Source organism: Brachybacterium sp. GCM10030252 (genome assembly GCF_042666535.1).
Classification (GTDB): Bacteria; Actinomycetota; Actinomycetes; order Actinomycetales; family Dermabacteraceae; genus Brachybacterium.
The window spans coordinates 114446-225292 of record NZ_JBHTDM010000009.1 but is presented as its reverse complement, the minus strand read 5'-3'; the positions used below and the strand labels follow the sequence as shown (position 1 = coordinate 225292).

Genomic DNA, 110847 nt, shown 5'->3' with positions numbered 1-110847 from the left:
CCCTGCCGCTGATGGGTGGGGCCCGCCAGTTCGTCGCCGGCACCCTCGGCGACTCGGTGAATCTCACGATGCTGGAGGCGGGGTACAAGGGCAACGTGATCCCGCAGACGGCCGAGGCGACGTTCGACGCCCGCTTCCTGCCCGGGCACCAGGACGAGCTGCTGGCGCTGCTCGACGACCTCACCGGCGAGCACGTCGAGGTGGTCATCGACCACATCGGCAACTCCGTGGACTCGCCGCGCGATGCGCCGCTGGTCGCGACGATGACCGAGTCCGTGCAGGCGGAGGATCCCGGCGCCCGGGTGCTGCCCTACTGCCTCAGCGGCGGCACGGACAACAAGGCGCTGTTCCGCGTGCTCGGCATCACCGGCTACGGCTTCGCCCCTCTGCAGCTGCCCAAGGGCCTGGACTTCGCGCCCCTGTTCCACGGCATCGACGAGCGCGTGCCGATCGAGGCGGTGCGCTTCGGGGCGCGGGTGCTGCTGCGCCTCGTCCGGGACTGCTGATCAGGTCTCGTCGGCCGACGGGGCCGGGCCTGCTGAGCTGGTCGAGACGTCGGCCGGCGGGATCGGGTCCTCGGGCTGCAGGCCGGTGTACCAGCTGGGCAGGATCCGCAGCAGCGCCTCCCTGAGCTCGGAGGCGTCGAGCTCCGCCCCCGCGGCGGCCTCCTCGTCGGTGTCCACCAGCCACTGGATCAGCACATCGGCCGTGCCGCCGGCGAAGAACCGGGCGGTGCGGGGCACGGGGAGGTAAGAGGGCACCTCGTCGCGCAGGCTGCGCAGCGCGACCTCATGCAACTCGGACAGGCGCCGCACCACATACAGGTACGTGCGGTGGGCGAACTTCCAGTCCAGCGCCCCGCGCAGGAAGGCGTGGTGGCGCACCAGGTAGACCACCAGGGACGTGATCGTCGTCTGGACCATCTCGTGCGTGGAGCGGCCCTGCCCCACCAGATCGGACTCGAGCTTCTGCTGCTCGTCGAACATCTCGGCGAGCATCGCGCCGATCAGGTCGTCGAGACCGGAGAAGTGGCTGTAGAACGCGGCCCGGCTGACACCCGCCCGCTGCACGAGGGCGTTGACGGTGACCTCACCGTCGGACGCACTGAGATCGCGGGCGGCGGCGAAGATCGCCGCTCTGGTCCGCGCGGGGCGAGGGTCGGGCGCACGGCCGCATGAGCTGGGCATTCTTCCATAGTAGCCGCGATGTCGGCCGACCATGGAGGAGGATGAACGCATGCTTCCATTTATGTCCGGCCTGCCGGGAATGTCCCGCAGACAGCAGCCGCAGCGCCACCCGCTGCTGGATGAACTCGTCGGTCAGGCCGTCATCCACACCCGCGTGGCCGCCCGCGGCGCCTGGACTGTCACGGCCCGTGGCTGGGTGCTGCACTCGCGCATCCAGCAGCTCGACGACACGCCCGTCGGCCTCCGCGATCCGCGCCTGCTCGCGGCCGCCGTGACCGGCGCGGAGCTGCTGCCCGACGGGCACCTCACCCTCGCCCTCACCACGTCGACGGGCCCGCAGCGACTGACGACCGTGCCCCGCTGGGAGGTGCGCGGCCCTCGCGGGGCCCGGCTGCGGGCTGACGAGAAGGGGGTGATCACCGCGGATCCGCCCGGGCCGCCGGTCCATGCGACGCCGGAGGCGCTGGCCGCGTTCGCGGCGTCCCGGCCCGGCGCCCCGGAGCAGCGGCTGCAGGATCTCGGCCGGCGGACCTGGCTGCATCCCGGTCACGTGGTGGAGGTGATGACGGCCGCCGGAGCCCTCGACGACCGGGAGTTCGAGCGGCGGGGGCCGACGCTGCTGGCCCGCATGCTCGCGCGCGGGGAGATCCGGGCGGGGTTCGTCACCGACGGCCGCTTCACCCCCTGGAACCTCCCGCTTGCCGAGGTCATCGAGCACGTCTTCACCGTCTGGCAGGCGGTCGGAGGCAGCGGTCCCGGCCCGGACATGATCGCCTGGTTCGAGCTGACCGGGACCGGCCGCGACGCGTCCGGACCGACCAGCGTCCAGGCCACGCCTCCCGGCATGTCCGGCTACGACAGCCCCGGCGTCGTCGGCGGATTCCGCTGACCCCGCTGAGCGCTCCCCCTCCCTGCATCACGCCACCCCTGACGGATCCGGATGCACGCTACCCCGAACCGGTGCATTTCGGAAAGCTCTTCTGGGCACGTGTCCGGTTTCTCTCGGGTAATCGGACCAGCCGGTGAACGCTCGATGAACTCTCCGGGACGCCGGTCGTCGAGCCGGCGCTCGTTCGCACGGCCCGGGCGAGGCTACGCTGGGGGCCGACACGTCGAGAAAGGCGTTTGAGATGCCAGAACGTACCGTGAGGATCGCGAGCACGAGCGGGCTCCATGCCCGCCCGGCGGCGATCTTCTCCCAGGCGGCCAGCGAACAGCCCGCAGCCGTGACGATCAAGAAGCCCGGTGGGAAGGCGGTGCCCGCCTCGAGCATCCTGATGCTCCTGACCATCGGCGCCGACCATGGCGACGAGGTGACGCTGCGCGCCGACGGCGACGGGGCCGAGGACTCGCTCACCGCTCTCGCCGACCTGCTGGAGAAGAACCTCGACGAGGACCTCTGAGTCGACGCGACGGTGGCTCGCGGGAATGCCCGGGACCGGCGGACGGTTGGCCCTGGCATGAGCGCAGTCCCGAGCACCTGGCGCATCGCCCTCTCCACGACGGTGGAGCTACCCGCCCATTCCCCCGTCGCCCCGCGCCGCTCCTCCCTCTGGTTGCACGTACGCTCCGGCGCCGTCTCCCTCGGCGCCGGGCGCGAGGCCCGGCGCCTCGAGGCCGGGGACGCCGCCTACCTCCACCACGCCCAGCTGCACCCGGCCACGACCCTGAAGCCCTCCACCCTCCAGCTGGCCGACCTCCGTCACCTCGGCCCCGAGCCGCCGCGGGACCCGCTGATCGTGCCGGGCTTCGACCGGCGACAGGCCGGCGTGCTCGGGCTGCTGGCCCAGTGCCCGCTGGACGGATCCACCACCGTCGAACGCCCCGACGTCGCCCGCGCCTACGGCGAGCTGATCGGCGCCGCCATGCTCAGCGAGGCGAGGATCGATGCCGGTCAGAGTCAGGGTCGGGAGCGGGAGGCGGATCCTGTCGTCGCTCGCGTCGTCGCCCGGATGGCGGCCGCGCCGTGCCGCTCCTGGACGCTCACGGACCTGGCGGCCTCGGCCCACGTCGGCACGACGGCGCTGGTGGACCGGTTCCGCCGCGCCACCGGCCACTCCCCCATGCAGTACCTGCGCCGGCTGCGCATGGGATGGGCGATGGGCGAGCTCGCCGGCTCCGACGCACCGATCTCTGCCATCGCCCACGACGCCGGATACGGATCGGCGGAGGCCTTCGTCCGCGCCTTCCGCGCCCACACCGGGACCACTCCGGGCCGCTGGCGTCAGACCTCCCGCGGGCGCACCTTGATCGAGGCGAACCCGATCGCGGCGACGGCGGAGACGACGGCTCCGAGCGCCATGGCCGCTGCCGGGCCCTGGTGATCCACCAGCACCCCGCCCACGGCGGACCCGGCCATGATCGCCACCTGGAACGCGGTGACCTGCAGCGAGATCGCTGATTCGACGCGGCGGGGCTCGACCGCGGAGACCCACAGCTGCGTGGTCACCGGCACCATGTTGAAGCCCAGGCCCCAGGCGATCACGACGACGACCAGCACACCCGTCTGCTCCGTCGTGGCCATCCCGAACAGCGCGACGGCGAGGATCGCCGGGCCCGCCGTGGCGGCCCAGCGCATCCAGCGCGAGAGGTATCCGCCGGCGAGGTTGCCGAGCACTCCGCCGAGGCCCCAGATCAGCAGCAGCGCGGCGACCGCCGAGGCATCGACCGCCTCGATCGCGACCCGGATGTAGGGGTAGGCGGTGAAGTTGGCGAAGGCGGCGACCGCGATCACCGCGACGCCCACCACCAGGCGGCGGTTGCCGAGCGCCTCCCGCATCATGGCCAGGCCCGCACCGGGCTGTGCGGGCACGGCCGGCAGCAGCCGCCACAGCACGGCGGCCGACACCAGCGTGAGGGCGCTCATCACGAGGAACACCGCACGCCAGCCGATGATGTCACCGAGCACCGAGGCGACCGGGATGCCGATGATGGTCGCGGTGCTCGTGCCGAGGGCCACCGTGGTCGAGACCAGGGCGGCGCGACCGGTCACCTGGACGCCCACGGACAGGGCGAAGGACCAGAACCCGGCGATCGCCACCCCCAGCAGGACGCGGGCGATGAGCACCACCGCGAGCGTCGGGGCGAGGGCCACCACGAGGTTGGAGAGGATCGCCAGGCCCAGCAGGGACAGCAGCACGGTGCGCCGGTCGGTGCGCGGCAGGATCGAGGCGATGGTCGGCGCGGTCAGCGCTCCGGCCAGGGCCGTCGCCGCCACGGTGAGCCCGGCGCGGCCCTCGGTCACGGAGAGGTCCGCGGCCATGCCGGGGAGGACGCCCGCCGGGATGAACTCGGCGCCGACCAGAGCGGCCGTGCCGGCCGAGAGCGCGAGAGCCGTCACCACGGGGTGATGGGCGCGGGCGGGGCCTCCGCTGCGGTCGCTGGGGTCCGTGGTCGCGGGGCCACGCCGGGACGTGGTCTCGGGTGAGGAGGAAGTCATGACTCCAGCATCGGTCACCGGGAGGGGTTCCGGCTGATCCGACCACCGGAGCGATTGATCACGCGACCGGAGGAACCGGCCGCCGCTGTGCCAGCTCCCCGGGATCCGCTAGCTCCCGGCGATCAGCGCGACCGTGATCGCGAGGACCACGCCCGCGCCGACGAGCGCCCCGAGGGACCCGATGAGCACGCCCGGCCAGGAGGTGCGCCGCAGCAGCAGGACGCTCAGTCCTCCGCCGAGCAGCAGCAGTCCGCCCAGGGTCGGCGCGCCCAGCAGCAGACCCACGAAGACCACCGTGTCCCGGGGGGTGAGGGCACACCCGAAACCGATGCCCTCACAGCGCCCGTCGGGATTCTCGTCCGGAGCGATCGCGAGACCCAGCGCGTACAGGACGAGCAGCAGCACCGCCCAGGCCAGCAACGTCAGCAGCACGGAGAGACCGCGCCGTCGAGACGACTGCTCCGAGGGCGGCGAGGACGGGTGCGGGGCCGGTTCCATGGACGGTCAATCTACGGCAGCGCGCGTGCTCGGTGCCGCTGCCCGCGGGCATGTGCACCCACGAATGCACTGGGCCGCGACACCGTCTGTCAACGATGTCGCGGCTCAGGGAAAAGGGCGGTAGCGGCGGGATTCGAACCCGCGGTACGTTTCCGTACACATCATTTCGAGTGATGCACCTTCGGCCGCTCGGACACGCTACCGCCGGACAGCTTAACCATCGCGCCATCTGCCGTTCAAACCCGACCGCCCCCGACGCGAGTCAGGTCACGTGCCGGATCCGTCGCACTGCCGGGCCACCATGACGTTCCCGGTGGCGTGCAGAAGCGTCGCGTGGGCAGTGGAGCCGAACGGCCCCCGGCTCACCCCGCGGTGGCCCATCACCAGGATGCGCGCCCCGGCGGCCGCGGTCAGCAGCGCGTCGGGCACCGAGCGGCCCTCAAGCAGTCCGGCGTCCACGGTGATCCCGTCGTGCCGGCCGCGCGCCCGCTGCACCGCCGCCTCGAGCAGCCCGTCGGCATCGGCCGCCGCTCCCCCGGCGCGCACATGGACGATGCGCAGTGCCGTGCCCCAGGCGGCGGCCAGGTCGGAGGCCGCGTCCACGGCCTCCTGGCCCGCCTCGGACCCGTCGACCGCGGCGAGCACGGGACCGGCCCGGTGCTGGTCGGAGCGGATGATCGCGACCGGACAGCCGGCGTCGTGGAGGATGCCGCGGCTGACGGAGCCCAGCAGGGTGCTCATCACGGCGCCGAGACCCCGGGTGCCGACGACGAGCAGATCGGCGGTCACCGAGACCTCGCCGAGCACGTCGCGGGGATTGCCGGGCAGCAGCTCGGTGGTCACGGCGATCTCGCGGGTCACGTCACTGACCGCGTCCACGGCGTCATCCAGCACGCGCAGCGCCTGGTTGCGGGGGCCGGCGGGGTCCATCACCGGGACCCCGGCCATGCCGTGGCCCAGCATCGGCAGCGTCCAGGCGTGGACCAGTCGCAGCGGTCTGCGCGTGTCCCGGGCGAGCTCGGCGGCCCAGCGCACGGCACCCGCCGACGCCGTCGTGTCGTCGTAGCCGACCACGATGCTTGCGGTGAAATCCATGGTCCACACCTCCCCGTGCGGCCCTGCCTCGTGCCCCCAGGATACCGTTCACCGCGCCGCCGCCCACGATGCAGATCCAGGACACCTGCCGCGACTACGTTCAGCGAGCATGAACTCCTCCTCGCATGCCCCCTCCGCTCCGTCCGCTCCGTCCACTCCGTCCGTACCGTCGCGTCGCACGCTGCTCACAGCGGCCGGCGCCGTCGCCGTCCTCGCCCCGCTGTCCTTCACCGGGCGTGCGGCCGCGGACCCGGGCGCCTCCGGCGATACCGAGACCCGCACCCTGACCGGCCGTTTCGAGATCGGCGCCCCGGATTTCGCCGAGATCCCCGTCGAGATCCCGCGCGGGGTCTCCCGCCTGCACGTGGCCTACTCCTACTCGAGCCCCGAGGTGCCCGACGGGACGCCGGGCAATGCGCTGGACATCGGCATCTTCGATCAGAACGGGACGAAGCTGGGTGGACGCGGGTTCCGCGGCTGGTCCGGCGGGTTCCGCACCGAGTTCTTCCTCAGCCGCGCCGAGGCGACGCCCGGCTACCTCGCCGGGGACATCGACGAGGGCACCTGGAACGTGCTGCTCGCGCCGTACCAGGTGGCACCCCAGGGCATGGACTACGAGGTGGTCGTCACCCTCACCTACGGCGACGCCGAGGAGGCCGACGAGCCGCAGTACCCGCCGCTGCAGGCCCCGGGCCGCGGGCGCGACTGGTACCGCGGCGACGCCCACCTGCACACCGTCCACTCCGACGGGAAGTACACACCCGAGCAGGTCGCGACCGCAGCCCGCGAGGCGGGACTGGACTTCATCGTCTCCACCGATCACAACACCACCAGCTCTCACGGGGTGTGGGGCCCGCTGGCCGGTGATGACCTGCTGATCCTCACCGGTGAGGAGGTCACCACGCGCCACGGGCACTGGCTCGCCCTGGGGATGCCCGCCGGGGAGCTCGTCGAATGGCGTTACCGCAACCGGGACGACGAGTTCGACCGCTGCCGCAAGCAGGTCCAGAAGACCGACGCCCTCGCCGTCTCGGCGCACCTGTACTGCCCGTGGATCGGGTGCGAGTGGAAGTTCGGCCTCGAGGATCTCGACGCCACCGAGGTGTGGACCGGCCCCTGGGGCTGGGACGACGAGACCGCCGTGTCGACCTGGGCGAACCTGCTCGCCGAGTCCGCGCGCGGCAAGGGCGGCAAGCGTGGCGGGACGGGGTCGTGGTTGCCGGCGATGGGCAACAGCGACGCTCACAGCCCCGGCGACTCGGTCGGTTCGCCCCACAACGTGGTGCTGGCCGACGGTCTCTCCCGCGACGCGCTGCTGGCCGGCATCCGTGCCGGCCGCTCCTGGCTGGCCGAGTCGGCGGACATCGACCTGTCCCTCGTCGCCTCGGCCGGCGGGGCCGAGGCAGGCATCGGCGACCGGCTCGACGTGGACCGCGACGAGACGATCACCGTGACGCTGGAGGTCTCCGGCGTGCCCGACGGGACGGTGCGCCTGCTGACGGATCAGGGACAGCTGCTGCAGACGGTGCTGGCCGGGGACGGGCGCGGCACGATCACCTGGACCACGGCCGCCGGATCAGCGCCTTCGTGCGTGCCGAGGTGCGCCATCCGCTCGAGGACGGCTCCGCCGGTGGCACCACGATGGGGCCGACGGCGGGCTTCGGGGCGATGGCAGCGCTGACGAACCCGATCTGGCTCGGAGCGCTCTGACAGGATCACGGCGCAGCACCCCGGTAGGCTTCGTGCGATGACGATCAACGGTGTCCTGCCTGCCCTGCTCACCGCGTACGACCACGATGGAGCTGTCAGCGTCGAACGGACCCGGTCGCTCGTCGGCCGGCTCAACGAGGCCGGCGTCGACGGGTACTTCGTCACCGGGACCTCGGGCGAGTACTACCTGCTCAGCGTCCAGGAGCGGCTGCAGATCCTCGAGACCGTCGCGGACGTGGCGAACGGACGCGAGGTCGTCTTCCAGGTCGCCCACTCCGACCAGCGCGCCGTGCGGGAGCTCGCGCGGCGAGCCGCCGACGGCGGCGCCACGGCCATCAGCGCCTCCATCCCGATCTACTACGGCTACGGCGACGACTCGCTCGCCGCGTACTTCCGGGACGTGCGCGCATCCAGCGACCTGCCCCTCCTCGGCTACACGATCCCGGCCTCCACCGGCCGCACCCTCGGTGCCGACCTGATCTGTGACCTCGCCGCCGAAGGGGTGCTGGACGGGCTCAAGTACACCTCGAGCGACCTCGCGGTCCTCGCTCGGATCCGCGCACGGGTCCGCGACGACTTCTCGATCCTCATCGGTTCCGACGAGCTGCTGGTCGCGGCTCTGTCCCAGGGCGCCGACGGTGCCATCGGCGCCACCTTCAACCTCGCCCCCAAGCTGTACACGGAGCTGTACCGGGCCGTCGGCGCCGGAGACCTCACCGAGGCGCGGCGCCTGCAGGAGATCGCCGTGGGGATGCTCGACGCCCTGGCCGGTGGCGGCGAGACGTTCCCGGCGCTGAAATCGGCCATGCGCTCCCGCGGCGTGGATGTCGGCCAGGCCCGCTTCCCCATGGCCCAGCACGACGGCGAGGACGACGCCCGGGTCGCCGCCGCCCTCGCCGAGGTCGACGGCCTCCCTGAGCACCTCATCGACTGAGTCCGCCTGACTCTGCCGGCCGAGGAACCGCGTGTCACCGCTCAGATCCTGAGGTCGACGCGGCGTGCACGTCGGCCGTGCGCGCCGGCCCCGGCCTGCGCACCCCGCGCCCCGGCGGACCGCCGCCGCAGCAGGTCGTGCAGGAACAGCGTCGCCATCACGGTCTCGGTGACGATGAGTGCGAGCGACGCGCCCACCGCGCCGGCCCACAGGACGGCCGGGATGCAGAGCGCCACATGGACGACTGCACCGATCGCGGTGAGGCGCGCGACCAGGCCGTACCGGTGCTCGGCGTTGGCGTGCAGCGTGAGCACCGTCGTGATCCCGGCGATGATGATCATGACGCCGACCAGGCGCGTCGGCCAGATCGCCCCGACCATGTCCGCACCGAGGTACCAGGGGATCACCCAGCCGGCCCCGATCGCCAGGCAGGCACCCGCCGTCCCGTACGCGGCCACGACCCCGAGGCTCACGAAGCGGCGCATCCCCGCCACGTTCCCCGCCGCCATGCGCGGCAGCATCGCATCGACCACTCCCCGCATCACCCCGCGCACGGCATTGCCGAAGCGCTCGGCGGCGCCGAAGAAGGCCACCTGGGATGGCGCGGCGAAGGCGCCGAGGGCCAGCGAGCTCGTCGAGGCGGTGACCACCACGGTCGCATTGGAGACGAACAGCGGCGCCGAGTCCCGCAGCGCCGTCGTCACGCCCAGCCGGGTCACCCGCACCACGCGCGCCGATCCCCACACGCGCAGGAGCAGCCACCAGGCGATCACCGCGGCGAGCGCCTGCGGGGCCAGCTGCCACGCGACGGCGAGGTCCATGTGTGCCGGATCGCGCACCGTCAGCAGCAGACCGCCAAGGGCGATGATCCGCGACAGCGACATCACCAGGGCGAAGGTGAGCATGCGGCCCATCGCCTGCAGCATCCAGCCCGGGTACCAGGCGCCGGCGAGCACCAGCAGCAGACCCAGCATCATCGCGCCCGCGTGCTCGTGCAGCCCGGGGACGACGAGGGTCACCGCGATCATCACCACCGCGCAGACCAGCCAGATCAGGGTCTTTGCGCACACCGTCTCCATGAGCACCTGCGACCGCTCCGCGACGGTGCGGGCGAGGCTGGCCCGGCGCAGCGCGCTGATGCTGAACCCGAAATCGGTGACGTGGATGACGACCTGCAGCACTGCCAGCAGCAGCATCACCACGCCGAGGTCGGCGACCCCCAGCACCCGGGCCAGGAAGGGCAGCGAGACCAGGGGGTAGGCGAAGCTCGTGAGGTAGCCCAGGGCGATCGTCACCGCGTCCGTGCCGGCACGGCGCCGGGAGTCGGGCCCGTTCACCCTCCCATCACCGGCCCGACGGGGCTCACGGAGCGCACCACCTGGAAGGACTCGGCCGACGACAGGCCGACCTGGCTGCCGCGGAAGCCGGCCAGGGATTCCAGCGCCCGCACCGAGCGCGGCCCCGGGTCCGGCTGCAGCTGAGAGGCGAAGCAGCGGAAGGCATCGATCTTGGTCCGGACGGTCTCGGTGATGTCGACATGCCAGGACGGGGTGAACGTCGGCTCGGCCCCGGGAGCGTTCCAGAACGTCTCCGAGACGGTCTCGTACATGGCGACCGTCCGCAGATCCCGGCCGGCGCCGACGGGCCGGGTGACCACCATCGAGGCGTCGAACACGGTGCGGTGGTCGACGTGCCGGTCCGGGAACGGGATCAGCGCGAGCGTGGGCCGGTGCTCCTCGACCAGGGCCTGCAGCGGCCCGTTCAGCGTGGTCACGGCACCGCGCGAGAGCTCGACCGACGGCAGGTGCAGGAACTCCGAGACGGCGACACCGAGGAGCGCATGGGCCTCCCGCGCCTCCGCCTCGACCTCCTCGGCGATGCCGGCGGGGTACGTCGGCGGCAGATCCGAGCAGACCACGACGACGACCACCCTCCAGCCGTCGCCGGCCAGCCGGGCGATGGTGCCGCCCGCTCCGAGCACCTCGTCATCCGGGTGCGGGGCGATCACGAGGGCGCAGGGTGCATTCATGCGGTCAGGGCTCCTTCCCGCCGCCGGTCACGGCTGCCGGTCAGCGACATCTCGATCCGGTCGCAGACCTCGTCGATCTCCCGCGGCGAGGACGCCGGGGAGCTGGGCACCACGAGGGTCGTCGCGAACAGCCGCTCGGCGGTGCCGTCGACCAGGCGGGGGAAGCGGGAGGGGTCGGCGCACAGCGGCTGGACGTGCAGGGGCGTGAACAGCCGGCGGGTCTCGATGCCGTGGCGACCGAGCTCGTCGCCCAGCTCACCGGCGGCGATGCCCGAGTCCAGGACGAGCGCCGTGAGCCAGCAGTTGTCGCCGGCGTCGTCGCCACCGAGGATCCGCAGCCCGGGCACGCGTTCGCACAGCGCGCGGTAGCGCTCCCGATGGGCGCGGCGCGCGGCGAGGAACTCGTCGAGCCGCCCCAGCTGCGCCAGCCCCAGCGCGGCAAGCACGTTCGAGAGCCGGTAGTTGAACCCGTGCTCGCGATGAAGGTAATGCGGGACGTCCTCCCGGGCCTGGGTGGACAGGAACAGCACCCGGTCGGCGAGTTCCTCGTCGTCGGTCAGGACCGCCCCGCCGGCGGAGGCGGTGATGATCTTGTTGCCGTTGAAGGAGACCGCCGCCGCGCGCCCCTGCGACCCGGCGGGACGCCCTGCCCGGGTGGCGCCGAGGGACTCCGCGGCATCGACCAGCAGCTGCGCACCGTGCCGGGCGGCGATCGCCCCGAGGCGGTCATGATCGGCGACCTTGCCGTACACGTCCACCGGTAGCACCGCGGTGATCGGTCCGCCGACGCGAGCGGGATGCGCGAAGGCGGCGTCGACGAGCTCGGGTTCGAGGTTGCCGGTGTCGTCGGCGTCCACGAGCACCGGCGTCGCCCCGGTCTGCGAGATCGCGTTGAGGGTGGCGACGAACGTGAGGGTCGGGCAGATGACCCGGTCGCCGGGGCCCACGCCGGCGGCCAGCAGCTGCAGGTGGAGAGCGGCGGTGCCGGAGGCGACCGCGACGGCGCGGGCACGGCCGGTGCGTTCGGCCAGCGCCGCTTCGAAGCGTCGCAGGTCCGGGCCGGCGGGAGCGATCCAGCCGCCGGCGATCGCCTCGCCGACGGCTCTCTGCTCCGCAGGGCCGACGGTGGGGACGGACACGGGGATGCGCGGGCCCATTCAGCTCACCGCCATGATCTGCTGGGGCTCCGCGGCCGCCACGGCAGCCGGCTCGGGCGTGGTGAACAGCGGGTCGTACCCCGAGGGGATCATCAACTCGCGCACGTGATCGGACCACTCCTCGACGCCGGGCAGGGTGGCGGGGTCGATCGAGGCGCAGCGGACCCGGCTGATGCCGTCGTGCTCGGTGCGATCGAGCTGCTCGTACTCGGAGAACAGCTCCTCGTGGAGCTTCTCCCCCGGCCGCAGGCCGGTGTACACGATGGCGCACTCGACGCCGGCGAGCTCCGCGATGGCGGTGGCGACGTCCACCATCCGCACCGGTCGGCCCATGTCGAGCACCAGGGTCTCCCCCGGCGCCCCGACGGTGACGGCGGAGAGCACCAGCGAGGAGGCCTGCGGGATCGTCATCACGAACCGCGAGACCTCGGGGTGGGTGATGGTCAGCGGGCCGCCGCGGCGCACCTGCTCCACGAACGTGGGCACCACGGAGCCGCGCGATCCCAGCACGTTGCCGAACCGCACCGAGACGAACGGCAGGCCGGTGCGCTCGGCGTAATGCGCGGTCAGCGCCTCGGCGACCCGCTTGGAGCGGCCCAGCACGCTGGTCGGGCTGGCGGCCTTGTCGGTCGAGATGTTCACCAGCCGCTCGGCCCCGTGGCGGGTCGCGGCCTCGAGCACGTTCCGGGTCCCGTGCACGTTGGTCATCCAGGCCTCCCGCGGGTAGCGCTGCAGCAGCGGGAGGTGCTTGAGCGCGGCGGCGTGGAGCACCAGCTGGGGCCGGTGCTCGGCGAAGACCGCGTCCAGGGCGCGGGGATCGCGGATGTCGGCGAGGACGGTGTCGGGCGTGTCCAGCAGGGCGGCGCCGTTCATCGACATCTGCAGCTCGTGCAGCGCTGACTCATCGCGGTCCAGCAGGGACAGCCGGGCGGGATCGAGGCCGCGCAGCTGGCGGCACAGCTCCGATCCGATGGAGCCGCCGGCGCCGGTGACCAGCACGCGCTTGCCGGCGACCAGCTCGCGCACCGGGCCGAGGTCCGGCGCCATGGTGGTGTGGCCGTTCAGTGCTGTGAGCCGGCTGGTCAGGGCGGACATGTCGAGTCCGAAGGGGGTCAGCGGGCTCGTGGTGGCGGGGTCGCGGTCGAGGGAGTCGGGGCCGTGTCCACGGCCGAGCAGTCTGAGAATCATGACGAGAGTCCTTCCTGGCGGCGGGGAGTGAGGGCGAGAGCGAGGAGCAGCGGGACGGTGAGACCGGCGAGCGCTCCGGCGGGCAGGATGATGAGGGGGTCGGGGTCCTCGGGACCGGTGGGCAGGGTCGCCTCCTGGACGAGGGTCGCGGTGACCTCGATGGAGTCGGTCGAGGTGCTTTCGATGGAGGTGGCCAGCGCCGTCGCTGCGGCGTCGGCCGTGTCCTGCGCCTCGGCCGCGGTGTCACCGGTGCCGGTGATGGACAGGACCATCGAGCCGGGCGTCGCCCCGTAGGAGACGCTCGACTCGATCTGGTCGCGGGAGAGGTCCTGGCCGAGCAGTTCGCGGATGTCCTGGTGGACCGCGTCCGCGCGACCGAGATCGACATAGGTGGGCAGCCGTTCATCGACGAAGACCGTCGCGCTGAAGCCCGCGACGTCGCCGCCGGGCATCTCGGCCTCCACCAGCACCCCGGCCTCCGAGCCGTAGGTCCTCGGCAGCAGGGCCAGGGCGATGCCCGCGGCCACGAGGCCGACGACGAGGCCGATCAGCAGCCACGCCCAGCGGATGCGCAGCACTTCCCAGAATCTCTCCGACGTCATGCTGATTCCTCTCCGATAGGTACGCCGACCTGGCGATAGGCCGCGAAGGAGTCCTCCGCGAGATGGGTGAGGCCGAAGCAGGCACGCACCCGGGCCCGGGCGGTCTCGCCCAGGGCCCGACGTCGTGCCGGATCAGCGGCCAGCTCGCCGAGGGCCTGCAGCAGGCCCTCGGCGTCCGCGCGCAGCAGCCCGGTGACGCCGTCGATGACCACGTCGGCCATGCCGGTCACGTCGTGGGCGAGGACGGGGACACCGAGCGCCTGCGCCTCGAGCACTGCGATCGGCAGCCCTTCACCGGCGCTGGTGAACAGCAGGACGTCGGCCCGGGAGAGCTCGGCGAGCAGCGCGTCCCGGTCCAGCCAGCCGCTGACCTCGACGTCCGGGCCCAGCAGCTCCCGGTCGCCCTCCCCCAGCCAGCGGAAGACGGTTCCGGGATGCTGCTCGTGCCAGCGGCGCGCGACGGCGTCGAACTCGCGGGGCCGCTTCTGGGCGGCGATCCGGCCGACGTGGACGACGCGCAGGTCGCCGCCGGATGCGGCCTCGGGCCGGGGCAGGGCGGCGAGCTGCTCGGCGTCGACCCGGTTGCGCAGCACGGCGGTGCGGGCGCGGGGCAGGACCCGCTGCGCCAGGCGCTCCTCGGTCTCGGAGACCAGCAGCAGACGCGGGCCCAGCAGGGTCCCGGCCCGCTCCAGGGCCGTCAGCACCCGGCGGTGCAGGGTGCCGGCGTCGCTGCGGTCGAACGCGAAGCAGTGGGGGCTGTAGACGGTGCGGTCGCGATGCCCGGTCAGCACGGCCACGGCTCGTCCGATCATCCCGGTGCGGGAGGAGTGGAGGTGGACCAGCACGTCCCGTCGGGCCGTGAGCTCGGCCGTGGCGCGCACCAGCAGGGCCGGCAGGGCGGTGCGGGGGCTGCGGCTCCAGCGGAGCACGGTGACGCGGTCCCCGGCGAGCGCCTGGATCCGTTCCGGGGAGGGCGAATCGTGGCGGGGGACGTAGGCGAGGGTGACGTCGATCCCCGGCACGGCGCTCTGGGCGCGGGCGAAGGTGGTCACGGCGGCGAGCACGCCGGAGGAGGCGGCATCGGTGATGTGCAGGATCGACGAGGTCATGACCGCCCCCGATGCAGGTGCACCATGAGGACCAGCGGGAGCAGCGGGGTCAGGTGCTTGAGCGCGGAGCCGTAGTCCGGCTCGAACAGCGCCTGGACCACGAGGAAGGCGAGCAGCAGGGAGGCGGCGCGGGTGGCTCGCGGGGAGCGGGCGCCGACGAAGCGCCCGCCGAGGACGGGCACCAGCACCAGCGCCCACACCACGACGATCGCGATGCCGCTGGCCAGGTGGAAGGCTTCCCCGGAGACCAGCAGCTGCACGGGCACCACCATCAGCGCGAGCATGGCCAGTGCCGCGAGCACGCCGAGGGCCCCTCGGGCGTCCGGGGCGACGCTCTGGATCAGGGTGTTCACCTGCTCGCCGGCGCGCTCGGCGTTCGACCACTCGCGCGCCCCCTGCAGCCCGTGCCCGAGCACCGCCTGGAACAGGGGCTGGAGCACCGCGTAGGCGGCGGCGGGCAGGGCGACCAGCAGCAGAGGGTGGGCGGTGCGCGGCAGCAGGATCCGCCAGCCGATGTACATCACGGCGATGATCAGCCAGTACGGGCGCAGCGTGGCCCCGTAGGCGAGCGCTCCGCCGATCACGGCCAGCTCGCCCATGGCCGTGCTGAACCGGCCGCGCCCGTCGGGGATCACGACGACGAGCATCGCGACGCCCAGAGTGACCAGCTCCTTGGAGTACTGCGCGAGATAGGCCAGCGCCGGCACGAAGAAGGCCATGGTGACCAGCAGCGACGGCATCGAGAGCCGGGCGGTGCGCTCCCAGCCCACGGCGAGCAGGATCCCGCTGCAATAGAGCGCCACGCCGAGCAGCGCGGCCAGCGGCGGCGCCTCCCCGAGCCCGGCCAGCGCGTACAGATGGCCGACGCGCTCGAACGACTCGGCCTCGTCGACGAGGCTGCCGCCGTGGATCGTCAGCTGCAGCAGGCCGTCGTCCCAGAGGAAGTGCTCGGGGAGGTACGGCCTGATCCCGAGGGAGGCCATCAGCGCGCCGGCTGCGGCCAGCAGCACGAGGATCTGGTTGTCGATGCCTGCTTCACGGATCGCTCTCATGCCAGCACCTCGCAGGCGGCGGCGAACTCGTCGGCCATGGCGGTGGTGCGCACGTGGCGGGCCCGGTGGGACATCTCGGCCCAGGCGGCCGGGTCCTCGGCCAGCTCGAGCAGACGGGCGGCGGAGCGGGCGGCGTCGCCGTGGTGGTGCAGGGCGTGGTCGCCGTCGCGGGTGTCGGAGGCGAGGTCGCCGACGGGCGTGAGCAGACTGACCATCCCCGCGGCGAGCGCCTCGTGGGCCGCCATCGCGTAGCCCTCGAACTCGGAGGTCTGGATGAACACGTCGGCCTCGGCGGCGGCGCGGGCGATCGCGGCACGATCGGCGGGACCGGTCAGCGTGACGGCGTCGGCGAGCCGCCGCCGGATGATCTCGGCGCGCAGGTCCGCCAGGCCCCCGCTGTCGGGGCCGATGATGGTCAGGTGCGCCCCGGCGGGCGACTGCTCGCGCAGCTGCGCCAGGATCCCGAGGGCGACGTCCAGGCGCTTCTGCGGGGCGATCCGCCCCCAGGTCACCAGGCGCAGCTGTGCCCGCAGGGCGGGGGCGGCCGCGGTGTGGGCGGGCAGGGGTGCCGCGTCGGGACGCACGAGCACGGCGGGGTGGCGGGCGCCGGCGCGGCGCAGGATCGGCTCGGCGAGCAGGTCACGGGCGGCGATCGAGTCGCACAGCACGAGGTCGGCGCGCGGGAGGGCCCAGTGATGGACCAGCCGGTCCACGGGCTGGGTGAAGCGGGAGTTGTGGACCCAGATCGCCCACGGCCGCCTGCGCCCCAGTGCTCGGGCGAGGGCGCCGACAGCCACGCTGCGCCACAGGGAGGTGACCAGCACGTCGGGGTCCCAGCGGCGGATCTGGCGCAGCACAGCGAGGGCGGAGAGCGGGGAGTTCAGGCCGGAGCCGGCGACGTCGGCGGTCAGGACGGCCTGGTCCGGGTCCGCCGCGGCGAGGACGGCGATGCGGTACTGGATCCGCTCGTGGTCGGCGAGCTCCTCCCGCAGGTGCGCGGCCGCGGATTCGACGCCGCCGACGTGTGTGCTGTGGATCAGGTGCAGGATGCGCATCACACGGCTCCGTCGCTGGTCAGGACGGCCTTGAAGGTGCGCAGCAGGATCGTGAGGTCCAGCAGCGGTGACCAGTTGTGCGCGTAGTAGACGTCGAGCTCACGGGCCTGCTCCCAGCTGAGCCGGGAGCGTCCCGAGACCTGCCACAGCCCGGTCATGCCGGGGCGGACCCCGAGGCGATGCTCGGCGTCGCCGTCGTAGAGGGCGACCTCCGCGGGCCGCTGCGGGCGGGGACCCACCAGGCTCATGGTGCCCTCGAGCACGTTCAGCAGCTGCGGGAGCTCGTCGATCGAGCTGCGGCGCAGGAACGCTCCCAGGCGGGTCACCCGCGGGTCCGCGGAGACCTTGAACAGCGGGCGGCCGTCGGCGTTCTGCTCGCGCAGCAGGGCCTCGAGCTGCGCGTCGGCATCCTGGACCATGGTGCGGAACTTGTAGATCTGGAACGGCTTCCCGTCCAGACCGATGCGCTCCTGCCGGTAGAGGGCGGGACCGCCGTCCTCACGGCGGACCGCCAGGGCGGTTCCCAGCAGCACCGGGCCCAGCAGCACCAGCAGCGCCGCGGCGCCCAGCACGTCGAGGGCGCGCTTGCCCACCCGGGTGAGCAGGCCCGGCCGCGGGGGCGTCAGCAGCAGGCCGGGCCCGTGGGCCGTCATCAGCAGTTCGGTGCGCGAGCTGCGCACCCTGCCGGTGGGCTGGTGCAGGAGGAGCTCCACGCCGTCCCGGCGCAGCGCCCAGGCCAGCTGCTGCACGGTGCGGTCCGGGATGCCCGGCAGCAGCTCGACGCGGTCGGCGCCGCCGCGGGCCACGTCGTGCAGCACGGCGGCGACGACGACGCCGGGATCCTGGAGGGTCTCGGCGGAGAATCCGCGCACCCGCTGGGAGCGGCCGTGGCGGTGGCGGACGATCTCCGCCGCCGGGCAGACGATGATCGCCCGCGGCGGCACGGTACGATCGAGGACGAGACGCACCAGCGGCGTGCTGGCCCAGTGCGCGAGGGTCAGGGCGAGCAGCAGCACAGCCACGTCACCGCGCACGGCCTGCCCCCACAGGGCGGAGTGGGCGGCGAGGGCGGCGAGGGTGAACGCGGTCGCCACCAGCAGCGGCGCCGACCGGTGCCGCTCACCACGGCGGATGTCGAAGGCATGAGTCGCCAGCGCCAGCACGAACCACGCGGCTCCCGCGCCGAGCACCAGGGGCTCGGTGCCCACCACGGCCAGAATGCCGGCGGTGAGCCCGGCCGCGATCAGCGCGGCCAGGCCCCGGCGCCGCAGTGGGGAGGTCAGGATCGGCCAGGGGAGAACGGGGTGCGAGGGCAGGGCAGATTGGATCGTGGACACGATTCCTCCGACTCGGCACGGACAGGGATGCGGGCCCCGGCGACTGGCCCGGAGCACTTCCGCAACGTAGGCCTGCCGGGACCCGGATCACACCGGCTGGAGGCATAACCCGGTACGGGGTACGGGGAGAACCCGGTATTGAGGGGCGGGTACCCCTGTGCTGGGCACTGGGGTACCTGGTACTCTCCGTCCAGCTGATGCGGTCACGTGTCCAGAAAACGGAATCGACCTGCCATGCCCACTGCTGACTCCGCACTCCCGCCGATCTACGGGCGCGACCTCGCCCTCGACAGCGCCCGTGAGCTCGCCACCCGGGTGCTCGGTTACAGCGCCCAGGCCCTCACCATCGAGGGGCCTCCCGGCATCGGGAAGTCCACACTGGTCAAGCGCATCGCCGCAGAGCTGCGCCACCAGCAGACCTGGCGCGTGCTGGTCATCTCGTGCATGCCCGGGGACGCGGCGTACCCCGGCGCCGTCGCCGATCGCATCGTGGCGTCGATCGAGGCACCGGTGACCTCCACCGATCCGCTCGGGCGGATGATCGAGGCCTTCAACAGCGAGGCGATCGCGACCTGCCTGATCATCGAGGACGTGCAGTGGATCGACGACGCCACGGCCGAGGCCATGTGGCACATCGCGGAGACCTACCAGAGGGCCCGGGCGTTCTTCATCGTCACCGCCCGCACGGGCAGCTCGCCGTTCTTCGACCGCATCAGGTCCATCGCGACGACGGAGGTGCACGGCAGCCACCTCACCCTGCACCCGCTGGACGAGACCGCGATCAAGCATTTCGCCGGCGACAAGCTCGGCGTGCCCGTCCCCGATGAGTTCGCCGTGCGTCTGCACGGCGCGACCGGCGGCTCTCCGCTGCACGTCGCCATCGTGCTGGACCGGCTGATGGCCGCCGGTCCCGGCGAGCGCGATCTGGAGCTGGCGATCAGGAGCCTCGAGACCGACGTCTCGCAGCGGGCGGGCCGGTTCGACCGCGCCGTCCCGCAGATCCTCGTCGACGCCGACCCCTCCACCCGCGCCGTCCTCGAGCTGCTGGGCTTCGCGGACACCACGCTGCCGTCCTCGCTCCTGGACGAGGCGCTCGAGTCGCAGGGGCTGGCGCCGTTCTGCGAGCCCACGCTGCTGGCGACCGGGCTGGTCACCCTCGTGGACGAGGATCATGTCCGGCTGGTGCACGCCATGGTCGCGCGGGCGATCCGGTTCGCCACGCAGCGCAACCGCCGGGCCGTCGTGCACGCGGTGCTCGCCGAGCACGGCACCCGCGCGGAGCGGCTGCGGCACCGTCTCGCCCTGCTGAGCAGGCCGCCGTCCCCGCAGGCGACCGCGGAGCTCGTCGGCGAGCTCGCGGAGGAGGGCTACGCGGCCCTCGAACGCCACTCGTTCGACGTGGCCTTCGAGATGCTCGCCGCCGCCTCCTCCTTCGCTCCCGGCCCCGATCTGGTGGCCGCCGCGACCCGCGCGGCGGTCTCCGCGCGCCGTCCCGCTCTGCTGCGGCAGCTCGGAGCCTCGGCACTCGCCGCCGCCGACCCGCAGGTGCGCGGCGCCGTCCAGACGCTGCTGGCCATCGAGGACCATTCGCTCGCCGACAGCGTCCGCCACCTCGAGGCGGCACTGCGCGCGCCCCGCTCCACGGACGGCACCCTGCTGCTCGGCCACGCCGCCTCCTGGGCCGCGCGCCTGGCAGGATCGCTCGGGGAGTTCCACGTCGGCCGGCACGCCTTCGACGTCGTCGTGGACCAGCTCGCGGAGCTGCCCGACGCCCCGCCGGCGGAGGTCGCCAGCCTGCGCGGGATCCTGCGCTGCTGGGCACTGTTCGCCGACGGCGACGGGTCGTCCCGAGCCGGCATCACGGCCGACATGACCGCGATCGCCGAGGAGCTGGCCGCCACGCCGGGCACCGAGCCCGCGCAGCTGGCCATCAGGAGGATCATCGGCTCCCTGCTGCACCGCCAGGGCCACCCGGGCACCGCCCGCGAGCTGCTGGTGACCTCGTTCTCCTCGTCCGCGGAGGGCGCGTTCGCCATCCACACGCAGATGTGCCTGGCGCTCATGCACTTCGACGCCGGGCTCCTCGACGAAGCGCACGACGCGGCGCTGCACGCCCTGGGCGGGACCCTGCTGACCTCCGAGGACGCCGGCGCCCTGTTCGCCTACGCCGTCGCCGCGCTCACCGCCGGCATGCGCGGCGAGACCGATCGTGCCCAGCGCTTCCTCCGGCGCATCGACGGCTCGCCCTCCGCCCTGCGCACGACCACCGGTCTGACCGCAGTGGAGGAGCTGGCACGCGCCTGGCACGCCGTGCGCGCGGGAGACGACGCGGCGGCGACCGAGCACCTGCAGACGATCGACGAGAACGTCTCCGGCTGGCGACTGGTCGGCCTCGCCCCGGCGATGATCCTCGCGCGGTCCCTGGCCGCGACGGGGCGCACCGGCGAGCTGCCCACCCTCATCGACCGCATCGAGGACCCCGCGATCCCCTACGCCGAGCGGGCCCGCGCGGGCATCGCCTCGTACGCGCGGGCGCTGCTGGCGGCCTCGCGCGGGGACCGGGAGGACGCGGCCCGTCGGCACCTCGACGCGGTCGAGCACTTCGACGCCGTGCCGCCGCTGCGCCCCTCCCTCGCCGGCCTGCCCGGCGGCGGGCTGCGCCTGTACCGCGCCTTCGCGGCGCTGGACGCCGCCCGTCACGTCTTCTCCGACGCCGGCGCCTCCGCCGCGGCGAGGGAGCGCGCCCGGCTGCTGGCCACCCAGGCGGCGAACGCCTTCGCCCGGTCCGGGCTGGAGCGGCTCACCGCGCAGGCGAACAGCCTCGCCGTGCCGGCGGCACCGGTGGAGGACCAGCCGGAGCGCCCTGCATCGCGCAGCGCCCTGCCCCCGGTGCTCGCCTACCTCACCAAGCGGGAGCAGCAGATCGCGATCATGGTGGGCGAGGGCCTCAGCAACCGGGAGATCGCCGAGTCGCTGTACATCTCCGTGCGCACGGTCGAGTACCACGTGCGCAACACGCTCGCGAAGCTCCGCCTCTCCTCGCGGGTCGAGCTGCGCCGCATCGTGCGCGGTCCGCACCACGGCGAACCCAGGGAGGTGCCCGTAGGCTCGCGTCCATGACCGACGCTCTGCCTACTTTGCCCACGCCGCCCACGCCGCCCGTCCCGCCCCGCCGCCCCACCGAGCGGATCGTCCACGGCGACACCGTCGTCGATCCCTACGAGTGGATGCGCGACAAGACGAACCCTGAGGTCATCGCGCACCTGGAGGCGGAGAACGCCTACGCCGACGCGCGCACCGCGCACCTGGCCGGGCTGCGCGAGGCCCTGGTGGGCGAGTTCGTCGGCCACACCCAGGAGACGGACCTGTCCGTCCCGGTGCGCCGGGATCACTGGTGGTACATCACCCGCACCACGGCCGGCAACGACTATCCCGCCTTCACGCGGGTGGCGGACACCGGCTCGATGCCGCAGGTGGAACCGGGCACCATGCTCGAGGGCGAGCAGGTGCTGCTGGATGCGCAGGCCGAGGCCGCCGGCGCGGAGTTCTACTCCCTCGGCGGGCTCGCCCCCTCCCCCGACCACACCCTGCTCGCCTACGCCGTGGACACCGCGGGCGATGAGCGCTTCACGATCCGCATCAAGGACCTGAGCTCCGGGGAGATCGTCGACGAGGTGGTCACCGGGGCCGGCTACGGCCTGGCCTTCTCCGCCGACCAGCAGTGGCTGTTCTACGCCCGCATGGACGAGGCCTGGCGCCAGCACCAGATCTGGCGCCACCGCCTCGGTGCGGCGGCGGAGACGGACGAGCTCGTCCTCGAGGAGAGCGACGAGCGGTTCATGATCGGCTTCGACCGCTCCCGGGACGGCTCCACCCTCGTGATCCAGGCGGGTTCGACGACGACGTCGGAGGCCTGGCTGCTGGACCTGGCCGACCCCACCTCGGCGCCGCGGCCCGCGGGTGGCCGACGGGACGGCGTGGACTACACCGTCGAGCATGCCGGGGACCGTCTGCTGATCGTGCACAACGCGACCGCCGAGGGATTCGCCCTGGCCGAGGCACCGCTGCAGGACCCCTCGGCCTGGACGGATCTGCTGGTCGCCGGTGAGGGCGAGCGCCTGCTCGCGGTCGAGGCCTTCGCCTCCTTCGCGGCGCTCGAGCTGCGCAGCGGCGGGCTCGCGAGCGTGCGGCTGCTGCCCCGCCGGGCCGACGGGTCCCTCGACCTCGAGGCCGCGCGGGAGGTCAGCCACGGGGGCGAGCTGGACACCGTCGAGCTCGACGCGAACCCGAACTGGGACCAGACCTCGCTGCGGTACGAGCTCACCAGCCTACTCACCCCGCCCACCATCGCCGAGGTCGACGTCGCCGGGGGCGAGGTCAGCGTCCTGCGCCGCACCCCGGTGCCGAACTACGACCCGGAGCTGTACGTGGAGCGGCGGGAGTGGGCGCGAGCGGCCGACGGCACCGCGATCCCGATCTCCCTGGTGGCACGGCGGGAGGTCGCCGCCGAAGGCACCGCCCCCGGCTACCTGTACGGCTACGGCTCCTACGAGGTCTCCGTGGACCCCTCCTTCGTGCCCACCCGGCTCTCGCTGCTGGACCGCGGCGTGGTGGTCGCCATCGCCCACGTGCGCGGCGGCGGGGAGATGGGCCGGGCCTGGTACGAGCACGGCAAACTGCTGGAGAAGAAGAACACCTTCAGCGACTTCGTCACCGCGGCCGAGCATCTGGTCGAGACGGGGCTGGTGGCCCCGGACCGGCTCGCCGCCGAAGGTCGCAGCGCCGGCGGCCTGCTCATGGGCGCCGTCGCCAACCTCGCCCCGGAGCGGTTCCGGGCCATCATCGCCGGGGTGCCGTTCGTCGACACGCTGACCACGATCCTGGACCCGTCGCTGCCGCTGACGGTGGGCGAGTGGGAGGAATGGGGCAACCCCGTCGACAGCGCCGAGGTGTACCGGTACATGAAGGAGTACACCCCCTACGAGAACGTGCGCGCGGTGGACTACCCCGCGATCTTCGCCGCCACCTCCCTGAACGACACCCGCGTCTTCTTCGTCGAGCCCGCGAAGTGGATCGCGCGGCTGCGCGAGACGGTCACCTCGGATCCGGCCGAGCGCCCGATCCTGTTCCGCTGCGAGATGGTGGCCGGGCACGGCGGGCGGTCGGGCCGCTACCGCAAGTGGGAGCAGCGGGCCGACGAGCTGGCCTGGCTGCTCGACCAGCTCGGGGCCACGAGGCTGCTGTGACTTCTTGACACGTAATGCACGTCACCTTACGCTCACGGCGAGGCGAAAACGTATCGAAACTTTTCGCCAGTCGACGAAGGAGACGACATGAAGCGACGCCAGATTCTCACCGCCGGCGCCCTGGGTGCCGGGGCCCTGGGTGCCGGGGCCCTGGCCGCGGTGCCCGCCGCCGCACAGGCCCGAGGCCCGAAGCAGGACGACCGGGACAAGCGCACCCCGCCCGGCCTCGCGAAGAAGGACACCCTCGCCTTCGCCGCGGGGACGACGCTGAAGATCGGCTCCGCCGTGGCCGGCGGCGGACACCACACCAGCCAGCCGTACCCGCCGCCGTTCACCGACGACGAGACCTACCGCGAGCACCTCGCGACCGAGTTCACCTCGCTCTCGGCCGAGAACCAGATGAAGTGGGACCACCTGCGCCCGGACCGCGACACCTTCGCCTTCGCCGATGCCGACGCGATCATGGACTTCGCCACCGAGCACGGCCAGGACGTGCGCGGGCACACCCTGCTGTGGCACAGCCAGAACCCCGCCTGGCTCGAGGAGGGCGACTTCAGCGCCGACGAGCTGCGCGCGCTGCTGAAGGAGCACATCGACACGGTCGTCGGCCGCTACCGGGGCCGGATCTCCCAGTGGGACGTGGCCAACGAGATCTTCGACGACGACGGCAACCTGCGCACCAGCGACAACATCTGGATCCGCGAACTCGGCGTCGAGATCGTCGCCGACGCGTTCCGCTGGGCGCGCGCCGCCGACCCGGGCGCCCTGCTGTTCTTCAACGACTACAACGTCGACGGGATCAATGCCAAGTCCGACGCGTACTACGCGCTGATCCCGGACCTGCTGGCCGACGGGGTGCCCGTGGACGGCTTCTCCACCCAGGGGCACCTGTCCATCGAGTACGGGTTCCCCGGCGACATCACCGAGAACCTGCAGCGCTTCGCGGACCTCGGGCTGCACACCGCCGTCACCGAGCTCGACGTGCGCATGCCGCTGCCGGACGGCGCCGAGCCCACCGAGGCCCAGCTCGCCCAGCAGGCGGACTACTACCGCCGTGTCACCGAGGCCGCGCTCGCGGTGGACGGCTGCGACTCCCTGACCCTGTGGGGCTTCGTCGACACCTACTCCTGGGTGCCGGCGACCTTCGAGGGCCAGGGCGCCGCCTGCGTGCTGTGGGAGGACTACACCCGCAAGCCCGCCTATCACGCCGTCCAGGACGCCCTCGCCGAGGCCAGCGGCCGCGCGGACCACCCGGCTCTGCGGGACTGAGGACGAGCGGGCGCGGATCAGAACGCCGGGATGATGGCTCCGCTGTAGGTGTCCTCGATGAAGGTCCGCACGTCGTCGGAGTGCAGCAGCTCATCGAGCGTCACCAGGGCCTCGTTCTCGGCGTCCTCGGTGCGGACCACCAGGAGGTTCGCGAACGGGTTGCCCTCACCGGACTCGAGCACGAGGGCGTCCTCGGCCGGGTTCAGGTCCGCCTCCAGGGCGATGTTGCCGTTGATCACCGCGGCCGCGTAGTCGGCCAGGGTGCGCGGCAGCAGGGCGGCGTCGACCTCCGGGAACGTGAGGTTCTTGGGGTTGTCCTCGACGTCGTCCGGGGTGGCCTCGGTGGGCTCGACGCCCTCGGCGAGGGTCAGCAGCCCGTTCTCGGCGAGCAGCGCGAGGGCGCGGCCGCGGTTGGTGGGGTCGTTGGGCACCGCCACCTCGTCGCCGTCGGCCAGGTCATCGAGGCTGGTCAGCGAGTCGGCGAAGACGCCCAGCGGCTCGATGTGCACGCCCTCGAAGGGGGTGAGCTCGTAGCCGTTCTCCTCCATCTCGGTCTCGAGGTAGGGCAGGTGCTGGAAGAAGTTCGCCTCGACCTCGCCGTCGCTGAGCAGGCGGTTGGGGATCTTGTAGTCCGTGACCTCCTCGATCTCGATCTCCAGGCCGGCGTCGGCGGCGAGGTTCTCGCTGATGAAAGCGAGGATCTCGGCGTGGGGCTGCGGGGAGGCGGCCACCCGCAGGGTGGTCACGCCGCTCTCGTCGGCCGTGGGGCTCTCCCCCTGGGAGGCTGCGCCGCAGGCCGAGAGGGACAGGGCTGCCAGGCCGGCGCCGGAGGCGAACAGGGTGCGGCGGTTCAGGGTGCTCATGGTTTCTCCTGGGGGTGGGATGCGGGTCAGGCGGTGCGGGCACGGTGGTCGACGGCTCGGGACAGGCGGGCGCCGATCATCTGCACGGCGACGACGATGATGATCAGCAGGATCACGGTGGCCACGGTGATCTCGGTCTGGTAGCCGGTGTAGCCGCGGTTGTAGGCGAGCTGACCGAGGCCGCCGCTGTTCACGGAGCCGGCCATGGCGGTGTAGCCGATCACGGCGATCGTGGTGGTGGTGATGGAGCCGATGATGCCGGGCAGGGCCTCGGGGATCAGCACCTGGCGGATGATCTGCCAGCGGCTCGCGCCCATCATCGACACGGCCTCGATCTTCCCGGCGGGGATCTCGCGCAGGTTCAGCTCGAACAGGCGGGCTGCGAAGGGGACCGCGGCGACGGTCAGGGCGAGCATCGCAGCGTTGGGGCCGGTGGAGCGGCCCACGATGAACGCGGTGACCGGGATCAGCGCGATGATGAGGATGAAGAAGGGGAACGAGCGCAGCACGTTGACCACGAATCCGACGACCTGGTTGACCCCGCGCAGCCAGGTCGAGCGGGCACCCTCGGTCTCGAACAGGGCGATGCCCAGCGGCAGCCCCAGCACCACGGTCAGGATCATGGTGCACACGGTCATGTAGAGGGTGACGCCGACGGCCTGCCACAGGCCGTCCTCCCACTGCCACAGGATGGGGTTCTGCGCCCACTGCTGGAGGGTCTCGATCATGCCGCCACCTCCTCGGTGATGATCTGGGCGACGACGCCGGCCGACTCCAGCTCGCGCAGGAACGAGGCCAGGCCGTCGTGGCTGATGGGCCGCCCGGAGTCGTTGCGCAGCGCCAGCTGGACGCGGCCCACCTGGCGGCCGCCGATGGTCTCGATGGTGCCGGCGACGATCCCGGCGCGGGCGCCGTGCTGCTCGGCCAGGCGCACCAGGTCCTCGCTGGTGCGCAGCTCGGGCGAGTCGCCGTAGTTGCAGTTGACGATGGTGGCGTCGATGCCGGTGGGCACCGGCGGCAGCGGGATCAGCTCGGCGGCCAGCGGCCCGTGCGGGTCGGCGGCGACGTCGACCAGGTCCCCGCTCTGGGCGATCCGTCCGTCGGCCAGGAGGGTGACGGTCTCGCAGACCTCGCGCACCACGGCCATCTCGTGGGTGATGATCACGACGGTGATGCCGAGGCGTTCACGCAGGTCACGGATGAGGCGGAGGATCTGGCGGGTGGTGGCGCCGTCCAGTGCGCTGGTGGGCTCGTCGCACAGCAGCACCTTGGGCTCGGCGGCGAGGCCGCGGGCGATGCCGACGCGCTGGATCTGCCCGCCGGAGAGCTGGGCGGGATAGTTGTGCTCGCGACCGGTCAGGCCCACGAGCTCGACCAGCTCGGCCACGCGCTCGCGGCGGCGTTCGCGGGGCACCCCGGCGATCTCCAGCGGGTGGGCGATGTTCTGGGCGGCGGTGCGGGAGTCCAGCAGGTTCGCGTGCTGGAAGACCATGCCGATGTTGCGGCGGGCGGCACGGAGCCGGGCCCCCTCGAGGGCGGCGACGTCGGTGCCATCGACCTCGACCCGGCCCGAGGTGGGCTTCTCCAGTCCGGTCAGGCAGCGGATGAGGGTGGATTTGCCGGCGCCGGAGCGGCCGACGATGCCGTGGACCCTGCCGGCGTCCAGCTGCAGATCGATGCCGTCGAGCGCGGCGACAGAGCCTCCCCCGCCGGGCGCGGGGAAGACCTTCGTGAGGCCGTCGAGAGTGATCACACTCGGGATTGAAACATCCCCCAGGCGGTATCCCGCACCCTCGTTCACACGAGGCAATACACCTCACGCTTTGGGGGTCATAAGGCGGGGCCAGGTCACACCGCCGCCTCACCTCGAGACGCGGGCGGCAGCGCCATGACATCTGTCATCGCCGCCCGGTGAGGACGCCACAGCAGCCGGTGAGCCACCGCCCTACCCGAGGTGCCGGCGCGGCGGAAGAGTGAAGCCATACCGATTGCACACTCCCGAGGAGCTTCACATGGTCAACGACATCCTTCAGCAGCTCGCCACCTGGGTCGACGGCATGGAGACCTGGCAGCAGGTCCTCGCGCTGATCCCGATCGGGGCGATCCCCTTCATCGAGTCCTTCTTCGCGGCGCTGCTGGGCACGGCCGCCGGCATCCACCCGGCCATCGCCATCCCCGCGGCGGTGGTCGGGAACATGATCTCGACCTTCGCCGTCATCGCCCTGTCCGGCCGTGCCCGCGACGCCGTCTCCGGCCGCCGCGAGCGTCCGGAGAAGAAGACCTCGAAGATCCGTCAGAAGGTGGCGGCCGCCCTGGACAGGTACGGCGTTCCCGGCGTCGCCCTGCTGGGCCCGTTCGTCATCGCCTCCCAGATCACCGCGCCCACCCTGGTCGCCCTCGGCGCGACGCGCAGCCGCGTCTACCTGTGGATGGGCGTCTCGATCACCGCCTGGGGTCTGCTGTTCGGCCTCTTCGGGAACCTGCTGTCCACGGCGCTCTGACCGCCCGGGGGTCCGCTATGGTCAGCACCATCGAAGGGAGGCCAGCCATGACCACCGCGCATGCCGCCGGTCGCCCGTGGCGCGTCTTCTACGCCTACACCGCCTGGACCATCGTCGCGCTCCTGGTGATGTACCCCCTCGGTATCGCCGGCTTCCTCGACCTCGGCCTCCGCGCGGCCTTCGCGGAACACCCCCTGGCCATGTCGCTGCTCAGCGGCCAGATAGTGCTCGGGGCCTGGTCGGCGTGGCGGGCGATGAAGACCTGGTCACGCTCCACGCTCCCGGCCGAGCGGGGCCGCTGGGACCTGCCCCGCGTCGGTCACCTCGGCTCGGACTGGACCCTCGAGGGCACGGCCGTGGTGACCGTGGCGATCGCCGTGCTCCTGATGGTGACCGGGACCGACCCCCGTATCCTCGCCGTCTCTGTCACTCCGGTCCTCGGCAACGTGGGGCTGCGGTGGCCGTTGCCCGTCGGCGTCGTCTCGTCGATCGTGGCCTCGCTCCTCCTCTCGGCACTGGGGCTGGCGAGCCGGGAGGCGATCGCGGTCGCCGCCATCACGGCCAGCGGCGTGATCGCCTTCCGCTCCACCCTGTGGCTGGCGGCCGTGGTGCGCGAACTGGACGTGGCGCGGCAGTCGCAGGCCCGGCTGGCGGTCGCCGAGGAGCGGCTGCGCTTCGCCCGTGACCTGCACGACGTCACCGGGCGCGACCTCTCGGCGATCGCGGTGAAGTCCGAACTGGTCGCCCAGCTCACCGAGCGCGAGGATCCGCGTGCCCTCGAGCACAGCCGGGAGGTCGCTCAGATCGCCCGGGCATCCCTCGCCGAGATCCGCGGCCTGGTGCGGGGCTACCGGGAGGCCGATCTGGAGGCCGAGCTGCGGGGGACCACCTCCCTGCTGCGCTCGGCGCACGTGCAGGTCGAGGTGGAGGGCGACGTCTCCGACCTCCCGTCCGAGCACGCCGACAGCGCCGCGTGGGTGCTGCGCGAGGGCGGGACCAACATCCTGCGCCATGCCGATCCCACCAAGGTGACGATCACGCTCGGGGCCGACGGACTGCGCCTGGTCAACGACGGCGCCCCGACCGACGGGCGGGTCCTCGAGGGCGACGGGCTCACGGGCATGCGGGAGCGCCTCGGTGATCGTGCGGCTCTCGTGGTGCACCGTGACAGCGGCACCTTCACTCTCGACGTCCGCTTCGACGATGCTGGAGACCAGCGATGACCGATCCCCCCGCTCCCCTGACCGTCATCCTCGTCGACGACGAGCACCTGATCCGGTCGGCGCTGGCCACGATGCTCTCCCTCGAGGCGGATCTCGAGGTGCGCGGGGAGGCAGGGACCGTGGCCGACGGGGTGCGCCTGGCCCAGCGCGAGCAGCCCGAGGTGGCCGTGGTCGATCTCCAGCTGCCCGACGGCGACGGCCTGGAGGCCTGCACCCGGATCGGCGAGGTCTCTCCCGCCACCCGCTGCCTGATCCTCACCTCGCACGCCCGGCCCGGGTACCTCAAGCGGGCGCTCACCCAGGGCGTGCTGGGGTTCCTGCCCAAGACCGCCTCGGCCGAGCAGCTGGCCCAGGCCGTGCGCTCGGTCGCCGCCGGACGTCGCGCTATCGATCCGGAGCTGGCGGCGGAGACGATCTCCTCCGGGGATTCGCCGCTGACCCCGCGCGAGGCCGACGTGCTCGAGTACGCGGCCGACGGTGCCCCGGTCGAGCAGATCGCCCGTCGCGCGCACCTGGCCGAGGGCACGGTGCGCAACTACCTCTCCAGCGCGCAGGCGAAGCTGCAGGCCGGCAACCGCCACGAGGCCGTGGGGATCGCGCGGCGACAGGGCTGGATCTGATCAGTCGGTCGGGGCCGGTGTGCCTCGCCAGTCAGCGGCGTCGCCGTGCCGCCCGTCGGCCGACGCCGCCATGGTGTCGATGAGAGCGTCGATCCTGGCGGCCGCCACCGTCAACTGCTCGAGCCGGCGCGTGATGCGCTCTCGCTGCCCTCGTACCTCATCGAGCATGCCGGCGCTGACGAGCCCCGTCGATTCGCAGCGCAGCAGCAGCGCGATGGAGGTGCTGGGCAGGCCGGCGGAGTAGAGGCACTGGATCAGGTGCACCCTCTCCGGCGCGTCCGTGGCGTAGACACGCTGCCCCGTCGGCGTGCGGTCGGGTGCGAGCAGTCGCTGCTCCTCGTAGTAGCGCAGCGACCGGATGCTCACACCCGTGGCGCGGGAGAGCTCCCCGATCCTCATGTCCGATCCCTTCGACGGCTTGCCCCTCACATCGATGTTAGGTCCTACCGTCGGCGAAGCCTCGCAGACGGCGAGGCCTCGCCGACGAGAGGATGCTCGATGAGAATCAGCGGACAGACCGTTTTCGTGACCGGCGCGAACCGAGGTATCGGGCGCGCATTCGTCTCAGGTCTCCTGGAGCGGGGAGCGGGCAGGGTCTATGCCGGCGTGCGCGATCCGCTGTCGGTCGATACCGAGCTGAGCCACGATCCGCGCGTGGAGGTCGTGCGCCTGGATGTCACCGCCCGCACGGAGATCACCGAGGCCGCAGAGGTCGCAGGCGATACCACCATCCTGGTCAACAACGCCGGCGCCGTGGCCTTCGAGTCGCTGCTCACGGGGTCTCTCGAGACGGCGCGGCACCTGTTCGACACGAACGTGTTCGGGCCGTGGGAGCTCACCCGGGCCTTCGCTCCCGCGCTCCGCGCCTCGCGCGGCGCCGTCGTCAATGTTCTCTCGGCCATCGCGTGGTTCTCGCCGCCGCAGAACGGGGCCTACGGGGCGACGAAGGCAGCCGCGTGGAGCCTGTCCAACGGCCTCCGGTCCGAGCTCGCTCCGGCTGGCGTCCTCGTGCAGGGCTTGCACTTCGGCGCTGTCGACACGGACTTCTCCGCCGGGTTCGACATCCCGAAGATCTCGCCGGACGACGTCGTGCGCGCGTCGCTCGACGGCCTGGAGGCGGGCACGGCCGAGGTGCTCGTCGACGCCGAGAGCCGGGCCGCGAAAGCCGCGCTGACGAGTCAGCCCAATGACTACGTCCGGTCCATGGCGGGATAGGTGCAGTCTCAGCTCCGGCGGCGGGCGCGGAAGAAGTCCCGCAGCAGATCGCCGCATTCGCTCTCGCGCACACCGTCGGTGAGCTCGACGCGGTGGTTCAGCCGGGGCTCACGGACGAGGTCGTAGAGGGACCCGGCAGCACCGGCCTTCGGGTCCGGGGCGCCGACGACGAGCCGGCGCACCCGGGAGAGCACGATCGCGCCGGCGCACATGGTGCAGGGCTCGAGGGTGACGACGAGCGTGCAATCCGGCAGCATCCACCGGCCGCGCACCCGGGCGGCCTCCCGCAGCGCGAGGATCTCGGCGTGCGCAGCGGGGTCCTGGTCGGCCTCGCGGCGGTTGCCGGCGGCCGCGAGGAGCTCGTCGTCGGGCCCGAGGACGACGGCGCCGATGGGGACGTCGGCCGGGTCGCGCTCGGCGGCGGCGCGCGCCTGGTCGATGGCCAGCCCCATCAGCTCCTCGTCGCTCATGGCCGCTATTGTCGCCTGCCCGCCACCCGGTAGCGCGCCTCGAGGAAGGCCCCGCTGCGACCGAACTCCTCGAGCTCGAGGTCGTACCTGCCCGTGAACAGTGGCCGGCCGGCGCCGAGGGTGACCGGGGCGATCGAGACGTCGATCTCGTCCAGCATGCCGGCGTCGGCGAACTGGGTGGCGAGGTCCCCGCCGCCGACGATCCAGACGTCCCTCCCGTCGGCCGCGGCCTCGAGCCTCTCTCGGTGGGCCTCCGGCGCTCCGGAGAGCAGGCGGATGTTCGAGGCGGCCGGATCGAGCTCGCGGTGGGTGAACACGAACGTGGGCTGCTCGTACGGCCAGGGGGACGGGCCGTCGCCCTGCGCCTCCGGATGGTCGAGCACCCACTGGTACGTGGTGTACCCCATCACGACCGCGCCGATCCCAGCGATGAAGCGGTTGTAGTCGAGGATGCCGCCAGAGGGTTCCGGCTGGGACAGCAGCCAGTCCAGGCTGTCGTGCTCGTCGGCGATGAAGCCGTCCAGGGTGGTGGCGGTGTAGAAGCGGTAGGCGGTCATAGCGGCTGCTCTCCTGTCGTGCGGCGGTGCCAGAGGATCGGGTCGGGGTCCAATGCGGGGGCTGAGAGGTCGACGCCGGCGTCGGCGAGCATCCATCGCGCCAGCAGCCGGCGATGGGCGGAGAAGGTGAGCTCGTGGGCGACGATCTGGGAGAGCAGGAACGACTCGGGCGGGTCGCACAGGGCGTCGATGATCCTGTCCTGCCAGGCGTCGCGGCGCTGGATGTCGCGCACCAGGGCGAGCCAGCGCGCGCCGATCTCGCGGTGGCGCTTGCGCAGCTCACCGGGATCTTCGCCGCTGCTGAGGTCCGGCGCGGTGCGAGCCTCGATGCTGGCCAGCCAGGGCTCCTTGCTGAGCACGACGTGCCGCAGCAGCTGCCCGATCGTCTCGTCGGCCCCGTCCCAGCCGCGCGGGGCGCTGCCGGGCAGTCGTACCCGCGCGAGTTCATCGGGCCCCAGCTCGCCGGCCGCCTCCAGCAGGGCATCGATGTCCTCGAGGTCGTGGCGCACCTGGATCCCGACCACGTCACCGGCCGAGACCTCCTCCGGTGTCCCGGCGTCGACGTACAGCGCCGTCGGTGAATGGAAATGGAGGCCGTTGGGCGAGGGCAGCCAGTGGCCGCGCTCGTCGGCCGACGGGAGATCGCTCGGCGCGTGGCCGTAGGCACGACGGAAGGCCCTCGAGAACCCTTCGACGGAGTCGTATCCGGCGGCGAAGGCCGCGTCGGTGACAGACGTGCCGCGCTGGATCCGCCAGGCCGCCTGTTCGAGCAGCACCCGTCGGCGCAGGGCGAGCGGGGATTCGCCGCTGCGCCCGCTGACCTGTCGGGTGAAGTGGAACGGGGAGAGGAACGCGCCACCCGCCATGTCGCCGAGGGTGGGGTGGCGCTCGTCCAGGACTGCGTCGAGCAGCCGGTGCAGCGGATCCGGTGAGTTCTCCCCGTTCTCGTCCATGTGATCCAGTATTCGTCGCGTGCCTGGCGCGCGCTTGACCGGTCTTGCTGTTCTGCGTGGTCCGGTAGATTCGCACCATGCGCGTCCTGGAGATCGACCACCCGCTCGTCGCCCACAAGCTGACGGTGCTGCGCAATCGCGCCACCCACTCCTCGGTGTTCCGCCAGCTCGCCGATGAGCTGGTCACCCTGCTGGCCTACGAGGCGACGCGCAACGTCGCCGTGGCGCCGGTGGAGATCGAGACCCCGGTGACCGCGATGACCGGCACCAAGCTCTCCAACCCCAAGCCCATGGTGGTGCCGATCCTGCGCGCCGGCCTGGGCATGCTCGATGGCCTGACCCGCCTGCTGCCCACCGCCGAGGTCGGGTTCCTGGGCATGGTCCGCAATGACGAGACGCTCGAGGTCACCACCTACGCGAACCGCCTGCCCGACGACCTCTCGGGGCGGCAGTGCTTCGTGCTGGACCCGATGCTGGCCACGGGCCACACCCTGATCGCGGCCTGCGAGTACATGCACGAGCGCGGCGCCCGCGACATCACCTGCGTCACCCTGCTGGCCGCCCCCGAGGGGCTGAAGGCCATGGAGGAGCAGATCGACCCCGCGATCGACCTGACCATCGTCACCGCCGCGGTCGACGAGAAGCTCAACGAGAAGGGCTACATCGTCCCCGGCCTCGGTGACGCCGGCGACCGCCTCTTCGGCGTCGTCGACTGACCGGCGCCGCGACGCGATGAGCTCCGAGGAGGACCCGCTCGCCCATTGGGAGCAGCGCTATGCCGGCGCGGAGCCGGTGTGGTCCGGGCGCGTCAACCCGACCCTGGCCGCCGCGGTGGCCGGCCTCCCACCCGGTCGCAGCGTCGACCTGGGCTGCGGCGAGGGCGGCGACGTGATCTGGCTCGCCCAGCAGGGCTGGCAGGCGCTCGGTCTGGACCTCTCCCCCACTGCCGTCGCGCGGGCGCGGGAGGCGGCCTCAGCACGCGAGCTCGGCCCCGGATCTGCTCGTTTCGAGCAGTGCGATCTCTCGGCGTGGGAGCCCGACGAGGCGTCCTACGACCTGGTCACCGCGTCGTTCTTCCATTCCCGGGTGGCGCTGGACCGCACCCGGATCCTGCGCCGGGCAGCGCGTGCGCTGGCTCCCGAGGGCCTCCTCGTGGTCGTCTCCCACGCGGCCCCGCCGCCGTGGGCGCAGGCGCATGACCATGAGGGCTCCGGCCCCACCGGCCCGCGCGAGCAGATGCTCACGGCCCAGGACGAGGCCGACGAGCTCGCACTGGACCCCTCTGCCTGGGCGGTGGAGGTCGCCGAGCAGCGCGAGCGGGAGGCCGACGGCCCGGACAGACAGCACGGTCACCTCGAGGACTCGCTGCTGATCGTGCGCCGCACCGCCTGAGCGACGGCCTGACCTGGAGTTCCGACGCGCCTCGCGTCCGTGGCGTTTCAGAATATGAACGCTTGCTTGCCCGAGACGGCGGGGCGGTGCATGCTCGTGGACATGACGTCGACCGCCGCGCTCAGCCAGACCACCCGCCGGGTGGTCCGCTCTGCGATGCGCTCGATGATGTTCATGATGATGATGCCGATGATGCATCGTCAGCCGAGCCTCTGAGAGCTCAAGGCACCTCCGGGGTCGGCTGACAGGAGCCGGCCGGAAGGCGCGGGCTCCAGGTGCTTCCGGGAGCACGCCCCTCGATGATCCGCCCTCAGGCGTCGATCTCCAGGGATCCCGGGCCCACCGCCCGCCGCGCGATACAGCGCCGCACCTCGGAGAACTCTCATCATGACCATCACCCTGGACCGTCCCGCCACCACCGTCCGTCCCGCCGCCGCTCGTCCGGCCGCCGCTCGACCCGCCGCGGCCCGCCCGGGCACTCGCGCCCCGCATCGTGCCGGCGCCTCGGCACCCCGCCCCCAGGCCTCCGACGAGGGCGTGACCGTCACCGTGTCGGTCACCCTCCCCGCCGGCACCGGGGACGTCGACGCCGCCCGCATCGCCGATGACCTGCGTTCCCACGCCCAGCGCCTCACGGCCTCCCAGCAAGCGCGCACCAGCGTGTCCGTGGACAGCCCCGACGCCTTCACCGCCACGGCCGCCCCCGGCCGCTCCAGCGCCCGCACCCTGCCGCCGCGCGAGCAGAGCCCGGCCGCGGTCAGCCCGTTGCGCCCGCGCCGCACCGGCGTGGTCTCCCCGAACTCCCCGGCCCGCCGGGATGCGGAGGCGGCACGCCGCCGGGCGGCGCTGGCCACCGCGGTCAGCCCCTCGAGCCCGTCGGTCGCGGCCGAGGACAGCCTGGTGGTCGACCTGTTCGGCCGCCGGGTGCGGATCGACGGGCAGGACGTGGACCTGACCTACAAGGAATTCGAGCTGCTCGCCCAGCTGGCCGGCAACGCTCGGCGGACCGTCTCCCGCGAGGAGCTCATGAAGACCGTCTGGGCCGAGGCCCCGGCGGACACCGGCGAGCGCACGGTCGACGTGCACGTGCGTCGTGTGCGTACCAAGCTCGGCCGCTACCGCCGCCTGATCTCGACCGTCCGCGGCGCCGGCTACCGCCTGGACCCGGGCAGCGACGTCGCGATCCTCGGCTGAGCACCTCGCGGCCCGCATCGCTGACCTCCCCGCGCCCTGGGCACCGCGGCGCGTGATGACGACGGGCGCCCCGAGCCCCGGGCGCACCGACCCCAATGCACGCACCGGACGCACCGAACCCAATGGGCGCACCGGGCGTCGCATCCGTGACCCTGTTGGAATTCGGCGCTCGTTCCAACAGGGTCACGGATGTGCGCAGCCGCGAGCGGCTGGAGTGAGCGACTCGGGTTCTGTGCAGCCGACGCGAGCGTCCACGGGTCGCCAGCGCGCGGGGCCACGGCCCTGCGCGGTCCGATAAGCGATCCTTCCGCGAGCGGCGACGCCGTTCCGGCCGTCCCGGCACCGAAACGCCTCCGGACAGGACGAGCGGCCCGGAGCTCTCAACCGACAATGTCGGGGGCTCACGGACCGCTCGTCAGGCCTGTCGTCCGTCAGGGGTGGGTGCGGGCGAACAGGCTGGACGGGCTGCCATAGGTGGGGGAACCTGGCATTGTGCCCGTCCGGCCGCTCCCCATGAGGGGGGTCCTGGGAAGCGGCACATCTATGAAGTTTTCACACCGTGCCGGGTGGCACGGCCGCGACGTTATCAGTCGAAACCGGGAACTGTGACCCTCACGAGACCTGTCCCCCATCACGGCGATCCGAAGGCCGCGCACGTCCGTGGACGGCCCCTCGTCGCGACAACGCGTTCCCCTTGAGTCTAGGTCGTCCCGGGCCCTATGTAAACGCGCCAGCACTCTGTGTTTTCGCAGGTGACATGCAGGAACATTCAGGGTTGGGGTTGGTGTCGAAGCGCCCAAGGTGTCGTCAACGTACATCAAAAACACCGCTCCTGCCGCGTGTTCTGCAGTGATGCTCACGAGCTGTCGATACCCTGCCCGCCGCCTCGCGCCGGACGGGGCTCGGGCGGTGTTCGGGCCGCTGTCGCGACCTTCACAGTGAAAGTGTGAGCACCGTCGCATCATCATGCAGCTTGCGGGGCCGGCGATGCTCCGGAAGCGTCTCCTCGGCGGCTCGGAGGCCGGCGATCAGCTCACCGGGAGCAGTGCACAGAGCCGCGGACAGCGAATCGTCGTCATGCATCCCGAGCAGGTCCACGGTGCGGGTGATGCCGTCGGAGACCAGATGGACGGCCGACAGATCGGTCAGCAGGGTTCGTCCGGTCAGTGCCTGTTCCGCAGCCTCCGGCTCGTGGCGGGCCACCCAGAAGCCACCGGTTGCATTGCGTCGCTCCTCGACCCCCTCCGGTGAGGACTCCTCACGTGCCACGTCATCGACCCGGAGGTCGCTGAGGCGCCGCACTCCTCCGTTCCGGGCATGCAGCAGCAGGGAGGAGTCGCACAGCACGAGATGCTCGAGGTGCTCACCGGTTCTGCGAACGGCGACGACGGCGGCCGACGGGCTGCCTGCCTCGAGGTCGCACTCGTCCTCGTGCAGCCCGCGCACCTCGGCGATCGCTCGCGCCAGCGCCCCGGTCAGATCCGTGCCCGGATCCTGGGCGCCGGTGAGCAGGTGAGCGGTCAGCCGGTGGGAGAACCAGGCGACGCTGTGATGGCAGCCGGCGCGGAACCGTCGGGGCAGGCCGGCGCCGTCGAGGACGACGGCCACGTCGCCGAGCACGCCGGCGGCGTCCTCGTTCGCGCCGGGGACCGCCGGATCGGTGACCAGTGTGGTGCGCACAGGCCCACTGTATGCACCCGCCCGTGGCAGAAGCGGGCTGGTCGTCGGGCATCCGGGGCCGCACGCCCGTAGAGTGGGTGCGATACATGCCGCTCGGCCGACACCCGGCGAGGCGGACACCAGGATGTGGAAGGGAACCATCGATGATCGCGCAGGCGCGGATCACCTCCGACACCACTGCCACCGTGCATCTGGCCGACGAGACCGTCGAGGTCACCGGGGCCAACCTCCCCGAGATCCGCAACCGGGTGAAGCAGGTCTTCATCACCGCCGCCCGCAGCGGCGGCGAGGCCGTGGACGTGGTGATCGTCGAGCCGGATGTGCGCCATCACCTGCGGGTCGAGCCCACGGGCCGGATCGCGGGGCGCACGGCGGATGACCGTCCGCTCTACGGGCCCGCCATCGACGACCCGCTGATCGCGCCGCCGAGCGGGGGCCATGCCGCCGAATCGCTGCCGACGGACGACACCGCGGACCTCAGCTCGATCACCCCGGATTCCCTCGGCCCAGCGGGCCCCACCCGTCCCGCGGGCCCCGCCGAGACCAGCTCCGCCACCGGGGAGCATGCGGCCATCGGCTCGCCCGCGACCGGGGAGCACGCCGCCATCGGTTCACCCGTGACCGGGGAGCATCCCGCCGTCGGCTCCCCCGCGACCGGCGAACTGCCGACGGTGCGGCCGCATCGTGCCCGCCGGCGCCGGGCGGCCGCGATGCCGCCCTCGGCCCTGTCCGGAGCCAGCGTGGCCTCGCACGGGTCCGCCGGGTCGGACTCCGCGCCCTCGGCGTCCGCGACCTCCGCATCCTCCTCCGCCGGATCGGCGGCGTCGGCGCCCTCCGCATCCTCCTCCGCCGGATCGGCGGCGTCGGCGCCCTCCGCTCCTGCCGCCGGTTCCGACACAGGCTCGCACGCGCCGGTGCCGGCATCGGCGTCGCGCGACGAGGTCATCACCTCCGTCCCGTCGGGCGGTGTCCGCTCAGGCCAGGAGGACCGGCCGGGTCGGGACGAGCGCTCCGAGCAGGGCGGCCGTTCCGCCGCGTCCGGGAGTTCCGCGTCCAAGCGCCCGCTGCCGCCGCGCACGGTGTCCGACTCCGATGGCCGGCCCACCCTGAAGGACCTGCAGTCCTCGACGGCGCGCCCGGAGAAGGCCAAGGCCACGCGCGGATTCCGCGGTTTCATCACCAAGCTCACCGGCGGGGCCATCTCCCCGGCCCCCGGCAAGGCCGAGCGCCTGGACAACGAGCGCCTCGAGCGCATCCGACGGCAGCTGGATGGGCCGCGCAACATCGCCGTGGTCAACCTCAAGGGCGGCGCCCACAAGACCACGGCCTCGCTCATGATCGCCGCCACCCTCGGCGTGACCCGCGGCGGCAACGTGCTGGCCTGGGACAACAATGAGACCCGCGGCACGCTGGGCTGGCGCGGGCTCCCCACCGAGCACCACCGCACCGCGGTGGACCTGCTGCACGACATCGACCGCCTGCGCTCCCCCGAGGCGAGCAACGCGGATCTGGATCCGTACGTGCGACCCCAGGGCGAGATGCGGTTCGACATCCTAGCCTCCGACGAGGACCCGGGCTCGGCCGCGCTGATCGATGACGAGGCCTTCGGGGAGCTCAACGACACGCTCTCGCGTTTCTACCGCATCAAGGTCATCGACACCGGCAACAACGTGCGCGCCTCCAACTGGCTGGCCGCCGTGCGCAACGCGGACCAGCTGGTCATCATCTCCACCGTCCGCGAGGACACCTTCAACGCGGCCGCGTGGATGATCGATGAGCTGCGGGCGACAGGGCTGGCCGACCAGGTCGACCACGCGGTGACGATCCTGTCCCACTCCGCGAAGGGGAAGGTCGACTCCACGCTGCGTCAGCGCCTGCTCGCCCACTTCGGGGCGCACACCCGCGCGGTCACTGAAGTGCCCTATGAGCAGCAGTTCGTCAGCGGCTCCCACCTGGACTGGTCGCGGATCCACCCCAAGACCAAGGAAGCCTGGCTGGACGCGACCGCGCTGATCATCGACGGGCTCTGAGCGGGACGGCGCACCCCACCCGACCCCGCGCGTCCACAGCACGGCGCTCCCGGCACACCCCTGTCGGCCCCGGGGCCTAATCTGGTGATCATGCCCGTCCGCCGTCTGCACCTCGTCGTCGACGAGGACCTGGGTCCCGCCCTGTGGGTGCGCGAGCAGACCGGGCCCGGCCGCTCGAAGGCGCTCGAGGATCTCTCCGGGCTGCGCGATGAGGCCCCGGCCGACCTCTCCGACGCCCTGGCGGAGGCCCCCGACCGGCTGCGGCACCGGATACGCATCCCCGGCCGCGACGGCCATCGCCGGGTCCCCGCGCTGCCGCTGGCCGGCCCGTCCCTGACCGCCCTGGTCGGTGCGGTGACCGAGCTGCTGAGCGGTCGCTTCGGGGACGAGCTCGTCGACCGCCTCAGCGCGCTGATCGGCGAGGGTGCCGCTGCGAGGCTCGACGAGAACCTGGTGGCCATGCCCGACCTGATCGCCGCGGCGCTGCTGGATCTGCAGGCGCGCCGCCTCGTCGCCGAGCGCCAGCTCCGGGTCCGCGCCGCCGAGCGGTTCGGCCGGCCCGTGCTGGAATGGCGCGCCCCCGAACGGGAGGCGTCGCCGATGCTGCACGCCCTGGTCGACGGGCACGCGCGGGCGGCCTTCGCCGCGCACGTCCAGAACCTCGAGCACCCGCCGCACCCCCACGCCTCGGATGCCGATGACCGCTTCGGGGTGCTGGCGGCCCTCGCGGCCGACGGCGACCTCGAGGCCGACCTGCCGGCCCGGCGCCGGATCACTGCGGCCTTCGATGCCTTCGTCGAGTCGGGGCGGCCGGGCGTGAGGCTCCGCTCGAGCGACAGCGACGTGGTGGTGCGCCTGTTCGAGCCGCCCGTCGGCACGGCCTGGCCGCTGGAGACCTGCCTGCGCGAGGCCGACGGCACCGTGCATCCCGTCGCCGACCTCCGAGCCGTCGGCGACCTCACCACGTCCGGGGCCGCCGAGGCCTCCGCCGCCGTGATGCGCGAGGCCCCGACGGTGCGGGACGCGGCGGTGGACGAGACCGGCGTGGGCTGGCTGCTGACCACCGCCCAGGCCGGGGCCTTCCTCGCCCACGACACCCCGGCGCTCGAGGACGCGGGGATCACCGTGCTGCTGCCGCGGGACTGGACCAAGCAGCGCACCACCGTGCGCCCCCAGGCGGATGAGGACGCGGCAGCCGAGGGTGAGCGCAAGGCCTCCGGCATCGGCCTGGACGCCATGGCCACGTTCCGCTGGCGCGTGGCCGTCGGCGAGACCGAGCTGACCGAGGCGGAGATGGAGGAGATCAGAGAGGCCCAGTCGGAGCTGGTCCAGCTGCGCGGGAAGTGGGTGCGGCTGGATCCCACCACGCTCCGCGCGGCCGAGCGCTTCCTGGACGCCTTCACGGCCGGCACCCGCGGTCGGCGCCGGCAGAACCGGGAGGACGGCACGCCCCCGAGCGCCGGCGCAGCCCAGCGGGCACCTGCCGCAGGCCCCGCCGGGACTCCGCCGACCCTGCCGCCGCCCCCCGCGGACGACCCGTCGGCCCCCGCCGAGATCTCCGGGCAGGCGCCGTGGATGGAGATCTTCTCCATGCTGCTCTCGCCCGAGGCGGCCGACGTCGACTTCGGCGTGCAGGCGCTGGTGGCCGGCGGCCGCGAGGGTCTGGCACGGCTCCTGCCCGGCGGCAGCGGCGCCTATCCCCACCCTGCGCCGCGGACCCTGGATGCCACCCTGCGGCCCTACCAGCTCGACGGGCTGAACTGGCTGTGGGCGCTGGACCGGCTCGGCCTCGGCGGGATCCTCGCCGACGACATGGGCCTGGGCAAGACGATGCAGGTCCTGGCGCTGCTGTGCCGGGAGCGGGAAGGGACCGGCCCCCTGCGGCCCGACGACGCACCCTCGGCCCCCGACACCGCCCCGGCGCCTGCGGCGGGCACCGTGGGCCCGACGCTGCTGGTGTGCCCGATGTCCGTCGTCGGGGCCTGGCAGCGGGAGGCGGCGACCTTCGCCCCGCACCTGTCCGTCCACGTCCACCACGGCGGAACCCGGGTGCGCGATGAGTCCTTCGTCGCCGGCGCCGCGGACCTCGACCTGGTCATCACCACCTACTCGCTGCTGGCCCGCGACCAGCCGGTGCTCTCGGCCGTTCCCTGGCACCGCATCGTGTTCGACGAGGCGCAGCACGTGAAGACCCCGGGCACGCAGGTCACCCGCGCCGCCCGCGCGCTGCAGGCCCCGCACCGCCTGGCCATGACCGGCACCCCCGTCGAGAACAAGCTGGCCGACCTGCACTCGCTGATGGAGGTCGCCAACCCCGGCCTGCTCGGCACCGCCACCAGCTTCCGCGACCGCATCGCCAAGCCCATCGAGGAGGAGGGCGACGAGGCGGCCCTGCGCCGGCTGAAGTTCGTCACCTCCCCCTTCATCATGCGCCGCGTGAAGACGGACCGCTCGATCATCAAGGACCTGCCGGACAAGAGCGAGCTGACCCGGGTGGTGAACCTGACGCCCGAGCAGGCCGGGCTGTACCAGGCACTGGTCGACGAGCTCCTGGACCAGCTGCGCGACGCCGACGAGAAGACCCGCCGCACCCTGGTGGTCTCGACCATCACCCGGCTCAAACAGGTCTGCAACCATCCGGCCCACTACCTCGGGGACGGCTCGCCCCTGCTGCGCGAGGGGCAGCACCGCTCCGGGAAGCTCGAGCTGGTCGACGACGTGCTGGAGACGGCCTTCGCCGACGGGGAGAAGGTGCTGCTGTTCACGCAGTTCACCACCTTCGGCCACCTGCTGGTCCCGTACTGGCAGGAGCGCTTCGCCCACCTGGGCCTGGACGTGCCCTTCCTCCACGGCGGGGTCTCCAAACGCGACCGCGACGACATGGTCTCCGAGTTCCAGGCCCACCGCGACCGTCCCGGCCTGATGCTGCTCAGCCTCCGCGCCGGCGGCACCGGGCTCACCCTCACCGCCGCCAACCACGTCGTCCACCTCGACCGCTGGTGGAACCCGGCCGTGGAGAACCAGGCCACCGACCGTGCCTTCCGCATCGGCCAGCGTCGCGACGTCAGCGTGCACAAACTGGTCAGCGCCGGCACGGTCGAGGAGAAGATCGACACGGTCCTGACCGACAAGCAGACCCTGGCCGACCTCACCATCAGTCCCGGGGAGGACTGGCTGGCCTCCCTCGACGACGACACCCTGGCCGACATGCTCTCGCTCAGCGGGGACGAGCTCGGGACGGCCGACGGGACCGACGGAGGCGACGGGACCGACGGAGCCGACAGCGGCGACGGGACCGACCTGGCCGACCGAGGCGAGCGACCGTGAGGACCCCGCGATGAGCATCAGACTGACCTCGCGCCGCGGCGCGATCGGCAGGAACTGGCACGCCGCCGCCCTGCGCGACGCGGCCGAGACGATCCTCGGCGTGGGCCGTGCCGGCAGCGGCAAGGCGGACGCCCGTGCCGGCCGCGTGCAGTGGCTGGACATCGAGACCGGCATCGCCCGCGGCGACGTCCTCGACGCCGACGGCCACCTCTACCAGGCACGCGTGGACCTCCCTCCGTTCAGCCCCGCGGACCGGGAAGCCTTCGTGCAGGTCGCCCGCACCCGCCCGGACCTGCCGACGCGCCTAGCAGGTGGCGAGTACCCCCAGGACCTGGAGGCGGAGCTCGCCCACAGTGAGGTGTCCCTGCTGCCCCGCGGCGCCTCCGAGCTCTCCCACGACTGCTCCTGCCTGGACTGGCCGGGACCCTGCCGTCACGTCGCGGCACTGGTCTATGTGCTGGTCGAGGAGGTCGACGAGCGGCCCGTGCAGCTGCTGACCCTGCGCGGCCTCGCCCTCGAGGACCTGGTCCCCCCGGCCGGCGGGCGGAGCCCCGCGGCGGCGGGGCCGACGGGGCCGACGGGGCCGACGGGGCCGACACGACCCGAGGACCAGAGCGGTCCCGGTCCGGCGAGCGGGCCGGAGGACCCGAGCACGCCGGAGAACGGGGACGGTCCCGCCGCGCGCGGTGGCTTCGACCCGGCCCGCATGGACCCGGCGCTGCTGTCCGAGGTGATCGGCGAGGCGCCGGCGGCGGCCATCGCCTCGTTCTACCGTGCCGGCGCCGCCCCGAGCGACCAGCCCTCGGCCATAGAGTGAGGATCATGCCTGCCACCTTCCCCGCCTCCGCCTCCGCCTCCGCTGCTGCCACCCCGTCCGTCGCCTCCGCGGCCGACATCGTCCCGGAGCACGTCAGCGCAGAGATCGCCGCCCTGTTCGACGAGGCCGTCGCCCGGCACCGCACCGCCGGGGTCACCTGGGCGCTCATCGGCGGGCACGGCCACAGCCGGGCCGTGCTGGCTCACGGCGCGGCCGGGCACCGGGAGCTCGCCGAGGGCCACCCCGCGCCCGGCTCCGCGCCCATGGACCGCGGCACCATCTCCCGGATCGCGTCGATGACCAAGTCGTTCACCGCCGCGACCGTGCTCGCGCTGCGGGACGAGGGACGACTGCGCCTGGACGATCCCGTCGCCCAGTACGTCCCCGAGGCCGACGGGGCCTTCGAGACCGGTCCCGACGACCCCGAGGTCACCGTGGGCCACCTGCTGACGATGAGCGCGGGCCTGGTCACCGACAATCCGTGGGGCGACCGCCAGGAGGCCCTGACCCGCGAGGAGTTCGCAGAGATCCTGCGGGCCGGCCTCGGTCACGTCCACCGCCCCGGCACCGGGTTCGAATACTCCAACACCGGGTACGCACTGCTGGGCCGCGTGATCGACGAGGTCACCGGCTCGGACTACACCACCGAGATCCGCCGCCGCTTCCTCGACCCCCTGGGCCTCGCCAAAACCGCCTTCGAGGCCGCCTCGATCGACACGGGACGCCTGGCCACCGGGCACCGGGTCGGCGACCGCAGCGACGCCACCCGCTTCGAGCCCGTGCCGCTGGACTCCCCCGGCGTGTACGGCGCGATGGCCGGCCTGTTCTCCACGGTCGACGACGTGGCGACCTGGGTGCGCTTCCTGGCCGCGGCCGACGCCCCGGGCGAGGCCACCCCGGCCGGGGAGCCGGCCGCACCCCCGCTCTCGCCCGCCTCCCGCCGCGAGATGCAGCAGCTCCAGCGCCACCAGCCGCTGGCGCCCCTGCCCGCCGGGGAGGATGGACGCTCCCCCGGTTTCGACCGGGTGCGCGGCTACGGGCTCGGCCTCGTCGTCGAGCAGTTCCCCGACCTCGGCGAGGTCATCTCCCACTCCGGCGGCTACCCCGGCTACGGCTCGTTCATGGTGTGGCACCGCGCCTCCGGCGTCGGCGTCGTGGCGCTGGCCAACAGCAAGTACGCCCCGGCCACGCCGTTGTCGATGCAGGCCCTGCGCCTGCTGCAGCGCGAGGTCCCGGAGCTGCTCGCCCCGCCGCGGAAGACCGCCTCGCGCCAGACCCTCCGGGCGGCCGCCGCCGCGGTGGACTGGCTGCGCACCGGCGACCCCGCTGCCGCGGACACGGCAGGCACCGCGGAAACGGCGGAGACGGAGCATACGGCGGATATCTGGTTCGCCGGGAACATGGACCTCGACAGCACCCGCGCCGAGCGCCGCCGGCGCCTGGAGGCGGCCCTGGCCGCAGCCGGCCTGGACCACAGCGCCCTGGAGCTGCTGCGACCGGACAACGCCACGGTGCTCAGCCGTGCCCAGCTGCGCTGGACCCTGCGCGGCGCCTACGACGGTGCGCCCTCGGTGCGGATCGATCTGCTGACCGATCCGCGACGCGAGGCCCTCGTGCAGTCGCTCGACGTCACCACGGTCGCCGCCGGCTGAGAGCGGCCGGCGGGTCGCGCCTCAGGTGAAGACGTACCCGTCGCCGTCGTCGGCCTGCGTGCAGGAGAGGTAGGCGCCGTCGGCCGTCATGGCGATGACGCCTTCGTCCTCGGCGAGGCACTCCTGGCCGGGTTCGACCTCGGCGAAGGCGGAGTCGATGTCGCTGACCGGGGCGGCGGCACCACCGGCGGCACCACCGTCGGGACGGAAGACCACCACCAGCGTGACCGCCACGATGACCCCGAGGATCACCGCCGCGGCGACGCCGAGGCCGACCGCGAGCAGGGTGCTGCGGTTGGTGCCGCCGGGCCCGGTGGCCGTGCCCGTGGCCGTGGTGGTCCCGGTGGCCGTGCGCGCCGGGGAGGAGACGGTGCCCTGGCGAGTGCTCTGCGGTGCCCCCTGCGGCCCGTGTCCGGGCGGCGTGTGCTGCTGGGCTCCGCGCTGCGGCTGCGGTCCGCGCTGCGACTGGGGCGGGGTGCCGTGAGCGCCCGCTCCCCGCGGTCCGGTCTGCGGGGACGCCGAGCCGGAGGAGAAGCCCTGCTGGACCCGGCCGGCGCGGATCGCCTCCATGGAGGAGGTCGCGACCTGCGGGGCGGGCCGCTCGGGCCGGGCGGCACCGGGCGCGTTCTCGGGCAGGGGTTCCAGGGTGTCCTGGAACTCGAGCGGGGTGCCGTCGGCGTGGGTGAGCGGATAGCCGCGGGGCACGCGCGGGAGGTCGCGGCGCACGGCGTCGGCGCTGGTATAGCGCTCCTCCGGCTGCGCGGCGACCAGTCTGCGGATCACGGCGGACAGCTTCGGGGTGACGCCGCGCAGGTACTGGGAGAGCTCGTCGGGCCGGAAGGCGCCGTCGTGCAGCTTGATCGGGCCGTTCAGCGCGACGAGAGCGACCACGCCGGCGGCGTACAGATCGTGCGACGGTGCGGGCTCGGCCATCGAGAACAGCTCCGGGGCCATATAGCCGGGGGTGCCGTTGACCATGCCCACGTGGGTGAAGCGCACGTCGCTCTCGTGCACGGCGATCCCGAAGTCCGCCAGACGCGAGACGGGGAAGGCGCGACCGCGCGGCTCGAACATGATGTTGGCGGGCTTCACGTCGCGGTGGATCCAGCCCTCGGCGTGCACATGGGAGAGGCCGTCCAGCAGCTGGTCCAGGATGACCGCCACGGCGGGCTCGGCGAGCTTGCCCTTCTTCTTGACCACCGACTCGAGGGTGCCGCCCGAGACCAGCGGCATCGCGATGACCACATGCTCGTCCTCGGCGCCCCAGCCGTACGGGGTCAGCAGATGGGGGTGGTCGAAGGTGACGCCCTTCTCGCGCACGAAGCGCATGAGGTCGGCCGAGTCGCGCTGGCGCAGCACCTTGGCCGCGCACAGCTCCTGGGTCTTCGAATCCCAGGCGCGCCAGACGGACCCCGAACCGCCCTTGGCGATCAGGTCGATCAGCGCGAAGCGCCCGACAATCACATCAGCCATAACCCGCTCAGCATAACGGCCGCCCGAATGCGGACGTTATGCTGGCCACCTTCAGCGACCGGAGGGGAATGACGTGGGCCTGGCAGCACCGCTCGAGGATGACCCGATCTGGGACCCGGTCGCCTTCTCCTGGCCCCTGATCGGAATCCTGCTGGCCATCACCGTGCTGCTGACCATCGGTTTCGTCGTGTGGACGGTTCTGCAGCCCGACGAACCCGATCATGACACCAGCGGACTCGTCGACAAGGCCACCCGCCGCGACCGGGAGCAGGCGCGCACCATCCACCGCCGGCTCGATGCGGACTCCGGTCGCGCGGACACCTCCGAACCCGAGCTCAGGTGACCTTCCCACAGGAGCCCGTGCGGCGCCGCGACCTCACCCGTCTGCTCGCCATTCCCGGGGCGGCGCTGGCGACCCAGGCCACCGCGTGCAGCGGCCCCTCCCCGGTACCCACCTCGAGCGACATCGCCCGGGACCCGCTGGCCGAGCTCGACCCCGAGAACTGGGACGCCCGCACCGCGGAGGAGGTCCTGGCCCTGCCGGTCCACACGCCTGACCCGGCACCGTCGCAGTGGGACGAGCTCGGCACCGACGACGCCGCGCTCGATCCAGCCCGAGCAGCTCTGGTCGACTTCGTCCGGGAGGCGTACCTCTCCCCCTCCGCGCTGCGCGGACTGGACGACGACGCCGCACTGGAGCACATCATCACCGCCACGCCCGAGTACTGGGTCGAGGATCTGGAGACGGCGTGGAACGACGGCGGGCGCCACTTCTACGCGTTCTCGCCCGCTGAGCGGTACCGCACCGTCGGCCGGCCGGCGATCGCCGCCGACTGGTTCCGCGGGGAACGGGAGGACCTGCCCGTGCTGATGCTCGGCAGCACCGTGGCCTGGACCGTCCTGGACACCGACAGCCATGCCGTCGGCGTGATCGCCTACCGGCTCGGGATCGTCGCGACCATCGAGTCGGACGGCTCGGCGAGCGAGGCGACGCTCCGCGTGACGGTGCACGGCCTGGACGGCTGCGCCACCACGGACGAGGGCGGCCTGCCGGTCCCGGCGCTCGCCGACAGCGAGGAGCATCAGGCGGCCCAGAAGGCCACGATGGACAATGTCATCGCCTCCCCGCGCATCCCTCGGGACGCTCTGCTGGACGACCACTCCGCGCTCTTCGAGGGCCGCAGCTCCACCAACGTCGTCTGCGAGTGAGGGGCCGGGCGCCGAAGCACGCGCGGCAGCGTCCGCACACGCTGTTCACCTGGACGTGGCCGCACGCTCACCCCCGCCTTGCGCCCCGGAAAGGCGCCGGCCGTACGGTTGCGCGAACATCGATCCAGCGCATCACCCGCGCCGCTGTCCGACTCACGCCACGTCGACCCAGCAGCGCACCGACCGCACGGAGGGGAGGAGGCCCATGCCCGCCGGCCGCACCCTCGTCCTCGCCGTGGACGGCCTCGACGAGCACGACATCGGCGCCCTCACCGACGGGACGGGACCGATCGCCGCTGCGACGCCGCTGCGGATCCGCCCGGGCGGCCCCTCGGAACCTGCGCCCGCACTGACGAGCCTGGTGACCGGGGCGTCGGTCGCCCACACCGGGGTGGCCACGCAGGCGCCCTTCCGACCGGACCGCCCCGATCGCCGCTCCACCTGGTACGCCGAGGCGGTCACCGCTCCCACGCTGCTGGAGACCGCGCAGGAGCTCGGTCTCGTCACGGCCGCCCTGCAGTGGCCCGCGACCGCCGGCGCCTCCCTCGACCTCTGCCTGCCGCTGGTCGAGGACCTGGGCCGTTTCCGCAACCGGTGGGAGATGACCGAGCAGACCAGCTCCCCGCGGATGGTCGCCGAGCATCTCCGGGCACGCCGCGAGGCCGGTGTGCAGCTCTCCCAGGTGCCCCCGGACGAGCTGGTCGCCGAGATCGCCGCCGAGTGCTGCCACGGCGGCCGTCTCGATCTGCTGGCCGCGCGCCTGACCGGGCTGGGGATCGAGCGCCGCTCCTCGGGACTGGAGACGCCGGCGACTGCTCGTGCGCTGGTGGACACCGTCGATGCCATCGCCCGGATCGTGGACGCCTTCGCGCCCGATGAGGACGACCGCATGGTGCTGGTCCCGGGTCGTCCGCTGGTGCCGACGGCACTGCTGGTCCATCCCAACGCGGTCCTGGCCGCTCAGGGGCTGGCCGAGACCGAGGGCACGCAGCTGGCGGGTTTCCGTGCCCTGGTGTGGCCCGACGGCCCGCGGGGCGTGCTGCACGTGCGCCGCGAGGAGGGCCCCGTGGTGCGGGACGCCGCGATCGGCGCCCTCCGCGAGATCAGCGAGCACACCCGGCTGCAGCTGAGAGAGGTCGACGACGGGGTGGGGGCCACCACGGAGACCGACGTCATCGCCGTGCTCGAGGGCACCCCGGGCACGGTGTTCGGGCTCTCGGCGACGCACCGCCCGCTGGTCGAGGGCGATGATCCCTATTACGCGGGCCCGCGGGCGGTCTCCGACCCGTCGGCACCGGTGACGGCCCTGGCCGCGGGGCCGGGGCTGCCGTCCTCTCCCGCGGACGGGTCCTGGGCCGATCTCGGCGTGACCCTCGCGAGAGCACTCGGAGCCCCGCTTCCGGGCGCGACAGCGCACGGCATGTGCCCCGCCTGAGGACCGGACCCCGGTTCTCCGCGGCGCCTGCCCGAGCCGTCGTCGGGCCTCAGCGCACCCTGGGCACCCGGGCACGCGTCCAGCCGCGAACCGCCTCGAGCGCACGGCGCAGCGGGCCGGGCGGAGGACCGGCCAGCCGGTCGCGCAGCTCTTCGAGCGCGGGCGCGTGGTGGACGATGTGGTGCGTGCCGTCGTGCAGTGCGGGGTGGGCGCTGCGCGTCGTCAGCTCCCCGGCGGAGACCTCGACCGCGAAGGCCACCCGCACCTGGTGGGCGCCGTCGCCGTCCAGGACGACCTCGAGGCTGTCGACGGCGACGGCGAGATCCGCGGCGATGTCGGCGCGCAGCCGCTCGATCGCCGCATCGAGGCGCGCGGAGGTGGGCTCGTCCTCGCGCACGGAGGCGTTCAGCGGGATCGAGACCAGATTCCCGCCGACGTCGGTGATCGCGTCGATGACCTCGTGGATCCCGCTCTCGCGCCCCTGCTCGCGCACGGTCACCTGCTGGACGACGATGCGCAGGGTGCCCTCGGAGCTGTGCGGCGTCACCAGATCTCGGATCATGGCGACGGCTCTCGAGCTGCCGTCCCAGGTCACATGGTCATCTACCAAGTGGTCGCCTCGCGTCATGGGCACCAGGTTAGCGCGTACCTCAGGTGGCGGCGGGGTGCCTCAGGCAGGCGTGGGCGGCCTCGATCTGCGAGCGGCGTCCGGTCTGCGCGGCGGGGCCGTCGCCGTGGATGGCCGGGTCGTGGCCGGCGCCGGGGATCTCGAGGTAGGTCGCGGTGCCGCCGGCGTCGGTGATCGCGGCGTGCAGACGCCGTGAGTCCTCGACCAGGTAGTCCTCGGCGCCGGTGACCAGGTGGACCGGCGGCAGTGCGCCGAGCTCTCCGTGCAGCGGGCTGATGCGCGGGTCCTCCGGGGGCACGCCGCGGGCGTACAGCCGGACGGCGGTGCGCAGGTCCGCAGCGTGCTCGTCGTCGTGTCCGTCCTCAGCGCCCTCCGTGCCCGCGGGCCGGCGAGCGGTGGGAGTGAGGTCCGCCCACGGGGATTCCAGCAGCAGCAGAGCCGGGGCATCCGCGCCGGCGTGGATCAGCGAGTGGGCGGCCGCGAGCGCGAGCCCGCCCCCGGCGCTGTCGCCCGAGAGCGCCCAGCGGCCCGGACGCAGCAGCGACTCCCGGCCCATCGCGTCGATCGCGCCGAGGACGTCGTCGAGAGCCGCCGGGAAGGGGTACCGCGGAGGCAACCGGAAGTGCACCATCGCGGTGGCCGCGCCGGCACGCCGGCCGACCTCCTCCAGCCAGCCCCAGTGGTTCGGGCTCTCGCCGTACAGGTGGCCGCCGCCGTGCAGGTGCACGATGGTCGAGGCCGCGGCACGGTCGGCGTCGATCCAGGTCACGGGCACGCCCTGGTGCTTGCGCCGCTGGACCCGGGCAGGGGCCGCGACGGCGCGCGGGGGCAGGGTGGGCCGCTGGGAGGCGAGGATGCGCAGCGCACGGACGATGCTCATGGGAGGCATCCTGTCACGAAAACGGCGGATGCTCAGGTTCTGACCGGCGCTGATCCGCTGCGCTCGGGCAGCTCTCAGGCGGAGATCTCGTCGTCGACCATCCGGGGCCGGGCGGCGCGGTGGCCGACCACGCCCAGCAGCACGCCGCTGGCAGCCATCATCGCCAGCAGCGCGGGGATCGAGCCGGTGGCATCGAGCAGCGCGCCCGCGATGATCGGCCCGATCGCGGCGAGGATGTAGCCGTAGGGCTGGACCATGCCGGACAGCCGCGCGGTCACCAGCGGGGACCGGCTGCGCAGGGGGATCAGGGTCAGCACCGTCGGGAAGGCGAAACCGCCCACCCCCAGCACGCAGGCCCACAGCAGCGGGCTCACGGCCGGCGCCAGCCACAGCCCGAGATAACCGATCGCGGTCAGCGCGCCGAAGCCGGCCGCGATCCACGGCAGGTGCCGGGAGCGGTCGACCACCACGGGCATCACCAGGCCGCCGACGACGCCCCACGCCAGGACCACCGCCATGATCACGCCCGCTCTCATCGGGGAGATCCCGGCCGATGTCAGCACCTGCGGCAGGAAGCCGAACTGGGTGTAGACGTTCGTGGACTGCAGGCCGAACATGACGGTCAGGGCGATGGCCGTCGGCGAGCGCAACAGGGAACCGCGCAGCTCGCCCGCCGGTGACGGCGGCGGGAAGTCGTGACCGGTGCGGACCAGGACGAGCACCCAGATCACCACGGGCACCGCGGCGAGCATGCCCCAGAACTGCAGGGACTCGCGCCAGCCCTCGGCGCCGGGACCGGCCAGCGGCACGGACAGACCCGCTCCGGCCGCGCCGCCGAGCGCGAGCATCATGCTGTACAGCGTCAGCAGCGTCACCGTGCGCGCGGCCCCGTGCTGCTTGATCCACGCGGGCACCACCACGTTGCCCAGCGCCGGGCCCACCAGGGCCAGCAGCGACAGGATCAGGAACAGGGCGAAGGCATCGACCGTCGGCCGCAGCAGCAGGCCGAGGGTGGCCAGCACGAAGGAGGCCATGACCGTTCCGGTCAGGCCCAGCACGCGCGAGATGGGCACGGCGAGGGCTCCGAAGACGCCGAAGGCGAGGCAGGGCAGCGCGGTCAGCAGCCCGGAGGCGGTCGCGCCCTGGTCGTAGGCGGCCTCGACGTCGCCCATCAGGGGTCCCAGCGAGCTGGCGCCGGGCCGGAGGTTCAGCGCGACCAGGCTCACCGCGAGGACGGCGAGCAGGCCGCCGACGGCGGTCGCGCGCGTGGCGCGGGCCGAAGCCGGGCCGTCGGGCGCGGGCGAGAGGGATCCGGTGCTCTGCGGGGAGGCTCCGGCGGAGGTCGTCGAGGAGGCGGGGGCGGGATCCGACGGGGTGGTGCTCACCGCACCGTCCTACAGGTTCGGGCCCGGCCGCGGCCAGCACGTGATCCGGAGATCACGCTGCGGGCCCTACTCTGGTGCGCGGCCCGATCGCCCCGTCGGCCGCTCCCTCGCCCAGGACCCGCAAGGACAGCTCCATGACGCCCGACCCCGCCTCCGCTCCCGGCTTCGGCTCGGCCTCCGCCACCGCGGCCCCCGCCTCTCCTCGCCGGCATCCCGTCGACCAGGTCCCCGCGCCCGGCCGCCTCGCCGTGCTCTCCGTCCAGCACGTGCTGGCCTTCTACGCCGGCGCGGTGATCGTGCCGCTGCTGATCGCCTCCGGGCTGGGCCTGACGGCCGAGCAGACCATCCACCTCATCAACGCCGACCTGTTCACCTGCGGCATCGCGACGCTGATCCAGTCGGTGGGCTTCTGGAAGATCGGGGTGCGCCTGCCGATCATCCAGGGCGTGACGACCACGGCGGTCAGCCCCATCATCGCGATCGGCCTGACCGCGACCGGTGGGGAGGGCGGCGCCGAGGGGCTGCCGATGATCTACGGGTCGATCATCGTCGCGGGCCTGTTCACCTTCCTGGCCGCGCCGTACTTCGCGAAGATCCTGCGGTTCTTTTCGCCGGTGGTGATCGGCACCGTGCTGACCACGATGGGCATCACCCTGCTCGGCGTCTCCGCCGGGGACATCACCAACCAGGCCGACGGGGTCCCCGCCACCCGCGACGTGCTCTACGCCCTGGGCACCCTGGCGATCATCGTGCTGGTCCAACGCTTCTTCCGCGGCTTCCTGGGCACCATCGCGGTGCTGCTGGGCCTGGTGATCGGCACCGCGGTCGCACTGCTGCTGGGCGACACCTCCTTCAGCGGCGTCACCGAGGCCTCCGCCTTCGGCGTCACCACGCCCTTCTACTTCGGCGTCCCCACCTTCTCGCTGACCGCGATCCTCTCGATGATCATCGTCATGCTCATCACCATGGTCGAGACCACCGGGGACGTGTTCGCCGCCGGGGAGATCGTCGGCAAGCGGATCCGCCCGCGCAGCATCAGCGCGGCGCTGCGGGCAGACGGCGCCTCGACCCTGCTGGGCGGGATCCTGAACTCCTTCCCCTACACCTGCTTCGCCCAGAACATCGGCCTGGTGCGGCTGACCCGCGTGAAGTCCCGCTGGGTGGTCGCCGGGGCAGGCGTGCTCATGATCGTCCTGGGCGTGCTGCCGAAGGCCGGCGCCGTGGTCGAGGCGATCCCGGCCCCCGTGCTCGGCGGGGCGTCGCTGGCGCTGTTCGCCTCGGTGGCCCTGGTCGGCATCCAGACCCTGTCGAAAGTCGACCTCACCGACAACCGCAACTCGGTCATCGTCGGCACCTCCCTGGGCCTGGCGATGCTGGTCAGCTTCAAGCCCGACGTGGCCGCCGTGTTCCCCACCTGGGCGCAGACCTTCGTCTCCTCCGGCGTGAGCGTCGGCGCGATCACCGCGATCATGCTGAACCTACTGTTCTTCCACCTCGGGCCCCAGCACGGCTCGAACGTCGCCACCACCGCCGCCGGCGAGCGGATCGGGATCGACGACGTCAACGACATGGACCGCGAGGCGTTCGTGGCCACGTTCGCCTCGCTGTTCAACGGCGCGACCTGGCCGCTGGAGCGGGCCTGGGAGTCCCGCCCCTTCGCCGATGCCCCGGCGCTGCGCGCCGCCCTCGAGGACGCCGTGCTGACGGCCGGCCGCGAAGAGCAGGACGCCCTGGTGGCCGCCTACCCGGACATGGCCACGCTGGTCACGGCCGACGAGGAGGAGGCCGGCGCCATCAGTCAGGACGTCGGCTCCTTCGCCCTGGAGAACCTCTCCGACGGGGACGTCGAGGAGGTCCGCGAGCTCTCGGCCCGCTACGAGGAGCGGTTCGGTCTGCCGTTCGTGGCGTTCCTGGGCCGCACCGACTCGTTCCGCCAGATCATCGAGGACGGCGTGCGCCGCCTGGACCATTCGCGCGAGCAGGAGCGCCGCGTCGCCCTGACGGAGGTCGTCGAGATCGCCGGGGACCGTTTCGGCATCATGGTCGCCGACGCCAACCCTGTCGGCACCGCCTGGGCCCGGAAGTTCGACTCGCTGCAGTGAGCTGGAGCGGGCCGCGCTCGGACGGGGCCGCGCCCGCACGGGGCGGTGGTCGCCTCAGGGGCGGCGCCAGTCGTCGCCCTGCAGGTGGGAGCCGGCCATCGGCCCCATGGTGAGCATCCCGCCGTCGACCACCCAGGACTGGCCCGTGACATAGCCGGCGTCGGGTCCGGCGAGGAAGGCCACGGTGGCCGCGATCTCCCGGGCGTCGCCCGGGCGGGAGACGGGGATGCCGGGGCGGTGCTTGTCCTCGAGCACGCTCTCGTCCTCCTGTCCGGTCATCTCCGTGGCGATCTCCCCGGGGGCGACCGCATTGACCGTGATGCCGTGCTCGGCCAGCTCGAGCGCGGCCACCTTGACCAGCAGGCCGAGCCCGCCCTTGGCCGCGCAGTACGGGCCCGCGCCCACGCGCGGGGCGTGCTCGTGCACGGAGGTGATGGCGATGATCCGGCCGCCGCTGCCGGCCTCGACCATGCGGCGGGCGGCGGCCTGGAGGCAGCTGAACGCCCCGTCGAGGTCGACGGCGACGACGTGGCGCCAGGTCTCCAGATCCATGTTCAGCAGCAGCTGCGAGGTGCCGGTGCCGGAGCTCATGACCAGGGTGTCCACCCCGCCCATGGTCGTCGCCAGGTCATCGACGACCGCGGCTCCGGCGGCGGGGTCGGAGAGGTCCAGACGGCGCACGTGGGCCAGGGCCCCGGCGGCCTCGACCTCCCGAGCGGTGCCCTGGGCGCCCTCCTCGTCCTGGTGCCAGGTGATGCCGACCTGACGATCCGGGCCGGCCAGGGCCACCGCGGTGGCCCGGCCGATGCCGGAGTCCGATCCGGTGACGATGGCGCGGCGCGGCTCGAAGGCGGCGGAGCCGCCCGTCGGCGCCGGGGTCGCGCTCATCGCGAAACCAGCTTGAAGAAGGTGCTGTCCTCGCCGTCGGCCTGCTCCTGCTGATACAGGAAGGCGAGGTTCTGCTGGTCGAACTTCGCGAACCAGTCGTCCCAGCTGACGTGCTCCAGCTGCTCCTCACCGGTCCCGCCGGGGAAGTCGATGCGCAGCACGCCGACGTCACCGGAGTCGCCGGTGCCCTTGACCCCGGCCGGGGTGCCGTCGTGCTGCTCGACCCACCGGCGGATCTCGCCGTGGTCGGTGGTGGTGATGCTCTGCGATGCCATGGGTCTCCTCCTCGAGGGTGGTTCGTGGTGCAGGGGGAAGGTGCGCTTCGGACGGGTCGGAGTCGGACGGGTCAGAGAGGCTTCAGCGGATCGTGGCCGATCGACATCAGCCCGCGCCGCCAGCCGTCGTCGCCCGCAGTGGGTTCGGGATCCTCTCCGCGCTGGGTGCGGATGGTCTCGACGGTGCGTCGCATGATGTCCGCGTCCTCGCCGGTGAGGTCGGTGCGACGCTTGCCGAGCACATCCAGCACGCCGCGCGAGAGCGGCCGGCCGGCCTGGTCGGGGAACGTCTCCGTGCTCTCGCCGGCGCCTTCCGTGGCGAGCCACTCGCGCAGCTCCGCGGAGGTCATGTTCACCAGGCTGTGGAACTCCTGCCACAGCTCCTCGTCGACGACGGATTCGGCCATGTCCGATCGCCTCCTCGTCTGCTCGCCCTGTGGTGCACACCACGGTCGTCCGCGCGGCAGGGAGCGTCAAGATCGACGGGCGAACCTCGACCGGGTGGTCCGCGACATCGCCGTCCGGATCGGGCCCCGGAGCCATCACCAGGGCCATCGACGCGTCCGGCGGACGGCGCTAGCGTGGGCGATGCACGCCCTCACGCACGTGATGGCGACGTCTGATGGAGGAGAAGACATGCCGAACACGATCATCAGCACGGCGAGCACCACCTGGCAGGGGGACCTGCCCTCCGGCAACGGCACCACCACCCTCGAGACCTCGCAGCTGGGCAGCTTCCCGGTGAACTGGAAGGCCCGCGCCGAGGAGAGCGGGCAGGGCACCACCTCGCCCGAGGAGCTCATCGGCGCCGCTCACGCGACCTGCTTCGCGATGGCGCTGACCAACGGCCTCGGCGAGAACGGGACCCCGCCCACCACGGTCGAGACCTCCGCGGCGGTCTCCTTCAACGTCGGCGAGGGCGGCATCCTCGGCATCGAGCTGACGGTCACCGCCGAGGTGCCCGGCCTCGAGGACGCCGACTTCCAGCGCCTCGCCGAGGACGCGAAGAAGAACTGCCCCGTCTCCCAGGCGCTCTCCGGCGTCGACATCACGCTGACCGCGAAGCTGGCCTGACCGCGATCCCGGCCTGACCGAGAACCCGGCCTGACCGAGACGCCGGCCGCAGCCCGCTCATCCCCCGGTCTCCTCATGCAGGAGGGATCGGGGGATGCTGTCGGCTCCGCGGACGTCCTGGACCAGACGCCGGTCGATGGACTCGCCGCGGCGCACGATCGTCAGGGCCCCGCGAGGCTCGAGAATCACCAGGTCCGCGTCCTGGACGCAGTGGAGACCTGCCCGGCGCAGCAGGGTCAGCAGCTGCTCCTCCTGGACGCCGAGATGCCGCAGCCGCCACGGCAGCACGTGGCCGTGGATCATCACCACGCTCGCCTGCGGGCCGTGCAGCGCGAAGGTGCGCGCCAGCCCGCTGCGCAGCCGCCCCAGGGTGAACTCGAGCAAGAGCAGGGTCGCGACCGCGACCAGGCCCCCGGCCAGCGTCGGCGACTCCCCCAGCATGGCGCGGGCGAGCAGTGCGCCCAGCAGCGCCATCACCGAGAAGCTCAGCACCGAGGGGTTGGCCGTCAGCCGCTGGCCCCCGATCTGCAGGATCAGCGCATAGAGCACGTACAGCACGGCGGTGGAGATCAGCACACCGAGCAGTCCGGAGCCGGTGATGCCGACCTGGGTCCACAGCTGGTGAAGGAATTCCATCCCTCCAGTCTCTACCCGATGCCGCCCGCCGGGGCGGCATGGCACGATCTTCGTGGACGCGCCGCGGCGCCGCCACCCCACGAAGGAGCGCCCCACGAAGGAGACAGCATGAAGCTCGGCATCATCATCGGTTCGGTGCGCGATGGGCGAAAGGGCGGCCGGGTCGCCGAATGGCTCGCCCCGATCGCCCGCGACCGCGCGAGCGAAGCAGCCTTCGAGGTCATCGATCTCAAGGAGTTCGACCTGCCCATCCTCACGTCGGCCACGGTGCCGGGCGCCGCCAGGAAGCAGTACGAGGACGAGCGGGTCCAGCGCTGGTCCGCCGCGATCGACGACTGCGACGGCTTCGTCTTCGTCACTCCCGAGTACAACCACGGGGTCCCGGGCGCCTTCAAGAACGCCTTCGATTCGCTCGGCACCGAGTGGAGCGAGAAACCCGTCGCGTTCGTGTCCTACGGCGCGGACAAAGGCATCCGCGCGGTCGAGCAGTGGCGCACGATCATCTCCAACTTCCACATGATCGACGTGCGCACGCAGCTGGCCCTCTCGGTCTTCACGGACTTCGGCGAGGACGGCACGTTCGCTCCCTCCGAGTCCGCCGCGAAGAAGGCCGGTGCCCTGGTCGATGACCTGGTCAAGGCCACTTCGCGAATCATCGCGACCCGCTGAGCCCCGAGCCCCGAGTCCTTCCATGCAGCCGATCCCGCGCTACTGGGCCACCGCCGACGAGGTCGTCACCTTCCCCGGCCGCGGGGAGTTCGCCCTCACGATCCGAGGCTCCTCCGACCTCTCGCAGGAGGACGCCCAGCGCGATGCCCGCGCCAGGCTCCAGCGGCTCGTGGCCGCCGGTGGGCCGGGGGCGCTTCGCGGCGATCTGGAGTACTACCCCGATCGCCGCCTGCCCGAGGAGCTGCTCGAGGAGGTCCGCTCCCCCGACGGCGAGCTGATCGCCGCCATCACCCGCAACCGGTACGGGGCCGCGGTGCTGAACACGGACGCCGTGCTGATCAGCGACGTCGATCTGACGACGGGCTCTGAGATGTCCTCCCGCCGGCGCGGCCGGGGCGGCCTCCTCTCGCGTCTGTTCGGTGGCGGCCGAGATGGGGCCGGCGCCGAGGAGGATCCCGACGCGTACGGCCTCCCGGACCCCGGGGCCCGCGGTGAGGAGCATGCTCGGATCCTGCAGGTGATCGCCGACTTCAGCGTCCGCCATCCCGAACTGGGGATGCGTACCTACCGCACCCGCAACGGCTTCCGCCTGCTGGTCACCGGCAGCGGCGCCGAGCCCGGCAGCGAGCGGGCCCGGCAGCTGATGAGTGAGCTCGGCAGCGACCGGCTGTACGTTCTCCTGTGCCGTGTCCACGACTCGTACCGGGCACGGCTGACGCCGAAGCCGTGGCGGATCACGGTGGACCGCCTGGAGTCGCTGTCGGCCCGGTCACCGCGGGACCAGGAGTATCGGCGCTGGGTCGAGCGCTACGACGCCGCCTCCCGCGACTCGGCCGTGTGCCGGCTGCTGGAGACCGCAGGCCCTGCCCCGACCGCGCGGGAACAGCAGGTGATCGAGCTGCACGACCGGGCGGTGGGGGCGAGCTATGGGCTGCGGCTGGCCTGAGTCCGCCAGGGTCAGTGCGTGACGGTGGCCTTCTCCGAGCCGGCGCCCGTCATGGAGCGCACCTCCATCTCGGCGTGCTTGAGGTCGTTGCGCTCCGAGGAGGTCACCGACCCGAGCCAGCCGAGGAAGAAGCCCAGCGGCACCGTGATGATCGCCGGGTTGGACAGCGGGAACCACGCGAAGTCCAGGCCGGGGATCATCGCCGTCTCTGATCCGGAGACCACCGGGGAGAACGTGATGAGGAACAGCGCGCTGAACAGGCCGCCGTAGATGCTCCACACCGAACCGCGCGTGTTGAACCGCTTCCAGTACAGGGTGTAGAGGATCGAGGGCAGGTTGGCGCTGGCCGCCACGGCGAAGGCGAGCGAGACCAGGAATGCCACGTTCTGCTCGGCCGCGAGGATGCCGCCGACGATCGAGACGCCGCCGATCACGAGCGCCGTGCGCCGGGCGACGGTGACCTCCTTCTGGGGGTCGGCCTGGCCGCGCTTGATCACGCCGTTGTAGATGTCGTGCGCGAACGACGCGGAGGCGGTGATCGTCAGGCCCGCCACCACCGCGAGGATGGTCGCGAAGGCCACCGCGGAGATGATGCCCATCAGGGCGGTCCCGCCGACGGCGTAGGCGAGCGCCGGGGCCGCGGAGTTCGAGCCGCCCGGCAGCGCGTCGATCGTGTCCACGCCCACCATGTAGGCGGCCCCGAACCCGAGCACCAGGGTGCACAGGTAGAAGAAGCCGATCAGGGCGATCGCCCAGACCACCGAGCGCCTGGCCTCCTTCGCGGTGGGCACCGTGTAGAAGCGCATCAGCACGTGGGGCAGTCCGGCGGCACCGAACACGAGCGCGATCGCGAGGGAGACGAAGCCCAGCTTGGTGGCGCCGGAGGTGCCGTACTGCAGCATCGGATCGAGGATCGCCTGCCCCTCCGGGTGGTTCTGGACGGCCTGTCCGAGCAGGGCGGAGAGGTTGAAGCCGTTCAGCGCCAGGATCCACACGGTGGTGACGCCGACGGCGGTGATCAGCAGGACGGCCTTGATGATCTGCACCCAGGTGGTGCCCTTCATGCCCCCGATCAGCACGTAGGCGATCATCACGACGCCGACGACGGCGATCACCATCGACTGACCCACGCGGCCCTCGATGCCGATCAGCAGGGACACCAGGGCCCCGGCGCCGGCCATCTGCGCGAGCAGGTAGAAGAACGTGATCGCCAGGGTGGAGGTGGCGGCGGCGGTGCGCACCGGCCGTTTCTGCATCCGGAAGCTCAGCACGTCGGCCATCGTGTACTTGCCGGTGTTGCGCAGCGGCTCCGCCACCAGCAGCAGCGCCACCAACCAGGCGACGAGGAAGCCGACCGAGTACAGCAGACCGTCGTACCCGTAGAGGGCGACGGCCCCGACGATGCCGAGGAACGAGGCGGCCGAGAGGTAGTCACCGGCGATGGCGATGCCGTTCTGGCGTCCGGAGAAGGCGCGGCCGCCGTGGTAGAAGTCCCCGGCCGATGTGGTCGTCTTCGAGACCCGCACCACCACGACCAGGGTGATGATGACGAAGGCGAGGAAGATCGAGATGTTCAGGATCGGATTGCCCATGTCGTTCATTCGGTGCCCTCCAGCTCGCCACGGATCCTGCTGGAGATCGGATCCAGCGACTTGTTGGCGTGGCGGATGTACGCCCACGTGATGAGGAAGGTCATCAGGAACTGGCTGAACCCGAAGATCGTGCCGAGGTTCAGGTATCCGACCACCTGGATCGACATGAATCCCGTGGCGTAGGTCGACAGCAGCACGTAGCTCAGGTACCAGACGAGGAAGGCGATCGTCATCGGGATGGCGAAGCCGCGGAAGCTGCGGCGCAGCTGCCCGAACTCCTCGGACTCCTGGACGGCGAGGAACTGCTCGGCAGTGGGGGTGAGGGGCTCGTCGGGATCCGGCACAGGGCCGGGAGTCCCCTGGGGAGAGGAGGTCACAGGCACAACTCCTTCGTTCTGCGGTGATGCCAGGCCGGTGCGAGCAGCACCGGACTCAGGCTGACCGTAGCACCTGTGATGGCCACCACAATAGGAACCTGGGATCTGGTCGGCCCGCGACCGCTACGGAGACGACAGCTTCTCCTGCGCGTCGCGGAGCAGCCCGGGCGCGAGACGGCGGTGTGCCATGGACAGGGGGCTCCACACCACAGGCCCGGCGCGGCCGGTGTAGTCCATCACCGTGGTGAGCGTGACGTGCAGGGCGTGGGTCCGCACCAGGAGATGGCAGGTGAGGAAGGGCGAATGCGCCTCGAGACGGATCGTCTCGTGATTCCGCTCGGCGACGACGAACCCGGCGACTACATCCGGCGACGGCCCCGGTTCCAGCCGCAGACGCAGGAGGCCCCGGAAGATGACTCGCTCCCCGGTATCGGGGATGTCCCCGAACATCGCCCGTGCCCAGGACTCGGCGCTCGCGCGCGGCGGGACGTCCAGCTCGAGAGCGAACTCGTCGGCGTATCCGGGCGCAGCGACCGGCACCGCGGCCAAGGAAGCCCGCGGGACTTCGTGCACTCCGACCGCGGCGGTGACGGCGCCCATACGGCCACCGCATCCCCACGACCGCCGTCAGCGCGCCTCGAATCGGGGTCGCTGCTGAGAATCCGCGGCACGCGTGCCCGTTCCACGGTTCTGTGTCAGCGCAGAGACGTTTCCGGGGACCGGGGCGCCTGAACCCGGCGCGGCACCTCAGCCGCTGAAGCCGCCGGTGCCGGCCATGTCCTTGAACCGCGAGTAGTGGCCTTCGAAGGCGACCGGGATCGTCTTGGTGGCACCGTTACGGTGCTTGGCGAGGATGAGGTCGGCCTCGCCGGCGCGGGCGGACTCCTTCTCGTAGTAGTCCTCACGGTGGATCAGCACGATGAGGTCCGCGTCCTGCTCGATCGAGCCGGATTCGCGCAGATCGCTCATCATCGGGGTCTTGTCCTGGCGCTGCTCGCTGCCACGATTCAGCTGCGAGATCGCGATCACGGGCACCTCGATCTCCTTGGCCAGCAGCTTCAGGGCACGGGAGAACTCCGAGACCTCCTGCTGACGGGACTCGACCTTCTTGCCCGAGCTCATCAGCTGCAGGTAGTCGATGACCACCAGACCCAGGTCGTGCTTCTGCTTGAGCCGGCGGCACTTCGCACGGATCTCCATCAGGGACATGTTCGCGCTGTCGTCCATGAACAGCGGGGCGTCGGCGATGCGGCTCATGGCGCGGGCCATGGCCTGCCAGTCGCGGTCGTCCATCGAGCCGTCGCGCATGCGATTCATCGGAACCTGCGACTCGGCCGAGAGCAGGCGCATCGTGATCTCGGTCTTGTCCATCTCCAGCGAGAAGATCACCGAGGCCTTGCCATTGTGGATGGAGGCGGAGCGCAGCACGTCCATGCCCAGCGTCGTCTTACCCATCGCGGGACGGCCGGCGAAGATGATCATCTGCCCGCCGTGCAGGCCCTGGGTGAGCTCGTCGAACTCCGCGAACCCGGTGGGGATACCGGTGACCTGACCACCGCGGTTCTGGGTGGCCTCGATCGTGTTCAGGGTCTCGTCGATCACCTCGCCCAGCGGCACGAAGTCCTCGCTCTGACCGCGCTCGGTGACCGCGTAGACCTGGGCCTGAGCCTCGTTGATGACCTCGTCGACCTCGCCGCCGTCGGCCGCGTAGCCGAGCTGGACGATGCGGGTGCCGGCCTCCACCAGGCGGCGCAGGGTGCCGCGCTCGACGACGATCTCGGCATAGAAGCCCGCGTTGGCGGCGGTGGGGACCATGTCGATGAGGTCGGCGAGATAGGCGCCGCCGCCCACGCGCTGCAGCTCGCCGCGCTTGGAGAGCTCGTCGGAGACGGTGACCAGGTCGGCGGGCTCGCCGCGGCCGTACAGGTCGATGATCGCCTCGAAGATCATCTCGTGCGCAGGGCGGTAGAAGTCACTGCCGCGGACGGTCTCCACGACGTCGGCGATCGCGTCCTTGGACAGCATCATCCCGCCGAGAACGCCGCGCTCGGCAGCGAGGTCCTGGGGCGGGGTGCGCTCCAGGCCGCGGTCCGGTCCTGCTTCATAAGCCTCAGTGGATGTCACCGAGCCAGTGTAGGAACACCGGCGGACGCCGGGCGACGTGACATCGATCGGGGTGTGGATTCACATGCGGTGTGGAGGAACGGGGCAGGCCGCGTCCGGCCGTCAGCCTGTTGGCCGGCTGGTCCGTCGGGCCCGGCGCCTACGGTGATGCCATGCCTGATGCCATCGCTCCGCTCGCGTCCATCTCGATCGACTGTCCCCGGCCCGACGACCTGGCCCCGTTCTACTGCGCGCTGCTGGGGCTCGAGGAGGCCTTCGCGACCCCGGGCCGCGAGGTCGTCTCCCTGGCGGGGGCGGGCCCGATGCTCACGCTGATGACGGCCGACGAGTTCACGGCCCCGCAGTGGCCGGAGGGTCCGCAGCGGGCACAGATGCACCTGGACCTGGCCGCGGAGGATCTCGAGGCCGCGGTCACCGCCGCCACGGAGATCGGCGCCCGCGAGGCCGATGCGCAGCCGGAGCCCTCGGCCTGGCGGGTGATGCTCGATCCCGTCGGACACCCGTTCTGCCTGAGCGCCGTGCGGCCGGACTGAGGCGACCCGGACTCCGGCCACGGCCCGTGCCGCCACCGGAGAGTCTCGAGATCAGGCCTTCTCGGGGACCCCGACGACGTACGCCGCCTGGCCGACGTGCTGGGCGGCGTCATCGACGATGCTCACCAGCCTCGCGCCACGCGTGACCGGCGGGTCCCAGCTGTCGTCGATGACCTCGCCCAGCGCGTCCTCGTCGAGGGTGTCGAGGTAGGCCAGCAGCGCCTCCGTCACGGCGGAGAGGTATTCCAGCAGCGGGCCGGGCTCCTCGGCGGTCACGGCGCGGGCCTGCTCGGCCGAGTCCCCGTAGCCGACCCGAGACCCTTCCTCCCCGAAGCCGGTGAGCTCTGCGAAGTCCTCGGAGACCCACAGCTCCTGGTGGTCGGCCAGATCCGCGAGCTGCGCATCGATCTCGCGGCCCGCGTGCCAGAGCAGCCAGGCGACGGAGTTCGGGTGTCCGCCCACATGGGCATTGAGCGTCTCGGCGTCGAGCTTGTCGCGCAGAGCCTCGGCGGCGTCGAGGGGGCGGGACGCTGCGTCACGAAGGATGTCGATTCCATTCATGCGCCCGACGCTACGCCGCAGCGCGGACTCGGTCGAGGGCCGGCCGCGAGGCCCGACCTGACGGTCATCTCCGCGCGCTCCGGCCCGCGCATCGCCGACCTCGCGCGGGTCACTCGTGCACGACGCCGCCGGCCTGCTCCGGGTGGCGCTGCAGCCAGCTCTCGATGAACGGGCAGATCACGACCACCGCCAGCGATTCGGATCGCGCCTCCGCCAGGACGGTGCGCACCAGCACCGACGCGACTCCCTCCCCGCGATGCTCGGGATCGGTGACGGTGTGGACGAGCTCGATCCGCCGGCGGGTTCGCTCATACAGGAGGATGCCGACGGTCGCGCCGTTCCGGACCGCCTCGTAGCGGCGGGAGGCAGCGTTGTGCCGTACGCGGATGTGCTCGTCCGGGCCATGCGTGTGCTCGTCGATGTCTACGCTCATCGCCCCGCGCCCCTTCCGGCCGATACCTCCACGGTACGTCAGAGGGCGGGTCGGCAGCAGTGCCGGATCCGCCTGTTGCGCCACCCGCAGCGATGCAGGACCCTTGGGGCCGCCCGCAGCAGAACCCTGCCCGACGCGCCACCCGCAGCAGTGCCGCACCTGCCTGGCCACCCGCAGCAGTCCCCTACCTGGCGCGTGGCACGAACATGTAGCTGAGCGGACCGTGCCCTCCTCTCACAGGGGTCTGGAGCCGCTCAGCAACACCTTTTTGCCAACAGCTCCGCGCCGGCGCTGGCTTGCCAACAGCCCGGCGCCGGCGCTGGTTTGCCAACGGCCCTGCGCTGGCGCCGGGGACGCCGGACCCAGGTGCCGGGCACCGTCGCGGTCAGGCGTCGCCGAGGCGCTCGAGCAGGGCGTCGACGCGGGCGACGTCGTCGGCCATCTCCAGGTGGGCCCAGCCGTCGCGGGCTCGTTTCGCCGCCCGCCGGGCCCGGTCGTGGATGCCGCGATCGGCGAGCATCTCGGCGTGCCGGTCATCGACATAGGCCGCCCAGTACCGGGCACGGGCGTCGTGACCGGCGGGCATCTCGTCGATGACCTGCATCGCCTCGCGACGGCGACGTTCGTACTCGGCCGCATCGGCAGCGCCGGGGGCGTCGGCGGCCCGGGCGGAATCCGCAGCTCCGGGGACGGGCGCGGCACCGGCGGCATCTCCAGTGTCAGCGGCACGGGCGGCCTCCTCGCGGGCCAGGGCGGTGCCGACCGCGATGAAGCGGCCCACCCGGGCGTCGACCCGGTGGTCCCACAGCAGCTCGGGGGGCAGCAGGGGCCGGCCACCCTCGGGGCGGGCACGGCGCTCGATCGCCCCGGCCACCTCGTCGGCCACAGCGGTCCGTCCCAGATCCAGAGCACGCCGCAGCACGAGCGCGTGCGCCTCGAGCTCGGTCCTGATCATCCTCGCGCGCTCGGCACGCGGGGTCGCGAGGTCGTCGGCCAGCCAGCGCGCCTCGGAGGCCACGCGGCGCAGCTCCTGGAGGGCTGCGGCGTGGTCGCCGGTGCGCTCGTGGATGCTCGCAGCCAGCCGGGAGGCCTCCAGCGCGCGGCGGTGATCGCGCTGCTGGTCGGCGATGCGCCGGGCCTGCTCGAGGGGCACCCACGCGGCCTCGTATCGCTCGGCCGCGATGCGCTGGGCCGCGACGGCGAGCAGCGGGCCGGTGCGCAGGGCGTCCCGCTGCAGGGAGCGCTGGAGGGAGGCGAGACGGCCGGCGGTGAAGGAGGCCTGGGCGGTGGCGCCGGCGGCCATCAGGGCCCGCAGCAGGTCGGTGATCAAGCCGATCCGCAAGGGCGGATCCTCGACGTCGTGGAGGGTCTCCAGGGCGTCCAGGGCGTGACGGGCCGCGTGCAGAGGGTGCTCGATGCCCAGGGTGCGGGCCAGCACGGCGTGGGCGGAGGTGGCGATGCGCGCGGGGTCGGGGAGGGGCCCTCCGGCCTCGGCGGCCTCCTGGTCGAGCACCTCGAGCACGTCGAGTGCGTGGGTGGTGGCGCCGGCGGGATCACCGACGGCTTCGAGGGCCTGGGCCATGCGCAGGCGCAGCTCCTTGTCGGGATCGCCCATGACCTTCTCGCGGACGGCGGGCAGGGCCTTCAGCGCCGCCCGGAGCCGGGTGACCGCGCGCCGCGGATCGGCCGCGCCGCGGGCCTCGTCGGCCCCGGGAAGAGAGGTCTGCTCGAGGCCACGGACCACGGCCAGCAGCTCCGGGGGCGGCTCGGCTCGCTGCCCGCGCCGCCGGCCCCTCGCGGCGGAGCCGGCCCCGTCCACGGCGGCCTTGGTGGCCGCGGCGGAGCGGCTGCGCACCGGGCCGCGCTCCAGCAGCACGGCCACGGTCGCCTGCGCCTGCTCGGCGAAGCCCGAGCGATGCAGCACGGAGACCATGTCCGCCGCGTCGCGATCCACCGCATCCGCATCGCCCATCAGCACGGCGCCGCGGAGGGCAGCGCGCAGCAGCGCCAGCCGGTCCCCGGGCTCCGCCGGCGCGGTGCGGAACTCCTCGGCGAGCGCGCGGGCGTCCCGGTAGCGCTCGGCGTGCACGAGATCACCCACCCGGTGCGCGGCTTCGAGCACGCTGCGCGGGAAGGGCAGGGGCAGTTCCGGGGGTCGCAGGGCGACCCTCAATTCCTCCATGCCGGGCGGACCTGCCTGGTCGCGACGGCCACCCGGTTCCGGGACGGTGGCGGCGCCGGAGATGATCACAGAGGGAACCTACCAATCCTCCGCTGAGAGGTCCCGAGCCCGCCCCGCCGCCCCGCGGACTCGTCGCCGGACCGCCCGGGTATGGCCCACAGGCGGCTCTCCGCCCCAGTAACACGCTGTGACCAGGGGAGATTCGTCTGAGAGTCCTCTCATCGGCGGCTCATCACCGGCTCATCCCCTCCCGATTCACTGCATCCCATCGCCCGCGGCTCTGGGCGGTCCGATCCAGAATGCAGCATCCCGAGGAGTCCCCATGACGATCCTGAACCAGGCCCCCGCGACAGCCCCCGCCACCACGACCTCCCCGGCCGACGCAGTCCTCTCCGCCGGGCCGGCGCGCAGCACGGACACGGCCGAGACGCCGCGGGCCCGGATCGAGCGCGCCAAGCACGCGTTCTCCACGCGGAGCGTCGGGGCGTTCCTGCGCCGCGCCGCGGACGTCGACCTGATCACCGCGGACCACACCCCGCGCGCAGGCGAGATCGTCCTGGCCCGCGTCACCTCCATCGGCCACCACAAGCGGCTCGAGGGCCCGACCTCCCGCCGCCAGGTCCTGTTCGTGGGCGACGAGATCGTGGTCGCCTACGGCAGCCGCTACGCCGCCGATCAGTTCCTCGCGACGGTCCCGGCCGACCTCGGCCCCGCTCACCTCGCGGCCGCCGGGGGACTCGCCTCGCGCGTGCTCGAGCAGCACGCCGGCGTCGGCTCCCCCACCGAGATCGAGCCCATCGGGGTCCTGCGCGATGAGCACGGTCCCCTCACCCTGTCTCGGGCCGCCGCGCATCGGATCGCGCCCGGGGTGGCCTCCCGTACCGATCGCCCCGCCCATCACGCGCCGGTGATCGCGGTGCTGGGGACGTCCATGAACTCCGGCAAGTCCACCGTGCTCGCCCAGCTCGCCCACGGTCTCGCCGCAGCCGGTCTGCGCGTCGCCGCAGGCAAGGCGACGGGCACGGGCGCCGGCAACGACTACAACCTCTTCCTCGACGCCGGCGCCCATCGGGTCCTGGACTTCACCGACTTCGGCTACGCCTCGACGTTCCAGCTCGGGGCCGACGAGGTGCGGGACCTGTTCCTGTCCATGGCCGACGAGCTCGCCGGTGGCGGTGCGGCGCCGGACGTGGTCCTGCTGGAGATCGCCGACGGGCTCTACCAGGGCGAGACCGCCCGCCTGCTGGGCGATGCGGAGTTCTGCCGGGTGGTGGACGAGGTGGTCTTCTCCGCGGGCGATGCGCTCGGCGCGGTCGGAGGGGTGGCGGCGCTGGCCACGCTCGGCCACGTCCCGAGCTTCGTCTCGGGCGTCCTGACCAGCTCCCCGCTGGCCACGGCCGAGTCCCGCCGGGCGCTCGAGATCCCCGTCGTGCCGACCTTCGACCTGGCCGATGCCGGCATCGCCCGCGGGCTGGTCGCCGACCTGCTCGGGAAGCACGGCGCCGATGCTGCGTGAGCGCCGGCGGGCATGGCGTGAGAGCGGGCGGGCATCGCGTGAGCGGGAGTCGGCCGAGCCGGCATCCCGTCAGCGCAACGGGCGCGAGCGGGAACCCCGTGAGGACGCCGACGGACTGCTGCGGAACCCGCCGCCGCTGCCTCCGCTGCTGCGGGGCGTGCGACGCCGCTGGCTGAGCGTCCTGGTGCTGCTGGGCCTCGGTCAGGCCGGGCTCGCGGCCCTGTCGGCGTGGGCGCTGGTCAAGCTCCAGGAGGCTCCGACGGGAGCCTCCCCGCTGCTGCTGCGGGCGCTGGTCCTGCTGGTCCTCGCCGCCCTCGCGGTCGGCGCGCTGAAGGTGCACGAGCGGGTGGTGGCCGAGAAGCTGGGTCAGGACTACGTCCATCAGCTGCGGCTGCACCTGCTCGGCGACGCCCTCACTCCCGGGCACGCGACCTCCCTGGGCGTGACCGTCGCCCGCACCACCAATGATCTCTCCGGGGTGCGCAACTGGGTCTCCCAGGGCATCGCCCCGCTCACGGTGGCGGTGCCGCTGATCGGCGGCAGCCTCGTCACCCTCGCCGTGCTCCACCCCGCGCTCGCCCTCGCGATGGCCGCTCCGCTGCTGGTGCTCGGCCTGTGCCTGGTGTTCTGGGCGCGCACCGCGCTGGTCAAGACGCGCCGGATGCGGCGCACCCGCGGCCGGCTCGCCTCCCGGATCGCCGACACGGTGACAGCGTCCGACGGGATCCTCGCCTCGGGCGGGACCCGCCGCGAGCTGCGCAACCTCCGGGACGCCTCGGGCCGCCTGGTCGAGATCGCGGTGGATCGCGCCGAGACGGTGGGGACCATCCGCGCCGGAGGGATCGTCGCCTCGACCCTGACCGCGCTGCTGGTGGCCGCCACCGGCGCCTTCCTGGGTCTCGCCCCCGGGATCACGATGGCGGCCATGGCCGTGGCCGGGATCGCCTCGACCCCCGTTCTCGAGATCGGCCGGATCGTGGAGTACCGCCAGACCTACCGGGCCGCGCGAATGGTGCTCGGGCCCGCCCTGGCCGGCGCGGCGGCCCGCCGTGAACAGGCCTCGGCACGTCGCCGGGCCGGTGCGGAGGCCGCCCCGCCGGTGATGCCACCGGCCGGGCAGGGAGCCGAGCGCCTCGTCCACCTCGAGCTGCCGGGCCTGACGGAGCCCGGTGATGCGCTGCGGGCGTGGGCCGGCGATCGGGTGCGGCTGGTCAGTGAGGACCCTGCGGCCCCGCGCGATTTCGTGCGACGGCTGCTCGAGCTCTCCCCCGGCCCGGAGGGTGCCGCTCCCGATGCGACGTGGGTGGCCGGTGAGAACCTGCGGGCTCTGCGCTCCAAGCGGGTGCGGATGCTGGTCGGCTACGCAGGTGCCGGCGCTGTCTTCGAGCCGGGCACGGTGGCACGGGCACTGCATTACCGCCGCCCCGACCTGGACGCGGCCCACGACCAGGAGATCCTGGACCTCGTCGGCCTGGACGTCTCCGCACTGCCCGATGGCGCCCGCACCCGTCTGCGACGCGGCGGCGAACCGCTGGGGCGCGGCGACCGCGCCCGGCTCGCCCTGGCCCGTGCCCTGTACGGGACGCCGCCGCTGCTGATCGTCGACGCCCTCGAGGGCGATCTGGATGACGACGGGCGCAGGATGCTGGAGCGGGTGCTGACCGGGTATCCCGGCATGGTCCTGCTGACCGGGTCCGATGACCTCGCCCGTCGGCTCGAGGCACGCGAATACCGGCTGCGCTCGCTCACGGCCGCCGAGCGCGGTACCACCGCCGGCGTCGGGACGGACAGCGAGGACGAGTAACGCCGAGACCGGTCGAGACCGGTCGAGATCGGTCAGTCCTCCAGGCGGGACCGGTCAGTCGCCCGGGCGAGATCAGTCAGTCGCCCCACGGGGAGACCGGTCAGTCGCCCGGGCGAGATCAGTCATTCGCCCCCAGGGGACGCGGTCAGTCGTCCAGGCGGGCGCGGTCAGTCGTCCTCGTCGTCCTCATCGTCGTCGTCCCCCTCATCGTCGTCGCCGTCGTCATCATCATCGTCGTCGGCGTCGGCGCTGCGGGTGGACGTATCGTCCTCGCACTCCCAGCCCCCGTCGTCCCACTCGCAGGTGTCGGAGGGGCGCTGCGTCGTGCCCGTGGAGGCGCCGTCCTCGCTGCTCGATGAGCCGCCGGCACCACTGGACCCGCTGGAGCTGCTGGAACCGCTGGAGCTGCCGGACCCCGAGGAGCTGCCCTGCCCGGAGCCGTCGGACTCGGGGGTTGCGGAGGGTTCCGGGGCCGGCTTCGGCGAAGGAGCCGGCTCGAGGGAGACCCCGTCGCCGGCGGAGGAGGCCTCCGAGCCCGAGGACCCGGCTCCGGCCTCGGCCTCCGGGATCTCCACGGACTCCTCCCCCGCGCTGTCGCCGGCCTGCGAGGACTCGGGCACGTCACCGGGCAGGCCACCGGAGGATCCGCCCCCGTCGGAGGCGGCGGCGTCCTCCTCCACGACGATGCCCGGACGGTCCACCCCCGTCTGCTCCACGGCGGGCAGCGCGGCGAGGCCGACCGCCGCGAGCGCGACAGCCAGGATGATTGCGGCGGTACGGAGAGCCTTCACGTCTTTCATGGTCCCCACCTGCGATGAAACGGGCGTGAACTCGTCATGAGAGGCCTCTCATGTGCTGGCCGCGCCCCAGGCATCACGGGCCGGGGTGCGCGTGGCCGGCTCGTCAGGCGGGGCCTCACGCGCGCGGATCCACGAGTTTGTACCCGGCGCCGCGGACGGTCACGAAGCGACGTGCGCCCAGCTTGCCGCGGAGGTATCCGACGTACACGTCGACCACGTTCGAGGCGCCGTCGTAGTCGTAGCCCCAGACCCTCGACAGCAGCAGGTCGCGGGTGAGCACCTGACGGGGATTCTCGAGGAACACCCGTGCCATCGTGAACTCCCGCGAGGACAGCTCGACCGAGCGCTCCGGACCGGCCGCGCCGCCGGACTCCTCGGCCCGGTCGGCGGGCGCGCCCTCGCCGTCCCCGTCGGCCGGCTCGTCGCGGAACGTGGCGACCCGCGTGCGCAGGTCCAGACGCAGGTCCCCGAGCTCGAGCACATCGCTGCCGGCCGCGCCGGCGCCCGCCGTCGCCTCGCGCGCACGCAGCTTCACCCTGGCCAGCAGCTCCTCGAAGCGGAAGGGTTTGGCGATGTAGTCGTTGGCGCCGGCCTCGAGCCCCTGGACCGTGTCCTCGACCCCGGTGCGAGCGGTGACCATGAGGATGGGAAGGTCCACCTCCATCTCCCGCAGCGCCCTGAGCACCTGGAAGCCGTCCATCCGCGGCAGTCCCACATCGAGGATCAGCAGGTCGAAGTCGCCGCTGGAGGCGAGGTCCAGTGCGCTGATGCCGTCCTCGACCACGCTCGAGGCGTACCCGTTGGCCTTGAGCCCGCGCTCGACGAATCGTGCGATCCGTGCTTCGTCCTCGGCGATCAGGATCCTCATCGGCGGCCTGCTCCCTTCGTCTGCGGCGCCTGCGTGCCCGCGCCGGTGCCCGTCGGTCCAGTATCCCCGGGCTCGACCTCCCCCGGCCCGCCCGGCCCGCTCCCCGCCGGCCGCGCATGCTGCGGGATCACGATGGTGAACGTGGAGCCACGGCCGGGCTGCGAGGACAGGCGCACGTCCCCGCCGTGGCCCTGCGCGATCGCCTGCACGATGGGCAGGCCCAGGCCGGTGCCCGAGCCGCGGTCGTTGTCGACCCGAGCGAACCGCTCGAAGATCCGCTGCTGGTCCTGCTCGGCGATGCCGACGCCCTCGTCCTGCATGCTGAGGTGGATCTCCGGGCCGTCCGGTCCCAGCACCCGGTCCACCGCGAACCGCACCCTGCTGCCCTCCTCGCTGTAGCGCGCGGCATTGGCGGCGAGCTGGACGATGGCTTGCGTCAGGCGCTGTTCGTCGGCGTCGGCCGTGACGTCCGCGGCCCGGTCCAGCACCCAGTCGCGGTCGGCGATGTGCTCCATCCGTGCGAGCGCGGAGCGGGCGAAGGCGGCCAGGTCCACGGGCCGGGTGCGCACGTAGTCGGGACGGGTCGAGGCCGCCAGCTCCGAGAGGTCCCCGACGACGCGTCCCATGCGGTCGAGCTCGTCCATGGCGATCTCGTGGGCCTCGCGCACGTCGGCGGGGTCCTCGGCGTCGGCCGTCTCCAGGGTCCCGTGCACGATCGTCAGCGGGGTGCGCAGCTCGTGGCCGACGTCGCTCATGAAGCGCCGCTGCTCGGCGAACCCCGCCTGGATCCGTTCGAGCATCCGGTTGAAGTTGCGGGCCAGAGCGGCGATGTCGTCCTGTCCCTCGGGCACGAGGACCCGGCGGCCGAGGTCGTCGACCGTGATCTCCTCCGTCGCAGCGCGCAGCGTCTCCAGCGGTCTGAGCAGTCGCCCCGTGACGAGGTAGCCGACCCCGCCGGCCACGATCAGCGTCACCACGGACAGCGCCGAAAAGGTGGCCACGGACCGCCACAGCTCCTGCTTCTGAGCGCCGATGTCATTGGCGACCACAAAGATCCCCTCCGAGTCGTCCCCCGCCACCTGTACGGAGGCCACCAGGGCCTTCACCTCGCGTCCGTCGACGTCCAGACTGGTGGAGACCGTGCGGCCCGGCTCGTGCACGGCCAGGATGTCCTCCAGCACCGTCGGCGACTCGGCGGGCCCTTCTGCGACCAGGTCGAAATCCTGTGCCTGCGGCTTGTACAGCGGCTCGCCGTCGATCACGGCCAGCACCGATTCGTTGTCCGAGGGCGCCGCGGACTCCGTGGCGGCGTTCAGCACGCTGTCCACGGAGGTGTGGACGTGGGAGCCGTCGTCCTCGGTGGCGTTCGCGATCAGATCCAGCTCGCGCAGCTCCTGCTCCAGCTCGGCCTCCACGCGGTCCTCGAGCACACCGAACTGGGACGCATAGGTGAGCAGGCCGGTGACGGCGAGCCCCACCACCATGAAGGCGAGCACCACGGACAGCACGCGGGTGCGCACCGACCACCCGCCCGTCGCGGCACCGGCGAGCGACTCGCGCAGGCTCTGCAGGGGCATGGTCGCATCGTAGGGGACGGGCTGCGCCGGGGACCGGCAGCGGTCGGCGCAGGCCCGTCAGCCGCGAAGCGGCCGGTGCCGCGTCACGAGCCGGTCAGTCACGCCCGCGACGGCGTCGGATGATCCCGACGATGCCGCCGCGCTCCTTGAGCGAGCGCCGCGTGCCCCGGTGGCCGCTGCCCTCGCTCGGCGCGACGCCCTCCCGTGCGGTGGAGCGCTCCCCCGCGGCGGGGTCCTCTCCAGCGGCAGGGTCCTCTCCCGCGGCGGGGTCCTCTCCCGCGGCGGGGTCCTCTCCCGACGCGGGCGCCGGCGCCGGGGACCCGGCGGGGTTGACGGAGCGGCTGCTGCGGGTGCGCCGCTCCTCGCTGCGCCGGGTCTCCTCCTGCTCGGCCGCGGCCCGCTCGCGGGCCTCGCGGTGGCGTGCCTCGCGCAGCTCGGCCAGCCGAGCCTCCTCGCGGAGCCGGCGCCGCTCCCCCGGGCCCTCGGCGATCCGGTAGAGCACCGGGACGATGACCAGCGTCAGCAGGGTCGAGGAGACGAGACCGCCGATCACGACCACGGCCAGCGGCTGCGCGATGAACCCTCCGTTGCCGGTGATGCCCAGCGCCATCGGGATCAGCGCGAAGATCGTCGCCGCCGCGGTCATCAGGATCGGCCGCAGCCTCTTGCCGGCCCCGCGATGCAGTGCCTCCTCCAGGCTCATGCCCTGCCGGCGGTACTGGTTGACCAGGTCGATCAGCACGATCGCGTTGGTGACCACGATGCCCACGAGCATCAGCAGGCCGATCATCGAGGGCAGGCCCAGCGGGACCTGGGTGATGATCAGCAGCCCGAGAGCGCCGGTGGCGGCGAAGGGGATCGAGACCAGCAGGATCAGGGGCTGGACGAGGGACTTGAAGATCCACACCAGCAGCACGTACACCAGCAGGATCGCGGCGAGCATGGCGATGCCGAGCTGGCCGAAGGTCTCGTTGATGTCCTCGGCGGTGCCGCCGACGGTCGCGTCGACGCCGTCGGGCAGGTCGGCGTCCTCGATCGCCGCGTTGGCCGCGTCGGTCGCATCGCCCACGTCCTCACCCTCGGGGGTGACGGAGACCGTGACGGTCTCCAGTCCGTCCTGGGTGGCGATCTGGGGGCGGGACTGCTCCTCCTCGACCGAGGCGATGTCGGTCAGCGGGATCCCCCCGGCCAGCTCGAGGCCGCGGAGCTCGTCCAGGGTGTCCACGCTCTCGCCGCGCTCGACGTAGATGTCCAGCTCGTCGTCGTCCAGGGTGATGGTGCCGATGGCCCCGGGGTACATCTGTGCCGCGACCATGCCGATCACGGTGTCCTCGGTCAGCCCCAGCCGGCCGGCGGCCTCCCGATCGACGGTGACCACCGCGGTGGGCTGATCGGCCTGCAGGTCGCTGGTGACCTCCTCGACGCCCTCGGGAACCGGGTCGAGCTCGGCGAGGATCGCGTCGTTCGCGTCCTGGCGGGCCTCGGAGGTGGGGCCGGTGATCAGGATGTCGATCGAGCTGGAGCCGGTGGGGGAGGCGACGTCGGCCGCTTCGACGGTGCCGGAGTCCGGGAGGTCCTCCAGGGCGGCGACCATGTCCTCCTGGACGGCGGCCTGGTCGGCGTCGGTCTCGGTGGTGATCGAGTAGCTGATCTCGTTCTCGGCGCCGCCGCCCCCGAAACCGGTCGAGCCGCCGCCGATGGTGGTCTGGACCGTCTCGACCCCGTCGACCTCGAGCAGCGCCTCTTCCGCCTCGGAGGCCTTCTCGGAGGACTGCTGCAGGCTGGTCCCCGGGGGCAGGGTCTGGGTGAGGGAGGCGATGTTCTGCCCGGTGTCCCCCAGGAAGTTGACGTTGACCAGCGGGATCAGGAACACGGTGGCGACCAGCACGGCGACGGAGGCGGCGAGCGTGAGCAGCCGGCGCAGCAGCGAGTCGAGGGTGATGTGGAGGATGCGGTCGTACAGGCGGTGCAGCCAGCCGCGCTCCTCGCGGGCCTCGGACTCCTGGCGGATTCGGGCGGCCTCGGCGGCGTCGGCGGGATCGAGGTCCTCGTGGCCCTTCGGGGAGCGCAGGAACCAGTAGGCCAGAACCGGCACGATGGTCAGCGCCACCAGCAGGGAGCTGAGCATGGCGATACCGACGGTCAGCGCGAAGGGCCGGAACAGCTCACCGGCCAGGCCGGAGACGACCGCGATCGGCAGGAACACCACCACCGTCGCCAGGGTGGAGGCGGTGATCGCGCCGGCGACCTCCCCGGTCGCATCGAGGATGGCGCGCATCTTGGCCTTGCCGTAGGCGAGGTGACGGGTGATGTTCTCGATCACCACGATCGAGTCGTCGACCACGCGGCCGATGGAGATGGTCAGCGCCGCCAGGGTCAGCATGTTCAGCGTGTACCCGGTCACCAGCATGCCGATGAAGGCGATCAGCAGCGAGGTGGGGATGGAGATGGCGGTGACGACCGTCGGCCGCACCCGCCGCAGGAACAGCAGGATCACGCCGACGGCGAAGATCAGCCCCAGCAGGCCCTCCTCGGCGAGCGCCACGATCGATTCCTCGATGAACGGCGCCTGATCGAAGACGACGTCGCTCTCGGCGTTGCCGCCCACGTCCGGCAGGGTGTCCGCCAGCACGCCCTCGACGTCCTCGGAGATGTCCACGACGTTGCCGTCTGTGGTGGCGGTGACCATCACGACCAGCGACTCGCGGCCGTTGGTGCGGGAGATCGAGGTGGCCTCCTCGGTGGTGCGATCGACGGTGGCGACCTCCGAGAGGGTGACCGGTTCCTGCGGCTGGGCCTGGGCGTCCTGGCCCGGCAGTGCCTCCTCGCCCGACTGAGGGTCCTCGCCGGCCTGCCCCGGCTCTGCTTCCTGGCCCTCGCCCTGCTGGCCGTCGCCGGCCGGGAGCAGTTCGATGGTCTCGAGACTCTCGATGCTGTCCAGGGACTGGCCCAGGACCACGTCGAGGCTGCGGTTCTCGTCGGTGACGGTGCCGCCGGGCACGGACAGGCCGTGCTCGTCCAGGGCGGTCGCGATGTCGTTCTCGGTGAGCCCGTTGTCGGCCAGGGCCGCCTCGTCCGGGCTGATCCGCACGATCTCCTCGGGCGCGCCGATCACGGCGACCGAGGAGACACCCTGGACCCGCTCGAGCTCCTCCGTCACGGAGGCGTCCAGCCGGGTGGCGAGCTCCGTCGGCTCCAGATCGGAGGAGACGGAGACGACGACGGCCGGCAGGTCGCTGGTGCCGCCGGAGATGACCTGGGGCTCGGCGTCCTCGGGCAGCTGGTCCTCGATGCGGGTCAGGGCCGCGTCGACCTGGTTGGTCGAGCGCGCGACGTCCGTGCCGTAGGTCAGCTCGACCGTGACCATCGAGGTGCCGGCCTGCGAGGTCGATGAGGTCGATTCGACGTTCTCCAGCCCGCTCAGGGCCTGCTCGATAGGGCGGCTGATGCGCTCCTGGACCTGCTCCGAGGAGGAGCCCGGTGCAGGAGTGACCACCTGGATCTGCGGGAGCGCGACGGAGGGGATGAGCTCCTGACGCATCGTCGTCATCGCGAAGGCACCGATGATCGACACGGCGATGCAGACCAGGGCGATGAAGGAGCGGTTGTTCAGGCTCAGACGGGCGAGGCGGTTCATCGTGCTCCTCGAGCGGTGCGATGCGTGCGGCGGCGAAGCGGCACGGCAGGTCCCGCGCCCGGAGGAATCGGCGGCGGGCCCTCCACGCCGAACTGTTCCATACGAATCTGTATCGGTGTATCCGACGTCCGTAGGAGAATCCAGGTCCGTCGGTCGGCCGCCCCGCAGCCCCCGTTCTGCTCTCCGGGGCGATTTTCCGGGCCGTGCGCCCTGGGAGGACAATGGGACCGTGCCCGACCCCGCATCTCCTGGTTCCACCTCCCCCGCTGCCACCGGTCCGGCCTCGAAGGCCGCCGCCCGCCGCGTCGTCGACCGCGACATCCTAAGGCTGGCCGTGCCCAGCCTCGGCGCGCTGATCGCCGAGCCGCTGTTCCTGCTGGTGGACTCCGCGTTCATCGGCCGGGTCGGCACCGTCTCACTCGCCGGCCTGGGCCTGGCCTCCGCGGTGCTGACCACGGTGATCGGGCTCTCGGTGTTCCTGGCCTACTCGACCACGGCGTCGGTGGCGCGGGCGTTCGGGGCCGGCCGCACCCGCGAAGCGATCGCGCGCGGCGTCGACGCCTGCTGGCTGGCGCTGATGATCGGCGCGGGTGCGCTGATCCTGCTCGCCGTCGGCGGCCGCTGGATCCTGGCCCTGTTCGGGCCCTCGCCCGAAGTGCTCGACGAGGCGACGACGTATCTGCGCCTGAGCGCGTTCGGGGTGCCGGCGATGCTCGCCGTGCAGTCCGCGACCGGACTCCTGCGCGGCCTGCAGGACGCGAAGCTGCCGCTGATCGTCGCCGTCTCGGGCGCGGTGGTGAACATCCCGTTGAACTGGACGTTGATCTTCGCCCTGGATCTGGGGATCGCGGGCAGCGCCCTCGGGACGGTCATCGCGCAGTGGGGCATGGCCGGGGTGCTGCTGGTGCTGGTGTCCCGCGCCGCGCGTCGCCACGGTGCACCCCTGCGGCCGCACCTCGGGCAGGTCGCCTCGGCCGGCCGCGAGTCGGTGCCGATGTTCGTGCGCACCGTCTCGCTGCGCGTGGTGCTGCTGGCCGGGACGCTCGTGGCCACCCAGCTCGGAGCCGTGCAGCTGGCCGCCCACCAGATCGCCCTGACCGTGTTCAACCTGCTCGCCCTCGCCCTCGACGCCCTCGCGATCGCGGGCCAGGCGCTGACGGGGAGGTTCCTCGGCGCGGCCGATGCCGCCTCCGTGCGCGCGGTGACCCGCCGGCTGATGGTGTGGGGCGTCGGCGGGGGCGTGGCCACCGGGATACTGCTGCTGGCGGCCAGCTACGTGATCCCAGGTCTGTTCACCCCCGACGTCGCGGTGCAGGAGAACCTGCGCGCGGCCTTGTGGATCCTCATGATCGCCCAGCCCGTGGCGGGCTACGTGTTCGTGCTGGACGGGGTGCTGATGGGCGCGGGAGATGCTCCCTACCTGGCCAAGGCCGGCGTCCTCAACGCGGCCGTCACCCTGCCTTTCGCAGCGCTGGTCTACTACTCCGACTGGCACGGGGCGTGGGCCCTGGCCGCGCTCTGGGTGGCGTGCACGCTGATCTTCATGATCGCCCGCGCGGTGACTCTCGGAGTGCGCGTGCGCAACGACGCCTGGATGCGGCTGGGCGGGTGAGCGGCTACACGGCTGAGGCGTGATCAGCCGGGCATCGTCGCCAGCATCGACCCGGCATCGACACGGGGGATGGCACGACCATGTAGTGGAGCGGCATCTGCCCTCCCCTGAGAGGGGGCAGATGCCGCTCAGCTACACCTTCGTGCCAGTGGGCTCGTGCCTGATGCCGGCCCAGCAACCCGCTCAGTGGGAGTTGAGGAACTCCTGGAGCGCCTTGGTCGTCGAGTAGCTGTTGCGGAAGTCCCACACGCCGTTGCTGCTGTGGCCCATGGCGGCGCGCAGCTTGGCGGTGGTCTCCGAGCCGATCTTGCCGTCGACCTCCGCACCGATCTTCGCCTGGAGAGCCTTGATGTCGCTGGTCGAGAGCGAGCCGTCGGCGCTGACGCCGATCCAGGACTGCAGAGCCGCCGTGGTCCTGGGGCCGAACTTGCCGTCGACCACGAGGTCGGCGGAGCTGCTCGAGCCGGAGCCCTCCGAGCCGGAGCTGCTGGGCGTGCTCGCGGCGGGGGCGCCGTCGTTGAGGAACTGCTGGAGCGCCTTGGTGGTGGAGTAGCTGGTGCGGAAGTCCCAGGTGCCGTTGTCGCTGAGCCCGATCGTGGTGCGCAGCTTGCCGGTGGTCTCCGAGCCGATCTTGCCGTCCACGCTCGCGCCGACCTTGGCCTGCAGCGCCTTGATGTCGCTGGTCGAGAGCGAGCCGTCGGCGCTGACGCCGATCCAGGACTGCAGAGCCGCCGTGGTCTTGGGGCCGAACTTGCCGTCGACGGCGAGTGCACCGGAGGTCTCGGACGGGGCGCCGGTGCTCGTGCCGCCGCCGGTGGAGCCGCTGCTGGAGCCCCCGGCGGGCTGCGCATCGGGGTCGGCCCCGCCGTTGGACCTGGTCAGGCCCGCCTTGGCACCGCAGGTGGGCCAGGCGCCGGGGCCCTGCTCGGCGAGGGTGCGCTGGGCGACCGCGATCTGCTCGGCCTTGGTCGCGTCGTCGGCGCTCGAGGCGTACTCGCCGCCGCCGAAGGCCGTCCAGGTGGAGCTGGAGAACTGCAGACCGCCGTAGTAGCCGTTGCCGGTGTTGATCGACCAGTTGCCGCCGGACTCGCACTGGGCGACCTCGTCCCACACGGACTGGTCAGCGGTGGCGACACCGGCGCCGCCGATGCTCAGCCCGGCGGCCACGACGGCGCCGCCGGTGGCAGCGGCCATCTTGGGCGCCACGCGAGCTCCGCGGAAGTAGACGGCGCCGCCGTCGGCGCGGTGGGAGGGGGTGCGGCGTGCAGTGGCCATGGGAAGGCTCCTCGGGACACGGGGGAAGGGGCGGGAGCGGGAAGCTGTCGACCGGCGGACCGGCGATGCTCCCCTGCTGCGGGCTGGTGGCCTGCGCTCCGTACCGGGGCACCCTCTACGTTGCCTGGCCCGGAGCACCGGGAATAGCCTTCCTGACCAATCCCGACCGCGGTTTTTGCCCGATTTTTACCGGACGCGCAGGAAATGTCCTTCGAGGCGAGCCCCTGGAAGGGCTATTGGCCTCGGCCGGATCTCAGCTCGGCGAGGGGCACTGCAGACCCGGGATCAGATCACGGAACGGCCGCCGTCGACGCGCACATTCTCGCCGGTGATCATGGCGGCGTCCCGGCCGGCGAGGAAAGCGACCAGGGAAGCGACCTCACCGGGGTCGGCGAAACGCCCCGCCGGGATCTCCTCGCGGGCTTTCGCCCCTTTCTCCCCCACCCAGATCTCGCGGGCGAGAGCGGTGTCGACGATGGTCGGGGAGACGGCATTGACGGTGACGCCGCGCGAGGCCCATTCCACCGCGAGCACTCGGGTGAAGCCCAGGATGCCCGCCTTGCTGGCGGAGTAGGCGGCGTGCTCGGCCAGTCCGATCTCGGCGGCCTGGGAGGCGATGGAGACGATGCGCCCGTAGCCGGCCTCGAGCATGGCGCGGCCGGCGGCCTGGGCCATGAAGAAGCTGCCGGAGAGGTTGACCGCGAGCGTGGCCTGCCAGTCCTTCGCCGGGACCTGCTCGCCGGGGGCGAAGCGGCCGATGCCGGCGGAGTTGACGAGGACGTGGGGCGCTCCGAGCTCCGTGGTCACCCGGGAGACGGCCTCGGAGGCTGCGTCCGCGTCGGAGATGTCCGCGCTCACGGGCAGGTGGCCGGCGCCGGGCAGGGCGGCGACCGCCTCATCCAGGCCGGAGGCGATGTCGACGCCGGCGATGCGGGCCCCGCGTTCGGCCAGATGGGTCGCGATGGCGTGGCCGATACCGGAGGCAGCGCCGGTGATGATCGCGATCTGGCCGGCGAAGTCGTGGGAGGTGAGGTCAGTGGTCACGGAGATCGTCCTCTCGCGGCTGGTCGGTCCTTGTGCAGACTCTTCTGTCTGTTCCCCGCCACGCTACCCGCGCCTCGGCGGGATTCACCGCCTGAGAGCCCTGCCGCCGCGACGTCACAGCGCTCCCGGGCTGGACTTCTCGCGGGCCCGGTCGGCGACGCTGACGGCCATGGCCACGAGGGTCAGCGCCATGATGATCGCGATCGCGATGATGAACGCCTCGAGCCACGCGTGGCCGCCCTCGGTGAGGGCGAAGATGACACCGGGGATCATCGCGGTGCCGATCGCCGCGCCGGTGCGTTGGCCCAGCTGAAGGATCCCGCCGGCCACGCCCCCGAAGCGGGGGTCGACCGAGTGCAGGGTCAGGGTCTGGTTCGGCGAGATGATCATGCCCTGACTGAAGCCCATCAGCATCAGCGGCGCGGCCAGCCACCAGAACGCGATCGCCCCGCTCTCGACGAAGCCGGCCAGAAGGGCGGTGCCCAGCAGGCCGGTGAAGGCGATGGCGAACCCGGCAATCACCAGGCGGCGGCCGAGTGCGAGCACGTACCGGCCGGCGACCTGCGAAGTCACTGCGGCCGCGGCCGAGGACGGCAGGCCCATCAGGGAGGCCTCGAAGGCGGAGTGCTCGAGGTGCATCTGCAGGTACAGCGGCACGATGATCCACACACTGGTGGCGCCGAGGAAGTAGATCGAGACGATGAGGATGCCGTTGCGGAATGCGCGGGAGGTGAAGATCGCGGTGTCGACCATCGGCGGCCGGCCGGAGAGCTTGTAGCGCTGCTCCCACCACCACCACAGGCCCAGCACCGCCAGGCCGACGGGGAAGGACAGCCACACCAGCGGGCTGACGCCGCGCTCGAGGAACGGCAGCATCACCCCGAGGATCGCCACGCACAGCAGCACGGTGCCGACGGGGTCGAGGTCCGGGCGACGCGTAGCCCGGACGTGGTCGTCGGGGATGACCTTGAAGGCGCCGGCGATGGCGGCGATGCCGATCGGGACGTTCATCAGGAACATCCATCGCCAGCCCTGGTCGGGGCCCAGCACCTGGATCAGCAGGCCGCCGATGACGGGGCCGACGGCGGTGGCGACGGCGACCGTGGTCGCCAGCAGCGCGAAGGCGCGGGCGCGGTCCTGGCCGCGGAAGTGCTGCTGGATCAGCGCGACCGTCTGCGGGTTCAGCAGCCCCGAGCCGACGCCCTGGAGGATGCGGGCGGCGTTGAGCACCTCGACCGACGGGGCGAAGCCGCTGAGCAGGGAGCCGATCGTGAACACGGCGATGCCGACGATCAGCATCCGGCGCCTGCCTGTGGCGTCCCCGGCGCGGCCGGCGGGCACCAGCAGCATCCCGAACGCCAGCGCGTACCCGGAGATCACCCACTGCAGCCCGCCCGTATCGGCCTCGAGGCTCTCACCGATGGCGGTGAGGGCGACGTTGATGACGCTCACGGCCACCAGTGCCATGAACAGCGGCGCCAGGAGCACCGCGAGGAGGGGCTTGCGGCGCACCGTCTGGGCCGGTGCGTTGGGGTCGGGAGTCACATCAGCAGGATAGGCACTCCCTCCAGCGTCCGTTCAGCCGCCGCCCGCCGCTCGTGGTGGGAGGAAGGTCTGCCGGGCAGCTCCTACCCCGTCCATCCCGTCGGCCCTCTCGGCCCTGTGCGCCCGAAGGGATCCGCGCCGGCGTCGGGCTCCGTGCCGTCGGCGTCGTCGCGGTAGGGTCCCGGTGGGATCACGTAGTCGGTGCGATCCGACAGCAGCGGCGCAGAGACCTGCAGGGATCGCAGCGGGGGACGTGAGGAGTAGTCCGCGCCGGGGAAGCGGCCGAACTGGTCGCCGGTCCCGGCCGGCCGGGTCCGATCCGCGGCCTCGAGCATGGCCATGGCGTCCCCGGGGGTGGGGAACTTCGAGGACCACACGTGTCCCGGAGGCAGCGGCGAACGGAACAGCGCACCGCCCGGTCGGGTCCACAGGGACCCGGGCTTGGAGCGATCACGCAGAGCGTGGGCTCGCCACGTGATCACCGGGTGGGAGGACAGCCAGTTGACCCAGTGGACGAAGAAGCTGGGATCGGTCGCGGCGCGATCGGCGACCTCGTTGACGTTGACCTCGGCATTGAGGTATTTGCCGCCCGAGAGGACACCGATCACGCCCGGTGCACCCTCCGGCGCGAAGCTGTAGCCGAAGTTGTCGGCCGTGTACTCCTGGGCTCGGGAGAACGCGGAGCCCAGGATCGGGATCATCCGCAGCACGTTGACGAAGACCAGTCGGAAGTAGGAGACGTGGCCGGCGGCGAGGTGGCCCACCTCGTGCCCGATGACGAAGCGCAGTGCCTCCCGGTCACGGTTCTCTCCGCCGACCTCGAACATGTCCGAGTGGATCACCACGAAGCGACGGAAGCCGTGGCCCGCGGCGAAGGCGTTGACGACTCCGTTGCCCATCAGCACGTAGGCATCGGGGACCCGGCGCATGCCGTACTGCTGGGCGGCCTCGACCACCATCCGATACCCCTCGGGGAACTGGGTAGGGCTCATGCGCACGGCCGTGGCCCGCATCCGCGCGTACATCACCGCACGCGCCCACCAGGCCAGGATCGGGAACAGCGGGAGGATCGCCACGAGCTGGAGGGCGAAGGGGATGAACCCCACATACCGCCACAGCTCGCTGACCGTCGCCTCACCCTCCAGGACCTGCAGCACGACGGTCGAGACCATGAGGGCGATCCACCCGGCATAGGTCAGAACCGTCAGTCCGATGCCGACGGCCAGGAGAGGCAGCTCCCACGGGTGCCGGATCCGTCTGCGACCGAGTACCCCGTGCGTGGTCGCACCGTTGATGAGGTTCGGGTCCTCGGGCCGGCTCCGGCCGGAGGGCCCGGGGTTCGGGGACGCTCCGAAGGGGCCGGGTGACCCGGGCCCCGAGGGGATGCCACCGTGCGGCGGTCCACCCGAGGGCGGACTGCCCGGCGGCATTCCTCCCGGCGGCTGGGCGCCGGGGAACGACGGCAGTCCTGGAGGCGGTTGGGTCATGGCGCGCACGCTCCTTCGGTCCATCGGCCTGCAGAGGCCTTCGACGACGATAGCCTCGCGCGGCCCGATGCGCCCTGAACGAGCGCTGGACTGTGGACGAGAACCTGGGCTCCCGCGTCGCCCGGGCCGCGAGGCACTCCACCCGGGTCAGCGGAGCACGCGCCCCAGCAGTCTCCGCTTGAGGCCGCGATAGGGCGGGTAGACCAGGCGCAGGGTGTCCGGCCGCAGGGGTTTGCGGACCACCGGTTTGGCGTGGGTGAAGGTCTCCAGGCCGGCCCGCCCGTGGTACGCACCGGAGCCCGAGGCGCCGATCCCGCCGAACGGCATGGTGGGTGAGCCGACGTGGGCGAGGGTCATCCCCAGCGCCAGGGACCCCGAGGAGGTCTCCGCGGTGAAGCGGTCCTCGACCTCCCGGCGGCCGGTGAACACGTAGGCGGTCAGCGGCTTCTCGCCGGCGCGGATCCGGACGATCGCCTCGTCCGGGCCCTCGACGGTGAGGATCGGCAGCACGGGGCCGAAGATCTCCTCCCCCATCACCGCATCGCCCTGCTCCACACCGGTCATGATCGTCGGCGGGAGGTAGCGGCTCGCGCGGTCGGCGCCGGCGGTGCCGCCGAGGGCGACCTTGTCGTCGTCGATCAGGCGCAGCACACGGTCGAAGTGGTCGGTGGAGATCATGCGTCCGTAGTCCGGGGAGCGCTCGGGCCGGGCACCGTACATCTCCCGCACGGCCCGCCGCAGGTGCGGGACCAGCTTCGTCGCCGTGCGCGGAGTGGCCATCAGGTAGTCAGGGGCCACACACGTCTGGCCGGTGTTGGTGAACTTCCCCCACACGATGCGGCGCGCGGTCCGGGCCAGATCCACCCCGTCGTCGACGAAGACCGGGGACTTCCCGCCCAGTTCGAGGACGGTCGGGGTCAGGTGCTCCGCGGCGGCGCGGGCGACGATCCGGCCGACGGTGCTGCCGCCGGTGTAGAAGATGAGGTCGACGCGCTGTTCGAGCAGGGCGGAGGTCTCGTCGGCCCCGCCCTCGACCACCCGCACCCAGGCCGGATCCAGATGCGTGCGCACGAGGTGCGCGATCGCCGATGAGGTGGCCGGGGCGAGCTCGCTGGGGGTCAGGATCGTGGTGTTCCCGCCGGCGATCGCGCCGATCAGCGGGGCCAGGGCCAGGTTCAGCGGATAGTTCCAGGGCGCGATGACCAGCACCAGCCCGAGCGGTTCGCGGTGCAGCTCGGCCCGGGAGGGCGCCTGCAGCGGCCCCAGCGGGAACCGTTCGGGGCGCAGCCAGGAGCGCAGGTGCCGGCGCACGTGCGCGATCTCCTGGGTCAGGACCCCGAGCTCGGTGATCACGCTCTCGGTGCGGGATTTGCCGAGGTCCTCGGCGAGAGCGCTGGTCAGGCGGCGGTGCTCGGCGCGCAGTCCGCGGCGCAGGGCCTCCAGCTGGGCCAGGCGGGCCTCGACCCGGCGGGTGGTGCCGGCGTCGAAGGACTCGCGCAGGGCCGTGATGTCCGCGGCGGGATCGTGGGTCGGCATGGGTCCACGATAGGAGTTCGGGGATATTCTCGAAGAATGCCCGACCCCCGCTCCCGAGCCGCCCGCCGCCGCCTCTCGACCCACCACGGAGCGCGGCGATGACTGTCCTGGTCACCGCGCCGATCCTGCTGACCATGACGCTGCTGGTCTCCGGGCTGGCCAAGCTCGGTCAGCGCGACATCACCGCCGACGCGATGGTCTCGCTGCGCCTGCCCGCCCGCTCGTGGCACCCGGCCATCGCCACGGTGCTGCCGGTCGCGGAGATCGTGCTGGCTCTGGGCCTGTGGGTGCCGGTCGTGCCGCTGCAGACGGTGGTGGCCGCTCTGATCGCCGTGCTGATGGTGACGTATCTGGTGATCATCGCGCGGGCGCTCACCGTCGACGAGGCGGTGGAGTGCTCGTGCTTCGGCACCCTGGGCTCGCCGACGGTCTCCCGCGGCACGCTGTACCGCAACGTGCTGCTGAGCGTGCTGGGACTGCTCACGGTGGCGCTGGCCGCCGCCGGCGACCTCACCCGGATCCTCGTGTATCACCCCCTGGCGCTGCTGGCCTGGGTGCTCGCGGTCGCGACGGCCGTGGTGCTGACGGGGCTGGCCCTCGGCGGCCTCGAGCCGGAGGCAGGAAAGACCCGGTCGGTCCCCGATAGCGAGAAGGCCGGGCAGAGCCCGTCGGCCTCCGGCGGCGAGGAGGTCGAGCAGGATGAGCTGCTGGACTATGAGCGCGCGGCGATTCCCGCGGGCGTGCTCCAGGAGCGCTCCGGGGAGCTGATCACCCTGCGCCGGCTCAGCGCCCGGCAGGCGGTACTGCTGGTGTTCGTCTCCGAGGGGTGCGGCCCGTGTGAGCGCGTGATCGACCAGGTGGCCGGCTGGCACCGTGACCTCTCCGCCTACATGCAGGTCAAGGTCGCCTTCTCGCGGCCCGTGGAGCAGTTGCGCGAGCGCACCACCCAGCGCGTGGGCGAGCACGTGCTCTACGACCCGCAGTTCAGTGCCCGAGAGGCGCTCGGCGGACGCACCGCTCCCTGCGCGGTGCTGCTGGGGGCCGACGGGCTGCTCGCGGGTGGCCCCGTCACCGGCGGCACCGCGGTGATCGAGTTCGTCGACGAGATCCGCGAACAGCTCCGCCTCGCCCAGGAGGACGGGGAGCTGCCCGCCGCCCCGGAGGACGGAGAGCTGCCGGCGCCGCAGGACCGGGCGACCTGAGCGTCAGGGCACGCTGGCCTGCGCGAACCGGCCCCTGCCACCGGCCCGCAGGGGCCCGTCGGCCGCCGGGACGAACGCGGCGCCGCCCGCGGGCAGCAGGTGCGTGCCGCCGCGCGTGCCGAGCAGGACCTCCCCCTCGAGCCCGAGCACGATCCTCGGCCCGGTCCCGGGGATCGGATGGCACGGCTGCGGCGGACCGGTAGGGTCCGAGAGCTCGGTGAGGGCGAGCTCGAAGTCGTCGACGGGCGCGTAGTAGGCGACCGACGTGGCGTTCTGCCGCTCGGGGGCGACGCGCAGCGGGGGCGCGGCGGTGACGGAGACGCACTGGAGGACCTCGTCGGCGTCGACCTTCTTCGGGGTCAGTCCGGCTCGCAGCACGTTGTCGCTGGCGGCCATGACCTCCAGGCCCATGCCGTGGAGGTAGGCGTGCAGCGCCCCGGCAGGGACGAACATCGCCTCCCCGGGCTCCAGCGTCACCGGGTTCAGCAGCAGCGCGGCGACGACGCCGGGGTCGCCCGGGTGGTGCTCGGCCAGCAGCGAGACGAACCGGTCGATCCGGGGTGAGGGCGAGCTGCCAGCCGCCGACCGCGCCCGGCAGGCAACGACCACCTCGGCGACCTCCTCCGCCGTCGGGCGCATGGACGCGGAGACCAGGGTGCGGAAGGCGGCGCGCATGCCATGGGCCGTCGGGCTGCCGACCAGCAGCCCGTGCAGCCGGTCCGTGAGGTCGGTGCCCAGCCCCTCGAGGATCGCGGCGGCCCGGCGCGGGGTGCGGAATCCGCACAGCGCGGTGAAGCGGGTCAGGGCGACGAGCATCTCCGGTTTATGGTTCGCGTCGCGGTAGGTGCGGCGCGGGGAGTCCAGGGCGAGCCCGGCGGCGTTCTCCGCGGCGAAGGATTCCGCAGCGTGCTCGCGCGTGGGATGGACCTGCAGGGACAGCGGCCGCTCGGGGGCGATCACCTTCAGCAGGAACGGCAGGCGGCCCTGGAAGGCGCGGCCGACGTCCTCCCCCAGCAGGGCCGGGCCGTCCGCGGCGATCACCGCGTCCAGGCGCCCGCCGCCGGGGATCGTCGCGGGAGCCAGCGGGTGCGCGCCGAACCAGGCCTCGGCCCACGGGGTGCCGTCCGCCTCGCGGCCCAGGAACTCCGGCAGCGCCGTCGTCGATCCCCAGGCGTAATGCTGCAGCCGGCCGTCCAGGCCCAGAATGCTCACGCACCGCCCTCGAGGATCTGGGCGATCAGGCGAGCGGGTTCGTCGGCCGCTACCGGCGGCGCGGGGGTCGCGGGGCCGCCGGCGCGGCGCATCCCGTACCGCTCCCAGTACTCGTGCACCCACGACGGGGCGCGCGGGGCGTGGACCCAGGCGGGCAGGCCCCGCACCGCAGCCTCGAGCACCTCGGGGGAGAACACCGAGACGACCGGACGGCCCAGCTCCGCCACCGTCGCGGCCGGGTCCTCGAGATCGATGCCGCGGCGGCGCAGCACGGTGTGGACGCCGCGGGCGACGGGATCCCTCTCGCCCGGCCCGGGCCGGTACGAGGCACCGGCGGAGCGGCAGACGGAGTACGCGGCGCCGGCGGTGACCCGGCGGGGCAGCTCGAGGGCGTCGAGCTGGCCGAGGAAGACGGGGCGCTCATCACTGGGGTCGGTCTCGCCCGCGGCTGTGCCGGCCTCATCGGGGGCAGGGCCGGTCCCGGCGATCGCGTGGCCCGGCCCGGCGGTCGCGCGGCCCGGCCCGGCGGTCGCGTGGCCCGGCCCGGCGGGACCGGCCACGTCGTGCGCGGCCTGCCACAGCCATTGGGAGCCGACGGTGCGCACCTCGAGGTCGTCGCGGCCGGAGCGGTGGAACTCGGCGTCGGCGTCGCTCCACGCCAGCAGGGTGGTCTGCGGTGGGAGCGGCGGCGTGTACGGGGTCACGGCGGTGTGCTGGACGACGGCACTGGGGACGTCGGCCTCCAGCGCCCACTCGTGGACCAGCCGGCCCACGGGCAGGTGCCATCCCAGCGTGATGGCCGAGGTGATGCCGCGGCCCTCGAGACCGGCGCGCGCCGCGGGGAGGTTCTCGCGCTCCCAGTCGGTGCCGGCGAGCTCGGGCAGCTCGATCGACGCCGGTGCCAGCACGTCCACGGGAACGTGGAGGTAGGGCAGGGCGGTGAGCAGAGCGTCGCGGGCGGCGGCCGTGGCGGAGTCGACGCCGACCAGGATCCGGCCGCTGCCCTCGCCCGAGCGGGAGTGCAGCACCAGCGAGCTCGCGGCCGCGCCTGTGCTCTCCCGTGCTGTCCGGGCCGCCTTCCCCGGTCGCGCGGAGCGCACCAGGCCGGCCACGGCAGCTCGCGCGGCGTCGGTCCGGCTCCGGCTGCCGCGCCACTCCTGCCAGCGCTCCAGGCTGCGCGGATGGATGAGGGTCATGATCTCCCGCCTCAGCGCGGCAGGTTGCGCACGTTGCTGGCCGCCATGTCGATCATGCGGCCCACGCCGCCGCCGAGCACGATCTTGGTGCTCGCGGTGGCGAAGCCGCGGATCTGCTGGGCGGTGACCTTCGGCGGCATCGAGAGGGCGTCGGGGTCGGTGACCACGTCGATCAGCATCGGCCCGTCGGTCGCCAGCGCCTTCTCCAGGTCCTTGCGCAGCTTCTTGGGGTCGGTGATGCGCACCGAGGGGATGCCGACGCCGTGGGCGATCGCGGCGTAGTCGACGTCCTCGTGGTCGGTGCCGTGGTCCGGGAGGCCCTCGACCAGCATCTCCAGCTTGACCATGCCGAGGCTGGAGTTGTTGAACACGAGGATCTTGGCGTTCAACTGGTGCAGCTTCACGGTGAGCAGTTCGCCCATGAGCATGCCGAGCCCGCCGTCGCCGCTCATGGAGATGACCTGCCGGTCCGGGTACGCGAGGGAGGCGCCGATGGCCTGCGGGAGGGCGTTGGCCATGGTGCCGTGGTGCCAGGAGCCGAACACGCGGCGCCTGCCGTTAGGGGTGATGTAGCGGGCGCCCCACACGTTGCACATGCCGGTGTCGACGGTGAAGACGGCATCGTCGGCGGCGAGGTCGTCGAGGGTGGCGGCGACGAACTCCGGATGGATGGGCTTCATCCGCTCGACGTTCTTGGTGTACGCGGAGACCACACCGGTCAGAGCCTTGTGATGACTCTTCAGCATGCGGTGGAGGAAGCGATGGCTCTTCGAGCTGGTCAGCAGCGGCATCACGGCCTGCAGCGTCAGGGCGACGTCGCCGTGGACGGCGAGGTCCAGCGGGATGCGGCGGCCCAGCCGGGAGGCGTCGGCGTCGATCTGGACGATCTTCGGGGGGTTCTTCGAGCTGCCGTGGCCGGGAAGGAACTCGGTGTAGGGGAAGTCGGTGCCCAGCAGGATCACCAGGTCGGCCTCGTGCATGGCCTCGTAGCAGGCCCCGTAGCCGAGCAGTCCGCTCATGCCCACGTCATAGGGGTTGTCGTACTGCATCCACTCCTTGCCGCCGAAGGCGTGGCCGATCGGCGCCTTGACCCGGTCGGCGAGTTCGAGCACCTCCTCGCGGGCGCCGCGCACGCCGGCACCGGTGAACAGGGTGACGGTGCCGGCCTCGTCGATCAGCTCGGCGAGGCGGCCGACGGGGCCCGGGGCGGGCTGGACACGGCCCATGTCGGTGGCGAGGTCCCGGGTCCACGGGCCGTCGTCGACCTCTTGGTCGGCGATGTCGCCGGGGAGCACGAGCACGGAGACGCCCTGCTTCGCGATCGCGGTCTGGACGGCGATGTGCAGCATGGTGGTGCCGTGGTCGCCGGAGTTGACCAGTTCGCAGAAGTGCGAGCATTCCTGGAACAGGGCCTCGGGGTGGGTCTCCTGGAAGAAGCCGGTGCCGATGCTGCCGCTGGGGATGTGCGAGGCGATCGCGAGCACCGGGGCCCCGTCGCGGTGGGCGTCGTACAGGCCCTGGATCATGTGCGTGTTGCCGGGCCCGCAGGAGCCGGCGCACACGGCGAGCTTCCCGGTCAGGCGTGCTTCGGCGCCGGCGGCGAAGGCCCCGGCCTCCTCGTTGCGCACGTGGATCCACTCGATGCCCTCGGTGGTGCGCACGGCGTCCACGATCGGGTTCAGCGAATCGCCGACGACCCCGTAGATGCGCTCGACGCCGAGGTCGCGGAGCTGGGTGACGAGGAGCTGGGCAAAGCTGGTGCGAGCCATCGGATTCCCTCCCGGGTAGCGGGGCGCCGGGACCGCGGTCCCGGCGCAGGGTGCGTCTGCTCCGAGCCTACCGGGGCACGCCGGGTCCCGGCGCGCGACGACGCTCCCCGCACGTCGCCCCGCCCCGCGCGAGACGACGTTCCCCTCACGTCGCCTCGCCCCGCGCGAGATCCGTGACCCGGTTGCTTTGAGGGCCGGATACCAACCGATTCACGGATCCCGCGAAGGGCGGGCGGTGGCGGCGGGGATACGTGGTGGCGGCGGGGGCGCGGTGACGACGGGGGCATGGTGGCGGCGGGGGCGCGGTGACGACGGGGGCATGGTGGCGGCGGGGAGGCGCGGTGGCACGGGAAGCGCGGTGGCGGCGCCGAGGGGTGAGCGCGCCGGCCCGGTGCCCACGATGTCCGGTTGCGGGCAGCGCTTGAACTCCTCGTCACGTCGAAGCCGCCGCGATGTCACCTGGGCTCCCTAGCGTCATACGGCGGAAGCCGACCCCTCACGCGAGAAAGCTCCTCATGACATACCCCTCCCCCGCATCCCCCTCCTCCGCTCCCCACGCATCCGCCACCTCCCCCTCCTCCATCTCGGGCGCAGCCTCCTCCTCCGCGCCCGGCTCGACCCGCGCGGCCCGCTCCAGCCGCGCTCGCCGCCGTCTCGCCTCCACCCTCGCCCTCGGTGCCTCGGCAGTGCTGTGCGCGAGCATCGTCCCCACCGCGGCGAATGCCGACCCCGCCGGCAGTGACGTCCCCTCCGACGCCTACCAGGGTGAGGTCGAGGTCATCCGCGGGCAGGCCGCCGATCCCGAGACCCTCCAGGGCGTCGTCTTCGATGACAAGGACAAGGACTCCACCCAGGACCGTGGCGAGAAGGGCATCGCCGGGGTCACTGTCTCCAACGGCCGCGAGGTCGTCACCACCGCGAAGGACGGCAGCTATGAGCTGCCGGTGTACGAGAACATGACCGTGTTCGTCACCCAGCCCGCCGGGTGGCAGGTGCCCGTGGACGAGCACAACTTCGCGCAGTTCAGCTACAACCACCTGCCCGAGGGCTCCACGGAGCTGAAGTACGGCGGGCTGGAGCCCACGGGCGAGCTGCCCGAGGCGGTCAACTTCCCGATGGGCAAGTCCAAGGCGACCAAGGGCTCGCAGCAGAGCTGCCCGATCGCCGCCGACACCCAGGCCTACGACCTCACTCAGATGGGCTACGCCCGCGACGGCGCCGTCAAGGACCTCACCGAGCGCCACGACTACGGCGGCTGCGGCGTGCTCATGCTGGGCGACAACGTCGGCGACGACCTCAGCCTGTACCCGGAGCTGAAGGACATCTACGCCGACGTCAACGGCCCCATCCGCGCCGCGATGGGCAACCACGACCTCGACTTCGATGCCACCGAGTCGAGCCACAGCAACGACACCTTCCGCCAGCACATCGGCCCGGCCTACTTCTCCTACGACGTGGGCGAGGCGCACTTCGTGGTGCTCGACAGCATCGAGTACCCCAACACCGAGACCGACGCGAAATACCTCGAGAAGATCGACCAGGAGCAGCTCGACTGGCTCGCGAAGGATCTCGAGAACGTGCCGGACGACAAGAAGATCGTGCTGGCCACGCATGCTCCGGTGCTGGACCGCAACGGCGTGATCATCGACAACGCCACGGATCTGTACGACGTGCTCGAGGGCCGCGACGTCACCACCGTCGGCGGCCACACCCACACGCTGGAGAACTACCTCCCCGGCGACCAGCGCGCCGAGTGGGCCGAGGACGGCATCGACGAGCTCCCGCACCAGGCCCTGATCGCCGGGGCCGTCTCGGGGGACTGGTACTCCGGCGGCCTGGACGAGAACGGCCTTCCGTACGCGTACATGAACGACGGGGCGCGCCCCGGCATCATGACCCTCGGCCTGGACGGCGCTGACCTCAGCGCCCGCTACACGGTGCGCGGTGAGGACGACGACGAGCAGCTGACCCTGGGCGTGAACTCGCCGACCTGGCGCGACTGGGCCGAGCAGGCGCAGGCGTGGCAGGACGACGACAAGGCCGGCGAGATGTCCGAGCTGGGCGATCCGAACACGGTCACGCGCGAGGACCTCGCCGGGGGCACCTGGTTGACCGCCGACTTCTTCGGCGGCTCGACCGAGGCGACGGTCGAGGTCTCGATCGACGGCGGCTCCGCCAGCCCGGCGGAGCACACCCAGCCCGCCGAGGGTGAGGCGCTGGCGGAGGGCTTCGAGTACTCCGACACCGTCGCGGCCACGCAGAACCTGCGCAGCAGCGGCAACGTGACCACCTCGAGCGCCCACCTGTGGCGCCACCAGCTCAGCGAGGACCTCGCGGCCGGCACGCACACCGCCGAGATCACCGCGACGGACCGCAACGGGAACTCCTTCACGGAGTCCGTGCGCTTCACCGTGACCGACTGATCACCTCGGGGCGCACGAGGCGTTCCGGCTCAGTCGCACACGCGAGGGCGGGCCCCACCGGGGCTCGCCCTCGTCCTCGTTCCCCCACGGCGCGCCCCGCGCTCCCCGCGAAGCCCACGAAGCCCACGAACCCCAAAGCCCACGAAGCCCAAACCCCACGAAGCCCACTATGTGCGCGGCCGCCGCGAAGCCCCCGAATGCCACGGTCCTCGCGAGATCCGTGAACCGGTGGGAAAGGCGACCGAGTTCCCGTCACCTCACGGATCTCACGAAACCGGGCGCTCACCCGGCTCCGGAGCGGCGACGTGGGTGAGCTGGACGGTCTGGACGCGCCTCTCGTCGACCTCGAGCACCTCCAGGCGGCCGCCGTCGATCTCGATCGTGTCCCCGGCCTCGGGGATCCGCCCCAGGCGCGCCATGACGAATCCGCCGACGGTCTCGTAGCCGCCGGTATCGGGCAGGGTGATGCCGGTGGCCGCCTCGAACTCCTGCAGGATCAGGCCGCCGTCGATCCGACCGTCGGCCTGGATCGTCCCCTCGAGCTCGCCGGCGGTGGGGCGGCCCTCCCGGTCGAACTCGTCGTAGATCTCGCCCACCAGCTCCTCGAGCAGGTCCTCCAGGGTGACGATGCCGTCGGTGCCTCCGTACTCATCGACCACCACCGCGATCTGCTCGGCCTGGGCGCGCATCCGGTTCAGCGCCGCCAGCACCTCGACGGTGCCGGGGATGTGCTCGATGGGCCGGGCGATCTCCGCCAGTCGCGTGGTGGCCGGGTCCTCGACCAGCAGCAGGTCCCGCACATGGGCGAACCCGACCACGTCATCGACGTCCTCCCCGATCACGGGGTAGCGCGAGACGCCGGTCTCCCGGATCACCTCGCGGGCCCCGGCCACGGTCTCGTCACCGGGAAGGAAGTGGACCTGGTGGCGCGGCCGCATCACCTCGACGACGGTGCGCTCGGACGCGTCGAACACGTCGGCCAGCACCCGGGACTCGGCCTCGGCAAGGGCATCGGAGTTGCGCACCATGGAGCGGATCTCCTCGGCGGAGACGGCCTCGCGATCCGCGTGGGGATCACCGCCGACGGCCCGCACGACCAGGTTGGTCGAGACCGACAGCAGCCAGATCACGGGCTTCATCAGGCGGCCGAACACGCTCAGGGGAGGGCCGACGATCCGGGTCATGGCCAGGGCGTTCTGCATCGCCAGGCGCTTGGGCACCAGCTCGCCGAGCACGAGCGAGAGGAAGGCGATGACCAGCGTCATCCCGATCAGGGCCACCGTGGAGGCGGTGGCCTCGGACAGGCCCGCGCCGGTGAGCATCGGGACCAGGGACGGCGCGATGGTGGAGGCGCCGTAGGCGGAGGAGAAGAACCCGGCGACGGTCACCCCGATCTGGACCGCCGAGAGGAACAGATTCGGGTCGCGCACCAGCTTCGCGGTGCGCTCGCCGCCGGCGCCGCCCTGCTCGAGCTGCCTGATCTGCGACTCGCGGAGGTTCACGATCGCCATCTCGGTGCCGGCGAACAGCCCTCCGACCAGTACGAAGAGCAGCACCAGGGCGAGGTTCGCGAGCGCGGTCCAGTCCATGGGCCAACGCTACCCCGGCCCACCGCGGAGCCTGGGACCGCTCACAGCAGCGGCAGCAGCTCCTCCCACACGGCGCGGAGGATCTCGGCCGCCCCGCGACCCTCGAGCCGCGAGGTGACGGTCAGGACGGCGTCCTGTTCAGGCAGCACCACGATCAGCTGGCCGTAGGCCCCGTCGGCCCGCCAGGATCCCTCGGGCGTGCAGCGCCAGACCGCGCGGCCGTACTGCGCGCTCTCGGGCTCGGCTTCCCCGGTGGACACCCAGGTGTCCTCGGCGTGGAGGGCATCGATCCAGGCGGCCGGCACGAGCTGGCGACCGTCGTACTCGCCGCGCTGCAGCAGCAGCCGGCCGATCCGGGCCAGCTGGCCGCTCCTCAGGTGCAGGCCGGTCGCGCCCCAGCTGTACCCGTCCCGGGTGGTGTGCCACTGGGGGTTGAGGATCCCCAGCGGCTCGAACAGGCGCGGCATCAGCCAGTCGCGCAGGGAGCGCCCGGTGCGTTCGCTGATCACCCGCGAGAGCAGGAAGATCGAGCCGTTGGAGTACTCCCACTTCTCCCCCGCTGCCGCGGTGAGGTCGGTGGAGAGGAACAGGGCGGCGAGGTCCTCGTGCTCGCGCTGCTCGTCGACGAAGGCGAGGATCGGGGACCCGGAGGTCATGGTGAGCAGATGGCTCAGTCGCACCTGCTCGATCCCGGCGCCGTAGCCGGCAACAGGGGCGGGAAGGTGGTCGACGAGCCTGTCCTCGACGCCCAGCAAACCTTCCTCCTCGGCGATGCCGATCGCGAGCGCGGTGACGGTCTTGGAGATCGAGTAGACGTTCTCGACGGTGTCGTCGCTGAAGCGGTGACCGAGCTCCTCATGGCCCGCGCGGTGCAGGTGGAGCGCGCGTACTCCCAGGTCGCGCTCGATGATCTTCTGGCGCAGCGGGAGCAGCAGCAGCTGATCGGGGATGGCGGGGTCGGTGCGGGCAGGAACGGAGCTGGCGGCGTCGGCAGGGTTCATGCTCGTGACCTTACGACGCCGGGGCCGGGCGGCGGCCGGATGTTCCGTTCCGCGACCGCGCCCGGCCCCGATCGCCCTGCTCCGCCGGCACAGCGCGCAGCTCCGCCAGCATGGCTCGCGGCTGCTGTCCGCGGGGCGCGCTGCGGCGGTCAGCAGAGCTCGGTCGCGCTCACACCCGCGGGCGGCCCACGCCGGGGCGCGTGCGGTTCTCGATCTTCGGGCCGTCGATGCTCACCGTCCCGTTCTCGATGGTGACCGGGGAGATCCAGGTCAGCCGGCCCGGGTCCTCGCCGATGTGCTCGGGCTGCCAGGCGTGGTAGACGTACCAGAGGCCGTCGCGGGTGCGCACCGGCATGCCGTGGCCCGGGCCGGCGGCGACCTCGTTGGCCGAGAGCACCGGGGTGTCGGTGATCTTGGTCCAGGGGCCGTCGATCGCGTCGGCGACCGCGACGCCCACGCCGTAGGTCTCGTTCCAGTACTCGCCGGCGGAGTAGAAGAGGTAGTAGCGGCCCTCGTGGGTGATGACCGAGGGGCCCTCGATCGTGTAGATCTCCCAGGCCTGGTCGCGCTCGAGGATCCGGGTGCGCTCACCCACGAGGCTCCGGCCGTCCTCGGCCAGGCGCTGGGCGAACAGGAACGAGTCCTGGTCGGCGGCGTTGCCGTCGTTCTTCCACAGCAGCCACAGCGAGCCGTCCTCGTCGCGGAACGGGGAGGCGTCGATGCAGCCGCCCTCCTCCGGCGTGGACAGCAGCGGCGCCTCGTCGGAGTCGACGAACGGACCCTCCGGCGAGTCGGCGACGGCGACGCCGATCGCCTGCCGGTCCGTGGCGCGCTCCCAGGCGGTGTAGTAGGCGTGGAACTTCCCGCCGACGTCGAGCACCTCGGGCGCCCAGTGCCGGCCGGGGTTGGCCCAGGCGGCGATCTCGGGCTGCCCGTCGCCCAGGGGCTTCCAGTCCACCAGGTCCTTGGAGCGCAGCACCGGCATGTTCCCCATCGCCCCGGCGGTCGAGTAGAGGTAGTAGCGACCCGCGACCTCGAGCACGCCGGGGTCCGGCTGGTTGGTGGCGATCACGGGGTTGGTGTAACCGCGGGCGGCGTGGGCCGGGGCCGCGGCGAGGCCGAGGCCGCCGGCGAGGGCGGCCCCGAGCGTTCCCGTGGCGACCAGGGTGCGGCGTGAGATGTGGGTGTCGGGCGTCATCGTCCTTGTTCCTTCTCCGTCGGGATCGGCCGGGCAGGTGCACGGCCCCGATATTCCTACGTGAGAATCCCGGTGGTGTCCATCACTGTCCGGCTGCTCGAGAGCCCGCGCGGCAGGCTCAGAACGGAACGGGATCCGGCGCAGGGTCCGAGGCGTCACGGCCGACGGGCTCGAGCAGAGCGAGCTGCTCGCGCCGGCTGACCAGCGCCATGACGAGAACGGTGACCAGCACCAGGGCGATCGCGGACGAGATCCCACCGGCCAGGGCGGCACCATCGGCCACGGCGAGGGTGGCGGCGGAGGTGCCGGGAGCGGCTGCGGCGGCACCGAGCGCGGCGGCCCCGGCGCCGCCGCCCGTCCCCGCTGCGAACGCGGAGACCAACAGGGCGCCGACGGTGACGGCCACGGCCAGCGCGATCGGCACCTCGAGGCCGCCGGTCTTCCAGGCCAGGACGGCGGCGCACGCGGCGAGGGCGACGGCCGGGATCGCGACCGGGACGGTCAGCTCGCGGCCGACCAGGGAGAGGGCTCCGACCACCAGGACGGGGACGACGGGCGTGCGTATCCAGGTACCGAGAGCCTGGAGCAGCACACCGCGCATCGTCAGCTCCAGTCCCACGGCCTGCAGCGGGACCAGCACCAGCACGATCAGCGTGAGCACGAGGAGCTGGAGCGGCCCGGCTCCTCCGTCGGCCCCCGAGGCTCCGGGAGAGGTCGCCTCCACGAGGCCGCCCGCGGAGCCGGCGAGCGCACCCGCCAGCGCGGCGGCCGCCACGACCGCCAGGCCGCCCAGCCCTGCCACGATGCCCGTCGGCCGCAGCAGCTCACGGCGGAAGCGGGCCGCCACCGACCAGGTCGGCCCGGGCGGACGCCAGCCGCCGATGCGTACGCCGGCCAGGCCGGCCGGCAGCCACAGCGCGCCCATCGCGAGGGCGAGGCCCACATCGAGCGGGCTGGTGGGGTCGCCGCTGGTCACTCCAAGGGCGATGTTCACGCCGGGCGCGAGGGCGAGCACCAGGATCGTCAGCACCAGCAGCACCGAGGCCAGTGCGACGTAGACGACGAACGCCGTCGCGAGCGTCAGCAGCGGTTTGACGGGCAGGGACCAGGTCGAGCGCAGGGTCGCCAGCCGGTGGTACGGAACAGGGCGCGGGGGCGGGGGCGCACTCATGCGGCGAGGGACCGGTCGGAGGCGGGGATGAGGGGGCGGCACATGGCGTCACCACTGTAGAACGGGCCGGCTGAGAGCGGAGGCAGCCGGCTTCCGGGCTGCGCGAGCAGCGGGATCCGGGGCCTCCCCTCCTATGGAGCACACCGTGCCGGCTCTGAGCTCTCACCGCCGCGGGGCGAACTGCCCGGACCGGACTAGACCGCTCCTCCGTGCAGCGGGATGCGACTGGCCACGGTTCACCGAGTCGCGTGCGGGCCGAGTGAGGCGTGCGGGCAGAGCGCCGTGGCCGAGCGCCACCCGCTGCGGCTGCCACAGCCCGAGGCCCTCGCGCCGCGAGAACCACCACCACAGCGCTGCGGCCAGCACGAGCATCGGCACGGCGCTGAGGAGCATCGAGGGCAGGCTCACCTCGCCCTGCTCCGTGAATCCCGGGATCATCGGGGCGATGACGAACAGCGTCCAGTTGTTGGCGACATGCAGCAGCACCGGGATCTCGATGCCGCCCGTCTTCCAGGCGAGCAGCCCCATGACGACGGCGAACAGCGCGATCTCGACCCGTCCCAGCCCTGTGTAGCCGTGGCCGAGCACGAACAGCGGCACGGGAGCGAGGATCCCGACGACGGGCCACCGCAGCCAGGTCCCCAGAACCTGCAGCGGCAGCACCCGGAAGGCGTACTCCTCCCCTGCGGACTGCAGCGGGGCCAGCACCAGCGCGAGCAGCCACGCCGCCAGCACGCCCGCGGTCGGCGGGGGCAGAGCGATCACGTCCCGGTTCAGGACGAGGTTCGCCGCCGTGCCGGTCAGGAGGTAGACCGGCACCACGACGAGCGCCGCCCGGCCCAGCAGCCCCCAGCGGAAGCGCCCCAGCACCGAGTGGGCGATGCCGAAGCGCCCGTAGGCCACCCGTGTCCCCAGCAGCACTGCCGGGATCAGCAGGGCGAGCGCGCCCAGACCCAGCACCTGGTCCATCGGGTTCAGCGGATCCGAGATCATCTCGCTGGGAGCCGCGCCCGGCCAGATCAGCGAGACGGCGACCACGGGCACGGCGAGCAGCAGCACCATCGCCGCGAACGACGCGGCGGTGACCAGCAGAGCGAGCAGCGGCCGCCACCAGTAGCGCCGATGCGGCACCACCCGCGGGAGCCGGTGGAAGGCCACCTGCTCGGACGGGGCCGGCTCGGACGCGGCCGACGGCACGGGTGATGGTTCGGGGACGGCGGGCCGGGAGTGCTCCGCGACGGGACTCGGCCGGGCTCCTGCGATCTCGGTCATGATCCGATCCTCGCGCGGGCGTCCTGCCGGAGGCATCCGCCGCTGGGCTCGGGCTGCCTCTCCGTCGCATGGCTGAGGGGGCGTGAGCGGTATCGGCCGCGCGGTCGATCCGTCGGCCGCATTCGGCTCCCTACGCTGTGTCCATGACCGCCGCCATGCCCCACGCCGCGCCGACGCCCCCGGCGCGGAGCATGCGCGAATGGGCCATCGCGCTCGCGCAGTCCCTCGGCAGCGTCCTGCTGGGGCTGCTGCTCTTCCTCATCGTCTTCGGGATCACGCTGGAGGAATTCGGCGGTGACCCTCCCGGCGGACTGCTGGCGCTGACCGGCATAGATTTTCTGATCGGCTCCGCCATGACGATCTCGATCGGACCGCTGCGCTTCCTGCGCCCCGGGCGCGCCCACAGCGTGATCCACCTGGTCATCGCCACGGCAGCTGGGCTCAGCGTGTGGTCGCTGCCCGCGGCGGGGATCGCCCTGTACCGGGTGGGGCTGCGGCGCAGGCCACCGCTGGACATCGCCGCGGTCGTGCTGGTCGTCGCGGCCTCCACCGCGTCGATGCTGGCGGACGCCGCGATCCGGGGCGAGCGCGAGGACGTGTTCATCCTGATCACGCTGGCAGTGATGGCCATGGCCGCGATGGTGCCGCTGCTGGCGGGTCGCGTCGTCGGCACCCGTCATGAACTGGTGGCGTCGTTGCGGGAGCGGGCCGCCTCCGCCGATCGCGAGCGGGAGACCGCCGAGCGCGCGCGGGCCGCTGCGGAGCGCGAGGCCGCGGCGCTGATGCGTGAGCGCGACGCCGACGCCGCCCGGGTGCGGGCCGAGGAACGCGGCGCCCTCGCCCGCGACATGCACGACAGCATCTCCCATCACCTGGCGGCGATCGCCATGCACGCCGGCGCGATGTCCTACCGCGAGGATCTCCCGCCCGAGGAGCTGCGGCGCACCGCGCGGACCGTGCGGGATGCGGCGCAGCAGGCCAACCGGGAGCTGCGCACGGTGCTGATGACCCTGCGCACCACCGAGGGCGATGCTCCGCTGGCCTCGGCGCCGACGCTGAGCGACATCATCGAGCGCTGCCGCGAACAGGGCCAGGATGTGGAGCTGACCTGGAAAGGCATCAGGCCGGACGAGCTGGCCGAGCGCGAGCGCAGCCTGGTGGTCACCCTCGCCCGGATCCTGGCCGAGGTCACCACGAACGCGGCCAAGCACGCCCCGGGGATGCCGCTGCGCATCACGCTCGCCGCGGCCGATGATCGGGTGCTGCTCACCGCCTCCAATCCGCTTCCGACCGCCGGTGACCCGGCCCCCGTCTCCACCGGCCACGGTCTCATCGGCGTGCAGGAGCGGGCGCGGCTGCTGGGCGGGGACTCCTGCCACCGCCGCGGCCAGGACACCTTCGAGGTGGAAGCATGGATGCCATGGTGAGCGACGCGGATGGCGAGGGCGGCGGCAGGATCGGCAGCGGCGGCGAGCCCGTGCGGGTGCTGCTGGTGGACGACGAGGCCCTGATGCGCACGGGGCTGCGCCTGATGATCGACGGCGCCCACGGCATCGAGGTGATCGGGGAAGCGGCCGACGGGCAGGCCGCCCTGGACCAGGCGCGCGCCCTGGAGCCGGACGTGGTGCTGATGGACATCCGCATGCCCCGCATGACCGGGCTCGAGGCCCTGCGCGTCCTGCGCGCGGAGGATTCCCCGGCCCGGGTGGTGATGCTGACCGCGTTCGACACCGACGAGTTCCTGCTGCAGGCGCTGCGGGCCGGGGCCGTCTCCTTCCTGCTCAAGGACTCCCCGCCGGAGGACGTGGTCCAGGCGGTGCTCGAGGCGGCCGAGGACCGTCCCCGCTTCTCCCCCGACGTGCTCTCGCGCCTGGTGCGCCTGGCCTCGCACGAGGGCAGCGGCTCGAGGGCGGGGGACGAGGCGGATCAGTCGGGGCGGGACGGGCTCGGCGGCGCCGCACCTCCCGCGGCTCCCGGCGCCGACGGCTCGCCGGAGGGCGCCACCTCCGGGGCCGCGCCCCCGCCCGACACCTCCGCGGCCGCGTCACCGCCCGACACCTCCGCGGCAGCGCCCCCGCCCGACGGCATCACCGAGCGCGAATGGGACGTGGCCCGGCTGGTCGCCCAGGGCCTCGCGAACCCGGAGATCGGCGAGCAGCTGTTCATGAGCGTCGCGACCGTCAAGACCCACCTGGGCAGGCTGTATCACAAGCTGCAGGTCACCAACCGGGTCCAGCTCGCCATCCGCGTGCTCGAACTCGGTGGCTGAGGCCACCGGCACCCGCCGACACCGCCCCGTCGAGCGCCGCACGGCGAGGCACGGTTTCGCCAGATCCGTGACCTGGTGGGAATCGGCGCCGAATACCCACCAGGTCGCGGATCCGGCCGGCCATAGGCGTCGGGTCAGAGGGGGAAATAGGCTGACGGCCGGCGCCCATCCCTCTCATCCACGCTCATCGGAGGACGACCATGGCCCGCATCCTCGTCGTCGAGGACTCCCCGGACGTCCATGCCCTGCTGGTCGAGACGCTCAGCGCAGAAGGTCACGAGGTCAGCGGCGTCCGCGACGGTCTCGCCGCTCGCAGGGCATTGGGGCTGACCGGACCGTCGACGGGAGGGCTCCCGGCGAGCGCAGCCGCACCAGCCCCCGCACCCCCACCCGCACCCGATCTGGTCGTCCTCGACCTGATGCTCCCCCACGTCGACGGCTCGGTGCTGCTGGCAGAGATCCGTCGCGCCGGCGATCTGCCGGTGCTGGTGCTCTCGGCGAAGGACGCCGTGTTCACCAAGGTGGACATGCTGCGGCTCGGAGCGGACGACTACGTCACCAAACCGTTCGATCTCACCGAGCTCACCGCCCGCATCGAGGTGCTGCTGCGCCGGACCGCCCCAGCGGCCGAGACCCCCAGCGTCCTCACCCACGGCCCGCTCGCTCTCGATCCGGCCACCGCGCGTGTCACCCTCGACGGCGCCGACGTCACCCTGACCGCTACCGAGCTGCGGATCCTTCAGCTGCTGATGGAGCAGCCCGGCCAGGTCTTCTCCCGGCCCCGGATCTACGAGGGCGTCTGGGAGGAGCCGTTCGTCGGCGACGACGCCGCCGTGAAGACCCACGTCTCCAACCTGCGCACGAAGCTGCGCGAGACCGCCCCGGAACTGGACCCGATCGAGACGGTCTGGGGCCTCGGGTACCGGCTGCGAGCGCTGCCTGGGCCCTGAGCGAGGGATCTTCACGGATTCCTGACCTTTGCGGGCCGGAACCTGACGTCCGCCCGACACATGCTCCGTACCGTCGAGGCATCGAGCGAGAGGAGCATCCATGAGTGAGGACGTCCTGGTCACCCGGGATCTCACCAAGCGCTACGGCAGCCATGCCGCGGTGCAGTCGATGACCCTGCGACTGCAGCGGGGCCGGATCTACGGGCTGATCGGCCGCAACGGCGCCGGCAAGACCACGCTGATGCGCCTGATCTCCGGGCTCGGCGTCCCCACCAGCGGAGCCATCGAGCTGTTCGGCTCGGGCCAGGACACCCCGCAGCAGGAGGACCTCGCGCGGATCGGCACCCTCATCGAGGCCCCCAGCCTCCACGGCGGCATGACGGCGCGGCAGAACATGCACCTGCACCGCCTGATGCGCGGCGTCCCCGGCGGTAACCGCGAAGGCGAGCTGCTCGAACTCGTCGGCCTCGGCGAGACCGGCCGCAAGAGGGTCAAAGATTTCTCGCTCGGCATGCGGCAGCGCCTGGGGATCGCTCTCGCCCTGATCGCCGATCCGGAGCTGCTGGTGCTGGACGAGCCGGTCAACGGGCTGGATCCCCTCGGAGTCGTCGAGGTGCGACGTCTCGTGCGCGATCTGGCCACCGAGCGCGGGATCACCGTGCTGATCTCCAGCCACAACCTGCCCGAGCTGTTCCAGACCGCGAGCGACTACATCATCGTCGAGGCCGGCGAGGTGCGGATGACTCTCACCCTCGACGAGCTCGAGGCGCAGACCCAGCAGTACCTGGAACTCGCCGCGGAGGACACCGAACGCCTGGTCACGGTGCTCGAGCGCGAGTTCCCGGAAGCCGATCCGCGCGTGATGCCCGATCGCACGGTGCGCCTGCCCCACCACGCCGAGCAGGCGGAGCAGGTGCTTCGCACGCTGGTGTCGGCCGATGTGTGGCCCACCCGGCTCGCCCGCGAGGGCGAGAGCCTCGAATCCTTCTTCCTGTCCGTCATCGGAGGAGACCGGTCATGACAAATCAGCTGCGCGCGGACCTCTACGTCCTACGCCACAGCCCGACCGCGGCCCTGTGCCTGGTGGCAGCCGCCATCGCCGCCGCCCTCTACACGTGGCTGCAGCATCAGCTCGCCGTCGGCGACCTGGGAGCGGCCTCCGCCAACGGCGTGCAGGGACTCAGCGACATCCTGCTGATCTCTCTGCTCGGCCCGCTGCTGTACGGGATCACCATCTCCCAGCCGTTCGAGACGAAGTCCGTGCACAACGCCCTACTGGCCTCCGGGCGCGGAGCGTTCGTCGCCTCCAAGACCGTCATCGCGGCGTTGCTGGTGGCCTCGCTGTCTCTCCCCTACGGCCTGGCCGTCCTCGTCGGCCGAGCCACCGGGGCGGAATTCGCTCCGGCCATCCCGACGGCGTTCTCGCTGGCGCTGACCGAGAGCGGCGAGCTCACCTCAGAGGCCCTCTCGAGCGTCATCGCCGTCACGCTGACCAGCGCGATCCTCACGGCCGCGAAGCTCGCGGTGTGCCTGCCGCTGGCGATCTGGTTGCAGCGTCCACTGGTGGTGATGGCGGCGGGATTCGTGTGGTCCTTCGTCGCGGATCTGCTGGCGTCCACCGCGGCCGACGTCGACGGGCTGGACGCCCTGGTGCGGCTCACGCCGTTCTCCGCCGAGCACTCGCCGGGACCGGATTCCAGCGGCGCAGAGATGCTCGCCGCGGTGGCGGTCTCGATCGTGTTCATCGCCCTGATGGGCGCGGTGACCTGGCTGATCTTCCGGAGGGCCGACGTGAAGTGAGTGCATACGGGGCCGCGCGCCCGCGACCCCGAGGCAACCGGGTGGCCGGGGGCTTGCGCACGGGCCACCGTTACTCCCCCGGGCGCCGTCACGGTGCGCATAAGCTGGCGCCCGCCCCAGCGACGTCCTGTCCAGCCAGCCTCACCGCCCGGGAGTGCCGTGATTGCCCTCGCCGTGATCCTCGGTGTGCTGTGGTTTCTCACCGCCGCATACCTGGTGATCGTGCTGCGGCAGATCCGCGCGGTGCGCCGGCAGCTGGAGCGGCAGCGGGGCGAGGGTGCGCACAGCTCCGTGACGCTCTCCCTGGTGGTGCCGCAGCTGGAGTCACTGGCTGCCCAGGTCAACGAGACAGTGCGCCAGGCGCAGGCCGCCTCGACCCGCACCCGCGTCGAGGAGCGCAGGATCCGCTCGTTCATCGCGGACATCTCCCACGACCTGCGCACTCCGCTCACCACGGTGCGCGGCTACCTTCAGCTGCTGGAGCGCAGCACCCTCGACGAGGAGCAGCGGGCGCAGCTGGCCGTGGCCCAGCGGCAGACCGCGGAGCTGGGCACGCTCGTCGACCGGCTCTACGAGTACGCGTACCTGCTCGATGCGGAGCCGGCGCTCGAGCTCGAACCCGTCGACGTCGGCGTCCTGGTCGCCGAGTGCCTGCTGGGGATGACGGCCGAGATCGAGGGCGCGGGCATGGAGGTCGACTACGATCCGCCGGCTGCTCTGGTGGTCGAGACCGATCGGGAGAAGCTGACCCGGATCGTGCAGAACCTCGTCCGCAACGCTGTTCAGCACGGCCGGGAGCTGCTCCAGGTCCAGGTCCAGGTGCTCGGCGCTGGTGATGGCCTCGAGATCCGCGTTCGCAACGGCGTCCCGCCCGGCACCGAGATCGATGCCGCGCGGTTGTTCGAACGCTTCTACACGGCGGACCGCTCCCGCTCCGGGCGCACCAGCGGGCTGGGCCTATCGATCGTGCAGGTGCTGGCCGAGCACCTGGGCGGCAGCGTGGCTGCCGCCCAGGACCGGGAGGCCGGCACCGTGGAGATCGGCGTGAGCATCCCGCGCCCGACGAGCGGATGAGACCGGCTCAGGGCGCGGGGATCTCGAACTCGTGGCGGAACTCCGGGATGGTCTCGTCCTCGCCGAGGATCTCCGTCTCCGGTCGCACGTATGCGGCGGTGTAGGACTCCTGGCGCTCACCCTCGACCGTGAAGCCGATCCACGCCGGCTCCGTGGCACCATCGCGGCGCGGGGCCCTCTCGAACTCGGTATAGCCGGCCTCGGAGATCTCCTCGCCCAACGAGCTCTTCGCGTTCTGCTCCTCGTCCCCGTACTGGATGAAGAAGTCGCGCATGGAGACGACGCCACCGAACTCCTCGCCGGGCGTCACCTCGATCTGCAGGTAGAGGACCTCGCCGCCCTCCTCGATGTAGATCGAGTCGTGCTCGGAGGGCATGTCGCGCATGGCGGAGATGACGGTGATCTCGTCTCCGGTCTCCTCATCGGTGAAGGTCTCGTCGATCGGCACCTCGACGGACTCGCCGGCCGGGGCGGAGCCGGTGTCCTCGTCGGACTCGTCCTCCTCGGCCTCGCTCTCGTCGGCCTCGTCCTCCTCGGGCTCGCTCTCGTCGGCCTCGCCGCCGCCGTCGGAGGCGTCGACCTCCGCCGCGGGAGCCTCCTCCTCGACGGCGGGGGCGTCCCCCTCGGCAGCCTCCTCGGGAGAGCCGCCGCAGGCGGACAGGGCGAACAGGGCGAGCGCGCCGGCGGCGGCGCTGCGGGTGAAGATCGAGCGGGTCACGGGTTCCTCCATGAGGTCGTGCCGGGCCTCGAGCTCTCGTCGTGCGCCGGCGCTGTTGTGGACGTCATGAACGGTATGTCGGATCCGCCCGACCCGCGATGGGGAGAACTCCCCTCCCCCCCCCGGCCCGGTTCACCGAAGGCGACCGTGCCGGACGAACCAGAGGAGGATGACGACGAGCGTGGCCGCGCCCAGCAGCAGCCCGTTGACCCACGAGTACGCCAGCGCATAGACCCACGTGAACACCGACAGCACGGACTCAGGGCTGGAGACGATCGCCGGCAGCAACGGCCACATCAGCGCTGCCGCATAGGCGACCGCTGCCGCCGGGAGGAAGATCCGGGCGCGAGCGAGACGGCGATCAGCGAGCATCAGGGCACCGGCCCACACGAGCACGCCGCACGTCGCGCCCAGGCCGAGTTCGAGCAGGACCGAGGAGCCCGCCCCGAGCAGCGTCGCGACGGCGATGATCCACGCGCTCATGCGCCGCGGTCGAGCGGTCCCGTACCGGGCCTCGAGCACCGAGGGCCCCGGGTCGTGGTGCGAGCCGGCCACGATCCACCCACCTTCTCTTCGACCCGTGCGGTTCCGGGCGCCCGCGCTCATTGTCCTGTGTGGCGGCTCCGGACGACGCGGATTCCTCGCACCACGAGGATTCCTCGCACCACGAGGCGATGGACGACGACGAGCGCCGCTCAGTCGTCCGAGACGGTGACCGTGACCTCGATGTTCCCGCGGGTGGCGTTGGAGTATGGGCACACCTGGTGGGCGGCGTCGGCGAGCTCCTGCGCCTGGTCGTGGGGAAGGTTCGGGATGACGACCTCGAGCTGGACGGCGAGCTGGAATCCGCCCTTGTCGTCCGGGCCGATCTGGACGCGGCCGCCGACGGTGGAGTCGCTGACGTCGGCCTTGGCCTTGCCCGCCACCAGGTTCAGGGCCGAGTGGAAGCAGGCGGCGTAGCCGGCGGCGAACAGCTGCTCGGGGTTGGCCCCGTTGCCCGAACCGCCCATCTCGGTGGGAGTCGCCATGTCGAGATCGACCGTGCCCTCGGGCGTGCGGACGTGGCCGTCACGGCCCGTGCCGGTCGAGAGAGCCTCTGCGGTGTAGAGAGCCTTCATGATGTCTCCTTCGCTGTCGCCGAGCCGGGCCGGCGGGTGGCCCCGGCGGGTTCGCCGGGAGAATCGGGGGCGGTGAGCGCGCGCATGCTGCGCGTGAGCTGCTGCAGGGTCGAGATCAGATCTCGGGCCTCCTCGGGGCCGGCGAGACCGCTGCCGTCGGCGATGCAGCCGGGCACGTGGGCGAGCTTGCCTCGCAGGTGGCGGCCACGCTCGGTGAGCACGACAGTGACCACGCGCTCATCCGGCGCGGTGCGGCGCCGCTCGAGCAGCCCGGCCGCCTCCATCCGCCGAAGCATCGGCGACAGGGTGCCGGAGTCGAGCTGAAGGGCCTCCCCCAGGTCCGAGACGCTCTGGTCCCCGTCGCTCCACAGCACCACCAGCACGAGGTACTGGCCGTAGGTGAGGCCCCAGGGCTCGAGCAGCGCGCGGTACGCCTGGGTCGTGGCGCGCGAGGCCGCGTAGAGGGAGAAGCACACCATCTCGTCCGTCGTCGCCATGAGGCCATCCTGCCTCGGTTTTGCATTGCGCGCAACCTAGTTGCACACAATCTTTCTCCGGTCGTCTGTTCTCACGGCATCTCTTCTCACGACCGCGTGCGCGAGCACCGCCCGCGCACATCACACAAAGTCATAAGCACTGCTTGCGACGAGTGCCTACCATGGAAGCATGGACCCTCGACGGCTGCTCATCTTCCGCACCGTGGTGCGCAACGGCTCGATCGGCGCCGGCGCCCGTGAGCTGGGATGGACCCAGCCCGCGGTCTCCCAGCACCTCGCCGCCCTGGAGAAGGAGGTCGGCACCCAGCTGCTGCTGCGCTCCTCCTCCGGGATCACGCCCACGGAGGCGGGCCGACGTCTGTCCGCACACGCCGAGGCGATCGCGGCCCAGCTGCACGCCGCGGAGGAGGAGCTCGCCGACATCACCGCGCTGCGTCGCGGCACGGTGAAGTTCGGGACCTTCCCGTCGGCCGCCGCGGTGCTGCTGCCGCCGGTGCTGGCACACCTCCAGGAGACCGCGCCGGATCTGGACGTCACCTTCGACGAGCTCGAGCCCCCCGACGCCGTCGCCGCGCTGCGCGAGGGCGACCTCGACCTGGCCCTGGTGTTCCGCTACCCCTGCAGCGACATCGATGCCGAGGGTACCCTGGAGTGGACCCCGCTGATGGAGGACCGCGTGATGGCCGTCCTCCCCCGCGACCACCCGCGCGCCGAGGACCCCGACCTGACCCTGGCCGACCTCTCCGAGGACCCGTGGATCGCCGGCTGCGAGCGGTGCCGGGCGAACATGCTCTCCAGCGCCCGTCGGGCAGGATTCGTGCCGAAGGTGCGCCACTCCAGCGACGACTCGACCGTGGTCCAACGGCTGATCATGCACGGTGGCGGGGTCGCCCTGATGCCGGAGACGGCACTGGAGGCGGCCCCGACGCAGGACGTGGTGGTGCGGGCACTGCCGGATCTGGATACGCGGATGATCGGCCTGATCAACCGTCGCGGTGCCCAGTCGATCCCGGCCGTCAGCGCCGTGCGCGACGCCCTGGTCGCCGAGACCAACAAGCGCTCCAGCACCGCAGCGCTGATCTGAACCGCCACCCGACGTTCAGTCCATCCCGAAAGTCCCTGCGTACTCTGGTGCCATGACCAGCCGCGACACCTCCGCACGCCGAGATCGCCGAGCAGGCCGGCCCCCGGCGCGAGCCTGGCTGCGACCGGGGCTGCTGGCCGTGGGAGGTCTCGCGGTCGCCGCCGCCCTGGTCGTCGCCGACCAGCTCATCGCCGCCATCGCCCTCGCGCTGTTCGCCCTGTTCATGGCGTTCTGGACCTCCCCGCTGCGATCGGGCCCGCACACTCCGCTGGCCACGGCGCTGCAGCGGCGCGCCGACGACGTCTCCGTCATCCTGTGGGCCCCCGGCAACCCGCTGTCGGCCCGCATGCAGACGGCGATCCGCACACCCCGCGAGGACGTGCTCTGGGTCAACGCCTACCGTGACCCGGAGGCCCGCGCCCTGCTGGACGAGCACGGCGGCGAGGACGCCCTTCCCCTGGTGATCGTCGGCCAGGACGTCAAAGCCACCGCGACCGTCGGCGACCTGCTGGACATGCAGGCCGCAGGACGACGTCGAGCTGCCGGCGAGGACGACGGCGAGCTCGACGCGGGAGCGACAGGGGCGTGACGGCGCCCTGACGCTTCAGACGCTCAGGCGCCGGGGAGCTCCCCGATCGAGACGGTCCACTCGCGCGCGCTGCGGTCGATGACCACACCGTCGCGGACGAACGGATCGCCGTCCACCGCGGCCAGTGCCTCCTCCTCGGAGCCGGCGCGCACGATCAGCAGACCGCCCGGGGTCCCGCCGAGCGGTCCGGCCAGCAGCAGCGTCCCCGCGGCGTGCAGCTCCTGCAGGTACTCGCGGTGCTCCGGCCGCACGGCCTGCACCTTCTCGGCATCGTCGGTGTAGGTGTACTGCACGGCGAAGACGGCCATAAGACTCTCCCGAAGGCTCGAGGGGCGCGGGCCGGTGAGGTCCACCGGCCCGGCGGTGCACCCCTCATCGTGCCGCATTCGCGGTCGACCCGAGCATGCCGGCTCGTACGCCTCTCCCGCCCCTGTGCACAGCACGCACCCCGCTGCTACTCTGTTATTCCGTAATTGCGTAGGAATTGGCTTCCGCACGTCCGAGATCCAGCACGGCAACGACCCGGCACGACCGCGGTCCGACGGTGATCTGACGCGACCGTGCGAGGCCCCGACGTCGAGGGGGACCTGAGCGATGGATGACGAGGGCAGCACCGGCGAGATCACCGCTCGCCTAAGACGCCTCGAGCAGCGGGTCGCGGAGCTCGAGAAGGACCGGGCACACTCCTCGACGCGCCCGGCCCCGGTCGCGGACACGCGCTCGGCCGTCGCGCAGCCATCGGACCAGGCGACCTCGACGCCGGAGCCCGCGGGCAGCCCGTGGTGGGCGCTGAACGCCCTGAAGGCGCAGGTCGAGTCGCCGGGAGCGGTCGTCTACACGGGGACGGTCGACGTCGGCCTCGGTCATCTCGAGTACCAATGGGGACGGCCGACGGAGTTCCTGCTCGAGACGGACTGGGCCGAGCACGCAGATACCGTGGCCGCGCTGGGCCATCCGCTGCGGCTGGCGATCCTGCGCCGGCTGATCGACGGCGAACGCACCGTCGCCCAGATCGTCGACGAGCTGGAGCTCGGCTCGACCGGCGTCGCGTACCACCATCTGTCCGCGCTGCAGAACGCCGGATGGGCGACCTCTCCCCGACGCGGCACCTGGACGATCCCCGCCTCACGGGTGGTCCCGTTGCTGACCATCGTCGCCGCTGCTGAGAAGGGCTGACCATGACCGACCAGCATCCCGACCGCACCGAGGCC

The 110847-nt window shown here is 72.3% G+C and carries 101 protein-coding genes and 1 tRNA gene (2 of these 102 only partly in view); 43 read left to right on the top strand and 59 right to left on the bottom strand.

Going from position 1 to position 110847, the window contains the following annotated elements; genetic code table 11:
* On the top strand, nucleotides 1-506 hold the final stretch of the coding sequence (locus ACFQRJ_RS09665) for a M20/M25/M40 family metallo-hydrolase (protein WP_377018818.1). 856 nt of this gene lie to the left of the window's left edge; the window shows 506 of its 1362 coding nt (coding positions 857-1362); its start codon lies off the left edge, out of view; it ends in the stop codon at nucleotides 504-506.
* On the opposite strand, the gene ACFQRJ_RS09660 is transcribed toward ACFQRJ_RS09665, so the two are convergent.
* Nucleotides 507-1187, bottom strand: coding sequence for a TetR/AcrR family transcriptional regulator (locus tag ACFQRJ_RS09660; RefSeq protein WP_377018817.1), 681 nt, complete (start codon nucleotides 1185-1187; stop codon nucleotides 507-509).
* Between the two features lie 49 nt (nucleotides 1188-1236).
* On the opposite strand from ACFQRJ_RS09660, the gene ACFQRJ_RS09655 reads away from it, so the two are divergent.
* From ACFQRJ_RS09655 to ACFQRJ_RS09645, 3 genes are all read left to right on the top strand, one after another.
* Nucleotides 1237-2076, top strand: coding sequence for a hypothetical protein (locus ACFQRJ_RS09655; protein ID WP_377018816.1), 840 nt, complete (start codon nucleotides 1237-1239; stop codon nucleotides 2074-2076).
* 241 nt (nucleotides 2077-2317) lie between these two features.
* Complete coding sequence (locus ACFQRJ_RS09650) at nucleotides 2318-2590, top strand: HPr family phosphocarrier protein (RefSeq protein ID WP_377018815.1); 273 nt, start codon at nucleotides 2318-2320, stop codon at nucleotides 2588-2590.
* 57 nt (nucleotides 2591-2647) lie between these two features.
* Nucleotides 2648-3511 (top strand): helix-turn-helix transcriptional regulator, encoded by an 864-nt coding sequence (locus ACFQRJ_RS09645; protein ID WP_377018814.1) that lies wholly within the window; start codon nucleotides 2648-2650, stop codon nucleotides 3509-3511.
* Here the strand turns inward: ACFQRJ_RS09645 and ACFQRJ_RS09640 are convergent.
* The 4 genes from ACFQRJ_RS09640 to ACFQRJ_RS09625 form a co-directional block, all read right to left on the bottom strand.
* Nucleotides 3412-4626, bottom strand: a complete 1215-nt coding sequence (locus tag ACFQRJ_RS09640) for an MFS transporter (RefSeq protein WP_377018813.1) — start codon at nucleotides 4624-4626, stop codon at nucleotides 3412-3414. The genes ACFQRJ_RS09645 and ACFQRJ_RS09640 overlap by 100 nt on opposite strands.
* A 108-nt stretch (nucleotides 4627-4734) precedes the next feature.
* Entirely contained in the window at nucleotides 4735-5124 is a 390-nt protein-coding gene (locus ACFQRJ_RS09635; protein ID WP_377018812.1) for a hypothetical protein, read from the bottom strand.
* 118 nt (nucleotides 5125-5242) lie between these two features.
* Nucleotides 5243-5327, bottom strand: a tRNA-Ser gene (locus ACFQRJ_RS09630).
* A gap of 64 nt (nucleotides 5328-5391) precedes the next feature.
* Entirely contained in the window at nucleotides 5392-6219 is an 828-nt protein-coding gene (locus ACFQRJ_RS09625) for a universal stress protein (RefSeq protein ID WP_377018810.1), read from the bottom strand.
* Between the two features lie 109 nt (nucleotides 6220-6328).
* On the opposite strand from ACFQRJ_RS09625, the gene ACFQRJ_RS09620 reads away from it, so the two are divergent.
* Together ACFQRJ_RS09620 and ACFQRJ_RS09615 are read left to right on the top strand one after the other, a co-directional pair.
* Nucleotides 6329-7900 carry a CehA/McbA family metallohydrolase gene (locus ACFQRJ_RS09620; RefSeq protein WP_377018809.1) on the top strand — a complete coding sequence of 524 codons (1572 nt, stop codon included), beginning with the start codon at nucleotides 6329-6331 and terminating at the stop codon, nucleotides 7898-7900.
* Nucleotides 7901-7966: 66 nt separating this feature from the next.
* The gene (locus ACFQRJ_RS09615) at nucleotides 7967-8863 is read left to right on the top strand and encodes a dihydrodipicolinate synthase family protein (RefSeq protein ID WP_377018808.1); all 897 of its coding nucleotides are present in this window, start codon (nucleotides 7967-7969) and stop codon (nucleotides 8861-8863) included.
* Between the two features lie 41 nt (nucleotides 8864-8904).
* Here ACFQRJ_RS09615 and ACFQRJ_RS09610 read toward each other — a convergent pair whose 3' ends face one another.
* The 9 genes from ACFQRJ_RS09610 to ACFQRJ_RS09570 are packed head-to-tail and all read right to left on the bottom strand — an operon-like array spanning nucleotide 8905 to nucleotide 18392.
* Nucleotides 8905-10200, bottom strand: a complete 1296-nt coding sequence (locus ACFQRJ_RS09610; RefSeq protein WP_377018807.1) for a lipopolysaccharide biosynthesis protein — start codon at nucleotides 10198-10200, stop codon at nucleotides 8905-8907.
* Nucleotides 10197-10892: a PIG-L deacetylase family protein gene (locus ACFQRJ_RS09605; RefSeq protein WP_377018806.1), complete on the bottom strand. Its 696-nt coding sequence runs from the start codon at nucleotides 10890-10892 to the stop codon at nucleotides 10197-10199. The genes ACFQRJ_RS09610 and ACFQRJ_RS09605 overlap by 4 nt, the downstream gene beginning before the upstream one ends.
* Complete coding sequence (locus tag ACFQRJ_RS09600) at nucleotides 10889-12049, bottom strand: DegT/DnrJ/EryC1/StrS family aminotransferase (RefSeq protein ID WP_377018805.1); 1161 nt, start codon at nucleotides 12047-12049, stop codon at nucleotides 10889-10891. The genes ACFQRJ_RS09605 and ACFQRJ_RS09600 overlap by 4 nt, the downstream gene beginning before the upstream one ends.
* Nucleotides 12050-13237, bottom strand: coding sequence for a polysaccharide biosynthesis protein (locus tag ACFQRJ_RS09595; RefSeq protein ID WP_377018804.1), 1188 nt, complete (start codon nucleotides 13235-13237; stop codon nucleotides 12050-12052).
* Nucleotides 13234-13839, bottom strand: coding sequence for a hypothetical protein (locus ACFQRJ_RS09590; protein ID WP_377018803.1), 606 nt, complete (start codon nucleotides 13837-13839; stop codon nucleotides 13234-13236). Before ACFQRJ_RS09590 ends, ACFQRJ_RS09595 begins: the two co-directional genes overlap by 4 nt.
* Complete coding sequence (locus ACFQRJ_RS09585) at nucleotides 13836-14948, bottom strand: glycosyltransferase (protein WP_377018802.1); 1113 nt, start codon at nucleotides 14946-14948, stop codon at nucleotides 13836-13838. Before ACFQRJ_RS09585 ends, ACFQRJ_RS09590 begins: the two co-directional genes overlap by 4 nt.
* Nucleotides 14945-16000, bottom strand: a complete 1056-nt coding sequence (locus ACFQRJ_RS09580) for a hypothetical protein (protein WP_377018801.1) — start codon at nucleotides 15998-16000, stop codon at nucleotides 14945-14947. Before ACFQRJ_RS09580 ends, ACFQRJ_RS09585 begins: the two co-directional genes overlap by 4 nt.
* Complete coding sequence (locus tag ACFQRJ_RS09575; protein ID WP_377018800.1) at nucleotides 15997-17055, bottom strand: glycosyltransferase family 4 protein; 1059 nt, start codon at nucleotides 17053-17055, stop codon at nucleotides 15997-15999. Before ACFQRJ_RS09575 ends, ACFQRJ_RS09580 begins: the two co-directional genes overlap by 4 nt.
* Nucleotides 17055-18392 carry a sugar transferase gene (locus tag ACFQRJ_RS09570; protein ID WP_377018799.1) on the bottom strand — a complete coding sequence of 446 codons (1338 nt, stop codon included), beginning with the start codon at nucleotides 18390-18392 and terminating at the stop codon, nucleotides 17055-17057. Before ACFQRJ_RS09570 ends, ACFQRJ_RS09575 begins: the two co-directional genes overlap by 1 nt.
* Before the next feature lie 234 nt (nucleotides 18393-18626).
* Here ACFQRJ_RS09570 and ACFQRJ_RS09565 point away from each other — a divergent pair, with 234 nt between their 5' ends.
* The 3 genes from ACFQRJ_RS09565 to ACFQRJ_RS09555 all read left to right on the top strand — a co-directional run bounded on the left by ACFQRJ_RS09565 (nucleotide 18627) and on the right by ACFQRJ_RS09555 (nucleotide 24907).
* Nucleotides 18627-21512, top strand: coding sequence for a LuxR C-terminal-related transcriptional regulator (locus tag ACFQRJ_RS09565; protein WP_377018798.1), 2886 nt, complete (start codon nucleotides 18627-18629; stop codon nucleotides 21510-21512).
* Nucleotides 21509-23638 (top strand): S9 family peptidase, encoded by a 2130-nt coding sequence (locus tag ACFQRJ_RS09560; protein WP_377018797.1) that lies wholly within the window; start codon nucleotides 21509-21511, stop codon nucleotides 23636-23638. Before ACFQRJ_RS09565 ends, ACFQRJ_RS09560 begins: the two co-directional genes overlap by 4 nt.
* Nucleotides 23639-23725: 87 nt before the next feature.
* Entirely contained in the window at nucleotides 23726-24907 is a 1182-nt protein-coding gene (locus ACFQRJ_RS09555; RefSeq protein ID WP_377018796.1) for an endo-1,4-beta-xylanase, read from the top strand.
* Nucleotides 24908-24924: 17 nt separating this feature from the next.
* On the opposite strand, the gene ACFQRJ_RS09550 is transcribed toward ACFQRJ_RS09555, so the two are convergent.
* The 3 genes from ACFQRJ_RS09550 to ACFQRJ_RS09540 are packed head-to-tail and all read right to left on the bottom strand — an operon-like array spanning nucleotide 24925 to nucleotide 27523.
* Nucleotides 24925-25770 (bottom strand): MetQ/NlpA family ABC transporter substrate-binding protein, encoded by an 846-nt coding sequence (locus tag ACFQRJ_RS09550; protein WP_377018795.1) that lies wholly within the window; start codon nucleotides 25768-25770, stop codon nucleotides 24925-24927.
* 26 nt (nucleotides 25771-25796) lie between these two features.
* Nucleotides 25797-26498: a methionine ABC transporter permease gene (locus tag ACFQRJ_RS09545; protein WP_377018794.1), complete on the bottom strand. Its 702-nt coding sequence runs from the start codon at nucleotides 26496-26498 to the stop codon at nucleotides 25797-25799.
* Nucleotides 26495-27523, bottom strand: coding sequence for a methionine ABC transporter ATP-binding protein (locus ACFQRJ_RS09540; protein WP_377018793.1), 1029 nt, complete (start codon nucleotides 27521-27523; stop codon nucleotides 26495-26497). Before ACFQRJ_RS09540 ends, ACFQRJ_RS09545 begins: the two co-directional genes overlap by 4 nt.
* 259 nt (nucleotides 27524-27782) lie before the next feature.
* Here ACFQRJ_RS09540 and ACFQRJ_RS09535 point away from each other — a divergent pair, with 259 nt between their 5' ends.
* Genes ACFQRJ_RS09535 through ACFQRJ_RS09525 form a run of 3 tightly spaced genes read left to right on the top strand, consistent with a single transcriptional unit; the run spans nucleotide 27783 to nucleotide 30114 of the window.
* On the top strand, nucleotides 27783-28271 hold the full coding sequence (locus ACFQRJ_RS09535; RefSeq protein WP_377018792.1) for a hypothetical protein: 489 nt from the start codon (nucleotides 27783-27785) through the stop codon (nucleotides 28269-28271).
* Nucleotides 28272-28318: 47 nt separating this feature from the next.
* Nucleotides 28319-29494 carry a sensor histidine kinase gene (locus ACFQRJ_RS09530; RefSeq protein ID WP_377018791.1) on the top strand — a complete coding sequence of 392 codons (1176 nt, stop codon included), beginning with the start codon at nucleotides 28319-28321 and terminating at the stop codon, nucleotides 29492-29494.
* The gene (locus ACFQRJ_RS09525) at nucleotides 29491-30114 is read left to right on the top strand and encodes a response regulator (protein WP_377018789.1); all 624 of its coding nucleotides are present in this window, start codon (nucleotides 29491-29493) and stop codon (nucleotides 30112-30114) included. The genes ACFQRJ_RS09530 and ACFQRJ_RS09525 overlap by 4 nt, the downstream gene beginning before the upstream one ends.
* Here the strand turns inward: ACFQRJ_RS09525 and ACFQRJ_RS09520 are convergent, their stop codons facing one another.
* Complete coding sequence (locus tag ACFQRJ_RS09520; RefSeq protein WP_377018788.1) at nucleotides 30115-30513, bottom strand: MerR family transcriptional regulator; 399 nt, start codon at nucleotides 30511-30513, stop codon at nucleotides 30115-30117.
* Nucleotides 30514-30612: 99 nt separating this feature from the next.
* Here ACFQRJ_RS09520 and ACFQRJ_RS09515 point away from each other — a divergent pair, with 99 nt between their 5' ends.
* On the top strand, nucleotides 30613-31329 hold the full coding sequence (locus ACFQRJ_RS09515) for an SDR family oxidoreductase (protein ID WP_377018787.1): 717 nt from the start codon (nucleotides 30613-30615) through the stop codon (nucleotides 31327-31329).
* A gap of 8 nt (nucleotides 31330-31337) precedes the next feature.
* Here the strand turns inward: ACFQRJ_RS09515 and tadA are convergent, their stop codons facing one another.
* Genes tadA through ACFQRJ_RS09500 form a run of 3 tightly spaced genes read right to left on the bottom strand, consistent with a single transcriptional unit; the run spans nucleotide 31338 to nucleotide 33309 of the window.
* Nucleotides 31338-31799: a tRNA adenosine(34) deaminase TadA gene (gene tadA / locus ACFQRJ_RS09510; protein ID WP_377018786.1), complete on the bottom strand. Its 462-nt coding sequence runs from the start codon at nucleotides 31797-31799 to the stop codon at nucleotides 31338-31340.
* 5 nt (nucleotides 31800-31804) lie between these two features.
* Nucleotides 31805-32356 (bottom strand): dihydrofolate reductase family protein, encoded by a 552-nt coding sequence (locus ACFQRJ_RS09505; protein WP_377018785.1) that lies wholly within the window; start codon nucleotides 32354-32356, stop codon nucleotides 31805-31807.
* Nucleotides 32353-33309, bottom strand: coding sequence for a helix-turn-helix domain-containing protein (locus tag ACFQRJ_RS09500; protein ID WP_377018784.1), 957 nt, complete (start codon nucleotides 33307-33309; stop codon nucleotides 32353-32355). Before ACFQRJ_RS09500 ends, ACFQRJ_RS09505 begins: the two co-directional genes overlap by 4 nt.
* A gap of 77 nt (nucleotides 33310-33386) precedes the next feature.
* On the opposite strand from ACFQRJ_RS09500, the gene upp reads away from it, so the two are divergent.
* The 3 genes from upp to ACFQRJ_RS09485 all read left to right on the top strand — a co-directional run bounded on the left by upp (nucleotide 33387) and on the right by ACFQRJ_RS09485 (nucleotide 35895).
* The gene (gene upp / locus ACFQRJ_RS09495) at nucleotides 33387-34025 is read left to right on the top strand and encodes a uracil phosphoribosyltransferase (RefSeq protein ID WP_377018783.1); all 639 of its coding nucleotides are present in this window, start codon (nucleotides 33387-33389) and stop codon (nucleotides 34023-34025) included.
* Between the two features lie 16 nt (nucleotides 34026-34041).
* Nucleotides 34042-34701, top strand: coding sequence for a class I SAM-dependent methyltransferase (locus ACFQRJ_RS09490; protein WP_377018782.1), 660 nt, complete (start codon nucleotides 34042-34044; stop codon nucleotides 34699-34701).
* Nucleotides 34702-35088: 387 nt separating this feature from the next.
* Nucleotides 35089-35895 (top strand): winged helix-turn-helix domain-containing protein, encoded by an 807-nt coding sequence (locus tag ACFQRJ_RS09485; protein ID WP_377018781.1) that lies wholly within the window; start codon nucleotides 35089-35091, stop codon nucleotides 35893-35895.
* Nucleotides 35896-36828: 933 nt separating this feature from the next.
* Here the strand turns inward: ACFQRJ_RS09485 and ACFQRJ_RS09480 are convergent.
* Nucleotides 36829-37575: a protein phosphatase 2C domain-containing protein gene (locus ACFQRJ_RS09480; RefSeq protein WP_377018780.1), complete on the bottom strand. Its 747-nt coding sequence runs from the start codon at nucleotides 37573-37575 to the stop codon at nucleotides 36829-36831.
* Nucleotides 37576-37718: 143 nt separating this feature from the next.
* Here ACFQRJ_RS09480 and ACFQRJ_RS09475 point away from each other — a divergent pair, with 143 nt between their 5' ends.
* The 4 genes from ACFQRJ_RS09475 (at nucleotide 37719) to ACFQRJ_RS09460 (ending at nucleotide 45401) form a co-directional block, all read left to right on the top strand.
* On the top strand, nucleotides 37719-39605 hold the full coding sequence (locus tag ACFQRJ_RS09475) for a MinD/ParA family protein (protein WP_377018779.1): 1887 nt from the start codon (nucleotides 37719-37721) through the stop codon (nucleotides 39603-39605).
* A gap of 90 nt (nucleotides 39606-39695) precedes the next feature.
* A complete protein-coding gene (locus ACFQRJ_RS09470; RefSeq protein ID WP_377018777.1) occupies nucleotides 39696-42932 on the top strand; it encodes a DEAD/DEAH box helicase in 3237 nt (1078 codons plus the stop codon).
* A gap of 10 nt (nucleotides 42933-42942) precedes the next feature.
* On the top strand, nucleotides 42943-43749 hold the full coding sequence (locus tag ACFQRJ_RS09465) for an SWIM zinc finger family protein (RefSeq protein WP_377018776.1): 807 nt from the start codon (nucleotides 42943-42945) through the stop codon (nucleotides 43747-43749).
* 5 nt (nucleotides 43750-43754) lie between these two features.
* Nucleotides 43755-45401, top strand: coding sequence for a serine hydrolase domain-containing protein (locus ACFQRJ_RS09460; protein WP_377018775.1), 1647 nt, complete (start codon nucleotides 43755-43757; stop codon nucleotides 45399-45401).
* Nucleotides 45402-45422: 21 nt separating this feature from the next.
* On the opposite strand, the gene ACFQRJ_RS09455 is transcribed toward ACFQRJ_RS09460, so the two are convergent.
* Complete coding sequence (locus ACFQRJ_RS09455) at nucleotides 45423-46874, bottom strand: serine/threonine protein kinase (RefSeq protein ID WP_377018774.1); 1452 nt, start codon at nucleotides 46872-46874, stop codon at nucleotides 45423-45425.
* 73 nt (nucleotides 46875-46947) lie between these two features.
* Between ACFQRJ_RS09455 and ACFQRJ_RS09450 the strand changes: the two genes are divergently transcribed.
* The 3 genes from ACFQRJ_RS09450 to ACFQRJ_RS09440 all read left to right on the top strand — a co-directional run bounded on the left by ACFQRJ_RS09450 (nucleotide 46948) and on the right by ACFQRJ_RS09440 (nucleotide 49518).
* Nucleotides 46948-47217 carry a hypothetical protein gene (locus tag ACFQRJ_RS09450; protein ID WP_377018773.1) on the top strand — a complete coding sequence of 90 codons (270 nt, stop codon included), beginning with the start codon at nucleotides 46948-46950 and terminating at the stop codon, nucleotides 47215-47217.
* The gene (locus tag ACFQRJ_RS09445) at nucleotides 47214-48083 is read left to right on the top strand and encodes a hypothetical protein (RefSeq protein ID WP_377018772.1); all 870 of its coding nucleotides are present in this window, start codon (nucleotides 47214-47216) and stop codon (nucleotides 48081-48083) included. The genes ACFQRJ_RS09450 and ACFQRJ_RS09445 overlap by 4 nt, the downstream gene beginning before the upstream one ends.
* A gap of 205 nt (nucleotides 48084-48288) precedes the next feature.
* Entirely contained in the window at nucleotides 48289-49518 is a 1230-nt protein-coding gene (locus tag ACFQRJ_RS09440) for an alkaline phosphatase family protein (RefSeq protein WP_377018771.1), read from the top strand.
* A gap of 49 nt (nucleotides 49519-49567) precedes the next feature.
* Here the strand turns inward: ACFQRJ_RS09440 and ACFQRJ_RS09435 are convergent, their stop codons facing one another.
* From ACFQRJ_RS09435 to ACFQRJ_RS09425, 3 genes are all read right to left on the bottom strand, one after another.
* Entirely contained in the window at nucleotides 49568-50146 is a 579-nt protein-coding gene (locus tag ACFQRJ_RS09435) for a hypothetical protein (protein ID WP_377018770.1), read from the bottom strand.
* A gap of 22 nt (nucleotides 50147-50168) precedes the next feature.
* A complete protein-coding gene (locus ACFQRJ_RS09430) occupies nucleotides 50169-51026 on the bottom strand; it encodes an alpha/beta hydrolase fold domain-containing protein (protein ID WP_377018769.1) in 858 nt (285 codons plus the stop codon).
* A gap of 74 nt (nucleotides 51027-51100) precedes the next feature.
* On the bottom strand, nucleotides 51101-52411 hold the full coding sequence (locus ACFQRJ_RS09425; protein WP_377018768.1) for an MFS transporter: 1311 nt from the start codon (nucleotides 52409-52411) through the stop codon (nucleotides 51101-51103).
* Nucleotides 52412-52545: 134 nt separating this feature from the next.
* Between ACFQRJ_RS09425 and ACFQRJ_RS09420 the strand changes: the two genes are divergently transcribed.
* Complete coding sequence (locus ACFQRJ_RS09420; RefSeq protein WP_377018767.1) at nucleotides 52546-54513, top strand: solute carrier family 23 protein; 1968 nt, start codon at nucleotides 52546-52548, stop codon at nucleotides 54511-54513.
* Nucleotides 54514-54567: 54 nt separating this feature from the next.
* On the opposite strand, the gene ACFQRJ_RS09415 is transcribed toward ACFQRJ_RS09420, so the two are convergent.
* The 3 genes from ACFQRJ_RS09415 to ACFQRJ_RS09405 form a co-directional block, all read right to left on the bottom strand.
* Nucleotides 54568-55401: an SDR family oxidoreductase gene (locus tag ACFQRJ_RS09415; protein ID WP_377018766.1), complete on the bottom strand. Its 834-nt coding sequence runs from the start codon at nucleotides 55399-55401 to the stop codon at nucleotides 54568-54570.
* Complete coding sequence (locus tag ACFQRJ_RS09410) at nucleotides 55398-55676, bottom strand: hypothetical protein (protein WP_377018765.1); 279 nt, start codon at nucleotides 55674-55676, stop codon at nucleotides 55398-55400. Before ACFQRJ_RS09410 ends, ACFQRJ_RS09415 begins: the two co-directional genes overlap by 4 nt.
* A 71-nt stretch (nucleotides 55677-55747) precedes the next feature.
* Nucleotides 55748-56083, bottom strand: coding sequence for a DUF3140 domain-containing protein (locus ACFQRJ_RS09405; RefSeq protein ID WP_377018764.1), 336 nt, complete (start codon nucleotides 56081-56083; stop codon nucleotides 55748-55750).
* Nucleotides 56084-56312: 229 nt separating this feature from the next.
* Here ACFQRJ_RS09405 and ACFQRJ_RS09400 point away from each other — a divergent pair, with 229 nt between their 5' ends.
* The gene (locus ACFQRJ_RS09400; RefSeq protein WP_377018763.1) at nucleotides 56313-56750 is read left to right on the top strand and encodes an OsmC family peroxiredoxin; all 438 of its coding nucleotides are present in this window, start codon (nucleotides 56313-56315) and stop codon (nucleotides 56748-56750) included.
* Nucleotides 56751-56807: 57 nt separating this feature from the next.
* On the opposite strand, the gene ACFQRJ_RS09395 is transcribed toward ACFQRJ_RS09400, so the two are convergent.
* Nucleotides 56808-57386: a YetF domain-containing protein gene (locus tag ACFQRJ_RS09395; RefSeq protein WP_377018761.1), complete on the bottom strand. Its 579-nt coding sequence runs from the start codon at nucleotides 57384-57386 to the stop codon at nucleotides 56808-56810.
* Nucleotides 57387-57494: 108 nt separating this feature from the next.
* Between ACFQRJ_RS09395 and ACFQRJ_RS09390 the strand changes: the two genes are divergently transcribed.
* The gene (locus ACFQRJ_RS09390; RefSeq protein WP_377018760.1) at nucleotides 57495-58055 is read left to right on the top strand and encodes an NADPH-dependent FMN reductase; all 561 of its coding nucleotides are present in this window, start codon (nucleotides 57495-57497) and stop codon (nucleotides 58053-58055) included.
* Between the two features lie 22 nt (nucleotides 58056-58077).
* On the top strand, nucleotides 58078-59001 hold the full coding sequence (locus ACFQRJ_RS09385; protein ID WP_377018759.1) for a hypothetical protein: 924 nt from the start codon (nucleotides 58078-58080) through the stop codon (nucleotides 58999-59001).
* A gap of 11 nt (nucleotides 59002-59012) precedes the next feature.
* Here ACFQRJ_RS09385 and ACFQRJ_RS09380 read toward each other — a convergent pair whose 3' ends face one another.
* The 4 genes from ACFQRJ_RS09380 to dnaB form a co-directional block, all read right to left on the bottom strand.
* The gene (locus tag ACFQRJ_RS09380) at nucleotides 59013-60602 is read right to left on the bottom strand and encodes a cation acetate symporter (protein WP_377018758.1); all 1590 of its coding nucleotides are present in this window, start codon (nucleotides 60600-60602) and stop codon (nucleotides 59013-59015) included.
* Entirely contained in the window at nucleotides 60599-60970 is a 372-nt protein-coding gene (locus tag ACFQRJ_RS09375) for a DUF485 domain-containing protein (RefSeq protein WP_377018757.1), read from the bottom strand. Before ACFQRJ_RS09375 ends, ACFQRJ_RS09380 begins: the two co-directional genes overlap by 4 nt.
* Nucleotides 60971-61093: 123 nt before the next feature.
* A complete protein-coding gene (locus tag ACFQRJ_RS09370; protein ID WP_377018756.1) occupies nucleotides 61094-61570 on the bottom strand; it encodes a hypothetical protein in 477 nt (158 codons plus the stop codon).
* Between the two features lie 147 nt (nucleotides 61571-61717).
* Nucleotides 61718-63094: a replicative DNA helicase gene (dnaB, locus tag ACFQRJ_RS09365; RefSeq protein WP_377018755.1), complete on the bottom strand. Its 1377-nt coding sequence runs from the start codon at nucleotides 63092-63094 to the stop codon at nucleotides 61718-61720.
* A 152-nt stretch (nucleotides 63095-63246) separates the two neighbouring features.
* On the opposite strand from dnaB, the gene ACFQRJ_RS09360 reads away from it, so the two are divergent.
* Nucleotides 63247-63627 (top strand): VOC family protein, encoded by a 381-nt coding sequence (locus ACFQRJ_RS09360; protein ID WP_377018754.1) that lies wholly within the window; start codon nucleotides 63247-63249, stop codon nucleotides 63625-63627.
* Nucleotides 63628-63678: 51 nt separating this feature from the next.
* Here ACFQRJ_RS09360 and ACFQRJ_RS09355 read toward each other — a convergent pair whose 3' ends face one another.
* The 3 genes from ACFQRJ_RS09355 to ACFQRJ_RS09345 form a co-directional block, all read right to left on the bottom strand.
* A complete protein-coding gene (locus tag ACFQRJ_RS09355) occupies nucleotides 63679-64188 on the bottom strand; it encodes a DinB family protein (RefSeq protein WP_377018753.1) in 510 nt (169 codons plus the stop codon).
* A 109-nt stretch (nucleotides 64189-64297) separates the two neighbouring features.
* Nucleotides 64298-64621 (bottom strand): GNAT family N-acetyltransferase, encoded by a 324-nt coding sequence (locus ACFQRJ_RS09350; RefSeq protein ID WP_377018752.1) that lies wholly within the window; start codon nucleotides 64619-64621, stop codon nucleotides 64298-64300.
* A 385-nt stretch (nucleotides 64622-65006) separates the two neighbouring features.
* A complete protein-coding gene (locus ACFQRJ_RS09345; RefSeq protein WP_377018751.1) occupies nucleotides 65007-66872 on the bottom strand; it encodes a hypothetical protein in 1866 nt (621 codons plus the stop codon).
* A gap of 253 nt (nucleotides 66873-67125) precedes the next feature.
* Here ACFQRJ_RS09345 and ACFQRJ_RS09340 point away from each other — a divergent pair, with 253 nt between their 5' ends.
* Together ACFQRJ_RS09340 and ACFQRJ_RS09335 are read left to right on the top strand one after the other, a co-directional pair.
* On the top strand, nucleotides 67126-68319 hold the full coding sequence (locus ACFQRJ_RS09340; RefSeq protein WP_377018750.1) for a DUF1611 domain-containing protein: 1194 nt from the start codon (nucleotides 67126-67128) through the stop codon (nucleotides 68317-68319).
* The gene (locus tag ACFQRJ_RS09335) at nucleotides 68309-70123 is read left to right on the top strand and encodes an ABC transporter transmembrane domain-containing protein (protein WP_377018749.1); all 1815 of its coding nucleotides are present in this window, start codon (nucleotides 68309-68311) and stop codon (nucleotides 70121-70123) included. Before ACFQRJ_RS09340 ends, ACFQRJ_RS09335 begins: the two co-directional genes overlap by 11 nt.
* Nucleotides 70124-70290: 167 nt before the next feature.
* On the opposite strand, the gene ACFQRJ_RS09330 is transcribed toward ACFQRJ_RS09335, so the two are convergent.
* From ACFQRJ_RS09330 to ACFQRJ_RS09315, 4 genes are all read right to left on the bottom strand, one after another.
* Entirely contained in the window at nucleotides 70291-70914 is a 624-nt protein-coding gene (locus ACFQRJ_RS09330; RefSeq protein ID WP_377018748.1) for a hypothetical protein, read from the bottom strand.
* Between the two features lie 124 nt (nucleotides 70915-71038).
* Nucleotides 71039-71791 (bottom strand): response regulator transcription factor, encoded by a 753-nt coding sequence (locus ACFQRJ_RS09325; protein WP_377018747.1) that lies wholly within the window; start codon nucleotides 71789-71791, stop codon nucleotides 71039-71041.
* Complete coding sequence (locus ACFQRJ_RS09320) at nucleotides 71788-73368, bottom strand: ATP-binding protein (RefSeq protein WP_377018746.1); 1581 nt, start codon at nucleotides 73366-73368, stop codon at nucleotides 71788-71790. Before ACFQRJ_RS09320 ends, ACFQRJ_RS09325 begins: the two co-directional genes overlap by 4 nt.
* Before the next feature lie 94 nt (nucleotides 73369-73462).
* Nucleotides 73463-77005, bottom strand: a complete 3543-nt coding sequence (locus ACFQRJ_RS09315; RefSeq protein ID WP_377018745.1) for an efflux RND transporter permease subunit — start codon at nucleotides 77003-77005, stop codon at nucleotides 73463-73465.
* A 229-nt stretch (nucleotides 77006-77234) separates the two neighbouring features.
* On the opposite strand from ACFQRJ_RS09315, the gene ACFQRJ_RS09310 reads away from it, so the two are divergent.
* Nucleotides 77235-78617 carry an MATE family efflux transporter gene (locus ACFQRJ_RS09310; RefSeq protein ID WP_377018744.1) on the top strand — a complete coding sequence of 461 codons (1383 nt, stop codon included), beginning with the start codon at nucleotides 77235-77237 and terminating at the stop codon, nucleotides 78615-78617.
* A gap of 183 nt (nucleotides 78618-78800) precedes the next feature.
* On the opposite strand, the gene ACFQRJ_RS09305 is transcribed toward ACFQRJ_RS09310, so the two are convergent.
* The 5 genes from ACFQRJ_RS09305 to ACFQRJ_RS09285 all read right to left on the bottom strand — a co-directional run bounded on the left by ACFQRJ_RS09305 (nucleotide 78801) and on the right by ACFQRJ_RS09285 (nucleotide 85504).
* Nucleotides 78801-79892, bottom strand: coding sequence for a transglycosylase family protein (locus ACFQRJ_RS09305; RefSeq protein WP_377018743.1), 1092 nt, complete (start codon nucleotides 79890-79892; stop codon nucleotides 78801-78803).
* A 285-nt stretch (nucleotides 79893-80177) separates the two neighbouring features.
* Nucleotides 80178-80936 carry a GolD/DthD family dehydrogenase gene (locus ACFQRJ_RS09300; protein WP_377018742.1) on the bottom strand — a complete coding sequence of 253 codons (759 nt, stop codon included), beginning with the start codon at nucleotides 80934-80936 and terminating at the stop codon, nucleotides 80178-80180.
* Nucleotides 80937-81050: 114 nt separating this feature from the next.
* Nucleotides 81051-82481, bottom strand: coding sequence for an MFS transporter (locus ACFQRJ_RS09295; RefSeq protein WP_377018741.1), 1431 nt, complete (start codon nucleotides 82479-82481; stop codon nucleotides 81051-81053).
* Between the two features lie 83 nt (nucleotides 82482-82564).
* Nucleotides 82565-83968 carry a M48 family metallopeptidase gene (locus ACFQRJ_RS09290; RefSeq protein ID WP_377018739.1) on the bottom strand — a complete coding sequence of 468 codons (1404 nt, stop codon included), beginning with the start codon at nucleotides 83966-83968 and terminating at the stop codon, nucleotides 82565-82567.
* A 147-nt stretch (nucleotides 83969-84115) separates the two neighbouring features.
* Nucleotides 84116-85504 (bottom strand): aldehyde dehydrogenase family protein, encoded by a 1389-nt coding sequence (locus ACFQRJ_RS09285; RefSeq protein ID WP_377018738.1) that lies wholly within the window; start codon nucleotides 85502-85504, stop codon nucleotides 84116-84118.
* A gap of 98 nt (nucleotides 85505-85602) precedes the next feature.
* Here ACFQRJ_RS09285 and ACFQRJ_RS09280 point away from each other — a divergent pair, with 98 nt between their 5' ends.
* Nucleotides 85603-86706, top strand: coding sequence for a TlpA family protein disulfide reductase (locus tag ACFQRJ_RS09280; protein WP_377018737.1), 1104 nt, complete (start codon nucleotides 85603-85605; stop codon nucleotides 86704-86706).
* Between the two features lie 3 nt (nucleotides 86707-86709).
* Here ACFQRJ_RS09280 and manA read toward each other — a convergent pair whose 3' ends face one another.
* The 3 genes from manA to ACFQRJ_RS09265 are packed head-to-tail and all read right to left on the bottom strand — an operon-like array spanning nucleotide 86710 to nucleotide 90883.
* Nucleotides 86710-87912 carry a mannose-6-phosphate isomerase, class I gene (manA, locus tag ACFQRJ_RS09275; RefSeq protein ID WP_377019002.1) on the bottom strand — a complete coding sequence of 401 codons (1203 nt, stop codon included), beginning with the start codon at nucleotides 87910-87912 and terminating at the stop codon, nucleotides 86710-86712.
* 2 nt (nucleotides 87913-87914) lie between these two features.
* Nucleotides 87915-89114: a hypothetical protein gene (locus ACFQRJ_RS09270; RefSeq protein ID WP_377018736.1), complete on the bottom strand. Its 1200-nt coding sequence runs from the start codon at nucleotides 89112-89114 to the stop codon at nucleotides 87915-87917.
* An 11-nt stretch (nucleotides 89115-89125) separates the two neighbouring features.
* Complete coding sequence (locus tag ACFQRJ_RS09265; RefSeq protein ID WP_377018735.1) at nucleotides 89126-90883, bottom strand: pyruvate dehydrogenase; 1758 nt, start codon at nucleotides 90881-90883, stop codon at nucleotides 89126-89128.
* A 515-nt stretch (nucleotides 90884-91398) separates the two neighbouring features.
* Between ACFQRJ_RS09265 and ACFQRJ_RS09260 the strand changes: the two genes are divergently transcribed.
* Complete coding sequence (locus ACFQRJ_RS09260) at nucleotides 91399-93306, top strand: calcineurin-like phosphoesterase C-terminal domain-containing protein (RefSeq protein WP_377018734.1); 1908 nt, start codon at nucleotides 91399-91401, stop codon at nucleotides 93304-93306.
* Nucleotides 93307-93572: 266 nt separating this feature from the next.
* On the opposite strand, the gene ACFQRJ_RS09255 is transcribed toward ACFQRJ_RS09260, so the two are convergent.
* The 5 genes from ACFQRJ_RS09255 to ACFQRJ_RS09235 form a co-directional block, all read right to left on the bottom strand.
* The gene (locus ACFQRJ_RS09255) at nucleotides 93573-94895 is read right to left on the bottom strand and encodes a hemolysin family protein (protein WP_377018733.1); all 1323 of its coding nucleotides are present in this window, start codon (nucleotides 94893-94895) and stop codon (nucleotides 93573-93575) included.
* 41 nt (nucleotides 94896-94936) lie between these two features.
* The gene (locus ACFQRJ_RS09250; RefSeq protein ID WP_377018731.1) at nucleotides 94937-95896 is read right to left on the bottom strand and encodes a serine hydrolase domain-containing protein; all 960 of its coding nucleotides are present in this window, start codon (nucleotides 95894-95896) and stop codon (nucleotides 94937-94939) included.
* 169 nt (nucleotides 95897-96065) lie between these two features.
* The gene (locus ACFQRJ_RS09245) at nucleotides 96066-97094 is read right to left on the bottom strand and encodes a glycoside hydrolase family 43 protein (RefSeq protein ID WP_377018730.1); all 1029 of its coding nucleotides are present in this window, start codon (nucleotides 97092-97094) and stop codon (nucleotides 96066-96068) included.
* A 118-nt stretch (nucleotides 97095-97212) separates the two neighbouring features.
* Nucleotides 97213-98265, bottom strand: coding sequence for a CAAX protease (locus ACFQRJ_RS09240; RefSeq protein WP_377018729.1), 1053 nt, complete (start codon nucleotides 98263-98265; stop codon nucleotides 97213-97215).
* A 162-nt stretch (nucleotides 98266-98427) separates the two neighbouring features.
* Entirely contained in the window at nucleotides 98428-99537 is a 1110-nt protein-coding gene (locus ACFQRJ_RS09235) for a CPBP family intramembrane glutamic endopeptidase (protein ID WP_377018728.1), read from the bottom strand.
* Nucleotides 99538-99680: 143 nt separating this feature from the next.
* On the opposite strand from ACFQRJ_RS09235, the gene ACFQRJ_RS09230 reads away from it, so the two are divergent.
* The 6 genes from ACFQRJ_RS09230 (at nucleotide 99681) to ACFQRJ_RS09205 (ending at nucleotide 105630) form a co-directional block, all read left to right on the top strand.
* Nucleotides 99681-100964 carry a sensor histidine kinase gene (locus ACFQRJ_RS09230; protein ID WP_377018727.1) on the top strand — a complete coding sequence of 428 codons (1284 nt, stop codon included), beginning with the start codon at nucleotides 99681-99683 and terminating at the stop codon, nucleotides 100962-100964.
* Nucleotides 100958-101806, top strand: a complete 849-nt coding sequence (locus ACFQRJ_RS09225; RefSeq protein ID WP_377019001.1) for a response regulator — start codon at nucleotides 100958-100960, stop codon at nucleotides 101804-101806. The genes ACFQRJ_RS09230 and ACFQRJ_RS09225 overlap by 7 nt, the downstream gene beginning before the upstream one ends.
* Nucleotides 101807-102006: 200 nt before the next feature.
* Nucleotides 102007-102756, top strand: a complete 750-nt coding sequence (locus ACFQRJ_RS09220; RefSeq protein ID WP_377018726.1) for a response regulator transcription factor — start codon at nucleotides 102007-102009, stop codon at nucleotides 102754-102756.
* 100 nt (nucleotides 102757-102856) lie between these two features.
* Complete coding sequence (locus tag ACFQRJ_RS09215; RefSeq protein ID WP_377018725.1) at nucleotides 102857-103777, top strand: ABC transporter ATP-binding protein; 921 nt, start codon at nucleotides 102857-102859, stop codon at nucleotides 103775-103777.
* A complete protein-coding gene (locus tag ACFQRJ_RS09210; RefSeq protein ID WP_377018724.1) occupies nucleotides 103774-104556 on the top strand; it encodes a hypothetical protein in 783 nt (260 codons plus the stop codon). The genes ACFQRJ_RS09215 and ACFQRJ_RS09210 overlap by 4 nt, the downstream gene beginning before the upstream one ends.
* 159 nt (nucleotides 104557-104715) lie before the next feature.
* Entirely contained in the window at nucleotides 104716-105630 is a 915-nt protein-coding gene (locus ACFQRJ_RS09205) for a sensor histidine kinase (protein WP_377018723.1), read from the top strand.
* 7 nt (nucleotides 105631-105637) lie between these two features.
* Here the strand turns inward: ACFQRJ_RS09205 and ACFQRJ_RS09200 are convergent, their stop codons facing one another.
* The 4 genes from ACFQRJ_RS09200 to ACFQRJ_RS09185 all read right to left on the bottom strand — a co-directional run bounded on the left by ACFQRJ_RS09200 (nucleotide 105638) and on the right by ACFQRJ_RS09185 (nucleotide 107963).
* Entirely contained in the window at nucleotides 105638-106348 is a 711-nt protein-coding gene (locus ACFQRJ_RS09200) for a hypothetical protein (RefSeq protein WP_377018722.1), read from the bottom strand.
* Nucleotides 106349-106480: 132 nt separating this feature from the next.
* Nucleotides 106481-106903: a hypothetical protein gene (locus ACFQRJ_RS09195; protein ID WP_377018721.1), complete on the bottom strand. Its 423-nt coding sequence runs from the start codon at nucleotides 106901-106903 to the stop codon at nucleotides 106481-106483.
* 140 nt (nucleotides 106904-107043) lie between these two features.
* Nucleotides 107044-107466 carry an organic hydroperoxide resistance protein gene (locus ACFQRJ_RS09190; RefSeq protein WP_377018720.1) on the bottom strand — a complete coding sequence of 141 codons (423 nt, stop codon included), beginning with the start codon at nucleotides 107464-107466 and terminating at the stop codon, nucleotides 107044-107046.
* A complete protein-coding gene (locus ACFQRJ_RS09185) occupies nucleotides 107463-107963 on the bottom strand; it encodes a MarR family winged helix-turn-helix transcriptional regulator (RefSeq protein ID WP_377018718.1) in 501 nt (166 codons plus the stop codon). Before ACFQRJ_RS09185 ends, ACFQRJ_RS09190 begins: the two co-directional genes overlap by 4 nt.
* A gap of 169 nt (nucleotides 107964-108132) precedes the next feature.
* Here ACFQRJ_RS09185 and ACFQRJ_RS09180 point away from each other — a divergent pair, with 169 nt between their 5' ends.
* Entirely contained in the window at nucleotides 108133-109047 is a 915-nt protein-coding gene (locus ACFQRJ_RS09180; RefSeq protein ID WP_377018717.1) for a LysR family transcriptional regulator, read from the top strand.
* A gap of 52 nt (nucleotides 109048-109099) precedes the next feature.
* Nucleotides 109100-109636 (top strand): hypothetical protein, encoded by a 537-nt coding sequence (locus ACFQRJ_RS09175; protein ID WP_377018716.1) that lies wholly within the window; start codon nucleotides 109100-109102, stop codon nucleotides 109634-109636.
* Nucleotides 109637-109659: 23 nt separating this feature from the next.
* Here ACFQRJ_RS09175 and ACFQRJ_RS09170 read toward each other — a convergent pair whose 3' ends face one another.
* Nucleotides 109660-109944: a YciI family protein gene (locus ACFQRJ_RS09170; protein ID WP_377018714.1), complete on the bottom strand. Its 285-nt coding sequence runs from the start codon at nucleotides 109942-109944 to the stop codon at nucleotides 109660-109662.
* 286 nt (nucleotides 109945-110230) lie between these two features.
* Here ACFQRJ_RS09170 and ACFQRJ_RS09165 point away from each other — a divergent pair, with 286 nt between their 5' ends.
* Together ACFQRJ_RS09165 and ACFQRJ_RS09160 are read left to right on the top strand one after the other, a co-directional pair.
* Nucleotides 110231-110812 carry an ArsR/SmtB family transcription factor gene (locus tag ACFQRJ_RS09165; RefSeq protein WP_377018712.1) on the top strand — a complete coding sequence of 194 codons (582 nt, stop codon included), beginning with the start codon at nucleotides 110231-110233 and terminating at the stop codon, nucleotides 110810-110812.
* 2 nt (nucleotides 110813-110814) lie between these two features.
* Nucleotides 110815-110847: the 5' end (the start) of a serine hydrolase domain-containing protein gene (locus tag ACFQRJ_RS09160; protein ID WP_377018710.1), read on the top strand. The gene runs 1152 nt beyond the window's last position; 33 of the gene's 1185 nt are visible here — the first part of the coding sequence; its start codon is at nucleotides 110815-110817; its stop codon lies beyond the right edge, outside the window.

What these genes read in the sequence shown, in the direction of transcription:
- ACFQRJ_RS09315 (WP_377018745.1), bottom strand. Translation starts at nt 77,005, where the DNA reads ATGAACCGCCTCGCCCGTCTGAGCCTGAACAACCGCTCCTTCATCGCC.
- ACFQRJ_RS09285 (WP_377018738.1), bottom strand. Translation starts at nt 85,504, where the DNA reads ATGCCGACCCACGATCCCGCCGCGGACATCACGGCCCTGCGCGAGTCC.
- ACFQRJ_RS09515 (WP_377018787.1), top strand. Translation starts at nt 30,613, where the DNA reads ATGAGAATCAGCGGACAGACCGTTTTCGTGACCGGCGCGAACCGAGGT.
- ACFQRJ_RS09415 (WP_377018766.1), bottom strand. Translation starts at nt 55,401, where the DNA reads ATGAGCGCGACCCCGGCGCCGACGGGCGGCTCCGCCGCCTTCGAGCCG.
- ACFQRJ_RS09560 (WP_377018797.1), top strand. Translation starts at nt 21,509, where the DNA reads ATGACCGACGCTCTGCCTACTTTGCCCACGCCGCCCACGCCGCCCGTC.
- ACFQRJ_RS09290 (WP_377018739.1), bottom strand. Translation starts at nt 83,968, where the DNA reads ATGACCCAACCGCCTCCAGGACTGCCGTCGTTCCCCGGCGCCCAGCCG.
- ACFQRJ_RS09645 (WP_377018814.1), top strand. Translation starts at nt 2,648, where the DNA reads ATGAGCGCAGTCCCGAGCACCTGGCGCATCGCCCTCTCCACGACGGTG.
- ACFQRJ_RS09185 (WP_377018718.1), bottom strand. Translation starts at nt 107,963, where the DNA reads ATGGCGACGACGGACGAGATGGTGTGCTTCTCCCTCTACGCGGCCTCG.
- tadA (WP_377018786.1), bottom strand. Translation starts at nt 31,799, where the DNA reads ATGAGCGACGAGGAGCTGATGGGGCTGGCCATCGACCAGGCGCGCGCC.
- ACFQRJ_RS09660 (WP_377018817.1), bottom strand. Translation starts at nt 1,187, where the DNA reads ATGCCCAGCTCATGCGGCCGTGCGCCCGACCCTCGCCCCGCGCGGACC.
- ACFQRJ_RS09565 (WP_377018798.1), top strand. Translation starts at nt 18,627, where the DNA reads ATGCCCACTGCTGACTCCGCACTCCCGCCGATCTACGGGCGCGACCTC.
- ACFQRJ_RS09505 (WP_377018785.1), bottom strand. Translation starts at nt 32,356, where the DNA reads ATGACCGCCTACCGCTTCTACACCGCCACCACCCTGGACGGCTTCATC.
- ACFQRJ_RS09465 (WP_377018776.1), top strand. Translation starts at nt 42,943, where the DNA reads ATGAGCATCAGACTGACCTCGCGCCGCGGCGCGATCGGCAGGAACTGG.
- ACFQRJ_RS09640 (WP_377018813.1), bottom strand. Translation starts at nt 4,626, where the DNA reads ATGACTTCCTCCTCACCCGAGACCACGTCCCGGCGTGGCCCCGCGACC.
- ACFQRJ_RS09625 (WP_377018810.1), bottom strand. Translation starts at nt 6,219, where the DNA reads ATGGATTTCACCGCAAGCATCGTGGTCGGCTACGACGACACGACGGCG.
- ACFQRJ_RS09650 (WP_377018815.1), top strand. Translation starts at nt 2,318, where the DNA reads ATGCCAGAACGTACCGTGAGGATCGCGAGCACGAGCGGGCTCCATGCC.
- ACFQRJ_RS09430 (WP_377018769.1), bottom strand. Translation starts at nt 51,026, where the DNA reads ATGAGCATCGTCCGTGCGCTGCGCATCCTCGCCTCCCAGCGGCCCACC.
- ACFQRJ_RS09550 (WP_377018795.1), bottom strand. Translation starts at nt 25,770, where the DNA reads ATGAGCACCCTGAACCGCCGCACCCTGTTCGCCTCCGGCGCCGGCCTG.
- ACFQRJ_RS09255 (WP_377018733.1), bottom strand. Translation starts at nt 94,895, where the DNA reads ATGGACTGGACCGCGCTCGCGAACCTCGCCCTGGTGCTGCTCTTCGTA.
- ACFQRJ_RS09530 (WP_377018791.1), top strand. Translation starts at nt 28,319, where the DNA reads ATGACCACCGCGCATGCCGCCGGTCGCCCGTGGCGCGTCTTCTACGCC.
- ACFQRJ_RS09245 (WP_377018730.1), bottom strand. Translation starts at nt 97,094, where the DNA reads ATGACGCCCGACACCCACATCTCACGCCGCACCCTGGTCGCCACGGGA.
- ACFQRJ_RS09305 (WP_377018743.1), bottom strand. Translation starts at nt 79,892, where the DNA reads ATGGCCACTGCACGCCGCACCCCCTCCCACCGCGCCGACGGCGGCGCC.
- ACFQRJ_RS09280 (WP_377018737.1), top strand. Translation starts at nt 85,603, where the DNA reads ATGACTGTCCTGGTCACCGCGCCGATCCTGCTGACCATGACGCTGCTG.
- ACFQRJ_RS09225 (WP_377019001.1), top strand. Translation starts at nt 100,958, where the DNA reads ATGGTGAGCGACGCGGATGGCGAGGGCGGCGGCAGGATCGGCAGCGGC.
- ACFQRJ_RS09435 (WP_377018770.1), bottom strand. Translation starts at nt 50,146, where the DNA reads ATGACGCGAGGCGACCACTTGGTAGATGACCATGTGACCTGGGACGGC.
- ACFQRJ_RS09490 (WP_377018782.1), top strand. Translation starts at nt 34,042, where the DNA reads ATGAGCTCCGAGGAGGACCCGCTCGCCCATTGGGAGCAGCGCTATGCC.
- ACFQRJ_RS09485 (WP_377018781.1), top strand. Translation starts at nt 35,089, where the DNA reads ATGACCATCACCCTGGACCGTCCCGCCACCACCGTCCGTCCCGCCGCC.
- ACFQRJ_RS09265 (WP_377018735.1), bottom strand. Translation starts at nt 90,883, where the DNA reads ATGGCTCGCACCAGCTTTGCCCAGCTCCTCGTCACCCAGCTCCGCGAC.
- ACFQRJ_RS09180 (WP_377018717.1), top strand. Translation starts at nt 108,133, where the DNA reads ATGGACCCTCGACGGCTGCTCATCTTCCGCACCGTGGTGCGCAACGGC.
- ACFQRJ_RS09575 (WP_377018800.1), bottom strand. Translation starts at nt 17,055, where the DNA reads ATGCGCATCCTGCACCTGATCCACAGCACACACGTCGGCGGCGTCGAA.
- ACFQRJ_RS09380 (WP_377018758.1), bottom strand. Translation starts at nt 60,602, where the DNA reads ATGAACGACATGGGCAATCCGATCCTGAACATCTCGATCTTCCTCGCC.
- ACFQRJ_RS09605 (WP_377018806.1), bottom strand. Translation starts at nt 10,892, where the DNA reads ATGAATGCACCCTGCGCCCTCGTGATCGCCCCGCACCCGGATGACGAG.
- ACFQRJ_RS09325 (WP_377018747.1), bottom strand. Translation starts at nt 71,791, where the DNA reads ATGAGGATCCTGATCGCCGAGGACGAAGCACGGATCGCACGATTCGTC.
- ACFQRJ_RS09395 (WP_377018761.1), bottom strand. Translation starts at nt 57,386, where the DNA reads ATGGAATTCCTTCACCAGCTGTGGACCCAGGTCGGCATCACCGGCTCC.
- ACFQRJ_RS09260 (WP_377018734.1), top strand. Translation starts at nt 91,399, where the DNA reads ATGACATACCCCTCCCCCGCATCCCCCTCCTCCGCTCCCCACGCATCC.
- ACFQRJ_RS09215 (WP_377018725.1), top strand. Translation starts at nt 102,857, where the DNA reads ATGAGTGAGGACGTCCTGGTCACCCGGGATCTCACCAAGCGCTACGGC.
- ACFQRJ_RS09595 (WP_377018804.1), bottom strand. Translation starts at nt 13,237, where the DNA reads ATGATTCTCAGACTGCTCGGCCGTGGACACGGCCCCGACTCCCTCGAC.
- ACFQRJ_RS09545 (WP_377018794.1), bottom strand. Translation starts at nt 26,498, where the DNA reads ATGATCGAGACCCTCCAGCAGTGGGCGCAGAACCCCATCCTGTGGCAG.
- ACFQRJ_RS09385 (WP_377018759.1), top strand. Translation starts at nt 58,078, where the DNA reads ATGCAGCCGATCCCGCGCTACTGGGCCACCGCCGACGAGGTCGTCACC.
- ACFQRJ_RS09220 (WP_377018726.1), top strand. Translation starts at nt 102,007, where the DNA reads ATGGCCCGCATCCTCGTCGTCGAGGACTCCCCGGACGTCCATGCCCTG.
- ACFQRJ_RS09250 (WP_377018731.1), bottom strand. Translation starts at nt 95,896, where the DNA reads ATGAACCCTGCCGACGCCGCCAGCTCCGTTCCTGCCCGCACCGACCCC.
- ACFQRJ_RS09420 (WP_377018767.1), top strand. Translation starts at nt 52,546, where the DNA reads ATGACGCCCGACCCCGCCTCCGCTCCCGGCTTCGGCTCGGCCTCCGCC.
- ACFQRJ_RS09500 (WP_377018784.1), bottom strand. Translation starts at nt 33,309, where the DNA reads ATGGACGAGAACGGGGAGAACTCACCGGATCCGCTGCACCGGCTGCTC.
- ACFQRJ_RS09590 (WP_377018803.1), bottom strand. Translation starts at nt 13,839, where the DNA reads ATGACGTCGGAGAGATTCTGGGAAGTGCTGCGCATCCGCTGGGCGTGG.
- ACFQRJ_RS09405 (WP_377018764.1), bottom strand. Translation starts at nt 56,083, where the DNA reads ATGGCCGAATCCGTCGTCGACGAGGAGCTGTGGCAGGAGTTCCACAGC.
- ACFQRJ_RS09240 (WP_377018729.1), bottom strand. Translation starts at nt 98,265, where the DNA reads ATGAGTGCGCCCCCGCCCCCGCGCCCTGTTCCGTACCACCGGCTGGCG.
- ACFQRJ_RS09390 (WP_377018760.1), top strand. Translation starts at nt 57,495, where the DNA reads ATGAAGCTCGGCATCATCATCGGTTCGGTGCGCGATGGGCGAAAGGGC.
- ACFQRJ_RS09320 (WP_377018746.1), bottom strand. Translation starts at nt 73,368, where the DNA reads ATGCCCCTGCAGAGCCTGCGCGAGTCGCTCGCCGGTGCCGCGACGGGC.
- ACFQRJ_RS09230 (WP_377018727.1), top strand. Translation starts at nt 99,681, where the DNA reads ATGACCGCCGCCATGCCCCACGCCGCGCCGACGCCCCCGGCGCGGAGC.
- ACFQRJ_RS09210 (WP_377018724.1), top strand. Translation starts at nt 103,774, where the DNA reads ATGACAAATCAGCTGCGCGCGGACCTCTACGTCCTACGCCACAGCCCG.
- ACFQRJ_RS09580 (WP_377018801.1), bottom strand. Translation starts at nt 16,000, where the DNA reads ATGAGAGCGATCCGTGAAGCAGGCATCGACAACCAGATCCTCGTGCTG.
- ACFQRJ_RS09340 (WP_377018750.1), top strand. Translation starts at nt 67,126, where the DNA reads ATGACGATCCTGAACCAGGCCCCCGCGACAGCCCCCGCCACCACGACC.
- ACFQRJ_RS09355 (WP_377018753.1), bottom strand. Translation starts at nt 64,188, where the DNA reads ATGAATGGAATCGACATCCTTCGTGACGCAGCGTCCCGCCCCCTCGAC.
- upp (WP_377018783.1), top strand. Translation starts at nt 33,387, where the DNA reads ATGCGCGTCCTGGAGATCGACCACCCGCTCGTCGCCCACAAGCTGACG.
- ACFQRJ_RS09175 (WP_377018716.1), top strand. Translation starts at nt 109,100, where the DNA reads ATGACCAGCCGCGACACCTCCGCACGCCGAGATCGCCGAGCAGGCCGG.
- ACFQRJ_RS09525 (WP_377018789.1), top strand. Translation starts at nt 29,491, where the DNA reads ATGACCGATCCCCCCGCTCCCCTGACCGTCATCCTCGTCGACGACGAG.
- ACFQRJ_RS09400 (WP_377018763.1), top strand. Translation starts at nt 56,313, where the DNA reads ATGCCGAACACGATCATCAGCACGGCGAGCACCACCTGGCAGGGGGAC.
- ACFQRJ_RS09470 (WP_377018777.1), top strand. Translation starts at nt 39,696, where the DNA reads ATGCCCGTCCGCCGTCTGCACCTCGTCGTCGACGAGGACCTGGGTCCC.
- ACFQRJ_RS09520 (WP_377018788.1), bottom strand. Translation starts at nt 30,513, where the DNA reads ATGAGGATCGGGGAGCTCTCCCGCGCCACGGGTGTGAGCATCCGGTCG.
- ACFQRJ_RS09165 (WP_377018712.1), top strand. Translation starts at nt 110,231, where the DNA reads ATGGATGACGAGGGCAGCACCGGCGAGATCACCGCTCGCCTAAGACGC.
- ACFQRJ_RS09170 (WP_377018714.1), bottom strand. Translation starts at nt 109,944, where the DNA reads ATGGCCGTCTTCGCCGTGCAGTACACCTACACCGACGATGCCGAGAAG.
- ACFQRJ_RS09410 (WP_377018765.1), bottom strand. Translation starts at nt 55,676, where the DNA reads ATGGCATCGCAGAGCATCACCACCACCGACCACGGCGAGATCCGCCGG.
- ACFQRJ_RS09440 (WP_377018771.1), top strand. Translation starts at nt 48,289, where the DNA reads ATGCCCGCCGGCCGCACCCTCGTCCTCGCCGTGGACGGCCTCGACGAG.
- ACFQRJ_RS09235 (WP_377018728.1), bottom strand. Translation starts at nt 99,537, where the DNA reads ATGACCGAGATCGCAGGAGCCCGGCCGAGTCCCGTCGCGGAGCACTCC.
- ACFQRJ_RS09335 (WP_377018749.1), top strand. Translation starts at nt 68,309, where the DNA reads ATGCTGCGTGAGCGCCGGCGGGCATGGCGTGAGAGCGGGCGGGCATCG.
- ACFQRJ_RS09455 (WP_377018774.1), bottom strand. Translation starts at nt 46,874, where the DNA reads ATGGCTGATGTGATTGTCGGGCGCTTCGCGCTGATCGACCTGATCGCC.
- ACFQRJ_RS09585 (WP_377018802.1), bottom strand. Translation starts at nt 14,948, where the DNA reads ATGACCTCGTCGATCCTGCACATCACCGATGCCGCCTCCTCCGGCGTG.
- ACFQRJ_RS09555 (WP_377018796.1), top strand. Translation starts at nt 23,726, where the DNA reads ATGAAGCGACGCCAGATTCTCACCGCCGGCGCCCTGGGTGCCGGGGCC.
- ACFQRJ_RS09655 (WP_377018816.1), top strand. Translation starts at nt 1,237, where the DNA reads ATGCTTCCATTTATGTCCGGCCTGCCGGGAATGTCCCGCAGACAGCAG.
- ACFQRJ_RS09615 (WP_377018808.1), top strand. Translation starts at nt 7,967, where the DNA reads ATGACGATCAACGGTGTCCTGCCTGCCCTGCTCACCGCGTACGACCAC.
- ACFQRJ_RS09360 (WP_377018754.1), top strand. Translation starts at nt 63,247, where the DNA reads ATGCCTGATGCCATCGCTCCGCTCGCGTCCATCTCGATCGACTGTCCC.
- ACFQRJ_RS09475 (WP_377018779.1), top strand. Translation starts at nt 37,719, where the DNA reads ATGATCGCGCAGGCGCGGATCACCTCCGACACCACTGCCACCGTGCAT.
- ACFQRJ_RS09620 (WP_377018809.1), top strand. Translation starts at nt 6,329, where the DNA reads ATGAACTCCTCCTCGCATGCCCCCTCCGCTCCGTCCGCTCCGTCCACT.
- ACFQRJ_RS09370 (WP_377018756.1), bottom strand. Translation starts at nt 61,570, where the DNA reads ATGGGCGCCGTCACCGCCGCGGTCGGAGTGCACGAAGTCCCGCGGGCT.
- ACFQRJ_RS09350 (WP_377018752.1), bottom strand. Translation starts at nt 64,621, where the DNA reads ATGAGCGTAGACATCGACGAGCACACGCATGGCCCGGACGAGCACATC.
- ACFQRJ_RS09190 (WP_377018720.1), bottom strand. Translation starts at nt 107,466, where the DNA reads ATGAAGGCTCTCTACACCGCAGAGGCTCTCTCGACCGGCACGGGCCGT.
- ACFQRJ_RS09600 (WP_377018805.1), bottom strand. Translation starts at nt 12,049, where the DNA reads ATGGGCCCGCGCATCCCCGTGTCCGTCCCCACCGTCGGCCCTGCGGAG.
- ACFQRJ_RS09535 (WP_377018792.1), top strand. Translation starts at nt 27,783, where the DNA reads ATGGTCAACGACATCCTTCAGCAGCTCGCCACCTGGGTCGACGGCATG.
- ACFQRJ_RS09460 (WP_377018775.1), top strand. Translation starts at nt 43,755, where the DNA reads ATGCCTGCCACCTTCCCCGCCTCCGCCTCCGCCTCCGCTGCTGCCACC.
- ACFQRJ_RS09635 (WP_377018812.1), bottom strand. Translation starts at nt 5,124, where the DNA reads ATGGAACCGGCCCCGCACCCGTCCTCGCCGCCCTCGGAGCAGTCGTCT.
- ACFQRJ_RS09270 (WP_377018736.1), bottom strand. Translation starts at nt 89,114, where the DNA reads ATGACCCTCATCCATCCGCGCAGCCTGGAGCGCTGGCAGGAGTGGCGC.